This window comes from Devosia sp. LjRoot3 (genome assembly GCF_964252865.1).
Lineage (GTDB): Bacteria > Pseudomonadota > Alphaproteobacteria > Rhizobiales > Devosiaceae > Devosia.
This window is the reverse complement of sequence record NZ_CAXUPK020000002.1, coordinates 499,844-613,772: the sequence shown is the minus strand read 5'-3', so window position 1 is coordinate 613,772 and position 113,929 is coordinate 499,844. Positions and strand designations below refer to the sequence as shown.

Below are 113,929 nucleotides of genomic sequence, written 5' to 3'. Positions count from 1 at the left end.
GGGCGTCGAGATCGATGAGACCGGGCGAGATCAGCGCGCGGCCGAAATCAATGCGGCGGGCAATCTCGCCGGCAAAACCGTGGCCGGTAAAGATGACGCGGTCGCCCTCGATGACGACTTCGCCGTTTTTGAGGAGGACTGGACCGGCCTCTTCATGGGCGAGAACCCAGGCGGCGGTGAGGAGCGTGCGCCCCTCTGGCCGTGCACCCAGTTTGAGAGAAGCAAGCGCGCTCATGGCATGCCCACGATGCAGGTGCCGTTGCGGGCAATGACGCGGCCGCCCTTGACCACCATTGGTCGCGGGGCGATTTCGACGACGGAATGGGCAACGGTTTCGCCGACCAACAGGGTGAAATCGGCCTTGGCGCCGACCTTCACGCCGTAATTTTCGAGCCGCATGACATCGGCGCCGCCCTGGGAGACGAGTTCGAGCATGTGCCGCAGGTCGATGTCGGAGCGCACGGCATTCTTCATGCCGATGATGCGGGCGCGATCCATCATATCGGGCTGACCCCAGGGGCCCCAGGTGTCGCGGATGCCATCGCAACCGGCGCCGGTGCGCACCCCGGCCTCGCGCAGACGCTTGACCGAGGGAACAGTGGCCGAGGGCGCGCCGGTCGTCAGAATGGCGATATCGAGTTCGGCGATTTCGTCGATGAGCTTGCCGGCACGAACGGTGTCGCTCATGCCCAGCGCAAAAGCGTGGCTGATGCCGAAGCGGCCCTGCATGCCATTGGCGCGGACGCGCTCGAAAATCAGCTCCATGGTGAAGGCGCCGAGATCGCCCGCTTCATGGAGATGAATGTCGACATCGACGCCATGCTTGACGGCAAGATCGAACAGCACGTCGAGCTGGCCCTTGGGGTCGCGATCGATGCCGCAGGGGTCAATGCCGCCCAGGACTTCGCAGCCATTGGCAAGGGCCGCATCAAGCAGCTCAACAGTACCGGGACGGCCCATCACGCCCGATTGCGGGAAGGCGACCAATTCGATGTCGATGATGCCCTTCAGCGCTTCGCGGGTGCGCTCGACACCTTCAACCAGGCTCAGCCCATGGGTGGTGTCGATATCGACATGGCTGCGGATGTGGCTGGCGCCGTTGGCGGCAAGGCCGATGGCGTGGCGCATGGACTGGATATGCGGGTCCATGCCGAGGGCAATGCGGTTTTCGCGCTCGAAATCGATGCGGCTGCGCAGCACGGCTTCTCGGTTGTTTTCGTGCCAGCCCATGCCCCAAGTGGTCTTGTCGAGATGGGTATGGGCATCGATGAGACCGGGCCAGACGATGGCATTGCCGCCATCTTCCACCGGCATTCCGGGCTGGTCGGCAACCTTGCCGATTTCGACGATAACGCCATTCTTGATGAGAATGTCGCAGTTGGCCTCGCCGAGGGGGCGGACATTTTTGAGGTGCAGGTCGTGCATTTCTTACCCTCGACTATCGCAGCTTGGGATTGAGGGCATCGCGCAGCCAATCGCCCAGCAGGTTCACCGAAATGACCAGCAGGCAGAGCTGCATGACGGGGAAGATGACGATCCACCACATGCCCGAGAACAGGTATTGATTGCCGATGCGGATCAGCGTCCCCAGGGACGGCTGGCCCGGCGGCATGCCGATGCCGAGGAAGGACAGCGTCGCCTCGGTGAGAATGGCCATGCCAAAGCTCAGCGTCGCCGCGACGAAAACCGGGGTCAGCGTATTGGGCAGGATATGCTTGACCATGATGCGCCGCGGCGGCACCCGCAGCAGGCGCGCGGCCATCACATATTCCTTGCCGCGTTCGACAATGGTCTGGGCGCGCACGGTGCGCGCATATTGCACCCAGCCCGATAGCGTGATGGCAAGAACCAGCACGGCCGAGGCGCCGATTTCGCGCAGGTCGGGCGGTAGCATCTGGCGCACGATGGCCGAGACGAGAATGGCGATAAGGATGGTCGGGATGGAGAGGACCACGTCGCCGACGCGCATCAGGAGGTTATCGACGACGCCCCCGAAATAGCCGGCGATGAGCCCGAAGCTGAGGCCGATCACCAGCGAAAACGACACCGCGGCGAGGCCAATCAGCAGCGAGGTGCGCGTGCCATAAAGCATGACCGAGAGCATGTCACGGGCCTGCGTGTCGGTGCCCAGGATATAGGGCCATTCGCTGCCCTCGACCCAGATCGGCGGCAGTTCGGACTTCCACATGTCGAGCTGCATCGCGTCATAGGGATTTTGCGGCGCGATGAGCGGGGCAAGGAAGGCCGAGAGCACCAGTGCGGTCAGCAGCACGGCCGCAAAGCGGGCCGGAACCGAGTGGGAAAAGGACCACCAGAGATCGCTGCGACGGATGCGCTCGATCAGCGAGGGACGTTGGGGTGTGGACTGGATCGACATGGCTCGCTTCCCCTATTTGGCGCCGCGCAGGCGGGGGTCGATCACCGCGTAGAGGATGTCGACCATGGTGTTGAGGAAAACGAAGATGAAGGAGACGATGCAGAGATAGGCCGCCATGACCGGGATATCGACGAAGGTCACGGCCTGGATGAACAGCATGCCCATGCCCGGCCACTGGAAGACTGTTTCGGTGATCAAGGCGAAGGCGATCAGCGTGCCGATATTCATGGCGGTGAGGGTCACCACGGGCATGAGGCAATTGCGCAGGGCGTGGCGGAAATAGATGCGGAAGCGCGGAATGCCGCGGGCCCGGGCAAATTTGACGAAGTCCGAGCGCATGACCTCGAGCATTTCGGCGCGGACGAGCCGCATGACCAAGGTCACCTGATAGAGCGAGAGCGAAATCGAGGGCAGGATCAGCGCGAGAAGGCCGGTGCGGGTGAGAAAACCGGTCGACCACCAGCCCAATTCGACCACATCGCCGCGCCCGAAGGCGGGCAGCAGGCCGAGCGAGACCGAAAAGACCAGAATGAGCAGAATGCCGACCACGAAACTGGGGAGCGACACCCCGATAATCGAGCCGAATTGCAGGATTTCCGAATACCAGGCGCCGCGTTTTATCGCCGTCAGCACGCCTAATGGCAGGCCGACAAGGAGCGAGAGGATCGTGGCGACGATCACCAGCTCCATGGTGGCGGGGAAACGCTCGGCGATCAGACCAAGGACTTCCTGGCCATTGCGGTAGGAAATGCCGAAATTGCCCTGGGCCGCATTGGCGACGAAGCGGGTATACTGGACGAGGAAATTATCGTTGAGGCCGAGCTTTTCGCGCAGCAGCTCCTTATCGGCCTGGGTCGTCTGCTCGGTGGACATCATATCCACCGGATCGCCCGCCAGGCGGAAAATCAGGAAGGCCAGAAAGGCCACGGTCAGCATCACCAGTAGAGCATTGGCTAGCTTTTTGATGATGAAGACCAGCATTGGCTATTTCCCGTTTGGCAAAGAGAGCTTTGGGACGGCAACCGGGCGCATGGCCAGGCACTGACCGGGATTGCCGGTCATTCCGTCATTTCGGGACGCCATGGCGCTCCCGGCAAAACCCATCTTTTCCTCCATCCTCCAGCGGCCTTCTCCTGACCGCATGGTTGCATCCTTACCGCCGAGCAAACTCGTGTCAATCATATTGTCGACAATTATGCCGACATTATTACCCGCAAGATGCGCGCAAAGAGTTCGGCAATCGGCGCGACAAGACGCGATTGCCCGGCAACACTCAGTCCTTCTGACGAGGAAAGGCGTAGGAATTAGCCTTGGACGTGCGCAGCCCCGCCCCGACCAAAGCCTCGGCTGCCTTGATGGCAACGACGATGCCATCGATAACGACGACGCCAGTGGCCGCGGTCAGTGCATCGGTCATTTCGGACATGCCCGCGCACCCCAACACCACGGCCTCGGCACGGTCCTCGTCGCGGGCCCGTGCGATCTCGGCGAGAAGCAGATCGAAGGCGCGCTCGGGCTCGGCTTCGAGCGTCAGGACTGGCAGATCGATGCAACGGACGCGGCGGCAATGCTGGCTGGCGCCATAGCGCAGCACCAAGTCTTCGATGGCCGGCACGGAGCGCGGCAACGTGGTGATGATGGAAAAGCGCTTGGCGACGACCATGGCCGCCTGAACGGCCGCTTGGCAAATTCCAAGCACGGGCCCGGCGGCATATTCGCGGGCAGCATCGAGGCCGGGATCGTCGAAACAGGCGATGACGGTGGCCTCGGCACCAGCAGCTTCGGCCGCACGAATGTCGGCCAGCATGGCGGGAACCGATAGAGCTTCGTCGGAGAAGCCCTCGATGCTGACGGGGGTGCCGCTACCGGTGCGCGCATCGATCACCGTGCCAGGAGAGGCCACGCGCTGGGCCGTGCGCAGTGCCTGCTCCGTCATTGACGCGGTAGAATTGGGATTAATCAGCAGGATTTGCATGGCTTTGGCATCTATTTCTTTAGGTCCGCCAGCGCGGGAGCTTTGAGGACAAACTGCTGATCAGAGACGATGTAATTGTCGGCATGGAGCCGGGCGATGGGGTGATAGACCTCGGGATTGACGTAGCGCTGCTGCTCGTCGAGGCAATCGGGCCTTATGTGCATGTGCACCACTTCGCCCAGGATGATGACGCGGCGCGGATATTCGATGATGCGCTCGACGCGGCACTCCATGGCGCAGGGGCTGGCGGGCAGATAGACGCAATCGATCTGGGCGCCGGGAGCGGTCTCGGCCTCGGCCAAGGCCAGTTCATCGGTATCAGCATCAACCGGCAGACCGCAGATCAACATGGTCTCGGCCAGGGGCATGTCGACCATATTCACGGTGAACTCGTTGGTGCGGCGGATATTGGCGACCGTGTCCTTCTCCTGCCCGTTGAGGCGCGGCTGGATGCCAAGCGCGACGATCGCCGGATCATGGGAAAAGACATTGAAGAAGCTCATGGGTGCGCCGTTGCTATGGCCGTTCGCGGAACGCGTGGTGACGAGCGCAATAGGGCGCGGGCCCACAAAATTGGTGAGCAGGCGATAGCGGTCCATCGGCTCGAGCGCAGTCAGATCGAATTCCATCGCGGTACTTTCAGTCACGGTCACAAGCGCGTCGCACAAAGTCGACATTATTGTCTACAATAACGGCTTTGATTTATGTGGACCAGATGGAAAAAAGAGTTAGAAGTCACAAGGCAACGCTGTCCGGTCCGCACAAATGGCACCCATAACCGTCGAACACATCGCCGAACGCATCTGGCTCTCCATCGCCGAGCGCCGACTGCGTCCGGGGATGCGCCTGAAAGAGGCGGAGCTTGCGGAAATTTTCGGGGTGAGCCGCGCCCGCATCCGTCAGGTCTTGACGGCTCTCGAGCGCGACGGCCTAGTCAAGACCGAGGCCAACAAGGGCGCCATCGTTGCCGAGCCGAGCGCAGAAGAAGCGCGCGACATTTTCCACATCCGGCGGGAAGTCGAGCAGCGCGTGTTGGCCCGGCTCATCGGCCATCTCGATGCCGAAAAGCTGCTCGACCTCTTCGCGCATGTCGCCAAGGAGCGCGCAGCCAACGCCACCAACGACCAGCGCGAGATCATCAAGCTCTCCGGCGGTTTTCACCTCATGCTGGCCGAAATGGCTGGGGCCGATTTCCTCTGGGGGCTGATGCGCGACCTTGTCAGTCGCACGTCGCTGATCACGGCGGCCTTTCGCGATTCAGACAAATACAATTGCGGACCGGACGAGCACGAAGAGCTGCTGATGCATCTCAAGAACGGCGACCTGCAAAAGGCGCAGCATGCAATGGTCCATCACCTCGAGCATGTCGAAAATGAGCTCAAGCTCTCCGGCAACCTCGACCTCGCCCGCAGCCTCAAGGACGCACTGCTGTAGCTTTCAAAGCGGATAGGTAGGCATGCGAGGGCAAGACCTCATGGGGCAGTCCTGCCCGGCGCCGAGATAGTTGAAATCCTCACTTGCGCGATCGTCCCTGGCTCGCCTATGGTCGCACCATTCCACAGGGGTGCTCCGTAGAGTCGGGGCTGAGATGAAGGCGGCAAGCCTTCGGACCCTACAGCTGATCTGGGTAATACCAGCGGAGCGAGGCGGGCTATGTTCTCTGGCGCACAAATTTCCCTTTATCCGATGGCCGACGATTTCGTCGGCATCATCATGAGTGCCCTTTCGGCGCTTGATCCCTATCGGGATCGCCTGCGCATCGAGACCGATGACGTTTCCACACTTCTCGTCGGGCCGCCGGAAGTCCTGTTCCCGGCCATGCGGGACCTTTTCAGCGCAGCTGCAAGGACTGGTGTTCATTGCACCCTCTCGGCGGCAATTTCACGCGGCTGTCCGGGCGAACCAGATGACGCCATCTGTCAATCGGGGCATTTCGCCGGTCCAATGGCTCCGCTTGCCGAACGTCAGCAAGCTGCTCTGGCCGCAGTTGCCGATGCACCGACAATGAACGTTTTCTCGGTCGCCCAGTTCTCGCTCTACGTCATGGGGCAAGGGAACCACATGGACGAAATTTACGGCTGCATCGACTTCCTGAAAAACTCGGGCACCTTCGAGACGTCCAAGCACTTCTGCACCAAACTCAACGGCGATACCGGCGCCTTGTTTGCCACCCTGGAACAGGCTTTCTGTCGCTTCGGGCCGCCCGAGGGGCATGTCACCATCGATCTCACGGTTTCGGCCAACAGCCCCAGCGCCCGCTAAGCGTTGGAGCCATGATGTCGATCGGATCCGCTCCTTTGCGCGCCATTGCGCGTCTTTCCAGTCATGCTGGTCCGGCCGTGTTGTCGGTTGCCACGCTCGTCCTTGGCTGGGAAGCCTATGTGCACTTCTCGGGTACTTCGCCGACGGCACTGCCGGCGCCTTCGAGAATTCTGCTGCAGGCCTTTGAACAACGCGAGGCACTCGCAAGTCACAGCCTGGCGACGCTCCAGGCCACCACCTTCGGCTTCAGCTGTTCGCTGATTGCCGCATTTATCTTCTCGCTTCTGGTGGACTTCTTCCCGCCACTGCGAAGGGCGCTGTTCCCGGTCTTCATCATCACTCAAACTCTACCATTGATCGCCATCGCCCCGCTGATCGTGCTCTGGTTCGGCTTTGGACTGACGCCCAAGATCGTGCTGGTCGCCCTGGTGACGTTCTTTCCGATGCTGGTGGCGCTGGCACAGGGTTACGCCGCCACCGACCGCGATCTCGAGGCCTTGCTCACCTCCATGGGGGCCTCGCGTTGGCGCATCTTCACCATGGCGCGACTGCCGTCCTCCCTGCCCTATTTCTTCGCCGGCCTGCGGATTTCCATCACCTACGCGGTCGTCGGCGCGATCTTCTCGGAATATGCCGGCGCCGCCAAAGGACTTGGAATCTACATCCTCAATGCCAAGAACAATTTTCGTCCCGACCTGGTGCTGGCCGCTGTTTTCGTCAGCGCGACGGTGACCCTGGCCCTTTTTGGGGCCACGGTTTTAGTCCAACGCGCCGCCATGCCGTGGGCCCGCCCCGGGGAGAGCCGATGAGCACGGCGGGTCTGGAAATGCGGGGTGTGAGTAAGGGCTTCGATGGCAACACCGTGCTGCATGACATAAGTCTCTTCGTGCGCCCGGGTGAGTTCGTCTCCATCGTTGGACCGTCCGGGGCCGGGAAGTCCACAATACTCAATCTGCTGACCGGGGCGTTGGAACCGGATGGCGGCGAGATTCTGTTCGACGGCAGCCCCCTGATACCGGGCCGGCACCGCTTCGCCTTCATGCCGCAACGCGATGCGCTGATGCCTTGGCGTCGCGTCATCGACAACACGACGCTTGGCCTGGAAGTATCCGGTATGTCCCGCAGCGCCGCACGCGACAAAGTCCGTCCACTGTTCGCCGAATTCGGCCTCAATGGCTTCGAGTTCCACTATCCCGCCCAATTGTCAGGCGGGATGCGCCAGCGCGCCGCGCTCTTGCGGACCGTGGTCCAGGGCAAACCCATCCTGCTACTCGACGAACCGTTCGGCGCTCTCGATGCCCTCACCCGCACCCGCATGCAGCGCTGGCTTGCCGAGATGTGGACGCGTCATCGTTGGACCGTGCTCCTGATCACCCACGATGTGCGTGAGGCAACCCTGTTATCCGACCGGGTCTATGTGCTTTCCGCCCGCCCGGCTCAGGTCGACCGCACAATCCAGGTGTCCTTGACACATCCCAGACCCCCTACGGGTTCTGCCGCGCTGGCCGCGATCGAGTCCGAAATCCTGCAAACGCTGTTCAAAGCCGAGGTTTGACCATGCCCCTCTTTCGTCCTACTGCCGCTCTTCTCATTGCTACGTTGGCCACAACTGTGCCCGTCATGGCGCAACCAACGCCGGTAACCATGGCGCTGGATTGGACGCCCAACACCAACCACATCGGCCTCTATGTGGCGGAAGCGAAGGGCTTCTACGATGAAGCTGGTCTGGACGTGCAGATCCTGCCCTATTCGGATACCTCCGCCGCTACCCTCATTGCCAACCGCGTCGCCGATTTTGGTGTTCTCGGGTCCATCGGCCTCTTCATCCAGAAGGCCGCCGGCGCCGATCTGGTTGCAACTTATGCCCTTGTGCAGACGGAAACGGGTCGACTGGTGTTCAATGGCGACCGGCAGGATATCCAAAGCCCCAAGGACCTTGATGGCAAGACCTATGCGGGGTTCGGTGGCGCTTGGGAAGACGTCCTGTTGGGCACAATGATCCGCGATGATGGCGGCAAGGGCGAATATGAGACGGTGACCCTTGGCACCTCGGCCTATGAGGCACTCTACAATGGCGCCGTTGATTTCACCCTTGAAGTTTACACTTGGGAGGGCGTGAAGGCGGAGCGTGACGGTCGCAAACAGCGCGCGTTCCGCTATGCCGATTTCGGGGTGCCCGACCAGCATACGAATTTCATTGGTACCAGTGGCGCCTATCTCGCAGAACACCCAGACACCGCTACGGCCTTCATCGGCGCCACGCAAAAAGGCTATGCCTACGCGGTCGAAAACCCTGATGAGGCGGCCGACATTCTCGTTGCCGCCAATCCCGAGGCAGCCCTCGACCGCGATTTCGTTCGAGCGTCGCTCCAAGCTCTGATCGACGGCCACTACCTCAGGGGCGAAGACGGCGAGGTCGGAACGATCAATGCTGCAAAAATGGAGGCAGTAGGTGAGTTCATTTTCCGGTCAGGCATCCTGAAGGATGGCGAGGGCAAACCGCTAACCGAGGCCCCTGACGTTTCGACCTATTACTCCAACGAATATCTCGCCACTGAGAGGCAGAATGGCGGCGTCGTTTTAGAGAGGAAACCTGGTTAGGTTTGAATCGCAAAGTCGCGAATGTTCTGCCCGTTGAGGTCCTGTTCCTGCTGCTTGGCAGAAATTGCCACCTCCACGCGGTTGCGTGCTTTGAGCTTCTGCATGATCTGCGTCATGTAGTACTTAACAGTCTTCTCACTTAGGTGCAGCTGACAGGCAATCTGCTTATTGGTGTAGCCATGCACAACGTGCGCGACGATGGCCATCTCTCGGGACGTAAGACAGGCCGCCTCGAATGCGGCCGCCGATTTGGCGTGGGCCTTCAGCGACGTCATGACGGAGGCCGCATATTGTTTGGCAACAAACATTTGACCCGCGCCAACCTCACCGATGGCTTCCAAGAGCTCCTCGTAGGGCGAAGTCTTCAAGACAAATCCTAAGGCTCCCGCCTCCAGGGCCCGGATAGCCGAATCCGGACTGCAATAGGCGGTATAGACCAGCATTCTGGTTTCCGGCACGCCTTCCGCGATGGTTGAAATGGCTTGGAACACGTCGCCAGGCATCGAGAGATCGATGATTGCAACATCAGGTTTGGTGCCTGTGACGAGCTCAATCAATTGCGACACATCCGCGGCTTGGCCAACGATGAACGTGTCGGCCTCATTGGCCAAGAGCTCAGCAAGCCCTTGCAGAAAGACAGGGTGGTCATCTGCGAGCGCAATCGTCTTGGCTTGGTGACACGCGGCCTCCATTTACTCCTCCCTGAATGCGCGGGTGATTTGGTCAGTGAATGGTTTGACGAAGTAGGCGATTGCGACCTGTTCCTCGGTTTGGACGAAGACTTCCACGGGCATGCCGGGGACGAGGCCGGTGGGGCCCAGTTGGTCGAGGTCATCGGTGGGGTCGGCCTCGGCGAGGTAATAGCTCTGGCCTGACTGCGGGTCGGTGGTTGCGGCGGCCGAGATGCGGGTGACCAGGCCCGCGATTTCGGGGGTGGTGCGCTGGTTGAAGGCGGAGAAGCGGAGTTTGACGGGTTGCCCGAGGCGGAGCTGGTCGATGTCGTTGGTGGCGACGCGGAACTCGATCTTGAGGTCCGCATCGGTGGGGACGATGGTCATGAGTTTTTCAGCCGGCGTGATGACGCCGCCAAGGGTGGTAACGGAGACCTCGTTGACCGTGCCACTGACCGGAGAGCGGATGATGGTGCGGGCCTGGCGGGCATCGACTTCGGTCAGGCGGTCGGTGAGTTCGGCAAGGCGCGCATCGACGGTGCGCAGCTCGCGCAGCGCCTCCATGCCGCCGGTCTGGTCGATGGCAAGGATCTGCAGCTCGATTTCACTGATGCGGGCATTGGCCCGGGCAATGCCGGCAGCGATCTCGCCTTCGGAGCCCATCATGCGGGCAAGTTCGCGGTCGGTGGCATTGAGCTTGGTGGTTTCAATCAGGCCCTTGCCCGCAAGTTCGCCCATGCGGGAGCGTTCCTCGCGGACCAGCACGAGTTCGTCCTTGAGGGCAGAGTTCTGGTAGTCGAGCCCGGCGATCTCTTCGCGCAACTGAGCAACCTGCAGCTCCAGCTGCGAGCGTAGCGATTGCTGGTTGAGCCTGGTGCTGTCGAACAATTGCTGCTCGCCGGCCAGGATCGGGGCCGCGCCGGGATAGCTGGCGAGGTAGTGTTCGGGGAAGTCGATTGTGCTGGCCTGGAGCGACTGGGCCTGGAGCCGGGCCTGCCTGGCGACCAGCTCGGCCAATTGGCCGAGGAGGATCGAGCGCTCGGTGCGGATCTGCACGTCATCGAGCCGGAACAGAACATCGTCCTTTGCGACAATATCGCCCTCGCGCACTTCGATGGCGCGCACGACGCCGCCATCGAGATGCTGGATGGCCTTGACCTCATCGTCGACGAGGACGGTGCCGAGCGAGATGACGGCGCCGGAGAGTTTTGCCGTGGCCGACCAGCCGCCGATGCCGACCACCAGCAGCACGGCGAAGATGCTGCCGGCAATGACCCGGCCACGCAGCCCAAAACTGTCCTGGTCAGCGCGTCGCGCCCGATGATTGACGGGTTTGGTGGTGAAGGCGGCATAGGTGTCGATCGTGGTCATCACGCAGAACTCCGGAACGCAGGTCAGACGATGGTATGTTCGATGGTGAAGGGCAGTTGGATGCCATCGACGCGGATGGCGATTTCGAAGACGTCGTCGCCATCGACATCGGCCTCGATGATGGAATGGTCGATATCGTCATAGCGCTCGTAGCGGACGCGGATCGGCAGGTCCTCGCGATCGCCCTCGTCGAGCTCCTCATAAAAATCTTCGAAGCGCTCTTCCTCGGTGCGGGCCGCTTTGCGGGAGATGTCGTAGTCTGCCACGCGGATGCGATCGCCGACCACGAAGTCGAGGATGTCGTGGACGAGCTGCCGGCTGAGGCTTGGGGCCTCGTCGATCACGGTGAAGATGAAGAGGTCGTCGCCGCGCCCGCCGGTGATGACCGTGGCCGTGGTGCCGATGAAGAAGGTGTCATTGCCGCTGCCGCCAATGGCCGCCTCCATGTTTTGGAACGTGTCCGTGCCCATGCTGTCGCTGGTGGCGAGGCCGGTGACGAAGTCGACGATGAGGTCGTCGGCGCTCTCGGAATAGTCGAGCGTGTCAAAACCCTCGCCGCCATCGACATGGTCGTCGCCTGAGCCGGGAGCGATAGTGTCGTCGCCTTCGCCTCCATTGATGATGTCGTCACCGGTACCGCCCTCGATGGTGTCGTTGCCTTCGTCGCCATGGATGATGTCATTGCCGGCTTCGCCGAAGAGCAGGTCATTGCCGGCGCCGCCGCCGATGGTGTCGTTGCCGTTGCCGCCGAAGATGATGTCATTGCCTTCATTGCCAAAGAGGGTGTCGTCGCCATCCCCGCCAATGATGTGGTCGTCGCCGAGCCCGCCGGTGACGCTGTCATTGCCGGCGCGGGCGTCGATGATGTCATGGCCGGGCAGAGCGTCGATGTCGTCGTCCCAGGGGGTGCCGGCATAGACGTCGGCATTGGCGGTCAGGTGCACCTGGTTGCGGACGATCTCGAGACTGGCGGTCTGGACGATCTCGATCAGGCCATCGCTGATCTCATAGGTGAAGGTGACGAGCCCGAGCATGCCGGGGAGCGTGGTCAGGGTCCAGCCTGCACTGGTCTGCACCAGGGTGGCGCCAGTGACGGTGAGGTCGTTGATGGTCAGGATGTCATTGTCGGGATCGCTGGCCCCGAAGAGCAGTTGGGAGAGACCGATGAGGACGACCTGGCCGGCAAAGACGTCGTGGAGGCGGACCGGGCCCAGAACGGTGGGGGCGCGGTTGGTGCCATTGTCGTCGTCATCATCCTCGTCGTCGTCATCGGGGTCGGCATTGTCATTGTCGCCGTCGTCCTCGCTGGGGCTCGGGGTGTCCTGATGAGACTTTGGACCAGAGGAAGACGGGGTGATGTTCGGCTCGGCGCGATCGAAGAGGGCGGCATTGTCGTTCTGCGGCCGGTAGTGGACGGCGGCGGGGAAGAAGGGCGCGACATTGGGGCCCAGGAAGTCGAAGGAGGCCGCGGTATAGTGGAAGGCGATCGGGTCGGGCATGGTAAAAGCCTCGTCCCAGCCCAGGGCCGCGTGACGCACCGCACTCCTCGGATGCTCTTCCTCGATGCCGCCGGTGGTCATGAGATCGACCCCGGGGCCACCGGGTTCGTGGCGGGTGCCGCGCGGGGCGCCGCTATTGGCGGCGGGATTGGCTTCGGTGCCCGGAGACACATGGTCCTGGGCGTCAGCGGGAAAGACGCTTTTCACATAGGCGGCGATGCCGGTGAAGAACAGCGCCAGATAGACCGGCAGGCGCGAGGTTTTCTCGGGCAGGTTGAACTCGAGTTTTTTTCTGAGGTCGGCCGGATCGGATTTTTGGTGCTGCTGCTGGCTGGATTTGGCCTCGATGATCATGCCATGCCTCCCGTTTCCGTCCGCGGCTCGACCACTTTGAGGCCACCGGCATTGGTATTGAGGTTGGCCTGGCGCTGGCCGGCAACGATCTCTTCCTTGGGACCGAAGGCGGTCAGCCGGCCATTCTGGATGACCGCCACCATGTCGACCTCGGCCAGGATCGAGGGGCGATGGGCAACGACAATGGCAATGCCGCCACGGGCCCGGATCTGGCGGATGGCCAGGTTCAGCGCCTGTTCGCCCTCGGCATCGAGGAAGGCATTGGGTTCGTCCATGATGACCACGAAGGGATCGCCGTAGAGGGCCCGGGCCAGGCCAATGCGCTGGCGCTGGCCGGCCGAGAGGGCGGTGCCCATGGGGCCAAGCTGGGTGTCATAGCCATCGGGGAGCCTGACGATCATCTCGTGCACGCCCGCCGCCTTGGTGGCCGCGACAATGGCGCGGGCATCGCGCTGCGGGGCCAGGCGGGTGATGTTTTCCACGATCGTGCCATCGAGCAGGGCCACGTCCTGGGGGAGATAGCCCACATATTGGCCGAGCTTGTCCTCGTCCCACTGGGTGAGGTCGGCCTCATCGAGACGGATGGCGCCGCGCAGGGATGGCCAGATACCGGTCAGGGCCCGAACCAGCGTGGTCTTGCCGCCGCCGCTGGGGCCGATCACCCCAAGACCCTGGCCGGCATTGAGCTCGAAGGCGACTTCGGTCAGCAACACGCGGCCAGAGGCGGGGGCAGCCACCGAGATCTTGTCCACTTTGAGCGACTTGGACGGGGCCGGCAGGTCGAGCGGCTTGGTCATGTTGGAAAGGGCGACCATGGTATCGCGCAACCGCTTGAACGCCTGGCGGGCGGCGACGACGCCCTTCCAATTGCCGATGGCCATGTCGATGGGGGCCAGGGCGCGGGAGGAAGCGACCGAGACGGCGATGATGGCGCCGGCAGACATCTGGCCCTGAATCGTCAGGTAAGCACCGACGCCGAGCAGGGCCGATTGCAGCACCATCCTCAAAATGCGCGAGAAGGCGCCAAAGGTGCCGATGACATCGCTGGCGCGGGTCTGCAGGGTCAGGTGATCCTGATTGACCTCGTTGAAGCGGCTGACAGCCCTGCCGGCAAAGCCCATGGCTTTCAAGATATCGGCATTGCGGGCATTGGAATCAGCCACGGCATTGCGGGTGAGGAAAGCCTGCTGGGCGGCGGCGGCGAGTTTGCGCGACTTGAGTTCGGTCCAGATGGTGAGGAGGGTCAGGACAAAGGCGCCGCCCAGCGTCAGGGCGCCGAGCACGGGGTGGAGGAAGTAGACGAAGAGAATATAGAGCGGCACCCAGGGCAGATCGAACAGGGCCACCGGGCCCTGGCTGCCCATAAAAGTACGGATGGTGTCGACGTCGCGGCCGCGTTCCAGGGCCTCGCCGGTGGAAAAGCCGAAGCGGGGCATGTCGACGCTGACGCGATGGGCAATGGGGGCCAGCATGCGATCAAAGCGGGCCCCGATGCGCACCAAGAGCTGGCTGCGCACGATGTCGAAGACGCCCTGGAAGAGATAGAGGCCGATGACGAGGATGGAGAGCGCCAGGAGGGTCGGGATGGAGCCGCTGGTCAGGGCCCGGTCGTAGATCTGCAGCATGTAGAACGAGCCGGTCAAAGCCAGCACATTGATGATGCCCGAGATCCAGAACAGGAAGACCGCGACGCCCTTGAACTCCCGGCGCAGCATCTCGTCGCCGCGATGTTCGGCTAAAACCTTTGTCGTCGATGCCATGATCAGCCCCCGGAATGGTGGATTATCGAAAGGAAAAAGCCCGGCCGGTTAAACCGGCCGGGCAGTTGGAGGCTAAAGGTTGAAGTCGGTGCCGGTCAGGGCGTGGTTGCCGGCAATGCTGATCCGGAACTCGGGGGCATTGTCCCCGGCCGTATTGCCCGAGATGACGGTATATTCCCCATCCTCCCGCGTCTCATGGGTGACCACGATCTGGCCCGGGGCCGTGGTGGAGGTTTGGAGGGTGAAGCTGTTGTTCCCCGCCACCCCGGCATTGGCATCGATCCCCGAGAGGTCGATCTTGTCGCCGGCCTCAAAGCCCTTGATCGTGTCGCCATGGGCGGCAGTGGCCGATCCGAAGACGAAGATGTCTTCACCCGCCCCGCCATCCACCACATTGACGGCATTGCTCATGGTGATCACGTCATCGCCCGAGCCGGTGGTGACATTCTCCACCCCATAGAGCGTATCGGTGCCACTCTGGCTCGAGACCGCGCTGCCGCGGCCACCCACCCCGGTGCCCAGGTCCACCGTGGCATCGGCGGTCAGGAAGGCCAGGTCCAGCGTGTCATTGCCGGCATCACCCGAGATCTCGCCACCATAATAGGTGTCATTGCCATCGTTGAGCGAACCGACGAAGAGGTCGTTGCCGGCGCCGCCAAAGACGGTGTCGTCATCTGCCCCGGCATCGATGAGGTCATTGCCCGAGCCACCGAAGAGGCGATCGTCACCCGCCTCGCCATAGAGCAGGTCATCGTCATCGCCGCCGAAGACATCGTCGTCACCATCATCGGCAAAGACCACATCGCGGCCCGCCCCGGCATCGACGAAGTCATCACCGGCACCGGCCCGGATCACGTCCACTCCGGCATTGGCGATGATGTAGTCCGTCCCGGCAAAGCCGAACACCAGGTCCCCACCGGACGTTCCCAGCAACACATCATCCTGAGGCGTCCCAAGTACAGGACCACCGGCAGACGCGACATCATCATCGTCATCGTCGTCGCAGTCGTCGTCATCTTCGTGATCGTCGTCCGGGTCCGTAGGCTCGGGATCGGTGGGATCAGGATTGGTCGGGGTTTCCTCGTCATGCTCGACGAGGCCGAGCTGTGGCAGGCCATTCGGGCTATGGAAGGTCACCGAATGCGTGCCGCTCGTCACCGTGGTCGTGCCGTTACCGTTCTGGACCACGGTGTAGTCGCCGCCAGCGCTTCCTTCCGGCAACTCGATGACATCCTGAGGACGTAGCGTCCCGATGATGACGTCATTGCCGCCGCCAGTCTTGAACACGATGCGGTGCGCCGAAAGGAGCGAGGTGATATCCACCGTGTCGTCGCCGGAGCCGCCCGTCACCGTGATTGTGTCCGGCCGCAGGCTGGTCAGGCTGAAATCGCCGAACATCTGCACGCTGTTGTCGCCGCCGCCGGGATTGACGACGATCTCCTCGATATCCGTCATCGCGGCAATGACGACCTCGGCACCGCCGCCGACCTGGCGCGTAATCACGATCTCGGCTTCGAAATCGCCGCCGACATCGCCATCTTCAAATGCGATCCGGGCAATCGCTTCGTCGATGGTGTAGATGCGATAGGTCTCATCCTCGTCGTTGCCGCTGACGACCAGCGTATCGCCACCTGCACCTTCAAAGCCGCCGTTAATCGCGTCGCTGCCGTCGCCGACACTCCAGATGAACGTGTCGTTGTCGGTCGCGCCGGTGGTGGCATTGTCCCCCTCGGGGAGATTGCTGCCGAACAGCGCATCATCTCCGGCACCGCCAATGATGATGTCGTCGCCTTCGCTGCCCCTGATCTCGTCATTGCCGGCAAGGCCGAAGATGATCTGGCCGACGACACCGGGCACCGTGATGGTATTGTCGGCGGCGGTCCCCGTGGTGACCACGAAGGTCTTGTCGGCGAACTGGATGCGCTCGATGCCGTTCGCCGTGCCCATCTGCTCGAGCTGAGAATCGTCTTCGTCGCCATTCGAGGCGTCGATATCGTTAATCGTCAGCGTCGAGCCGTTGAAGACGATGGCGTAGCCGCTGGCAGGGCCAGTGAAAACCGCTGTGTCCGTACCCGCTCCACCGATAAGATCGTCGTTGCCGGCGCCGCCGATGAGGATGTCATCGCCTGCGCCACCATTCAGGTCGTCGTTGCCAGCACCGCCGCGCAGAGTATCGGCCCCGTCATTGCCATTGATCGTGTCGTTGCCGGTGCCGCCGGTGATATCGTTGGCAAGTCCGTTGCCGGTAAGGGTCCGATTGCCGCCACCAGCAACCGCCAGGTTCTCGACGTTGCTGCCCAGCGTGTAGTTGCCCGATGCAGAGAGGACGACGGTATCGCTCCCGCCATTGGCGGCTTCGGTGACCGTATCGACAGGGCCTGATGAGGTATCATCGACGTAGTAGGTGTCGTTGCCGGCCCCACCGTTCATCGCATCGGCGCCCAAGCCGCCCACCAGAAGGTCATCCCCATCGCCACCGTTCAGCGTGTCGTTTCCGTCGATGCCGAGAAGGATGTCCCGTCCGGTCGTCCCGTTGAGAGTGTTGGGGTCGTCATTGCCGGTTACGACATTGTAGTCGATGCCGCCGACCTCGATCCGCTCAATATTCCTCAGGATGTCGTTGCCTGCCGTGGTCATGCGCAGGTCGCCGCCTGAACTGAAGTCGAAGGCCGTGTTGGACAGCTGGCCCGCCATCACCGCAGTATCGATGCTATCACCGCCGTCGATAACATTGTTGCCCGAATTGCCGGTGATCCGGTTGGCGAGTGCGTTGCCAGTGCCGTTGATGTTGCTGCTGCCGATGAGCACGAGGTTCTCGACTTCGGCGGCCAGCGTGTAGCTGACGCTGCTACGCACCGTATCGACGCCACCACCTGCCAGTTCGACGACGTTGTCGAAACCGGTGACACCGCTGCCGGAAACATCGTCGACGACGTAGGTGTCGTCGCCGGCGCCACCGGTCAACAGGTCCGCACCAGCACCGCCATCGAGAATGTTGTTGCCCGCATTGCCGGTGAGGACGTCATTGTGACCGCTGCCGGTAAGGTTTTCGATGCTGACCAGCAGATCTTCGGCGCCGGCGGCCATGGCAACGGCCAGCGTCGTGGCTGTTGAAGCAAGGGTAACGGTCACACCCGCAGTTGCCGAAGCATAGGTCGCAGTATCGTTGCCATCGCCCCCGTCGAGGCGGTCGTTGCCGACACCGCCCTCGAGCAGGTCGTCCCCAGCATCGCCATAGAGCAGGTCGTTGCCGGCGCCGCCTTCCAGATCGTCGTTGCCGAAGCCGCCCCGCAAGACGTCGGCTCCGCCGTCGCCGAACAGCCTGTTGGCCTCGTTGTTGCCGATCAGGGTGTCGTCGTGATTGGCACCCTCGACATTCTCGATGTTGCGGATCCAGGAGAAGCCCGAGGCCTCGCCGGTCAAGAGGTTGACCTGGACGCCGACGCTGGTCGCCGACTGATAGTTGAGCGTGTCGCCGGCCCCTTCGGTGGCATGGTCGAGCATGTCGGCATCGAAGTGTTCGACGCCGCTTATCATCGTCGAGGTTTCGAGGGCGGTGATCGTCGTGCCGTTGAAGGTGACATCGAGCGTATCGTCGTCATTGTCTCCGATGAAGCTCAGCGTGTCGGCGCCGGCGCCGCCCTGGAAGGCGTCATTCCCCTCGCCATTGTGGTAGATGAACGTATCGTCGCCGTCGCCGCCGTTATAGGCGTCGTTGCCGGTACCTCCATCGAGCTGGTCGTTGCCGGCATCGCCGTTCAGCGTGTCGTTGCCGGTGCCGCCGTTAAGGATGTCGTTGCCGACCAGGCCGTTCAGCGTGTCGTTGCCCCCATTGCCATTGATCGTGTCGCCGCCGGCGCTGCCGTTCAGCGTGTTGCCGCCGTCGGTCCCGGATATCAGTTCGCCCACGACGTCCGTCGCTGTCGAATAGACGGTATGCTCGTTGCCGAGATCGTCCGTGTAGATCACCTGGGCCCGAATATAGCGCCCGCCGAAGTCGGTGGTGCCACTGCCGGTCGTGGGAATGGTCCAGCTCAGCCCGGTCGCGTCGGCGACGTTCGTCCAGGGGCCGGCCGGTGAGTTCGACCACTGCCACTGATAGGCAATCAGCCCCTCCTCGAAGGCATCGGTGATGCCATCCGCGTCGGTGAAGGCGACCGTCATGGTCAGCGTCTGGCCCTCGGTCGGCGACATATCGCTGATGAGGAGCGGGCCGACGGGTTGATCATTGGTGCCGACGACCAGATCGGTGGTCAGCGACATCACGGTCTCGGTGACCCCGCCGGCGTCGACATAGGTGCCGACGACGCGGATGCGCAGGCCGGTGTGCTCGTCGCCGGGCGTGAAGGTCGTCCCGAAGGCGCCCGGAATATTGATGTAGTCACCAGTGCCGTCGTTGCGTTCGATCTGCCAGCGGAAGGTCATGTTGGGTACGTTGCCGCTGCCGACCGGGCCGGGATTGTTGGCGTCGTAGACGCTGCCTGCGTGAACTGAAAGCACCTGGCCTTCGGTGGCCGGCAGGCCAAGAATGGTCAGCCGGCCGACCGGCTCATGGTTGCCAGACTGCTGGAGAACCACGGTCTGGTCCGAGAACTGAAGGCGCTCGATGCCCACCAGGGTATCGACACCTTCGTCGATCTGCGGATCGACCTCCTCCATTTCGCGACGGGCAATGCGCACGCTGCCGTCCTCAAACTCAGTGATCTCGTACCAGTCCTTGTTGCCCGCATAGATGGCGGTATCGACATTGTCGCTCGCGTCCTCGTCGTAGAGAATTTCGCGGTGGATATGCATCTGGCTTGGCAGGATGGTTCGATCCATCATCAGATCGAACATGGATTTGCCGACCCAGGACATCATGTTGGCCACGAGCGCCGTGGGCGGATTGACACCCAGTGCTGCGACCCAGCCGGTCACCTGCTGCTGGGTAAAGACATGTTTGAGCGTATCGACCGTGGCGATCTCGTTGGCACCCGCAGCGTCATTCGGCAGGGCTCCCGTTGGGCGGCCCGTCGTGGGCGAGAGCACGGGCTCGGTAATGCGGATGCGCACGTTCAGCCAGGCATCGCCATGGATGAAGTCGTCGCCGCCGCGGCCTTCAAAAGTATCGTTGCCGTCGCCACCGATCAGGACGTTACCCGAGGCGAAAGCGATAGCCTTCTCCAGATCCGGGGCATTTCCCGGCCGCTCCAGCAGCACCTTGTTGAGCAGCGCTTCGAGCCCATGGATACGGTCGACGCCAGCCCAACTGAGCTCGTGATTTGTCATATCGAGCTCGGTTTCGATCTCCTCCCTGCTGCCGCGGTCGTCACCCCGTAGGACGTCATTGTGCTTCCAGCCCGATAGCGCCTCGGTCTGATCAAAGCGATCGCGCAGGATATTGTCGGCGACCGTGGTGAAGATCGGAATGCGCATGTCGGAATCGGCGGCCACGCGGTTGCCCTTGTGGATGGCCCAGTCGAAACCGTACATGCCTTCATTGCGCATCACGGATTCGCCTTGAACCATGATGTCGTCGCCGGACTCCATGTCGAAGTCGTTCTCGTTCTCGCCAGCGAAGGCCACATCGTGGCCGATGATGGTGGAATTGAAGAACAGTTCGGAGTTCTCGCCGGCAATGGTGTCGAAACCATCGCCGCCCTCGATCCAGTCATTGCCCTCATTGCCCATGAGGAAGTCGATATCGGCACCGCCCAGGATGAAGTCGTCGCCTTCGCCCGCGAACACTTCCGTGCCATCGACGCCAACAAAGAACACGTCCTTGCCGTCGCCGCCCATCAGCACATCGAGGCCATTGGAATTGGCGATGATGTCGTCGCCGTCCTCACCCTTGATGAAGTCACCGGTATCGCCGCTGTCAGTGATGATGTCGTTGCCGGCACCGCCGATAACGAAGTCCACGCCGGCGCCGGATTCAATCCGGTCGTCGCCGCCTCCGCCCCAGATGGCGTCGTCACCGAAGTCGGAAATGATGGTGTCATTGCCTTCCGAGCCCCCGATGACGGTATGCTCGCCGCCGATGAAGCGAATGTAGTTCTTCAGCGGCGTCTCATCGACAGCGGTCAGCAGGTTGTCGCGCTGCACCTTGGTCATACCGATGGCGTTGAGCGCTGCATCGTCATGTTCTGGGTCCGCCTCGACCTGTTTGTCGCGATCTATGTTGAGCACATAGTCGTGCTTGGCGAACGGATCGACGCCTGTCCGGAACACGCTCTCAATATCGTCCTCGGTGCCGCGAACGCCGTCGAGGCCGGGATCGACCATGTCGGAATTGATGGCGACAAGTTTGGAGAAGGCATTGTTCTCCAGTTCGTTGAGCAGATTCAGCCCCTGTGTGCGCGTCAGGTAGTAGAACCGGTCGAGGTCCTGCAGCATCTCCATCTGTGCTTCGAACACGGCATTGAAAGTAGAGCCGAGCATGCCACCGAACGGCATCTTCTTTTCGGCGAGACCGCCGATCCACAGATCGATCAGGTTGAGGCCGGTTTCGGTGCTGACGACTTGGCTGCCGGAGGGGCCAACGAGCTCGCTCCAACCGCCATTCAGGAAGGCCCCCCGATCGGAGGGCGGGTCAAACGTTCTGACAACGCCATTGATCGTGACGACCACCTGTACACCCATGACAAGGGCCGTCGCTGCTGCCCGTTTGCCTTCGACACTCTGCTCGGCTTCGATGCTGTTGTGCGTGCCATAGGCAGCGATGAAGTTGACCACCGAAGCCGGATTTTTGAGATTGGTGGCGAACTCCGACCAGCTTTCGTAGGGTTTTACGAAGGTCGAATTGCTGGCTGCATAGAGCTGTTCACGTGCCTGATTGAGGGTTGGCATGCCCGTGTCGCGACCGCGGGCAATGTTGATCGCGGCAAGGTCGAGCGGCAGGCCAAGCAGGTTGGTGCGCAGCGCGTCGACAACGAATTCGTCGATCTCGTTGCCGTGCACCAGCGTCATGCCACGGAAGATTGCGCCGGCAGCCTGGTCGTGGCTGATCGCGCCGTCCATGTCGTATTCCATCGGGTTGAGGAAGGCTTCAATCAGACCGATGTCCTGGCCCCAGGTGGCCAATTGGGCGGGCGTCAGTGCTGTCTCCACCGTCACCATGACGGGGTCGCCATTCTCGTCGAAAATGAGTGCGCCGGCCTCATCCCTATCCTGGACAAGCTCGTAGCGGACCGGGTTCCCCTGATCGTCGAGGAACATGCGCTTGATTTCTTCGGTCAGCATGGAGTGACCGAAGCGGTAGACGACATGCGCAAACTCGGCAAAGATCGCCGGATCGATGTCGGTGATCGTGTTGAACACGAACACGTCGATCATCGGCTGCACCTTGCGGCCGAATTCTTCGAACACCAGGTGCTGGTACTGCATCTCGGTGGCAAAGCGCGCAGCCTGGAACAGACGCTCCCCGTCCCAGGAGAGTGCAGGCCCAAGCGCAGCTGGATCGACACCGGCGGCCGAAAGAGCAGCGAGCTGCGCCGGGTTGAGCTCGGCAGCCGTGATTATTCCTGCAAGCAGGGACAAGGCGACGCCCCCGGACTGAATGGCATGCAGTTGGGCCGGTGTGAGTTGTGCGAGATCGACACTGAGCCACTCGTTGATGAAGTCGACATCCTTGGATTTCAGGATTTCCAGCTTCTGCACATCCACCTGGCGGTTGTGCTCGGAATGGAAGACGTGGTGGACGGCGGTGAGGCCAATATTTTCGTTGCCCCGGCCGTCGCCGGTGACGAAGTGCTTGTCGAGCAGTTCGTTGTCGTACTCGGTATTGCGACCGGTCAGAGGATTGAACTGGACAGCATTGCCAGCAGGATCGACCCCAGCGACGTTATTGCCATCGGTGACCAGAATGCCTTGCGTCGTCAGCACCGGAACCGCGTTGTGCGCAATGTCGTCGAGGAACGAATGCGAGGTACGGACCGGCTCCGTGCCGCCTATCAGTGCAGGATTGAGTTTGACCGCCCCCAGCGGGCCCGGTGTGCCGCTCATGGTGACATCGTCCGACGTGTTCGGAATCCCGTCAGCACCGATGTCTATGATAACCTGCGCAAAGCCCGTGACCGGATCGCGAATGAATTGGCCGTAGAGGTCGGTTCTGAGCAGTGGAATATTGAAAACGTCGCGGTCCGTCAGTTCGATGCCGAGGAAATCCAGGGCGTTCTGCTTGACGTCCTTCCAGGTCGGCAGGCCACCGTCAGCGCCATCGAGCATGTGCCCTGTCGCTACCGGCTTACCATCGACCAGCTTGTACTCGCGCAGGAAAACCTGATGCGACGGATGCGAGGTATAGGTCTGGTTCTGGTCCACAAATGGGGTGGTGACGTTGATTGCCTCGCGCTGGGTATCGTCGGCCGTGCCCAGCACGCCGTCGGCGCCGGTGCCAGGGACCTGCGTCGCGCGCGTCAGCACCATAAAATTGGTGAAACCACCCGGCACGTAGAGCGGATCGTCGGGCTGCAGCGGAACATAGATCGTACCGTCGCCGCCCTTCGAGATCAGATCGAGGCCATGGTCGAAGAACTGGCCGAAGAACGTCATCCAGCCATTGAAGGGCGCGGAGAGGCCTTCGTCGGGCGCGACGTTCGGGAGCTTCAGCGAGGTGCCATCAACCTCGAATTCTAGGCCCAATTCGGCCGCAACATGATCGAGAGCGGTCTGGGCTCCGGTAATGAGATCGGGGTCCGTACCTGCATCCTCGCCGTCAGGCACCAGGATGCTGAAGTCGTTCACTGCGGTCTGAGCGGTCTCGGCCGCTGCTTGTGCCACCCCCAGAGCGGGCTCCACAACGCCCGTAAGTAGGCCCTGAAGCACCGCCGCGTTTGGCGGATTGGTCGCTATCACGGCCGACAGATCGTCCGCCATCTTCTGCCAACTGTCCACGCGACCTTGGGCAATCTTAGCGGCATGGATCAGCGCAAACGGGCCGCTGATCGAAGCCATCTTTGCCGTGAGATCGCCCTCATGGCCCGCGTACCGCAAGGCGGCGATCAGCGCCGCCGGGTTGTTCGGCGTCTGGTCGACGATCAAATTCGAAATGATGCGCGGATCGGCATCGGCCACATTACCGCCATTGCCAGCCGTCTCTCCGCCGGTATTGTAGTCGCCATTGGTGACTTCGCCGCCCGGTTGTGAGCCGTTCGTGTCGAATGTGTCACCATCGTTCTCGTTCCGCCAGTTCGGGTCGAACATGCGTGGCATGGTCTGGTCGGCGGCGCCCCAGAGTTCGCGACCAGGGATGATATTGTTATAGGTGCCATCCACCGTCCGCAGACCATAGGGCAGATGCGGCTGGCTGATCGCCAGCATGCCCTCGGTGCCATAGACCCCGTTCTCGTCAACGCGGATTTCATTCAGTGGAATGCCGCTGGCATGCGCCTCGGCGATCTTGATCTGCTTCAGAACGAATTCCAGATCATGCTGATTGAGTTTGACGGCCATTCTGTCCTCCCAAGCACGGGCATGTATCGCCCTCCCGATTGAACCAACAGTCCAATTGCGGGTGAATGTTCGAGGACAGTGTTGTATGAATTGGGCTCGCGACGTACCTGCAATAGTCGAGCCATTTTCGACACTTTATTTGGTAGCCGGAGTAACTACTTTGGATGGTGATATCGTAAGACCAAGGTCTGAAGTTCGTCGCCAATGGCGATGGAGTGCTCTGAGCTTTTCAAGCCAGTTTCTGATCGCTGCCGCGCTGGTCCTGTTTGTCGCGATGGCTGTCTTGGGCACCTGGATCACTGAACAGATCAAGCAAAGCGTTCTTGAGACCTCGGGCGCACAGGGCGGCCAGTTTATGGCAGGGTTCCTCGAGCCTCACGTGCAGGAGCTGCAGGTCGGCGGGGAGCTATCTGAGGAAGCTCATCGCACGCTGGATGCCCGCTTTATCGGCACGCCCGTAGGCGACAGCGTGGTTTCGATAAAGATCTGGCGCGCCGACGGAACCGTCATCTACAGCACCAACAAGGATTTGATTGGCCAGCAATTCGTCTCAACTGACGTCACCAGGGCTGCTTCTGGCGAGATCATTGCCGAATACGAAGACCTCGTCAGCCAAGAGAGCGCCCATGAGCAGTCCCTGGATGTAGCCCTGATAGAGGTTTATGGCCCCCTCTATCGACAGGGAACCGACGAAGTTCTTGCTGTCGGCGAAATCTATGAAAATGCCGATGCCCTAGCGGCTGAGCTTTATGTCAGTCGCCTGCGAACCTGGATCGTCGTTTGCCTGACCACCATGCTGATGTTGGCCGTGCTCTATTTCATCGTCCGACGGGGCGACATGACGATCGTGGCCCAGAGATCTGAGCTGCGTCAGCACGTCCAGGAGGCGCGCCAGCTCGCTCATCAGAACGAAGAGCTGCGGCTGGTGGCGGAGAAGGCAAGATTGGACGCGAGCGAGGCAAACGAACAGCTTCTCGACCGGATTGGCTCGGATTTGCACGATGGCCCCATCCAGCTCCTCACCCTCCTCACTCTAAAGCTCTCCAACCGAAACATCGCAAAGCACTTTAGGGAGGTTCCTGAAGAACTTACGCCGCTGGTCGGTAGTCTTAGAAATATAGCGGGTGAGGCGATTACCGAGCTGCGGAACCTCTCTACTGGACTAAGCTTGCCCGAAATCGGCGACCTTACGCTCAGAGATGCCATGCGGTCGGCTGTGTCTCACCACGAAGACATCACCGGCGACCGGGTAACGGTAACTTTCGGAGAACTACCGCCGCACATCAGTGAGGCGACAAAGATATGCGCCTATCGCGTCATCCAGGAAGGTCTGAACAACGCGTACAAACACGCCAAGGAATCGGCGAAATCAGTCGTGGCCTTCGCTGACAAGGACGTTTTGACCATAGAGGTGAGGGATAGCGGTGCGAAGTCTTCCACACCCGTGGCAGGTGGCGTGGGGCGCCAGAAGCTAGGCCTTACAGCGATGCGGAATAGAGTCGGCGCACTGAAGGGAAGCGTGTCGGTCACCACCGATGCGGTGAAGGGGACAATCGTAGTTGCCGTCTTGCCCATGGACGCGACCCAGTGACGGCGTTAGCCGTCCTCCCCGCTGATTATTTACGGTCCTCCTCTTTGAGCGTAGTCTAATCGCCTTAGTTCCGTGAGGCTCCGAATGGCTAGTCCTTTGACCATAGCCTTTGCCGATGACCACCCGCTCTTGCTGAGAGGGATCATGAACTTGTTCGAGGACGATCCCGCATACAGTGTGGTCGGCAAGGCCGATTGTGCGAACACCGCGCTCGATCTCGTTCGACGTCACGTACCCGACGTGGTCGTCATGGACTTGAGCATGCCGGGCGACATTTTCCAGACGATCTCGGAAATGGCGGCACAGTTCCCCACGCGAATTGTGATTTTCACGGCGTATTCGAGCATCGACGCCGCCCTCAAGGCATTGGAGGCGGGGGCAGTTGGCTTTGTGTTGAAGGACAGCGACAGCGAGGAACTTTTCGACGCGGTTTCGACCGTGAGCGCAGGCGAAATGTACATTACCAAGCAATATGCCTTGCAGGTAATGAACGGCCTCCGTGAGCGAGCGAAGCGCGATAGCTCAAAAGGCAAAATTAGGCTTAGTCCTCGCGAACGTCAGATTGCGCGCCTTCTGGCTGAGGCCCGCACCAATCGGGAGATAGCTGAAGCTCTCCATATTTCTGAACGTACAGTAAAAAGCTACATGAGCGCCCTGATGGCGAAGCTCAAGGCGCGCAACCGCGTCGAGGTGGCCATGGCAGCCCGAGAGTACGTGGAACTAGAATCTGATGAGCTCCCTGCTCAGGAGTACCCGCTAACCCTAAGACGTTGATTGCCTCGCGGTCATCAGGCAAGGCGCCTGGCTCGCTTTCGGGGGCCTCGCCGCAGTGACCATTGCGGGGTCGGGAACTGACCACATCTGTTGCGGTCAGTCGACAAGAAGCGGCAGCCCTCTCCCGCTTTTCAACCTCCGATGAGGTCGGCGTCATTGCGTTGAAGCCACTCTGCGCAGGACGAGGGCCAGATTGGGCTTTGGTTCGACGTAGATCAGATCACCACGGGTGACGCTGTCGGCAACTGGTGTCTCGGTCATGTCCCAGGTGTCAAGGACAGCAGCGCTGTAGTGCTCATCCGGTGGCGTCGGCACCACGATCTCCCGAGGCTGACGGTGACCAAGATAGGCCACGTAGTAGCTGTGGGGATTGCTGGCAATCGGGTACGGAAAACGGACCTTGGACCAAGTTTCTTCGCCTGCGGCGGGCTTTGACATTTCGGGACCGGTTACATTGTCGGCGCCGAACTTCATGATCCGGTGATTGCGATTGTCGAGCATGGGCTCCAGGACGCCTGGCGCTTCTTCCAGAACATAACGCAGAAACGCGATACGCGAAACGCTGTCGCCGGTGAGTTCACCGCCCTTGGCCCACCAGAGCACTTCCTCGTCGTTGTAGTACGTCTCGCCATGGGTGACGTGGCCGCCATTGACGACACCCAGCCAGAACTTGTGGATCATGTCGCGGCCGCTGATGTTCCCCCACTGCTCGGCGATGTCGCCCTCGTAGCAGCACTCGTCCACCGAGACAGGCTTTCCATAGCGCTCACGCCAGAGAAGAGAATGCTCGGTTTCCGGCCGTTGGATGCTGACATGTGTGATCTTGGGATGGTGCCAGTCAAAGAGCGGGAAGGCGTTGTGGATCGAGAGAAGGTGACCGTACGGGTCGGTGTCGGCGACGACGTCGATCATCCGGTTCCAGTCGGCGAGCGACTTGTTCTCCATGAAGTCGTACTCGTTAGCCATCGACCACCACACATTGGGCAGGCCAGCGAGGCGCGCAACAATGTAGCGAAGATAGCGATCGTCCTGCTCCGCGCTCATCCGCGAAAAGCCCCAGCGATCATAGGGGTGCAGCAGGATCAGATCCGCCTCGACGCCGATCTCGCCGAGCTGCCGGATCCGCATCTCGATATGCTGAAAATAGGCAGGGTTCGGTCGGTCGAAGTCGAACTGCCAGCCAGAGTCCTCGACAGTGGCGGGCCACTTGCTCTCGCCCTGCTTGAGCAAGGCGAAAGGATAGCGATCGGGCTCGTTCTGATTATAGCGATAGTGCTTGGGGAAGACGCACATACGGATCTTGGTGAAGGGCGCCCGTTTCAACGTCGCCAGCGTCTTCTCTTCCATGGCGTCGCCTTGAACATTCCAAGCGTAAGCCGTGGTGCCGATATTGAGGTAGCGGCTGCCGTCGGCGTAGCTGAAATGGAACTTCTCGGCGACCCTGACAGGACCATGATCCCCTGCCCGCGCCAGCCCGACGGTCAACACACCAGCCAGGTCATGCATTTCGCTGGCATTGCTGGCGGTGCGATACTGCCAGTGCCCCTCCCGCGTCGGCAAAAAGCGAATGCGATAGGTTCCGTCACCGTCGTAGAACCCTGGTACCACGAGGGTCAGGTCGCCATTGGAGAAAGTCGCCGAGAGCGTCACTTCAAGGTAGGGGTTACCCTCGGCGGGCCCGGAAAGCGAGAGTTCCAAGGGAGCCCAGAGCGTGGCTTCGGCAGTGGAAATGGCTATTTTCGACATAATGATCCTCGTCGCCGACCAAAGGGGGCGAGCGCTATTTTGCATAACGGGCGGCAATCGCCCGTGACGGGTTGGTTGGAGTGACCGGCGGAGATGAGCCCGCCGGTCGATCAGTCAGGCGCGGGCGAGGATCGCGTTGGCCTGCTCGACGAAGGTTTTGCCCGCCTGTTCAGCGTCGATCTGGCCGAAGGAAACCTGCTGACTAAGCTCGCGGAACATCGTTTCGACTTCGGTGGCGCCTCTCGGGGGCGGAGGCGGAATGGGCGTTGCCACGGGCGTGACCGCTGCAACGAATTCGAGGGACGCGCGCGGCAGTTCGTCGAGCTCTGGTGCAAGGACCTCCTGCATGGAAGGCGATGCCGGAACGCCGCGCTCGACGCCAAGCGATTTCACGCCAATCGGGTTCATCACGAGGAAATTCGCGAGCTTGACGGCGTCCGACTTGAACTGCGATCCGGAAAAGATCGAGAAGTGCTGCGCCGGACGCATGAATTGACCGATCAGGTCGCCGGCCCCTTGCGGATACATTGCCATGCCGAGCTTTTTCGGCGTTGCTCCCTGCAGCGCGACGATCTGGTTGGAATGCCCAAAATTCGTGGCAGCCTGGCCTTGGATCAGTAGATTTTCGCTGATCGTTTCCACGTCTAGCGCCGCAACGTCGGCGGGCGGAATGGCGCCGCGAGCGCGTGCCTGAGCCCACATGTCGAACCACTCGGCGGCGGCTTCCGCGGGGGCTCCCACGCCACCATCACCGTAGGACTGGAAACCTTTCTGACGGACGAAATTCTCGTAGACCAGTGCGTTTCCGCTACCGTCGCTCATCCCGTAATATTTGCCGTCATTGGCTTTCGTGACCTGCTCGGCCAGGTCGAACCATTCGCTCCAGGACGTATCGAGCGCTATGTCGGTGGCACCGACTGCTGCAAACGCATCCTTGTCGTAGAAGAGCGCTGTGGTGTTGTTGCCGAGGTTGACGCCGTAGAGTTTCCCATCGACCCGAAGAGCATCGACGGAAGACGCGGGCCAGTCGCTGATGTCGAGTTCATTGCCGACATAATCATCCAGCGGCTCGAGTACGCCGCGCTGCGCGTATTCCGCGATCTGGCTGTATCCCAGCTGCATGAGGTCGGGTGGATTGCCGCCAGCGATCTTGGTGGCGAGGCTCACAAAATAGTCCGCTGTTGAGCCCACGGTTTCCGTCTCAACAACCACACCGGGCTCGGCGGCCATGAAGTCTTCGATGGCCTTCACTGTGCGGTTCAGGCGATCTTGCCCGCCCCACCACATGGCACGCAACCGACGTTCCTGCGCGAATGCAGGAAGTGCAGAGAGAGTAAGGGCAGCACCACCCAGTTGCAAAAGAGTTCTACGATTCAAAGACATACCTATTTCTCCTCATCAACAGGCATTGAACGTCAGGATCAGCTCGCTCCTGGAACCATCAGCTTCCAGTTACGGCGCGCTAACCAACTCAAATTTCAGCATAATTTTGAGCAAGCGCACGCCATCGCACAACCGCAGGGTCACTTGCGGCCGGACAAGCTTTAGTCAAAACCATCATCTTGTATGGAAGAGTTTGCAGATTTTCTTGCGCATGTCACTATCGATTTCTGCGGTTTCGCAAAAAATCGACAATCAATGGTCGAATTTTGAAAAAAATCGAAACCAAGGCATTGTTCGATCAGGCTGGCGTTGAAGATAATTCAACAGGCAAGCCGAGAAAAACACCCCGGAACAAAAGCTGACGCAACCGAGGCTCAGTATTTGAGCGCAGCAGCATCGTGGCAGCTTCTCGGCGATTTTGGTTTGAACGATCGCGGGCGCTCAGGCCGAGGCGAAACTGCCCGTGTGCACTGCGCGCCCCGGGAAGTCGCCTGAGCTGTTGCACATTCCACGGCGGCCGCCCCTAAGCGGCGGCGCATTGCCCTTCATCAAAGAAAAGTGCTCCCACCCCGGAAGGGGTGGGAGCAAACCGCCTCGCATATCGCTTCAGAGACAGGCCAAACCTACTGCATCGCCCCTGCCTGTCGCGGCAGCCACAGCACCAGGTCGGGGATGTAGGTGATCATGAACAGCACCACAATCAGCAGCAGCAGGTGCGGCCACAGCTCCTTTATCATGGCGCTGATCGGTATGCCGTTCACCGCCTTGATGACGAAGAGCAGCATGCCCATGGGTGGGGTGATGAGGCCGATCATCATGTTGAGCACCAGCACGACGCCGAGATGCACAAGATCGATGCCGAGCGCGAGAGCGGTCGGGATGAACAAAGGCACGATGACGAGCTGGATGGTCGAGACGTCAAGGAAGCAGCCAAGGATCAGGAAGAGGATGTTCAGCAAGAGCAGGAACAGCCAGGCTTCCATCTGGTAGTAGGCGAAGAACTCATAGACCATCTGCGGGATGCGCTCGACGGCAATGACATAGTTGAAGATGAAGGCACCGCAGAGAACGACAGAGACAACGGCCGTGGTCTTGACCGTGGCATAGACCACCGCGGCGAAGCTCTTCGGGCCCAGGGTGCGATAGGCAAAGAGGGCTAGAAGCAGAGCATAGAAGGCGGAGACGGCAGCAGCTTCGGTGGGCGTGAAGACGCCGGTATAGATGCCACCGAGCAGGATGACCGGCATCAGCAGGGCGGGAAAGGCCCTGAGAAAGATCATCGGGAATTGACGGAAGGGGATGGCGTCTTCAACCGGGAAGCCACGCCTCTTGGCAGTGAAATAAGCTGCGACCATCTGGAAGCCGACGATCAGCAATGCGGGGACCACGCCGCCGAGGAACAGCGCGCCGATCGAGGCCGACGACACCAGGGCATAGTAGACCATGGGAATGGAGGGCGGGAAAATCGGCCCGACCACGGCCGTTGCCGCAGTCAGCGCGCCGGCATAGCCGGGCGGATACCGATTTTCGCGCATCATCATGTCGTTGACGACCTTGCCCACGCCTGCGGCGTCGGAAATGGCGCTGCCGCTCATGCCCGAGAAGATGAGGCTGGTGAGGATGTTCACCTGCGCCATGCCGCCGGGGCTGCGGCCGACAAGGGCCAAACAGAATTGCAGTAGTCGGTCGGATATCTTGCCGGCGTCCATGATATTGGCGGCAAAGATGAAGAGCGGCACGGCGACGGCGGCGAAATTGCCGAAAATGCCGTTGAGCACCATTTCGGCGCCGAGACCAACGTCGCGGCCGGAAATGAAGAGATAGAGAACGCTCGAGGCGATCATGGCGATGCCCATGGGCAGGCCGGCGATCGTGGTCGCGACGAGAACCACGAGCATGATGGGAAGGGCGTATTCAGCCAGCATAATGAACCTCGCGCGGCGCTAGATCTGCTTGCCCCAATCGGGCGTGAACAGGCGCCATAGCCGCACTGCGGCCTGGATGGTGAAATTGACCACGAACAGCAGGTAGCAGCCGTAAATCCAGGTCATGGAGATCCGCAGCACCGGACTGCGCTTGCGCAGCAGGAATTCGAGATAGTCCCAGGTGGCGGGAATCAGCAGCAGGAAAGTGGCGATGAGGACGACCATCGAGAAGATGGCCATGATGCGCTTTACCCGCGGCGTCATGACCTCATAGACGACGTCGAATGCGACGTGCTCACGGATATTGACCATGAATGCCGCCGCCCAGAACACGGTCCAGACGAAGGCAATCATCGTCACTTCTTCCGTCCACAGGATCGGACGGTTGACGACATAGCGGAAGAAAATCTGGACGATGAAGCCGAGGAAGGCGGTGGTGAAGAGAAGGACGCCGACAAGGTCGGCGCCCTCCTTGAGTACCCGCAGCCATGTCGGCATCCGCCTCACGGATGCGGTGTAGTCGGTCATGATTTACTCGGCGGCAAGGGCGTTGATCTTCTCGACCCAGCCTTCTGGCCAGGAGGCCGCACGGTCGGAGGTGAGATAGAAATCCTGAACGTGGGTACGGAAGGCATCGACGTCGGGTGTGGTGATCGTCAGACCCTTTTCCTCGAAAAACGACACTAGGCGTTCTTCATTGGCGAGACGCTCGGTATTGTTCCAGTCGCATGAAGCAACGGCCGCCTCGGTCATTGCCGCCTTTTCCTCGTCAGTCAGCTGCTCCCACGTCTGGTTGTTGACGGCAACATTGATGCCGTCGACGAGGTGGCTGGTGAGGACGATCTGCTTGGTGACTTCGTAGAACTTTGCAGCCTCTACGGACGGGAGGGGATTGTCCTGACCGTCGATCGTGCCGGCCTGCAGGCCAAGATAGACTTCGCCAAACGGAAGCGGCGTCGGGTTGGCGCCAAGAGCCTGGCCCAGGAACAGCCACGCGTCGGACGATGGCATGCGCAGCTTTATGCCGGCCAGATCGGCGGGCGTTGCGACTTCGCGGGCTTCACGCAAGTTCACCTGGCGAGTGCCGAGATAGCAGGTGTCGAGGAGCTGGATGCCCATCTCGTCAGAAACGCGCTGCTTGAATTCGGTACCGATATCGCTGGCGAAAAAGGCGCGGTAGTGCTCAGGGCTCTGGAACAGGTAGCCAGCGGTGAGCAGGCCGAACTCGGGAATGGCGTCGGCGATGAGCTGGAAAGACACATAGGTCATTTCGGCATTGCCGCGCTGCAGTGCGTCAAGGTCGGCGCCCTGTGCAAACAGCGAGCCCGAGTCATAGAGCTGGATATCGTATCGGCCCGGCGAAAGCTCTTCGAGCTTGTCGGCAAAAACCTTCATGGCCTGGGTGTGGAGGTCCGTGGGGACGCTCGGCACGGTATATTTCAGCTCGAGCTTGTCTTGGCCGAGAGTGGCCCCGGTAAGCGCGAGAACGGAGACTGCCGCAAGGGCAAGCGAGGTAAGACGGGTCATGGATCCCTCCTCCAAGGGTGTAATCGACCGACTGGCGCCCTAGCCTCCCAGACCACTGGCGCACTTGAATGGTAGTACCTTGCATAAACGCCATACTCATGTAAACAGTGATTTATCAATTGATGTGCTGACTGATTGTATCAGTTGCGCAATGAGGAGATTTCTAGTGGCTGCCGCAGACCTTAGAGGCGTTATCACCGCGTCGATCACCCCCTTCGCCGACGATTTCAGCGTGGACGTGAAGCGACTCGCCGCCCACTCGGCAAACCTGCTTGCGGCCGGCTGCAGCTTTGTTTCCACCTTTGGCACGACCGGCGAAGGCGCTTCGCTTTCGACCCGCGAAAAGGTTGCGGCCCTCAACGCCATCAAGGCCAGCGGTGCCGACATGTCGCGTCAGGTTCCCGGCGTCATGACGCCGACGCTGGACGATGCGGCCGAAATGATCGTCGGCATTGCCAATGCCGGCTGCCGGGCGGCCCTCGTATTGCCGCCCTACTACTATGGCACGAGCGAAGCCGGCATCGCCGGCTGGTACGATGCCCTGATCGAGCGCACGAAATCGGCCACCCAGATCGACATCCTGCTCTACAATATCCCGCAGCTGAGCCGCATTCGCTTCACCGCTGACTTGGTGAAACTGATCCTTTCCAAGCACGCCTCGCGCATTGTTGGCATCAAGGATTCCACTGGCGATGCCGACAACGGCGTGATGCTGGCGAAAACTTTCCCCGACCTCTCGATCTTCACCGGCGATGACCGCGTTTTGCCCACTCTGCTCGCCAATGGGGGGGCCGGCATGATCGGCGGCATGCCCAATGTTTTCGCGAAAGACCTCGTGGCGCTCTACAATGATCCGAAGAACTCCGATCTCCTCGCCAAGCAGACGACGCGCATTCTCGCCGTGGACAAGGGCGGTTCGCTTGTGGCGCTGAAGGCCGCACTTGCCCAATATAGTGGCGACGAAAATTATGCCCGCGTGCTGCCGCCGCTGAAACCGCTCGAAGGCCAAGGCCGCACGGACCTGTTGCAGACCTTTGCGCAAAGCGGTTTCGACGCCGCAGCCTGATGTTGTCTTGCGCCAGACAGGGTAATAGTTCGGCAAGAGCACAAAAAGGACTTGGGAATCATGTCGGTCAGCGACAGCGCCTCAGCCGAAGCCCCAGCCGAACGGGCCTCCGTCAAAAGCGCGGCTTATGAAAAGTTCCGGCAGGCGCTGTTCGATGGGCGCCTGCGGCCCGGCCAGTTCGTGTCCCAACGCGAACTGGTCGCTCTCCTCGGGCTTTCGATCGGCGCGCTTCGCGAACTGCTGCCGCGGCTCGAACTGGAAGGTCTGCTGCGCGTCATGCCGCAACGCGGCATCCAGATCACCCAGATCGACCTGCCGATGATCCGGCAAGCTTTTCAGATGCGCATGGCGCTCGAGCGCGAAGCCGTTCTTACAGCGGTGCGGAAGCTCGACGACGCAGTGCTTGACGAGCAGGAAGCGCTTCATCGGGCCATCGTTGATGAAGTGATGACCAATCCCAGCCCCGATCTTTTTGAGCGGGGCCAGCAGGTCGATGACGGCTTCCATGCGCTCCTTATCGCAACGACGCAGAATGATCTTCTTGCCCAGGCCTATGCGGTCAATGCCATCCGCATCAGGCTGATCAAGCTCGACCGGGTGACGCTGTCAGCCGGCGTTTTGCCGGCCGCCTTTGCCGACCACCTGGCGATCATCGCCGCCATCCGTTCGCGCGACGCCCATGCCGCTATTGACGCGATGGACCGGCACATGATGAACGCCCGAGAGCGCGCTCTCGAACTCTAGTAGGTTTTCCAATGCCCCAATTGCGGCCCATTGACCTTCGCTGCGAGCACCTCGCCACGGCGCATGGGCTCAATTCGCCAATCCCCCGCTTCGGCTGGGGCCTCGAGGGCGACGGGCAAAACCAGCGCCAGACGGCCTATCGGATCGTGGTCGCCGAGACCGGGAATGGCCGAATCTTTTGGGATTCTGGCAAAATTCTATCCAACAACACGCAGCTTGTTCCCTATGCTGGCGAACCGCTGTCGAGTGACGCGGTGCTGGATTGGACCGTGCAGGTCTGGGACGAGGCCGACCGGTTAGGGGCCACGGCCAGCCCGGCGCGCATCTTTACGGGGCTGAAATCCGACGACTGGCAGGCCGAATGGATCGCCCGCTATTTCGTGCTGCCGGCCGGCCGCGAAGTGCCCGCCGACAATGCCTATGACAACCGTTGGCAGGCGCGACCTGCGGACTATCTGCGCCGGAGCTTTGCAAGCGCTGACTCGCCGGTGCGGGCGACGCTTTATGTGACGGCGCTCGGCCTCTATGAGGCATATCTCAACGGCCAGCGCATTGGCGATCACGTCATCGCGCCGGGCTGGACCGACTATCACCGACGCGTCGAGTATCAGGTCCACGACGTGACGGCGCTTGTACAGGCAGGCGACAACGTCCTCGGCGCCATTTTGGGCGAGGGGTGGTATTCCGGGCGCGTCGGGCACAACCAGCGCCGCGCCGGCAATCACTATGGTGGCCGCCCCGCCCTTTTCTGCCAGCTCCATCTGCACTATGCCGACGGCAGCAACATGATCGTCGCCTCGGACGAGCACTGGCAAACCCGGCAGGGTCCGATTTGCTATTCCGACTTCTTGATGGGCGAGATGTACGATGCCCGTCTCGAACTGCAGGATTGGGCAACGGCACCGGGCGTGCAAGTGGGCTGGCAACCTGCCGAGGTTTTCACCCCCGACCCGCGCGCGCCAAAACTCGATGCCGCACGCGCGCAGCCGGCTCGCGAAGTGGCGCGTCTCCCCGCACAATTCTCACACCTCGCAACCAACGGCGCGGCGATTTTCGACCTCGGGCAAAACATCGCCGGCTATTGCGAGCTGACTGTGGAAGCCAGTGCCGGCGCCCGCTTCACCCTGCGCCACGGGGAAGTGCTCGATGGGGACGGCGAACTCTATGTCGCCAATCTCCGCCACGCCGTCGCAACAGATATTTTCATTGCCGCCGGGAACGGCGAGGAGACATTCAAGCCGCGCTTCACCTTCCACGGCTTTCGCTATGTCGAGCTGACCTTGCCCGAAGGAGTTTCGCCTGAAGCGATCACGCTAACCGGCATCGCCATCCAGACCGATACGCCGATAACAGGCGAGATCGAAACCGGCCACCCTCTCGTCAACCAGCTTCTGTCCAATATTTTCTGGAGCCAGCGCGACAATTTCCTCTCGGTGCCGACCGATTGCCCGCAGCGCGACGAGCGTTATGGCTGGTCCGCCGACGCGCAGGTTTTTTGGAAGACCGCCGGCTATTTCGCAGATGTTTCGGCCTTCCTCACCAAATGGATGCTCGACCTCGAAGACGGCCAATCGCCGGATGGAGCCTTCCCCGATGTGGCGCCGACCAAGCCTTTGAACCCCTATCGCCTGACCCCGCAGCCCGGTGCGCCCGCCTGGGGCGATGCGCCTATCATCATGGCCTGGGACCATTGGCTGCGCTATGGGGACCGCGATTTTCTCGTCCGCTTCTATCCCTCCTTCCAGGCCTGGATGGAGCACATCGGCCGCCCCAATCCCGATTTCATCCGCCGCAACGCGGTCTACAACAACTACGGCGACTGGCTGAGCGTGGGCCCCGCATCCGACCGAACACTGGTCGCGACCGCCTATTGGCACCGCGTTGCCGATCTCATGGCCCGCATGGCCAACGCCCTCGGCCACGCGACAGATTCGGCGGCCTACAACCAGCTCGCCCGTTCCATCGCCAGGGCGTTTTGCGCCGAATATCTCGACCAGAGTGGCCGCCTGACTGGCGACACGCAAACTGCCTACCTCCTCGCGCTAGACTTCAACCTCCTGCCCGAGGCTATGCGCCCCGCCGCCACAAAACGCCTCGTTGAGTTGATCGACGCTGCAGGCGGGCACCTCCAAACCGGCTTTCTGGGCGTCCGTCATATCTGCCCAGTCCTCTCCGAAAACGGTGCGGCTGATCTCGCCGTCGACCTCCTCCTCAAGGACACCTATCCCAGCTGGGGCTTTTCGATTCGCCAGGGCGCCACGACGATTTGGGAGCGCTGGGACGGCTGGACTCCCGACAAGGGCTTCCAGAGCGTCAACATGAACTCCTTCAACCATTACGCCTATGGCGCCGTGGGCGAATGGATCTGGTCACGTATCGCCGGAATAGACTGGTGCGAGCAGGGTCCGGGTTATCGCGAACTACGCCTAAGGCCGCTCTTCGACAGCCGCATCGGTCATTGCCGCGCGAGCTACAGGGCGCATACGGGCATCGTCTCCAGTCATTGGGTGATGCACGGGGACACAGTTGAATGGAGGGTCTCAATTCCGCCGAACTGCGCCGCGGTCATCGAGTTGCCACCGGGATGGCTGTCGAAGGAACACAGTGACCGACTTGGCGCAGGAACGTACGACCTTAGGCTCTGCAAGAGTGCCAATGGCTGATCTCCAAGGCCCGGGATATGCGTTGTCCTTCGCAGGTCAGCCGGTCAGCGGGGCGGGCGCAGGCTCTTTTGCTCGTGAGTGGGAGATCCAGAGCAACGCCAGCGACATGGCGTTGTCGATCTGACTTTCGAGCTGCTGTTGGATATCGGCCGCGCGAACCCCTACGAGAGCCAGAATATGTAAATCGCCCATAGCGAGGCCAAAGAGCTGCTTCGCCATCAGCTCTGGATCATCGAGGGAATTCCCTTGGTCCTCAGCAAGCGCGGACAGGAGTTCGGCATGGCGACGTTGTGCCCTGGCTATGACCCTCCCATGGAAACTGCTCGCCAGTTCGCTTTCCGAGCCACCCGCCGAAATCAGAATTCGCGTTGCGAGTATCTGCCGAGGCGACAAGGCGAAAAGGATCGAGCTCAGCAGACCCTTCCGCAGTGCTTCCAGAGGCGGCAAATCATCTACCGGGTCAAGAACGCTGGCGAATGCTTCGGCGTCCTGGGCCAACGCCTCGAACAATGCTCGCTTGTTCGAGAACGCCGCGTAGAGCGTTTTCTTGGACATTCCGGCGGTGCGCGCTATGTCGGCCATCGCGGCGCCGGGATAGCCGCGGGCCGAGAACACCCGCTCGGCCGCAACAAGGATTACCTGACGCCGTTCGTCGGGCGGCAGCGCGGGCGGTCTGCCCGGTCCTCGACCGGGCTTTTCGGGAATATCGGACATTTTGAGGGGGCCATTTCCGATTCTGCGAAGCGGCCACCCTATAGTCTTGCGGTTGCGACTAGAAGAGATCGTAGATCTCGTCGGCCGGGAGCGAAAGCAGGCGGTCAGCCATGTCCCGCTTGAGCCATTCGAGACGGTGATCCTCCTCCGCCGTACGATCGAGCTTGCGTCCAAGGGCGATGAACTCATCCCGTACGATACCGTCGCGAATGCGCAGTCGCACGTCCGTGCCGCGATAGGAGAGGATGAAGACATAACCCTTGAGCGTTTCGCCCCGCTCGGGTTGGGCCAGCTCCGGATTGACCATATAGCGGCCCTCGGTGAGGCTGCGCGTCACCATTTCGAAGGCGTCGCGGGCGCCCGGTCCCTTGAACGGCGTGCGGATGGCGATTTCGCGCCGTTCGGGCACCTCGCCCTTGGCGAGAAGCGGCAGGGCACGCTCCATGACCTTGAAGGCATGGGCCACCCCGCCGGGGAAACCGAAGCCGTGAAAGTGCATCAGCTCGGCATAGGTGTAGGTGAGCGGCTTGCCAGCTTCGAGAACGGTGAGTGTGGTTTGGCTCATGCTGTGTGCTCCTTGTCGAGTTCGGCTCGCATCCAGGGCAGGAAACCGTCGAGGAACCGTGTCGTCGCCGGCATGAAATGGCTGCCATGATGGTAGAAGGGATCGAGGCTGGTGATGATCATCCGCCCCCCGGTGGTGACCTCGTCGATGTAGAGGATAGGGTTGCCGGTGTCGCCTGTGGCCAGCACCTCGGAACCCTCGGGAACGTCGAACCAGCCATGCAGATGCCAGGTGACATCCTTTTCCGCTAGATGCCTGAATAGGCTGTGCTCGGGCTTGGCGATGCGTACGCCGAGATCGGCGCCAGGGGTCAGCCACCACCAGAAATTGGTCGGCTGGGGGGTAAAAGTGATACCGGGCAGGAAGAGCTGGGAGTCGCTTTCACCCGTGGCGATGATCGTACCGCCCTGGTCGAGATAAGCGCGCAGGCGCGCCTTGTGCGGCTCCATGCGGTCGGCCGGGGCGCGGCAGGGAATGAGGACGACGTTGAAGTCTTCGAGGCGCACGTCGGCGAGCTCTTCGGGGCGCACGAGTTTGTCGAAGTAGTGCGCATAGCGCGGGCCTTCAAAACTTTCGATGTGGTAGTAGGCGCCGGGGTGGATGACGAGGATGCTCATCAAAATTCTCCCATGGTCCAGGCCAGAATGCGGGGCGCCACGAGGGCATGGTTGGGATTGGGTCCTCCCATGCCACCGACGTCATTGCCGGCATGCGAGAACATCTTTCCGCCCGAAGGCAGGGTCCATTCCCAGTCGATCGGCAGGTTTTGTGGACCGATGCCGTTGATGGCGAGGGCGCCTTCCGGCAAAGGATTGTGGCCACGGCCATAAAAGCCGGCGACGCCCCGGTTTTCCTCGAAGGATGGCTGGTCGATACCGGCGAAGATCGGATGTTCGTTGAGGCGCGTCAGCACGAGATCAGCGCGCTTGGCCTTGGCGATCGGCTCATAGATGCCCAGCCCCTTGAGGAAGGGGCGGAGGATGTGGCCGTTGAAGAACCAGCGACCACCGCGCGCCATGAAGGCTTCAAGGTCGTCGGCGAAGTGCATAAGCCCGAGCTGGTCGAGATGGCTCGTGGTGATAAGTCCACGGGCGGCAGTGAAATGGGCTGGCGTCAGATCTCGCTCGCGCACGATGACGGCATCGCCGCGCTCGAGGGCGAGTGTGAAAAGGCCGGGGGGCTCGCCATAGTGGGAATGGATGAGCAGCAAGGCGCCGCTCGTTGCTGGGGCATTGGGCATGGCTAGTCCTGAATAGGTTTGGGTCGAAAAGACTGCTCAGACGGTGGTATTGCCGTTGAGCGTGGATGAGTGGGCGGCCTGAGGCGCGAATATGCACGGCGCGAACGGCCCCGAAGATGACGTGATGCGTGCCGACGAGCTGGGAGGCGTTCACGACACAATCGAAGCCGGCAAGCGCGGAAGCCAGAACGGGCGACTGACTGTCTCGGCCGGTCCATTCCGACCCGAACCAGTCTTCACGCGGCAGAGAAGAGCGGCCGGCAAAACGCTGGGCGAGATCGTGGTGGTCGTCGGCCAGGAGATTGACGCTGAAGACGCCATTCGTGAGCAACTTGCCTGGCACCCTGCCCGCCTGATGAAGACAGATGAGCAGAGTCGGCAATGGCGTATCGGCCGAGACCGAGGTTAGCGCCGACACGACGACACCGTCGCGACCCGCCGGGCCATCGGTCGCGACGATGCTCACCGAACTGGCAGCCTGGGCCATGGCATCAAGGAACCCTTGGCGCCGAACCTGCTGCTCGGTGTTATCGTTGGCCAAAGGCATCATGCCGCCGGTGCCGATTTGCGCGCGGCCTCGGTGTCGATGAGCCAGGGCAACATGCCTGCCAGCATGCGGGTCGTGGCCGGCATGAAGAAGGCACCGTGGTGGAAGAAGGGGTCGAGCGTCGTCGCCACCAGCCTTCCGGGCGCGTAGGAAATGACATCCTCGAACATCTGGCATTCGCCTTCCGAGGTTTCGACGAGACTCTTCTGATTCGGATGCAGCGGCTCGAAGGCGCCATGGAGGTGGAAGGTGACATCGTCCTTGCCGAGGTATCGGCAGACGGCGTGATTTGGATCGCTCATGCGCAGGCCAAGATCAGCGCCCGGAGTCAGCCACCACCAGAAATTCGTGGGCATGGAGCGGAAGCCGATATCGGGCAACCAGGTATCCGGAAAAGTTTCGCCCATAGCGACGAGCGTGCCTCCGGCGCGCATGAAGGCCTGTAACTGGCCGCTGAGGGGGGCGAGATAATAGGCATTGGTGCGGCACGGAATGATGAGGATATCGAAAGCCGACAGGTCGATCTTGGCCACATCGCGCAGGTAGATGACGTGGTCAAAGAAGTCCTTGAAGGGCTCGCGGGTGATGCTGTCATGGTGGTAGTGCTGACCACCGTCGATGATGGCTACAATGGGTTTCTGGCTCATGCTGCCACCTTCGATGTCTGGGAAAGCCAATCGAAAAAGCCCTGGATGACGGGCAGTCCCTGCGGCCCCTCAAGCATCAGAACGGCCCAGAGTTCGACGCCGGAATGAACGAAAATGCGTCCGCCCTCCGGCCGGTCGTAGAGCCAGTCGACTGCGACGTGGTCGGGGCCGACCGAGTGGATGACCAACGCGCCTGCGGGCGGCGGATTGGTCCCGCGGCCATAAAAGCCGGCGACGCCCTTACGCAGGGTGAGGCTTTCAGCCGAAATGTGCTGGAACAGCGGATGCTCATTCTCGCGATGGATGACGAGTTCCTTGAGACCGCGCTTTTCCATCGGCTCGTAGCGGCTAAGTTCGGGCAGGAAGGGCCGGGCGACGTGGCCGTTGATCAGCAGCGTGCCACCACCATTGAGATAAGCCTGCAATTTCGGGCTGATCTCATTGAGATGCACCTGATCGGCGCTCATGGAGAGGAGCACGGCGTCATAGGTGCTCCAATCGAGCCTCTCGGTATCGTATTGCTGATAGAAGTGGATCGTGTGACCCGAAACCTTGGTGAGAGCCGGTGGTGGCCCGCCATAGGCGTTCTGCACGTAGAGAAATCGTCCTGTCATTTCCGTCTCCCCAGACGTCGTCAAGCTGCGGCGATGAGGCGCCGCGTATAATCTTCGGTTGGCTGCTGCACGACGCTGTCGGCAGGGCCCTGTTCGATGATTTCGCCATGATTGAGCACCACCAGCCGATCGCAGAAGTGGCGGGCCAGGGCGATGTCATGGGTAATGAAAAGGAAGGCGGTGCCGAAGCGTATCCGCAGGTCTTCCATCAGTTCCATGATTTCCATGCGTACCGACTGGTCGAGCATGGAGGTCGGTTCATCCGCGATGATGACTTTTGGCTCGGTGACCACGGCCCGGGCAAAGGCGACGCGCTGCCGCTGGCCGCCGGACAACTGCACGGGCCGACGCGACAAAAAATGCCCGTCTGAAGGCAGGCGCGTTGCTTCGAGCGCCTTTTTCACCTTGGCATCGATCACCGCCTCGTCGCGCTCGCCATGGATGCGCAGCGGCTCGGCCACGATCTCGCGGATCGGCATGCCGTTGCGCAGGCTCTGATAGGGGTCCTGGAACACCATGTGCACGGCGCTGGCCATGATTTTCCGGCCATTGCGGCCGAGCGCGGCAAGGGGCTTGCCATTGTAGAGCACCTCGCCGCCATCCGGCGCGATCATGCCCATGACAAGACGAGCAAGGGTCGACTTGCCGGCGCCGCTCCCGCCCACGAGCCCAACCTTTTCACCCGGGCGCAGGGCCAACGACACATGCTTGAGCGCATGATGCGCCGTACCCCAACCAAGGCCGAGAAAGCCGTTGGGATAGAAAGTCTTCGAGACGTTCCTGAGTTCGATGACTGTGGCGGCATCGCCCGGCGTGGCGGCGGACCAGAGCTTTTCGTCGTCGATCTCGGGTAGGTTGTCGAAAAGCGCCCTTGTATGGGCATGTGTCGCATGGGCCTTGAGATCGGCGGGAAAGCCTTCTTCCACCAATTCGCCCTTGTACATCACCATGAGCCGATCGGCATGGCGGGCAATGAGTGGCAGATTGTGGGTGACGAAGAGAATAGAGAGATTGAGGCTCTGTCGCAGCGAGAGCAGCAGCGCCATGATGTCTTCCTGCACCAGCACATCGAGCCCGGTCGTCGGTTCGTCGGCAATCACCACTTCGGGTGTATTGCAAAGTGCGATGGCAATGACCGCGCGCTGGCGCATGCCGCCGGACAGCTCATGCGGGAAGCTTTTGGCATGAGCAGGGCTTAAACCGACCTTTTCGAGCCATTCAGCGACGAGCTCCTGTTTCCTCGCCCCATCGAGCGGCTCGCCGCGGTCCAGCGCTTCTTCGAGCTGGGCACCGATCGAGAGCACGGGATTGAGCGCATTCATGGCGCTTTGAGGGATCAGGGCAAAGCGACGGCCGCGCAGGGCACGGACGGTTTCGGGGGACATGGCGAGAACGTCGTCTTCTCCGATCCAGACCGCGCCCTCGGTGACCCGCGCAGGCTGGCGCAGGAGTTTCAGGATAGCGAGGGATACAGTAGTCTTGCCCGAGCCGGACTCACCAACAAGGCCGATCAGCTCGCCCTTGTTGAGGGTGATATCGACGCCTTTGACCGCTTCACTGCTTCCGAACTCGGCATCGTAGACGACGCGCAACGCCCTTGCGGTCAGCGCCGCATTAGGTTCGGGCGCAGCGCCCTCTGGGCGCTTCGGCAGCGTAGCCTTCTTCGTTTTGATGCGCGGCGCGAGGGAGGCGTCGTAGCCAAAACCGATAAAGGCCAGGGCCAGCACGGTCAGCGACACCGCAACACCCGGCGGCAAGATCCAATAGACCCAGGAGCCCGTGAGAAAGGCGGCGCGGGCATTGGCGTGGAAGAGGATGGAGCCCCAGCTGTTCTGCAGCGGATCGCCCAAGCCCAGGAAACTCAGCGAGGTTTCGACCATGATGGCGGCATGGGCGATGCGCACGAATTGCGGCACCACCAATGGCGCGAGTTCGGGGAGGATATGTTTGAGGCCGACGAACCAGCCCCCTGCCCCCATGGCAATGGACGCTTCAACAAAGCCGGCCGAGCGAATGGCGAGGATTTGCGCGCGCAATTCGCGCACCGGATTGGCCCACATGACCAGCGCAATGACCGTGACCTGCGTCTGGATGGAGGCGCCGAAATAGACGCCGAGCACGATGACCAGCGGCAGGAAGGGCAGTGCCAGCACCACATCAATGAAGCGCATGATCAGCCGATCGACCCAGCCACCATAAAAGCCCACCAAGATGGCAACAGAAGTGGCGACAATGGTTGAGACCAGCGCCACCGAAAGCCCGACGGCGAGCGAGACGCGGGCGCCGAACAGCAATTGGGCCCAGATGTCATAGCCGGCATCGTCGCAGCCGAGCCAATGGGCGGGATTGGGCTTTTCGAAAGGTGCACAAGCGATTTCGCGGGGACCATAGCCGGCAAAGATCGGCGCCAGAATGGCGAGCAGCGCGATGATCGCGAGCATGGCTATACCAAGCCATTGCACCTTGCCGGTGGCGGTGGAAATGGGGGCGATGAAGCTGCGGGTGTTGGTGTAGCGCTCGGACATGGCCTTACCTCGCCCGCCGTGTACGCGGGTCGATCAGCGGATAGAAAATGTCGGTGACGAGATTGGCGAGGATAATGGAAATGGTCGCGATGACGAACAGGCCCTGCAACAGGGGATAGTCGCGTGAATTGACGCCCATGACGACGAGACTGCCGAGACCGGGATAGGCAAAGACCGATTCAATAACCAGCGCCCCGCCAACCAGTGAGCCGAGCCCCATCATCACATGGGTGTAGAGCGGCAGCAGCGCATTGCGGAAAGCGTGCTTGAAGAAGATGACCCGCTCGGAGACACCCTTGGCGCGGGCGAACATGATGTAGTCCTGATCGAGCGCCGCCATCATCGAGGCGCGCGAAATCAGCAGCACACTGGCCGCCTGCACAACGCCGAGCGCCAGTGCCGGCATGATCAGGCGCTTGCCAACGCCAAGGAACCAGTCGGGCCGCGGAAAGGAGGTGCCGAGCTGATAGGCGCCGAAAGACGGCAGCCAGCCCAGCGTCGTCGAAAACAAAATAATCAGCATCATGGCCAGCCAGAACGGCGGCAGGGAGCCGATGAAGAGCACGCCGCCCATGGTGACGATGTCGGTGATTTCGCCGCGCTTCCAGGCGGAGAGGACGCCGAGCACGGTACCGATGAGCGTGGAGAAAAGGAGGGCAACGCCCATAAGCAGCAGCGTCCAGGGCAGGCGCTGCATCAAAGCATCCCATACAGGCATGCCGAGAAGGATGGAATTGCCGAAATCGGTCGAGAAAATGCCGGTGAGATAGTTCCAGAACTGGATATGAAGCGGGTCGTGAATGCCCAGTTCCGCGGCCACCTGCGCCACCTGCTCGGCCGTCATGGTCTCAACCACATCGGCGCCCAGGAGCGAGTTGATCGGGTTGCCCGGCGCCAGCCGTGGCAGAAAAAAGTTGACTGCCAGCGCGACCAAGAGGGTCAGCGCATATTGCAGCACAGTGCGCAGGTAATACATGAAACGTCCGGGCCCCGGGTGGTCATGCGCGGCCGATACCGCGCATGACGGAAGCGAATTGCGGCCTATTCTTCGATCAGATGATCGATGGAATCGGAGGTGCCGATGCGGCCGGCTTCGGGCAGGAACGAGTACTTGTTGTAGATGCCGTAGCCGAAGGACGAGACGTAATTGTCATAGGACTGCCAGCGATAGGCAAAGAGCCCATCGGGGTACCAAAGCATGAAGCGGCTCGGATACTTGTTCTCGTATTCCTGCAGGGCAAAGCTGGCTTCGAGGCGCGCGTCGCGCGTATCGGCTTCCCACCAGGTGTCGTAGAGTGCCTTGCGCTCCGGTTCGCTTTCAAGCAGGGCCTTCATCTGTGCGCCCGAATAGAACTGCACATACTGGTCCTGGTCGGCAAGGCCATGCGGGGTGATCTCGGAAATCGAGAACTCGTAATTGCCGTCGGTGGTCAGGCTGTTGAAAGTAGCAGCGTCTACCGCTTCCACATGCGTCTTGATGCCTACGGTGGCGAGCTGTTCGACCATGATTTCGGCAGCCCGCACATAGAGCGGCTGATTGGTCGAGACCACGATGCGCCAATCGAACGGCGTGCCGTCAGGCAGATCGCGGAAACCGTCGCCGTCCTTGTCGACAAAGCCCACGGCATCAAGTCCGGTCTTGGCCAACGCTTCGTCGTAAGGCACTTCCATGCCCGGCTTGGTCCAGGTGCTATCGAGATGCGGCCAGCCATGCTTGCCCGACTGGGCGCGGCCCAGCATGACGCGCTCGACCATTTCGTCGGCATCGATGGCCAGCGAAAGCGCATAGCGCAGGTCGCGATTGTTGAAGATCGGATCGTTGAGATTCATGTTCATCCAGGTGCCCCAGAGGCTGGGTGCCTGAGCAATCTCGATGGCCGGATCGTTCTTCCACTCTTCGACGAGTTCGGGCGGCAGGGCGCGGGCCGCGCCATCGATCTCGCCCGATTTCAGGGCCGAGAACATGGTCTGCGGGTCCTTGATCATGACCAGCGTCAGTTCCTTGACCAGCGGCGCGCCGCCCCAGAACTCTTCGTGGGCGACGAAGTGGTAATATTCGTCCGCCTTGAAGTCGACGAGCTTATAGGGACCGGTGCCGATCACTGGCTCTTCAAGCGTGCGCGGGTCTTCAATGCCTTCCCACTGCTTCTTCTGCAGGATCGGCATTTCCGGCGCGGTCACGAGGTCGAAATTCGGCATCGGACGCGGGGCGGTGAAGCGCACGCGATTGGGACCGACCTGCTCGATGAGCTCGATACGCGGCACGTCAGAAACGTGGTGCGTCCAGCGATTGGCCGGGCCGTTGAGGTAGAGATTGTAGGTGAAGACCACGTCTTCAGCGGTCAGCTCGGTGCCATCATGCCACTTCACGCCCTGGCGGATTTCCGCCTCCCAGACGCGCGCGTCTTCGCTGACCTGGACCACTTCCGTCGCCAGCCACGAGCGGCCCTTGGAGAGGTATGGCGAGGGCTCCAGCAGCTTGTCGAGCGCCAGATAGAGCACCCAATCGTTCCACGAATTGCCGATGGTGTAGGTGGTGATATTGGCGGCTGTGTTCCAGATACCGATGCGCAGATGGTCCGCGGACTTTGGCCCGTCATTGTTGACCGCGCTCAGGAGACCGGCGGCCGTGTGGGGGCTACCATTGCCAGCTTCGGGATTGGCATGAAGTGAAGCGTCATGCGCGAGCGGCGACGCGACAAGGCACAGGGCGAGCGCAGAGGCACACGCTGCCCGAACCATCGTTCGATGCATGTTGGTGATCCGATTCTTGTATTAGGGAACCCAAGCGTTCCTAAATCGGATTACTATGATCACATTATCACCGTGTCAACAAAGATGATTATCATAATCAGATTTAACTGACCCCGGCTAGACCTGCTGCATCACGGGCCAACTTTGCTCCTAGCCCACTCAGGGAGCGCCAGATTTTACGCAGGCCGGCCCAGCCACCGCCCATGACGTCGGCAGCGGATTGACGCGCCGTGGCGGGCCATCGCTCCCAGCAACATAGTCAGCCTCACGGAACACGACACGCATTTCCCGCAACCCGTCTTTGCCAGGGTTCTTGACTCTAAATATGCATACACATACATATGCATCATGATGCAACAAAACGTGTTTAATATGTTGGCGGACCCAACACGGTTTCGCATCGTCGAGGCTCTGGTCGATGGCGAGCAGGCCGTGGGTGACCTGGTTCGTGCCGTGGACATCGATCAGTCCGGCGTGTCGCGGCACCTGCGGATCCTGGGCGAGGCTGGCTTCGTCGTGATGCGGCCCGAGGGGGCGCGGCGGCTCTATTCCCTCCGGCCTGAACCGTTCCAGGCGATCGACGATTGGGTTGCGAGCTACCGCAAGCTTTGGGAGGGCCGGCTCGATCGCTTCGACGCGGCGCTAGCGCGGAAATCCGAGGAGAGGAAGTAATGCCGCAGGCCAGCCAATTGGGTGAGAGCACCCTCAGATTCGAGCGGGTTTACGATGCATCGATCGAGGATGTCTGGGCACTCTGGACCACGAAAGAAGGGCTCGAGGCCTGGTATGCGCCGGAGGGTATGCATTTTGAAGTGTTGGCCCTTGAGCCGCGGGTGGGCGGTGCCTTCGATCACGTGTTGACCGCGGTGGGCGCCGAGCAAGTCGCTTACCTGGAGAACCTCGACATGTCGCTGACCGCGCGCGTGAGCGGCCAATTCGTGGAGATGGTTCACCACCGGCGGCTACGCATTCGCTTCGATATGGACTTCGTCCCCGGCGTCGAACCCTACCCCTACGATATGATAGTCGAGCTTCACGCCGAGGGCGAGCGCGTTCGGATGGTCTTGACGGCCGATCGCCACCCCGACCCGGAGATGACACGCGGCGCCATCATTGGACTGACAAGCCAAGTACAACGATTTGACCTGGCCGTGGCGGCACGGGCGGCAAAGGAGCAGCCAACGTAATGCGACCTCTTCTCTATTCCATCAACGTAACGCTCGATGGCTGCGTCCATCACAACGCCATTCCGGCTGACGAGGCGCGGCAGCAGGAGATGCTGCGTGCAACACATCGCCACGCCACCGAAAGCCTCGGCCGGGCCGATGCCCTGCTGTTCGGTCGGGTTACCTACCAGATGATGGAAGGAGCATGGCGACTGGATACGCGGACATCAACGCCACCCGACTGGACCGAGCCCTTTGCGCGGACAATCGATGCGATGAAGAAGTACGTCGTTTCGAGCACGCTTGACCGGGTCGACTGGAACTCTGAGCTCGTGAACGGAGATCTGGGCGAAGCGGTGAGCAAGCTCAAGCAGCAGCCGGGCGGTCCACTCTTCACGGGCGGCGTAAAACTGCCCCTGGCGCTGGCGGAACTAGACCTGATCGACGAGTACGAATTCGTAGTGCAACCTATACTCGCTGGTCATGGGCCCACCTTGTTCGCGGGGCTCGCAAGGTACGTCGAATTGAAGCTTATCGACCGGAAGGAGCTCAGCTCAGGCGCCGTGGTGCTACGCTACGAACCGAGACGGTAGGGCGTGCGGAAAGCGGACGCCCCCGGAGGACGCTTGGCTAGCGCAAGTCTCCAGTGATCACACTCCAACCGCCATCCGATGCTCGGATGAAAAGAGCGTCGACGGCTTCGCCACTCGTCAAGTTCTGCGTGAGGTCGCCCCAGCGGTCTGCCCCAAACATTTCCGCACCCGCGATGTCGATACGGATTTCCTGCACGAATGTGCAGAGAAACTGGGTTGCGCCAGCCTCCGGCACGCAGCCGAGCTTGGTAATGCCAAGCAGTGATACGCCCGATCCGGTCTCGCCAGTCCAGACGGCGGGGTTGGTCAGGCAAGCCAGCGCCGCCACAGGGTCGCTGATCTCCCCCGATGTGCAGGCGCGGTCCATCTCCGCCATCCGTGCCGACGCCTCCCGCACCCTCTGCAGCGCGAAGGCCGCGATATCGTGCGCAGTTGGTTCGGAAGCGTCGGAACCGGTCGATCGGTCCTCGATTACAATGGCAGCAATTTCGGCTTGGTCGAGGGCATCACCAACGAGCGCAGCAATGTCTGGGCTCATGCCATCGCGGCCGGATACTTGCGAAGCCAAAATCTCTACCGCCTCGCGCGGGCGCTCACCTTGCACCGCTGTCGCAAGTGCCGCTTTCAGCTCCGCTAGCACCACAGGGTCTGCTTCCAGTTCGGTCAGCCGGTCATAAAGCGGCATGAGGATGCCGCCGGGATCGATCGAGCCAAAGGTGCGCTCCATGCTTTCCCGATATTGTTCGAACCGGTTCAACGCCGCATGGGCTCGCCTCAGGCCCTCCAGACCTGCCGGAAGGTCTGATGCCATTGCTGCAGCCTCTGTCAGCGGCGGTTGCAGAATAGCTTCGGCCTTGCGCTGCGCCGCCTGGACAACCCGTGCGACCTGATCGGCGCTCATATCCGATACCTGAGCCTCATCTGCTACGCGGAGCGCCGTGCCCAGATGCCCCTGGTCGAAATCGTCGCCCACTGTTTCGAGGTCCGCAAGGAACTGCGCCGCAGCACTGTCGCGAGCCGCCACTTCGAGTTCAGCCCGCAAGGCGGCCACTTCGGTGCTCAGCACCTCGGTGACTTCGACCGGCAAGCGCGACAGCGCAATGTCGGCTTCGATCGCACTCAACCGCCCGAGCGCCTCGGGTCCGGCAGCGCGGATCGCTGCCAGTTCTTCACGCGTCGTGATGGACCATTGCTCGGCCTCTGCCGCTCGCTCGTTTAGCGCGGCGATGCGTTCTGCAAAGATCGGCGAGCGGAACACGTCACTGAAAACATTCCGATAAGGCTCCATTCCGAGGGGCCCGTAGCAGACTTGAGCAACAAAATATCCGATGGCGCCCCCCTCTTGCTGGTCAAGAAGCGCATAGGGAACACCGAAGACCGGTTCGAAGGCTGCATCGAGAAAAAGTGGGGCGATGGCTTCAAGGATCTGGTCCGACGCCATGCCATCGAAACCGCCGGGCCCGATGGAAGGCGCATACCAGTTCCCCAGGGCACGACATTGAGCCTCCGCCGAGACGGCTGTAGCCAAGGCGCCACCGATGGCCCCGCCAAACGCTTCCGGAGGTGTAGCGTCCCCTTCGGGAAGGCGCATCGGCTGCGCGGCCGCCGCAAGCTCCTCCGCCGATGGCGGACGGGTAGCCGCAAAACCACCTGAGCAACCACTTAGCAACCCATTCATTGATTGCCCGTCAGCACCGATCCGACCGCTCAGACCAAGCGCGCTGAACCCGGCCGGTTTGTCGATCCAGTCCCTGGCAATGATGGTGAACTGCCCATTGTCCTGCATTCGGCCCATGACAGCATAGCTGCCCTTGGCTCCAGCAACATCGAAGCTAAAGACGCCGTCGTGCAAGGGGCTATCGGAAGGCTCGATCTGCAGCGACATCGTCGCTTCGGGCTGGCTGTCGCAGTGATATGTGCCAGTCCATTGTCCGGCAAATTGCGACTGGCCTAGCGCCGGCCCCGCGACGCCGCCAACGAGCAGACAGATGAAACCGACCACACCACGCATTCGCATAGCTGCCACGCCCGTACTCGAGCATATCATCAACCAGCTCCGAGCATATCACTAGTTGAAATGCGCGTGTAGGCGGAAGATTCCAAGAATTGAATCGCCGCTTGGCACAATCATCCATAAGTAATCGCGTGGGGTGTCAACGGGATACAGTTGAGGGCTTCGCCTATCGCTCGACGCAAAGGGCTATGCCCATGCCACCGCCGATGCACAGCGTAGCCAGACCTCGCTTGAGGTTATTGCGCTGAAGGTCGTGGAGCAGCGTAACCAGGATACGCGCACCCGACGCGCCGATCGGGTGACCCAGTGCGATCGCGCCGCCGCTGACATTGACGATATCAGGGTTCCAGCCCATGCCGTCATTGACGGCGCAGGCCTGGGCGGCAAAAGCCTCGTTGGCTTCCACCCGATCGAGATCGTTTGTCGTCCAGCCGGCTTTCGCCAGCGCTTTTCGAGACGCCGGGATGGGGCCTGTGCCCATGATCGATGGATTGACCCCGGCTGTTGCCCAACTGGCAATTCGGGCCAACGGGACAAGGCCACGCCGGGCGGCCTCTTCCTCATGCATCAGCACAACCGCTGCCGCGCCATCGTTGAGGCCGGAGGCATTGCCGGCGGTTACGCTGCCGCTTTTGTCGAAGGCCGGACGGAGTTTGGCCAGTGCTTCGGCGTTAGTGTCGGGACGCAGGTGATCGTCTTTGTCGACGACCGTGTTCCCTTTGCGCGTCTCGACACTGACCGGGACGATTTCGTCCCTAAAATATCCTGCAATCTGCGCCGCCGCAGCCTTGCGCTGGCTGGACAGCGCGAATGCATCCTGCCGTTCGCGAGAAATGCCAAACTCACGGGCAACGTTTTCCGCTGTGATCCCCATGTGATAGCCACCAAAAGCGTCCGTCAGCCCGTCGATGACCATGGTGTCGACAAGGCTCACATTACCCATCTTGGCGCCTGTGCGCAGGGACTGGCAATGAGGCGACAAAGACATCGATTCCTGTCCTCCCGCCACAACGACATCGGCATCGCCACACAATATCTGCTGCATGCCCAGCGCCACTGCGCGCAGCCCAGAGCCACAAACCTGATTGATGCCAAAAGCTGTGGCGGACATGGGAATGCTGGCCGCCACAGCGGCCCGGCGGGCCGGATTCTGTCCGGCCCCGGCTGTCAGGACTTGCCCTAGAATGACTTCGTCGACTTCTTCCGGCGCCATGGCGGCCCTACCGAGGGCTGCGCTGATGGCTGTTGCGCCGAGTTCATGTGCTGGAACCGTGCTCAGGGGACCCAGGAAGCTACCGACCGGGGTTCGTGCAGCACTGACGATGACGACATTGCTCATGCCACCTTCTCCCCAACGGCCACGCTGAACCGAGCTTCGGTCTTGGCAAAGATTTCATCGACGGTGACACCGTCAGCCAGCTCAATCAGCCGCATGTCCGTGTCGCCACGGCGGGCAATGGAGAACACGCCGAGATCGGTAATGACAAGGTCGGCGACGCGCTGGCCCGTGAGGGGCAATGTGCACTGTCTGAGCAGCTTGGCCTGACCCTTGGCTTCGTGTTCCATGACGACGACGACACGCTTGACCCCGGCCACCAAGTCCATGGCGCCGCCCATGCCTTTGACCATCTTGCCGGGGATCATCCAGTTGGCGATATCTCCCGCCTCGGACACCTGCATCGCGCCCAGGATGGACAGGTCGATGTGACCGCCGCGGATCATGCCGAAACTGTCGGCGCTCGAAAAAAAGCTGCTCTCGGGAAGAGCGGTAATCGTCTGCTTGCCGGCATTGATGAGGTCCGCATCCTCCTCGCCCTCAAAGGGAAACGGCCCCATGCCCAGCATGCCATTCTCGCTTTGCAGGCGGACATCCATCCCGTCGGGAATGTAGTTTGCCACCAGCGTCGGAATCCCGATGCCCAGGTTGACGTAGAAACCGTCCTCAAATTCACGGGCGGCGCGGGCCGCCATCTGATCGCGGGTCCAGGCCATTATGCGACCTCCTCGTGACGCTGGCGCACGGTGCGCTGCTCAATGTGTTTCCTGGGTTCGGGCACCAGCACGAGGCGGTCAACGAAAATGCCGGGCGTGTGGATATGGTCGGGATCGAAAGTGCCGGTTTCGACCAGTTCCTCCACTTCCGCGATCGTCACCTTACCGGCCGTCGCCATGATCGGATTGAAGTTTCGGGCGGTCATCCGGTAGACCAGATTGCCTTCGTGATCGCCCTGCCAGGCGTGGACGACCGATACGTCAGCTACAAGCCCGGTTTCCATCACGTAGTCGTCTTGGCCAAAGCGACGCACTTCCTTGCCCTCGGCAATCAGCGTCCCAACGCCGGTCTTGGTGAAAAAGGCCGGGATCCCTGCCCCTCCCGCGCGGATGCGTTCGGCAAGGGTGCCCTGCGGGTTGAACTCGAGTTCCAGCTCTCCCGAGAGGTATTGCTCGGCAAAGAGCTTGTTCTCCCCGACATAGGACGAGACCATTTTCCGAATCTGCCGCGTTGCCAGCAGCCGCCCGAGGCCGATCCCGTCGACCCCCGCATTATTGGAAATCACGGTCAGGCCTTTGGCGCCCGAGGCTTCGATGCCTTCAATCAGCGCTTCGGGAATGCCACAGAGGCCGAAGCCACCGGACATGATGGTCATGCCGTCGGCCAGAACATCGGCCAGCGCCTCGGCGACGCTAGATTTGACCTTGCGCATCGCGCTCTCCTAAAGCGGTTTCTTGAGCCAGCGCGCCAGCACGCCAACAATGCCTTCGCGGAACAGCAAGACGCTCACCACGAAAATGGACCCCTGCAGGATGGTGACCCAAGCGCCGAAACTGGCGAAATAGTTCTGCATGGTGACGATGACGGCTGCGCCCACCAGTGGTCCGAAAATGGTGCCCATGCCACCGAGCAGGGTCATGAGCACCACCTCGCCCGACATGGACCAGTAGACATCAGTCAACGAGGCCAGCTGGAAGACCAGTGCCTTGGTGGCGCCGGCCATGCCAGCCAGGGCGGCCGACATGACGAACACGGCGAGCTTGTAGCGGTTGACCTTGTAGCCCAGCGAGATCGAGCGGGCCTCGTTGTCGCGGATGGCTTTCAGCACCTGCCCGAAGGGCGAGTGAATGATGCGATAGATTGCCAGCAGGCCGCCAAACACGATGAGCAGGACGACGAAATAGAGAGTGCGGTCGTCTGCGAGGGACAAAAGGCCGAAGAGATTGCCACGTGGCACGGCCTGGATGCCGTCCTCACCACCGGTAAAGGGCGCCTGCAGGGCAAGGAAGAACACCATCTGGGCAAAGGCCAGCGTCACCATGGCGAAGTAGATGCCTTGGCGCCGGATAGCCAATGCCCCGATGATCAGCCCCAAAAAGGCGGCAGCCAGAGTACCGAGCAGGATCGCCACTTCCGGCGTCAGACCCCAGACCTTGGCGGCATGGGCAGCGACATAGCTGGCCGAGCCGAAGAAGGCCGCGTGGCCGAAGGAGAGGAGACCGCCAAAACCGAGCAACAGGTTCAATGCCGAGGCAAAGAGCGCAAAACACAGGATCTTCATGATGAAGACCGGATAGAGCACGAACGGCGCGATCAGCAGCAGGACGAGAAGGCCGGTGAAGATGATGATGTGGTGGCGTGGGGTACCGACAGGCATGGCGGCAGCAGCGCTCGAATAGGCAGTTTCGGTGGAGACGCTCATTATGCTGTCCTTCCGAAGAGGCCGGCCGGCTTGAACAACAGGACGATGGCCATGATGACGAAGATCGCGACAGACGATGCCTCGGGATAGAAGACCTTGGTCAGGCCCTCGACGATACCAAGGCCAAAACCTGTGAGAATGGCGCCGAGGATGGACCCCATGCCGCCGATGACCACCACCGCAAAGACCACGATGATGAGATCAGCGCCCATGTTGGGATTGACCGAGTAGATCGGGGCAGCAAGCACACCGGCAAAGGCGGCCAGCGCGACGCCGAAACCGTAGGTCAGGGTGATCATGCGCGGCACGTTGATGCCGAAGGCACCCACCAGGGTCGGGTTTTCGGTCGCGGCACGCAGATAGGCGCCCAGACGCGTCCGCTCGATGGCAAACCAGGTGCCGAAGCAGACGATCAGCGAGGCGAGCACAACCCAGGCGCGATAGTTGGGCAGGAACATGAAGCCCAGGTTCTGCCCACCGCTCAGTTGCGGAGGAATTGAATAGGGCAGACCCGAAACGCCGAAGCTGTTGCGGAACAGGCCCTGGATGATCAATGCCAGGCCAAAAGTCAGCAAGAGACCGTAGAGATGGTCCAGGTGGTAGAGCCGGCTGATCATCAGGCGCTCGATCAGAACACCTGTTGCGCCAACGGCCAGCGGTACGATGACCAAGGCGCCCCAATAGGGAATGCCAAGATAGGTCAGCCCCATCCACGCCACGAAGGCGCCCATCATATATTGGGCCCCATGGCTGAAATTGATGATGTTGAGCAGCCCGAAGATCACGGCCAGCCCCAGGCTGAGCAGGGCATAGAAGGAGCCGTTGATCAGCCCCAGGAGCAGCTGGCCAAACAGGGCCTGTGGAGGAATTCCCAGTAGCTCGAACATTTTTCTGGTCTCTTGCCTACCGATTAGGAAGGCGCCCCGGCAAAGGCCGGAGCGCCCGGGAAGGTTACTCGACGAGAGCGCAGCCACCGTCTTCGAGCGGGCGGAAGGCGGTTGCGGCAGGGATGGTGGCAAGGAGCTTGTAGTAGTCCCACGCACCAGTGGATTCGGCCGGCGACTTGACCTGGAACAGGTACATGTCGTGGATGTGCCGGCCGTCGGCCCGCAATTCACCGGCGCCAAACACTGGGTCCTGTGACGGGTTGGACTTCATCCAGTCCATGACGACTTCGGTTTCCTTGCTGCCGGCTGCTTCTACGCCCTTGAGGTAGTGGGTGACGGCCGAATAGACGCCGGCATGCACCATGGTCGGCTTGGAACCGCCCATTTCCGTCGAGAAACGCTCCGACCAGGCACGGGTATCGTCATTGAGATCCCAGTAGAAGGCCTCGGTCAGCACCAAACCCTGCGCAGTTTCAAGACCCAGAGCATGCACGTCCGTGATGAAGATCAGCAGGCCAGCAAGGGCCTGTCCGGCCTGCGTGATGCCGAACTCGGCGGCCTGCTTGATCGAGTTGACGGTATCGCCGCCCGCATTGGCGAGGCCGATCACGTCCGCACCAGAGGCCTGAGCCTGCAGCAGGAAGGAAGAAAAATCGGTTCCCGGGAAGGGGTGGCGGACCGATCCCATGACCGTGCCGCCGGCGGCCTCGACCACCTTGGTGGTGTTTTCCTCAAGCGAATGGCCGAAGGCGTAATCTGCCGTCAGGAAATACCAGTTCTTGTTGCCGCTTTCGACCATGGCCTTGCCCGTGCCGTTGGCGAGAGCATAGGTGTCATAGGTCCAGTGGCCGGTACCCGGCGCACACTGAGCGCCGGTCAGGTCAGTGGATGCTGCGCCGGAATTGAGGAAGATCTTGCCCTTTTCACGGGTGATTTCATTGACCGCCAGCGCGGCCGACGAGGTGGGCACGTCCACGATCAGGTCAACGCCCTCTTCGTCATACCACTGGCGGGCAATGGTGGAGGCAACGTCGGGCTTGTTCTGGTGATCGGCAGAGATCACCTCGACATTGATACCCTTGGCGGCCGCCTCGAAATCCTCGATAGCCATGCGCGCGGCGACCACCGAGCCTTCGCCCGAAAGATCCGCATAGATGCCCGAGCGGTCGTTGAGCACACCGAGCTTGATGTCGACTGCCATGGCCGAACTGGCCATCAGCATGGCGGCAAGCGATCCCAGAGTTGCAGACTTGATGTTCATTTTGTTCTCCTCCTTGGTGGCCCTCTCCCGGACCGGTTTCCTCACACGCCCAGATAGGCGTGAAGCTTGCCCAGATTGTTCTGGATCTCAGTATTGGGGATCATGTCGATGACCCGGCCCTGTTCCACCACGTAGTGGCGGTCAGCGACCGAGGCGGCGAAATGAAAGTTCTGTTCCACCAGGACGATGGTAAAACCCTGGTTCTTGAGGGTGGCCAGTGTGCGGCCGATCTGCTGCACGATCACCGGGGCGAGGCCTTCGGTGGGCTCGTCAAGCAGCAGGAATTTAGAGCCGGTGCGCAGGATGCGGGCGATCGCCAGCATTTGCTGCTCGCCGCCGGAGAGCTTTGTGCCCTGGCTGGAGAGCCGCTCGCGCAGATTGGGAAACATGGTCAGCACATCGTCGCGACTGAGCCCGCCCGGCCGGATGACCGGGGGCAGCATGAGGTTCTCGTCCACCGAGAGCGAAGCGAAGATGCCGCGCTCCTCCGGGCAGAAGGCGATGCCTGCCTTGGCGATTTCGCGCGCGGGCAACCCAATCAGCTCGCGCCCCTCAAACTGCACCGAGCCAGTACGTTTGGCGATAAGGCCCATGATGGCGCGTAGCGTCGTGGTCTTGCCCGCCCCATTGCGACCGAGGAGCGTTACTACTTCGCCCGGCGCGACATCGAAGTTGATGCCGTGCAGGATATGGCTCTCGTCATACCAAGCCTGAAGGTCGCGCACGGCGAGGGCGCTGGTTGCGGATTCAAGTTTGCGGGCGGCTTCAGGCATGACCGGCTCCGATATAGGCTTCAACGACGCGCGGGTCCTTGGAGACGGTTTCATAGGGCCCCTCGGCCAGCACTTCGCCCCGAGCCAGCACGGTGATCTTGTCCGAAAGATCGGCGACGACCGACAGATTGTGCTCCACCATGAGGATGGTGCGCTTGGCGGAGATGCGGCGGATCAGCGCCGAGATGCGGCTGACATCCTCTTGCGCCATGCCGGCCATGGGCTCGTCGAGCAGCAGCATTTCTGGCTCGAGCGCCAAGGTAGTGGCGATCTCGAGGGCGCGCTTGCGGCCATAGCTCAGTTCGCCCGCCGTCTCCCCGATGAACTCGGTCAACCCAACCTCGTCCACGCGCGCCCGGGCCTCCTCGTCATACGCGTGAAGGACCTTCTGATTGCGCCAGAAATCGAAGCTGTCGCCGCGACGTCGCTGCAGCGCGATACGAACATTTTCCAAGACGCTCATACGCGGAAAGACAGCCGAGATCTGAAACGAACGCACGACGCCCAGCCGCGCAATATCGGCGGATGCTAGTCCCGTAATGTCGCGGCCGTTGAAGCTGATGGTGCCAGAGGTGGGTTGCAGAAATTTGGTGAGCAGGTTGAAACAAGTGGTCTTGCCCGCACCATTGGGCCCAATCAGCGCATGAATGGAGCCGCGCTCGACATCCAGATCGACGCCATTGACGGCAATGAAGCCGGAGAAGCGCTTGGTGAGCTGGCGAGCCGAAAGAATGATGTCAGGTGCGCTCATTTGGCGGTCCAGCCTCCGTCGATGGAAATGGTGGAGCCGGTGATCGAGCGGGCCCAGTCAGAGCAGAGATAGGCTGCCATTTCGGCGATCTCTTCGGGTTGCACGAACTGCTTGGTTGGCTGTGGCGCCAGGATCACCTGCCGGATGACTTCCTCTTCCGAGAGCCCATGCACCCGAGCCTGGTCTGCAACCTGCCGGGCGACCAGAGGCGTCCAGACATAGCCGGGGCAGATGGCGTTTACGGTGATGCCCTTCTCGGCGGCTTCCAACGCGACGGTCTTGGTGAGGCCAACCACCGCATGCTTGGTCGCGACATAGGCCGACTTGAAGGGCGAAGCGCGCAGGCCATGGGCCGAAGCAATGTTGATGATACGCCCCCAGCCCCTGTCCGCCATGCCAGGCAAGGCCGTGCGGATGGAGTGAAACGCGGAATCGAGGCTGACCGCGACGATGCGATGCCAGTCCCCGTCCTCGAATTTTTCGATCGGCGCAACTTTCTGCACCCCGGCATTATTGACCAGAACATCGAGCCGCCCAAAATGGCTGATGACCTCTTCGGTTAGCGCCCGACTGGCTGCAGCATCGGCAAGATCGGCCTGGAAGTAGGTGACCTCGCCCGAGCCCAACGCGTTGAGCTCAGCGACCAGGCCAGCAACGCTATCAGCAGGCTCGAAGCTGTTGAGCGCCACGGAATAGTTCAACTGTGCAAATTTATGCGCGATCGCGAGCCCAATACCGCTCGTCGATCCCGTCACCAGCGCTACGCGCTCTGACACGATCCCTTGCCTCCACCCTGACGTCGGCCTTTTGGCCTTATTGTGTGGAACAGCTTTGCATGAAGCGTGCCAGTCTCGGATTTCCGGGACTTTTGCCGCAGCGAGCTAAACGGATTTCAAGAGTTATGTCCGGACAGGCGGACAGTTGGCGAGCCGAATGTCCGAATACCCGGACAACCTAATCCAGGCTGTGGCGTTTGAGCTTTTCGTAGAATTGGGAGCGCGACACACCGAGCCGCTGCGCCGCGGCACTCTTGGAACCATGCTCGGCATCAAGCGCGTCGAGCAGCGCTACCTTCTCGGCGGCGGCCAGACGATCCGAGAGACTTCCCGCGATGGGCGGAGCGGGCGCCGCAACGAGCGCAGCATTGGCCGGCAGGGCCTTGGTGACAAGGCCGAGATCTATAACCTCGGACGGGGCCATGGCGGCCGCCCGTTCCAGCACGTTGCGCAGCTCGCGCACATTGCCGGGCCAGCGATATCGCGTGAGTTGGGTAATCGCCTCCGGGGTCAGCAGCCAGCCGCGCTGGTCGCGCGGACGCGGAATGGTATCGAGCAGAGCCTCGGCGATCAGCCCGATATCGTCCAACCTGTCGCGCAAGGGCGGCACGTGAATGGCCAGCACGGCGATGCGATAATAGAGGTCGGCGCGAAAGCTCTTGTCTTCCAGCTTCTGTTCGAGCGGCTGGGATGTCGCCGCGATGATACGGACGTCAACGTTCTTGACCGTATTGGAACCAAGCGGTTCGAACTCCCCTTCCTGCAAGGCGCGCAAGAGCTTGGCCTGCAGCGCGGCGGGCATATCGCCGATTTCATCGAGAAACAGCGTGCCGCCATGGGCCAACTCAAACTTGCCTTTCCTGGGCTTGCGGTCCGCGCCGGTAAAAGCTCCGGGGGCGACGCCAAAAAACTCGGCCTCCAGCAGCGCCTCCGGAATGGCCGCCACATTGACCGCCACAAACGGACCATCGGCGCGGTCGGACTGCTGGTGGATGGCATGAGCCAAAAGCTCCTTGCCGGTGCCGGTTTCCCCCAGGATGAGGGCCGCGCCATCACGCAGGGCATAGCGGCGCACCACGGTCTTGAGCTCGCGCACGGTCTCGGACGTCCCAACGAAACTCGACAGAGAATACTTGGTTTGTCGCTCGCGAGTCAGGGCCGCCTGTGCGCGACTGAGCTGGTGCTGCATGGCCTCGAATTTTTCGAGGATCGGCGCCAGATAATCTATTTCCTCGTAGAAGACGAAACCGACAGCACCCTGGATTTCGCCATGCTCGTTGCGCAATGGCAGACGGCAAACGACGAACTGCTTGTCGTCAAAGGCCATGATGTCGATGAGAATCGGACGCCCGGTCTCGACGACGCGCCGCAAGAGGGAATGCGGAATGACCTGTTCGACGGGCTGGCCGACGATTTCGGCTTCGACCGGAAGGCCCAGCAGCTCGCGATAGCGATCGTCAATCCAGCTGATCCGCGCCTCGGCGTCGACGGTGATGGCCCCCTTGAAACTCTCGCCCAGCGAATTGAAGGCATCAAGAACCGTGGCAACGGATTTGGGCAGGGCAAGCTTGTGCTGCATTGCGTTCAACCGGACATCGAGCTGAAACGCGAAAACAGCTCGGTTACATTGTGAGCATCGTCCATCCTGACGACGCGCCCATGGCAGCTTTCTACCGTTCGGGACAAAATGTCGAGCATGCGCCCAATTTCCGTGCGGGATTGGCACTCAGGCAGATGCATCGCGATTTGCCACTCGCAGCAGGAGACACCGAGCGCCTATGCCTGCCCTCCGGCGGCGCACCGCAACGGGACACCGTCCCGCAACAGCGAATGATCCGGCCCCTTACCGGCACCAGAAGCCGTCATTTGCTGGCCGTGGTGCGCTATTTCGCGCCACGGATCCACGCGCCCAAAACACAGATCAAACGCCAGTAATCATCGATACGATCTCGTTCTTGTCGGTCTTGGCTGTCTCGCGAACCCCGATCTGTTTGCCGCGGCGCAACACGCAGATGCGGTCGGAGAGGCGGAAAACCTGATCGAGGCTGTGGCTGATAATCAGCACGCCGATATTTCGCGATTTGAGCGCCGCTACCGTCTTTTCGACCTTGGCGGTTTCCGCGACGCCCAGCGCGGCGGTCGGCTCGTCGAGCAGAACCAGTTTGCGCGCCCAATGGGTGGCGCGGGCGATGGCAATGCCCTGGCGCTGGCCGCCGGAGAGATCGCTGATCGTGGCATGGGCCGAGGGAATGCGCACGTCGAGTTCGGTCACGAGGCGTTCGGTTTCGGCGATCATCTGCCGTCTGTCGAGCACGCGGAGCGGGCCCTTGGTCAATTCGCGACCGAGGAACAGGTTCATATAGACCGGCTGTTGATCAACCAAAGCGAGGTCCTGATAGACGACCTCGATGCCATGCTCGCGTGCCTTGGTAGCGTTGGGCATGGAGACTTCCTGGCCGTCGATGCGGATGGCGCCCGAAGTCGGGGCATAGACCCCCGAGATGATCTTGATCAGCGTCGACTTGCCGGCGCCGTTGTCGCCGACAAGGGCCACGACTTCGCCCGCCCTCACATCGAGGGAAAAATCCTCGATGGCGACAATGCCGCCAAAGGCCTTGCGGATATTGCTCAGCTCCAGCACGGGAGCGCTTGCGGTATCGAGCATCGTTCCCTCCTAAACCGGCCAGCTTTCGGGCTCGCCAAACCCGTTTTCGATGCTTTCCACCTTCGGATTGCCCGAGGCGATGCCTGACACGCCGACCACATAGGCGCGGGTGACAAAAGCCTGTCCACGAAAGCCGAAGACAGCCGTGTCGCCGGGGCGCGGCGTGCGGGCGGTCGTGGCGTCGATCATGGCATAATAATCGATGGCCGAGGGGGGCGGGATTTCGACTTCGAGGAGAGCAGCAGCGTCGGTGGTAGGTTCGGGCGAGACCAGGGCTTTGACCGGATAATCGGCGAAGATCGGGTCGATGTAAAAACCGCCACCGAAGCAATAGGCTTTTCCGCCGGAGAGGTGGGACACTTCCGTGAGATAAAGCACTGCCGGCAGCTCGGGCAGGTCTTCCACCACATGCAGGGCCGTGGTGCCGTGAATGCCATTGCCCGGTTCGCACTGGGTGGCGCCGGCTTCGGCGAGGCCTTTCAGCAGCACCGAAGAGGTGGTGCCGGGAGCGTTGATTTCGATGTCGCGCCGCCCAGCACGACGGAGGGCTTCGGCTGCGCGGGAGAGCGTGGTCAGGTTCGGTGTCGGTTTAACCTTCCGGCTCTCGTGATCGAAAAGCAGCGCTGGGAAAGTGGTGATGCCGGCAAAGCGGCCGCCCTCGATGCGGTCAAAGCCATTGGCCACGTCCGCAATATCGGCAGCGTCGAACCCCCCTTCGTGGCCGCGATAGAACGTGTCGCCATCGGCCTTGATGCGCGCGAGGAGGTTTTGGCGATAGCCCGCCTTGTGTGCGGCGCGGCCAGCTTCATGGGCCTTCTCGGCGTTGAACACTGTCCAATAGTCGGGCCTGAACGTGCGCGCTGCGGCATCCGCTTCGGCGCGAGCGACTTGCGAGAGATGCCCAAGATGACCGACCCTGATGCCGGCGCGGTGGGTAGCGCGGGCACAGGCCATATCAACGGCAACAGACTTCTCGATGCCGCCGCGTTGTACGGCGTGACAAAAACTCGAAGCGCGGCCGACCTGCTTGGTCATGGCGAAAATCTTGAGCCCGTTCTTGTCCGCTTCGCTCTTGAGCGTGCGGGCATTGGCTTCGACCGTGTCGAGATCGAGCACGTAGGAATTGGCCGGGATCTGGCCGGACTGGTGCAGCGCCATGGCTGCTTCGATGAAGCGCGGATTGCGGCGGCGGAGAACGTCGAGAAACATTGTTGTACCTCAGCGAGTCTTTTCGCGCAGCGACACGGCGACTGCGACGAGAATGATGAGACCGCGAACGATCATCTGATCGGAAACAGAAAGCCCCATGAGGATGAGGCCATTGTTGAGCATGCCCATGAGAAGCGAGCCAACTAGCGCGCCGATAACGGAGCCCTTGCCGCCGTTGAGCAGCGTGCCGCCGACGATGACCGCAGCGATGACCGTCATCAGGTCGGTTTCGCCCAGCGTATATTTGGCGGCCTGGAGGCGGCCGGCGTAGAGCAGGCCGGCAAGACCAGCCAAGCCACCGCTGATCATGAAAACCCAAAGGCGGATGCGCGAAACTTTTATGCCTGTGACCTGCGCGGCGCGGGCATTGTCGCCGGTGGCGAGAACATGGGCACCAAAGCGAGTCTGACGATAGACGACATGGCCGATGGCAACGGCAACCACGGTCCAGATGACGAGAGAGGGAACGCCGAAGAGCGAGCCTGAGCCGAAAATGCCGGTAAAGAGCGGGTCGGTAACTGGGATGGAACGCAACTGGGTGAGCGAGCGACCAATGCCGGCAACGAGGCCCATTGTGGCGAGGGTCACGAGGAAGGACGGTAGGCGCAGCCAGGCGATGAGCACACCATTGATGGCGCCGACGAGGAGACCCGCACCAAGCCCAGCAAGAATGCCGACAGGAAGAACGACATCGGGCATGGCCGCCATGGCCATGGCGGCGCAGAGGGCAGAAACAGCAACGGTCGAGCCGAACGACAGGTCTATATCGCCCGCCGACAACACGAAGACGAGACCAATGGCCATGATCGTCGCGGGCGCCGTTTGCAGGATGATGTTGACGAGGTTGCGCTGGGTCAGAAACCCGCTATCGCGCAGCATTACGGCAAAGAACAGGAATATGGCGAGAAACCCGACATAGACGACATATTGCTGGAGATTGATCCGCGCGAGCAGGGATCGGACAGGACTTGCCGGGGCGGCCGGATTGGACGCGGACATGGCGAGATTTCCTTGCATGGGTGGCCGGGCAGCGGACTGCCCGGCCGAGCCAAAATATTACTTTGCGCTCAACACCGAAGCGGGCGCATCGCGATGCAGGGACTGTTGCCAGCCCTCGGCGACATTGTCGGCGGTGACCGTCAGAGCCGGGGCAACCACGAAAGCCGGCACCTCTTCGCCGAGCAGGCCCTTGAGACCGGCAGCGGCCATGGCGCGACCAAGCTCATAGGCTTCGTCGGCGACGAGACCGACGACATTGCCGCCCTTGACCATATCGAGCGCGACCGGCTCGGAGAGATCCAGTGTAACAATCTTGGTCGTGGTATTGCCGGCGCTGCGCAGAGCCGCGAGCACACCATCGGCCGGTTCGGCCCAGGTGACATAGATGCCGTCGAGATCGGGGTTTTGCAGCAGCATGGCATTGGCCAGCTCTTCGGCGCGTGCCGGATCGGAAATGCCCTGTTCGGCGACGATTTCGATGCCGGGAAAATCAGCCTCGATCGTGGTCTTGAAGGCGTTGTCGCGCTGATTGGTCACATAATAGTCGGCGTCGTGGAAAATCCAGCCGACCTTGCCTTCACCGCCAATGGCTGCTGCGAGGACATCAGCCGCCTGCTTGCCCATCTGGAAGAGATCGTCGGTGACGATGGCCGCATAGTCGGCGCCGTGGACATAGCCGGCGGGCAGGTTGGAGAGGAAGACCAGTTCCGCGCCGGCATCCACGGCACCGCGGAAGGCTTCGGCCGAGGTGACCGGATCGAGCGGTAGCGACAGGATGACATTGGGCGAGGCGGCCAGCGCAGTTTCAATGTCCGAGCGCTGCTTAGCGGCGTCGAAACCGGCATCGGTGGTGACGACGACATCGACACCTGCGCGGGCGAATTCATCATTGGCGCCAGCGGCGACGGCATTGATGAAATCGGACGAGGTATGCCAGAGGAGGGCCGCCTTATAGCCCTTGCCCTGGAGCGCGGCGATGTCAGCCTCGGTGAGGACGACTTCCGAGCTCGGCGTAGCGGTTTCGCCATTGGGCCCGATGGTCTGGGCCAAGGCGGGTGATGCGATAAGCGTACTGGCGAGCAGGGCAGCCGCCATAGTTGTGGTCTTCATCTCATTCTCCCTTGATGAAAATCCTAGTTCCCTTCCACCCCGCAAAAGCGGGTCATGAAATCGGCAAAGGCCACGACGCCAGCGAGATATTCCTCGACGCTGACGCGCTCTTCAAAAGTGTGGCAATTGCTGATGTCGCCCGGCGCGCAATAGACCGCCGGGATATTGAGGCCATTCACGAAGAACGGCGTCTCCGACCAGAAGGGCGCCCCCTCGGCGCCGCCCCGGCCGGGCATGGCTTGGCCCACCGCATCGCCCAGCATGGCGAGGGCAGGATGGTTCGGGTCGATCTCCGCTGCCGTGCCGCCTAGCGCGTGATCGCGACCGGCGGGATAGGCGATGTCGACTGAAATTTCGGGATCGGCAATGGCGCCGCGAATGACGGCTTCGAGTTCGGCCGCCGCCGCGTCGAGGCTTTCGCCGGGCAGCAGCTTGCGGATCAGCGACAGATTACAGCGCTCGGGCACCGCGATGAAGCCGCCGCCATTGAGCGTGGTGATGAGCAGAAAGCCACGGCCGACAAGCGGATGCTCTGCACGCGCCGAAATGGCGTCGGAATGGGCCCAGAGCGCGGACATGACGGCGTGGCTCGCCTTGAGGGCGTCGCGGCCAAGTTCGGGCACGCCGAAATAGGCCGATTTGCCTGTGATAGTAATGTCGGCGATGAAAAAGCCGATCTGCGCGGCATAGACCGCGAGCTTGGTCGGCTCGGTATAGACGACGAAATCGGGCCTTGGCAGCTCGCCCGAGGCGATGCGGGCGGCATGAGCCTTGACCCCGGCAGAAATGCCGGTTCCCGGCTCGCCACTTTCCTCGTCGCCGACAAAGGCGAAGTCGACATCGCCCTTGAGTTTTATTCCGACCCGATCGAGGAGGCTCAGCGCGGCAAGGCTGGTGCAGATGCCGGCCTTGAGATCGCCGGAGCCACGGCCCCAGATTTCACCATCGATGAGCGGGGCACCGAACGGGTCTTCCCGCTGGTCGCCGGCCCAGTGCTCGCGCCACCCTTCGACATGAACGGTGTCGGTGTGACCGATAAAGAGCAGGCGCTTTCCCGAGCCGCTGCCTTTGCGCGTGCCCCAGACATTGGGGCGGCCGGGGAGGAAGTCGGCGGTTTCAACGTTGCCGATGCCGCGCGCCCGCATCTGCTCGGCGAGGTAGGAAACGAAATTGGCTTCATTGCCGGTGACACTCTCCCGGCCAATGGCGCCGCGCAGAAGCGCGATGGCGTCATCCTGATCGAGCGCCGCGCGCAGTTGATTGGCCAGGACACTCATTTGAGGGCCTCGCGCATGGAAACGGCATTGGCCGGCGGCAGGGAAATGCGGGATTCCGGTGCATCAGCGCCAAAGAGCGTATTGTGCAGATGGCTGAGGCCAATGGCCGTCGCCCCCACCAGGGCTGCGTGGTCGCCCAGCTCGCTGGCTTCGACCACGACGGGATAGGGGAAACAGGCAGGCAGGACGCCAATCACCCGCGCCACCAGTTCCTTGCGGCTACCGATCGAGCCGCCGAGAATGACCTTGTCGGGATTGGTGATGGCGGCGATGGCGCCGATGCCACGCGCCAGAAGCCGCGCTGTTTCATCGAGTACCTCGACGGCATTCGCATCACGCGCATTCGCCATCTCAAAGATCGCGGGTACGGTGGAGTCGAGGCCGGCGAGCGCACGATAACGAGCGACGATGCCATAGGACGCCGTCAACCGCTCGAAGGCGCCGGCACGCAGGGATTCCGGTTCGAAGGGATCGGCGCCGAAGGGCAAAAAGCCAAGTTCGCCGGCCGCATTACCCGCGCCGCGCACCAATTGGCCATTGACCATCAGCCCGCTACCAACGCCAGTGCCCAGCGCGATATAGGCCAGGTTATCGAGCCCCTGCCCCACGCCGAGCCAGCTTTCGCCCAACACGGCCAGGTTGACGTCGTTCTCGAGCATGACATCGCAGCCCAGCACTTTTTCCAGCGCCGAGGCCACGTCCATCTTGTCGAACCCGGCAATATTGGGCGCCAACAGCACCCTGCCGGTCTTGGCCTGCGGCGCGCCGGGCACGCCCACCACGGCAATGCGCAGCTTGTTCATCGGGACGCCGCCCTGTTCAGCGACTGCCCTCATGAGACGACCAATCTGGGAAATGATGGTCTCACCGCCCTCATGGTGCGTCGGCTCCATCATTTCGGCGATGACGCGGCAAGCAAGATCACAGATCGCAACGCGCACCTTGGTGCCGCCAAGATCGACAGCACCAACATAGGCGGCCGAAGGGATGACCTCGTAAGTGACGGCGGTGCGCCCCACATGCCCACTCGTCCGGCCAGTTTCTCGAACCCAACCCTCGTCCTCAAGCTGCCGCATCACTTCGGAAATGGTCTGCTTGGAGAGGCCCGTTTGCTTGGCTATGGACGCTCGCGAGATGGGGCCATTTTGCACAATGGCTTCCACGACAGATCGCAAGGAGAACTGGCGGGCAATGTGGAGTGGGTTACTCAAGGCGCAATCCATTAGTTCGGTCTGTGGACGAACTATTATATTCGCCAGCGCATGAGTCAATGGGTCGCTTCATTCGCGTCCGAATTTTCTGTTCGACCTCACCCTCGTGGCAGGACCAAGACGGCTCCAAATCCACGACAGATGCCGCGCCTTATCCGGCACTTGATCCGTGAAAACGGTCTCGATAGGCCTGTGGTGCGACGCCGAGATGCTGAAGAAAGGCTCGGCGCATGGTCTCTGTCGAACCGAAGCCGCATCGGACGGCAGTTTTGGTAACGCTCGCCCCTTCCTCCAGACATCTGCGAGCATTCTCCATCCTGATCAACTGGACACCTTCGGCGGGGGTACGACCTGTCCCCTGCCGGTAGCGTCGGCAGAGCGTGCGAACGCTCATGCCGGCCTTGTCGGCCAGCGTCTGCAGCGACAAATCACGGTCGAGATGTGCCGCAATCCAGCCGTGCAGTGCCTCAAAAGTCTCATCGGCAGACTGCAGGGCAAGCGTAGTGCTGAATTGTCCCTGCCCGCCTGGGCGCTTGAGGAAAACGACAAGCTGGCGCGCTACCGCCAGCGCCAGCGGTTGGCCGTGGTCCGCCTCCACCATTGCCAGGGCAAGGTCGATTCCTGCGGTGACGCCGGCCGATGTCCAAATCGCACCGTCCCGCACGAAGATGGGGTCCGGATCGAGCAAAACCGCTGGGTATCGGACTTTGAACTCGGCACAACGCTGCCAATGCGTCACAGCCTTTCGTCCGTCCAGCAAGCCGGTTTCAGCAAGGAGAATAGCCCCGCTGCATACCGAGGCTGTTCGCATTGCGAGCGGAGCGCGTCGGCGTATCCAGTCGATCAGTTCGCCATTCTGGCGTGCCGTATCCACACCGTATCCGCCGGAAACGATAAGGGTCCCAAGTGTACCAGTGCACGATCGCGCATCGTTCGTTTTCAGACCTATGCCCGAGCTGGTCACGACCTCAGGCTCAAGCGACACAAGGGCTATCTCATAAGGCTTGGGCTTTCCGGGCGGCGTCAGGTCGTTGGCGGTAGCAAAGACCTGGGCGGGCCCGGTCACGTCCAGAATCTGCCCCTTGTCAAAGGTGAGGATTTCTACGCGATGGGCAAGTCTGGGTAAGATTGGCATGAAATGAGCGATGGTTGGCATTATGGCCAATTCGTCTCGCGATAGTGTCCTGGCGTCAATAGAGGAACGCGCCATGACTTTTCATTTCGGCATTCTTTGCTTTCCCGGTGTCCAGCAGCTCGACCTGACCGGCCCATACGAGGTGTTCGCTTCCGCGCGGAATGCGACGGTCCATCTCGTCTGGAAGGATCTCGAACCTATCCGCTCGGCGACCGGACCAGTGCTCATGCCGGACACAACATTTGCTGATGCCCCGTCCTTCGACGTTCTGTGCGTACCCGGCGGCCGTGGCGTCAACGCACTTCTGCACGATGAGGAGGTGCTTTCCTTTGTCCGCGAAAAGGCAGCAGCGGCACGCTTTGTGACCGCCGTCTGCACCGGATCACTTGTCTTGGGACGGGCCGGGTTGCTGACGGCGCGACGCGCGACCACTCACTGGAATTCGATGGATTTTCTGCCCCGCCTGGGCGCAACACCAGTCGAGGAGCGCGTCGTCAAGGATGGATCCGTCATCACCGCTGGCGGCGTGACTGCGGGCATCGACTTCGGCCTAGGATGGGCAACGACGAGGCCCAAACGATCCAGCTTTCACTCGAATATGCTCCGGCGCCACCCTTTGACTCCGGCACACCGGCGACGGCTCCGCGTTCAATTGTTGACGCCGCCAGGGCCCGCATGGCCGCGTCCCGACGAGAGCGGGAGGCGTTGCTCGGCTGACGGAGCATCCTCGTTCAGTCACTCGTTAGATAGCCGGTACATCGTTCACGCGAACGCTCGCCAAAAGCGGGTGGCCGAACTGGGCCTCCCTCTGCAAAAGCTCCTGCCGCACTTTCCAGACGACGAAAGCATCATGAAAAAGCGTTCCCCTTCGACCAACCTGGTCTGGTCTACCCTTGCAGCTCAGAGTTCCGAACAGATTGCTCTTGCCGCAGGCCCGCTCGTGGTAGTTGTCGTCCTTGGCGGCGGGGTGGCAGAGACCGGCATCTTGCAGATGGTCCAGACCCTGCCATTCTTGCTTCTAGCTCTGCCGATCGGCGTGCTGGTCGATCGCGCTTCGCGCAAGAACTTGATGATCATGTCCGAACTGGTGCGGGCAGCCACCGCATTCGCGATCATCATCGCGCTCGCCCTAAACGTTTTGAGCGTTCCGCTTCTGGCGATACTGGGTTTTGTCGGCGCCATCGGCACTCTGACTTTCAGCATCGCCAGTCCGGCACTACTCCCCTCAATCGTTGCGCCCGGCGAGCTTTCGCCAATGAACCGCAGACTGGAACTGGCGCGCAGCGCCGCCTTCGTCGCCGGCCCTCCCCTTGGCGGAGCCTTGGTTGGATGGACCGGAGCGCCATTGGCCTTTGCTGCGGCCATGACCGCATCCATTCTTGCCATTCTGCTCTTGAGCCCGCTCCACGAACCCCAGAGGGTCTCGCCGACAAAGCGCCGCATCTGGCCTGAACTGGTGGAGGGCTGCCAGTTCGTTATGCACCACCATCTGCTCCTGCCGATTGCCGCAACAGCGATGCTGTTCAACATTGGCTGGTTCGTGCTCCAGGCCGTATTTGTTGTCTTTCTGATCGATCACCTGGGATCAAACCCGGGCATGGTCGGCCTGCTGTTTGGCTTCTATGGCGTGGGCATGATTGTCGGCGCAGTGGCGGCCGCACCGCTCTCTCGCATTTTCAGTCTGGGAACACTGATTGCGATCGGACCATTGGGAGGGTGTCTCGGCTCGGTGCTCGTTCTGTTGACGGTCGCAGCACCCAGCCTGCTGCTGATCGGCGCCGCCATGTTCTGCTTCGGCTTCGGTCCGATCCTGTGGTCGATCAACACCACGTCCCTTCGCCAGGTCGTAACGCCTTCCGCCATGCTGGGGCGGGTGTCTGCACTGCTAACCCTGGCGACGTCGGGGGCGCGGCCATTGGGAGCCGGGCTTGGCGTCATAATTGCAAGCGTTGCTGGCATGGAAGCTTGTCTGGCCGCATCCGCCCTGTGCTTTTGCTTGCAGCTGTTCATCATCCTCTCGTCAGCACCAGCGCGCCTCCGCATCATGCCTGAAGCGGCTAGCCCAGCAAGCGCCCTTCTCAGCCGTTGAGGGCAGGGAGCGGGCAGGCTACCCTACGCATCGGCGTCGTCCCAAACTAGCCTTGGAAAATCGCTCTAACTCGCGATTTCGACGGCCCGACGACCAGCAGCGGGACCTAGCTATGAAAGCACTCGTCGTTGTCTCCCACCCCTCTCCAGAGAGCTTCAACCACGCGCTGGCGGACGCGGTGCGAAGGACATGGACTTCCTTTGGATGTGATGTGGCTTTCCATGATCTCTATCTGGAGCAGTTCCAGCCCCTTCTAACAGCCAAAGAGGCGCGAGGGGCTCCCTCGTTTGATCCCCTTGTACAAGCACATATCGCCCAGCTGCGCGAAAGCGACCTTCTCGCCGTCGTACACCCCAATTGCTGGGGAGCACCGCCCGCGATGATGAAGGGCTGGATTGATCGCGTCTTCGCGCCAGAAGCTGCCTACACCTTTGCCAAAGGTGCTGACCAAGGAGATGAGTCGATCGGGCTGCTGAAAATGCGCGCTGCACTTGTGCTTAACACCGGCAACACCGTTCTGGAACGAGAGCAGAACCATTTTGGTGATCCCCTTGATCGGATCTGGCGGCGCTGCATCCTGGACTTTTGCGGCGTCCAAGAGGTCAGCCGCGCCCTGTTCGGCGTCGTGGCAACCAGCTCACCCGATCAAAGGGCAGCATGGTTGCAACAAGCCGAAGCGATGGCGAGGGACGTCCATTGGGTAGCCGCACAGACGCAACGTCCAAGCCCAGCATAGTGATATTGCAGATGACCACCGCCGAGATCGCAACCTCGGCAGGTAAAAGTCCAGCAAACGCAGCTTGTTAGCTCCATCAATGAGATGGAATGGCGCGCCCGAAGAGATTCGAACTCCTGACCCCCAGATTCGTAGTCTGGTGCTCTATCCAGCTGAGCTACGGGCGCGCATACCGCTAAAAACGCGGCGGGCATTCGGTGTTGAGCGGCTCGCTCTTCCGAAGCGAGGCAACCCATATAGCGGTGTTCCGCGCATTGCAAGCGTGTGACAAAAGCTTTTTGCGTTTGCACTCAAAGGCTGTGAATATCTTTCGGCAACGTCAGCACAAAGCGCGTGCCCGGCTCGTCCATATCCACATGTTGCAGCGTGCCGCCATTGGCCTCGGTCAATTCGCGGGCAATGGCGAGCCCAAGACCCGTACCGCCAGCTCGGGCAGACCCTTCAAAAGCAACGAAAAGATACTCCCGCGCACGCGGCGGCAGGCCAGGCCCATTGTCGGTCACGCTGACGTTCGCAATGGCGTCTTCTGCATCTGCGACCACATCGATGCGATATTCGCCTGGCTTCTGGCTGGCCTCCAGCGCTTCGCGGGCATTCTTGAGTAGGTTGACAAAAACGCGCGTCATTTGCCCCGCATCGACAAAGACGACGAGATCATCGGGTACCGCGCTCGAAAAGGTGATCGTCGGATGGCCCGCGATATGAGCTTCAAAAGCGGCATCCTCGACGAGTGACTTGAGGCTGACCGGCGTGGGTTGCGGTACGCTGGCGGCCTCGCGCCCATAGTCGAGCACCGATTGGGCAAAGCCGATGGCCCGGTCGAGCGTCGTCACGAGGCGTGGCGCCAGGCGCTGCACTTTTGGGTCATCGAGCGTCGCCACCTGGTCGGAGAGCAATTGCGCCGAGGTCAGCGTGTTTCTCAGGTCATGATTGATTTTGGCGACCGCAAGCCCGAGATCGGCCAGATGCCGCTGCTGGCGCAGCATGGCGAACAGCTCGCTTTCCATGGCCGAAAGCTCGCGCTCAAGCGTTCCGATTTCGTCGGCGCGCTGCGTCGGCGCCAGAATCAGCGTGGCGTTCTCCGGCGCTTTGCGGAATTTGAGGATATTGGTGGTGAGCCTTTGCACCGGCAGGATGAAGAGCCGGCTCACCAGCATATAGAGGGCAAAAGCCGTAACCGCAGCAATGCCAAGCGAAGCCAGGACGATATTTCGGGAGTAGTCGATCATGTCGCGGCGTAGCGGCTGCTCGGACATGAGGATTTCAACAAGGCTCTCGTCGAGGTCGCCCTCACCCACGATGCGCAGGGTTCGCCCCGGCCCGGCAAAGAGCGTATCAAGCGCGCCGATGATCAGGCTCGGCAAGTCACGCTGGCGCATGTCGGCGGTAACGACACTTTCCGGCGTCACCGGCTCGGCAAGCTCGATGAGCTGGCTTTGGCCGGCGCGGCGATAGACGATCGCGTAGGCGCCGGCGGAGGTCAGCAGGCGATCTGTCAGGCTGCGCGGCAAGGCCATGACGTCAGGCACGGCATCGAGCACCCGCGCCGCCACAATGCCGACACGCAGCCGGTCATCGAGCCAGGAGGCGCGAAAGGTGGCCAGCGAGGGCAGGTAGACGATGACTTCGACGAGCAGAATCACCGCGATGATGGCGGCGATCAGCTTGTTCGAAAGACCGGAAAACCGGCCCGGTGTGACATTGGATTCGTCTGTCATCGCGACTCGATCATAGGAGATGACAGGCCCGGGCGTCAGCCCCTCGGCCTAAAGCCCCAGCCAGCGCCGTAGCGTCCGACCACCCTGCCCTTTAGTCGATACGTTTCGGGCGGCGAGATAGTTCTCTCCAAGACGCGAAAAAACCTCGAAAAGACTGGGACGCGGCAGCGGCAGATCGGCCAGGCCGGCAAGCCCGATCTTGCGGCTCATGGCCAGAGCCAGAGTTCCGGCCAATTCAGCCGCAAAGGGATCGACCACGCAGGCGCGCTGGATCTGGCCCTTGCCGTCGAGCGTCAGCTTGACGAGACCGCGGTCATTGCCCATGGCCGCCGCGCGATCGTTTTCCGCCATGTTTTCCCGCAGGATCGTGTCTCCGGCGCGAGCCTTGCCGGCCCGCGGCGCGAGCGGCCCGATCTGGGCGATGCCAGGTTCAGTTTCGACCAGGCGCGGAACAGGGAAATCCACATTGCTTCGGCGCCGCCCCAGCAGGGCGTCGACCGCGGCGCGCCCATGCGCACGCGCTGCACTCCAGTCTTCCTGGCCAGCAGCAATGCCGACGGGGCGAATGGTCCGGGACGAATTGGCGCCCGGTCTCAAGCGCGCCTTGGCAATGTCGAGTTCGCCGAGGTCAACCTTTCGGCCCGCCGATACCAGCACATGGGAGGCATCGAGCGTTTCGCGAACACCGCCTTCCGCCTCGATCTCGATGCCGATGCCCTGCGAGCGCTTGTTGATCGCTACGACGCGCGCGCCCGTCCGAACCGATATGCCTTCATCGGCAAATGCCGCCAGCAGCAACGAAACCGCTTCGGGATCGAAGTCGGGCAAAAGCGGCCCATGCGGCACAAGCGTCACTGCCGCGCCAAACCGGCGCTGCAATTGAGCCTGCTCGACCGCGGCGGCATCCGAGCCGATTATGACGAGGTGCGTGAGCTTGCGCTGGTTTTCGAGGATCGAATCCAGCGTGAAGACGTCAATATCGCCAAGCCCCGGAATATCGGGAATGGCAGGCGCTCCACCGATGGCGATAACGATCTTGCCCGGCTTGATGGTGATATCACCCACAAGTACCGATCGCCCATCGACGAAGCTGACCGCGCCCCGCATCACCGTGACGCCCTGCGCGGTAAGAATCTCGGGCGAGGTCGCCCGGATGCGATTCTCAACCAGCCGCGTCGCGCGCTCGGCCACCTGCTTGGCAGAAAGCTTGAATTCGGACGCACCCACGCCCAATTCCGGCGCGCGCCGCATGTCCTGGGCCCGTTTGGCGCTTTGCACGAGCGAAGCCATGCGTAGCGCCTGCTGCGCAGCATCGCCCTGCTCAGGCCGGTCTCGATCGGCAAGAACGACGCTGGCGCCAAGACGCCGCGCATAAAGGGCCAGATCGACACCGAGCGTCCCGGCACCAATTATGCAAAGGTCAGGAGATGTGGACACGAGCCAGATTCCGCGGCGGGCTAAACAATGGCCCACTTATGCGGTCATATAAGGAGCCTGACAACAGGCTGGAAAGCACAAGGTTTGGGCCCATCGCGCGTTGACTTGGCCTATGCTTTTCCCTATAGACGCCACGAACAAAGCTGGCGCGCCCTGCCCGTCGGCCGGACAAGTTTATGCGCATATGCGCCAGATATAGAGGAACCGTGCTTAAGCGCGGTTGAAAGTCATGAAGCGTACTTATCAGCCCAGCAAGCTCGTGCGTGCTCGCCGTCACGGTTTCCGCGCCCGTATGGCCACCAAGGACGGTCGTGCGATTCTGAACCGTCGTCGTCGCGACGGCCGCAAGAAGCTCTCGGCCTAAGGCTGTTGGCCGGATGACGGCCGACGCGCAAAAGGTCGCGACATTGCGCCGTCTCCGGCGGCGCTCGCAGTTTTTGAGGGCAGCCCGGGGCAATCGCGCCGGGCGCTCTGCGTTTGGGCTGCAGGTTATTGCAGCCGAAGACGAATTGCCCGGCGTGGGCTTCACCGTCACCAAGAAGGTGGGCAATTCGCCAGAGCGCAACCGCATGAAGCGCCGTCTAAGGGCTGCTGCGGCAGCGTGTGCCGATGACTTTCGGCCCGGCCATGACTATGTGCTGTTGGCAAGGCGCGAGGCCCTGAGCTCGCCCTTTGCCAAAATGATCAAAGACCTCAACGGTCTCATCGCCAAAGTCCATGACACAAATGTGCGTGACACAAAGGCGGATGATAATCGGACAGGGACCGGGCGTGGCCCACGGAACGCGACACCATGAATTCTGATAATCGCAATGTGATTCTTGCCGTCGTGCTGAGCATGCTCGTGCTGTTCGGCTGGCAGTTCTTCGTTGCCGGACCGCAGATGGAACGCCAGCAGCGGCAAAATGAAATTGCCGCCCAGCAGCAGGCTGAACAGGCCGCTCTCGCTGTGCCCGCGACCAGCGCCGATGGCACGCAGGTGGCCGCCACCGACCAGCCGCTTTCCTCGCAGACCTTTGCCGACCGCCAGAGTGCCATCGCCGCCTCCACGCGCGTCGCGATCGACACCGAGGACCTTTCAGGCTCGATCAACCTGACCGGCGCCCGCATCGACGACCTGCGCCTTGAAAAATATCGCGAAACCGTCGACCCCGATTCTCCGATCATCACGCTCCTGAGCCCCTCGGGGGCGCCGGGCGGATACTATATCGAGCACGGCTGGGCTCCGGCCGCCGGCGCCACGGTCACCCTGCCCGACGCCAACACCGTATGGACGCTGGAAGGCGACGCCACCACGCTGACCGCCGCCACCCCGGTGGCGCTGCGCTACGACAATGGCCAGGGCCTGATTTTCCGCCGCACTATTGCGGTCGATGATCGCTACCTCTTCACCATCACCCAGTCGGTTGAAAATGCCGGCACGGGCGATGTTGCGCTCTTCCCCTATGCCCGCGTCGTGCGCCAGGGCACGCCCGCCGTGCAGAATTTCTTCATCCAGCATGAAGGCCCCATCGGCGTTCTGGGCACCTATAACTATGTCGCGCGCAAGTACCACGACCTCCAGAACGAGCGTCAGGTCGACTTCTCCTCGACCACCGGCTGGCTCGGCATTGCCGACAAATATTGGGCGACCGCCGTGCTGCCCAAGCCCGACGCCGCCATCAATGCGCGCTTTGCCTATTCGAGCCAGGGCACCCTGCCCATCTACCAGTCCAACTATGTCGAGACCCAGCCGGTTGTCGTTCCGGCCGGAGGCACGGCAACGAGCGAAAGCTATGTTTTTGCTGGCGCCAAGGAAGATGCAGTCATCTCCGCCTACCAGACCGAGCATGGCTTTGACCGTCTCGAACTGCTGATCGACTGGGGCTGGTTCCACTTCCTCACCAAGCCGATGCACTGGCTGCTGGTGACGCTCTACGGTCTTCTCGGCAATTTCGGTCTCGCCATCCTTGCCGTGACCGTGATCGTCAAGGCGCTCTTCTTCCCGCTCGCCAACCGCTCCTATGCGTCCATGGCCGCCATGCGCCGCGTGCAGCCGGAAATGAAGGCAATCCAGGAACGTCTCAAGGACGATCGTCCGGCCCAGCAGCAGGCCATGATGGAGCTGTACAAGAAGGAAAAGATCAATCCGCTCTCGGGTTGCTGGCCGATCCTTATTCAGATCCCGGTCTTCTTCGCGCTCTATACGGTTATCTTCATCTCCATCGAGATGCGCCACGCGCCGTTCTTTGGCTGGATTCAGGATCTTGCCGCGCCCGATCCGACCAACATCTTCACCCTGTTCGGCCTGATCCCGTGGACCCCGACTGCCCTGCCCTTCATCGGCTCGTTCCTGCATCTCGGCATCTGGCCGGTGATCATGGGCATCACCATGTGGGTGCAGATGAAGCTCAACCCGCCGCCGCCGGATCCGACCCAGGCGATGATCTTCAACTGGATGCCGATCATCTTCACCTTCATGCTCGGCGCCTTCCCGGCCGGCCTCGTGATCTACTGGGCCTGGAACAATACGCTGTCGGTGACCCAGCAGTGGTTCATCATGAAGCGCCACGGTGCCGAGGTGAACCTGTTCGGCAATATCCTGGACAGCTTCCGCAAGAAGCCCAAGCCGGCAGAAAATTCAAAGAGCTGACGACATTCCCGCACCATTCGGGGCCCGCTGGAAAACCCAGCGGGCCTTGTCTTTGAGGCCGAGGACCACATGACAGAAATCAATTATCCCACCGACCTCATCGAACGCGGCCGCCTGATGTTTGCGCGCCCGATTCTGTTCACCAAGGGCTGCGTCAGCCTGGCCGACCTGCCGCCCATGGATCGCGTTGAGATCGCCTTTGCCGGCCGTTCCAATGTTGGCAAGTCGAGCCTGATCAACGCGCTCTGCGGCACGTCCAATCTGGCGCGCACCTCCAACACGCCGGGCCGTACGCAGGAACTCAACATTTTTGAGAGCCAGAGCGAAAACCTGCGCATCGTCGACATGCCCGGCTATGGCTATGCCAAGGCGCCGGAGCCGAAGGTGAAAGCCTGGACCAAGCTGGTCCATCAGTACCTGGTGGGCCGCGCTACCCTGCGCCGCGTCTATGTCCTTATCGACAGCCGCCACGGCCCCAAGGACAATGACATCAGCGTCATGAACGAACTGGACCACGCGGCCGTGAGCTATCAGGTCGTGCTGACCAAGGCCGACAAGCCCAATTCGGAGGATGTCGAAAAGGCATTGGCGGCCACCCGCTGGGCCATTGCCAAGCGTCCCGCCTCCCACCCCCATGTCCTGCTCACCTCCAGCGAGAAGGGCACGGGCATTAAGGACTTGCGGACCGAAATCGCCATGCTGCTCGCCAGCAGCGGCGTATAAGACAAGAAAAAGGCGCATCCTCTCGGATGCGCCTCTTTTGTTTCTATTCGTTCCGATCAGGCAGCGTAACGCGCCTGCACTCTGGCGGCGCCCAATTCGAACACCGCAACAATCTCGTCGAGCTCAGCGGCCTGGTTTTCCGTCTGTTCGATGGCGGCATTGGTTTCTTCCACCAGTGCCGCATTGTGCTGGGTGATTTCGTCCATCTGCCGTACGGCGGTGCTGACTTCCCCAATGGCGATAGCCTGCGAACGGCTGGCCTCAGCGATCTCCCCGATAAGCTTCGCACTCTCGCGCACCGAGAGGTTGAGCGTCGAAATTTGCCCCGCGATCTGCATGACAACCTGCGTGCCGGCCTGCACTTCGCCAGCGGAAATCTCGATCAGCTGCTTGATCTCGGCCGAGGCTTCGGCCGCCGACTGAGCCAGACGCCGCACTTCAACCGCGACCACGGCAAAGCCCTTGCCAGCTTCGCCGGCACGCGCGGCTTCCACCGAGGCGTTGAGGGCAAGCAGGTTGGTCTGGAAGGCGATGTCATCGATCATGCCGATGATATTGGAAATCTTCGACGAGGACGTGGAAATCTGTTCCATGGCCTTGTTGGCCGCCTCCATGGCCGAACCGCTCTCAACGGCGATGCGCGAGGCATTGCCCACCGAACGGTCGGCTTCCTGGGCGCGATGAGCGTTCTCGGTGACGGTGCTGGAAAGGCTCGAAACCGTCGAAGTCGTCTGCTGCACCATGGCCGCCTGGCGGCTGGTGCGCTCGGCGAGATCGTTGGAGCCGGCCAGGATTTCACCGGTGGCGGTCTTGAGGCGATGCGAGGTTTCCTGCAGGCGCCCCATCACATCAGTCAGCCGATCGGCCACCGCGTTGGTATTGTCCTGCAACTCGGCAAAAGCACCCTGGAATTTGCCGGTCACTCGCTGGCTGAGATCGGCTTTGGCCAGGGCCGAAAGCACGTGCCCTGTATCCGTCAGGCCCTTGTCGACCGCGTCAAGCAGCGCATTGACCTCGGCGGCGAGGCTCTTGAGTTCTTCCTGAGAATAGTCGGCCGCAACACGACGGCTCAGTTCGCCAGCCATGACGGCGTGGATCGTGTCCTTGAGATCGTCGGTCAGCCGATCCGATGCACGGCGGCGCTGACCGCTCTCGGCATTGCGCTGCTTGTCGGCGTTTTCAAGCGCCGCCTGTTCGATCAGCGCGCCACGGAAGCTGGTGAAGGCGTCGAACATGACGGTGAGTTCGTCCTGCACCTTCTGGACCGGAATATCGACCTCGGTATTGCCCTTCGCCAATTCGCCGGTGATCGTAACCAGCTGATCGAGGCGCGCCGAAACCACCTTGCGGAAGAAGAGGAATACGGTGAAACAGCCTGACGCCGCGCCGACACCGGCGAGGATCAGCGTGATGATGGCAAAGCTCTGGGCACCCGCCAACCGCGTGAGCCCTTCCTGCATGTCTTCAAAGACCGACTTTTCAAGCGCCGTCGCTTCGACAATGACGCTGTCATAAGCGGCGTCGAACGCGGCGTCGGCGGCAGACCCTGCGCCTTCATCGCCCTTGCCGAGATTGGCATAGCGCTGTTCGGCAGCCGTTCTGAAATCAACGAGCGATTGCAAGACCTTGGGACCGGCCGCCTGGACGGCAGGATCTTCCGAAGCAAAATAAACGGCGCCGGCAATATCGTCGCCCTGTTCGATCGCCGCGAGATAGGCTTCGGCCGTGTCGAGATAGGCCCAGACATTGGCGACGTCTTCGCCGGCATCGCCCATCATGATTTCTTCGAAATAGAGATGGGCAGACGTCGCGTTGAGCTTGATCTCCATGGCCGCCTTGACGTGCGGCGAGAGGAGCGCGCCGACCTCGTTGCCGCGATCCCCGAGGGATTTGGCGGCGAGCAGCGCGAGGCCGCCGAGTGCCGCGACGACGACACCGAAACCGAGAAAGACGATGACAAGTTTTTTGGTGATCGAGAACCGGCTGAAGCGGAACATTGGATGAGACCTGGGGCAGGATTTATTGCCCCCAGCCTCACCGATCTTGGTTAATGCCGCCTTGATTCCAGCAGCTTACGCGGCGTTTCCGCGAAAGAACTTGCCGATATAGTCGGCCGTTCGAGCGCTGTCCGAGCTTTGCGCAAAAGATGCGACACCCTGCTCGACAACCTCGTCGGGCGCGCGGCCACGGCGCAATTCGACCAAAGCCAGGGCATAGTCATCGAGGAATTCAGGATGCGGCTGAAAACTTAAAGCCTTGCCGGACTTGTAGAAAAGGCCGGCATTGGGCGTGAAGTCCGAGGCGAGGATCACCTCGGCTTCGGCCGGCGGCACGATCACCTGGTCCTGATGCGAACAGGCGATGGCCAAGGTTTCCGGGGCGCCGGCCATGAAATCGGGGCGGCTCGCGACGCGATAGGCATGGCGGCCGAGACCCCAGCCTTTCTCGGACTTTCGGACATCTCCGCCCAGCGCATCGGCCATGATCTGGTGGCCGAAGCAGATGCCAAGCATGGGCGTCTTGGCCGAATAGGCGCGGCGGATGAATTCGCGCAGCGGCGGCAACCAGTCATGGTCCTCATAGACACCGGCCGGCGAACCGGTGATGACAATGCCCTCTATGCGTGAGGGATCGGGTAGCAGACTGTTGTCATATGCGGTCACCACCTCGTAGCTAAAGCCATTTTCGGTGCTGTCGAACATGCGTTCGAACATGGAATGGTAGGGACCGAAATTATTGCGAAGCGGTTCGGGGACATCCCCGGTCTGGATGATGGTGAGGCGCATCTGGTTTTTTGGTGTTTTGGAGCTTGGCCACACCTAGCGAGGTTCGGGGCTGGAGATCAACACCGTATCACCTCAACCCAGCCATGCCGCCCCTTCAGGCGGTCGGCTCAAAACGCAGCGCCAGGCCATTGATGCAGTACCGAAGCCCGGTCGGGGCCGGTCCGTCGTTGAAGACATGCCCCTGATGGCCACCGCAATTGCTGCAATGGACCTCGGTGCGAACCATGCCCAGAGTATTGTCCTCGGTCGAGCCGATGGCGCCGGGAACAAAGTCCCAGAAGCTGGGCCAGCCGGTGCCGCTGTCGAACTTCTTTTCGGATTCGAAGAGGATCTGGTCGCAGCCGGCGCAATGGAATTTTCCGGCCCGATGCTCGTCATTGAGCGGCGAGGTGAATGGGCGTTCGGTGGCTTCGTGACGAAGGACGTCATACGCCGCCGGATCGAGCTTTGCCTTCCATTCTTCGTCTGTGAGCTTGAACGGGAAGTCACCCTCGGCAGCACGCGGTTGGCTTGCCGAGCGCCAGAGGGAGAAGACCGAGAGCGCGGCCACGGCCGTACCGCCCAAGAGAACTGCGCGTCGGGTAAGCTGCATTTTCATTGTCTCCCTGCCCCCAGCATAGACCAATCCGGAGTGAACTTTCCTCAAGAAAGCGAGAGGCCCCGCCCGGGGGAAGCGGAGCCTCATGACCTCATTCGGCGGGATGCCGAAGAAGGTTACATCTTCGGGGTCAGCACCGCGTCGATGACATGGATGACGCCGTTGGACTGGATCACGTCGGCAATGGTGACATTGGCCACGGTGCCGTTTTCATCGGTGATCGTCACCTTGCCGTCAGCAGCCTTGAGGGTCAGCTTGCAGCCACCGACCGTGTCGGCGATATGCTCGCCACCATCGGCTTCGACCATGCCCACGATGTCGGTGGAGAGCGCCTTGGCCGCGATGACATGACAGGTCAGAATCTTGGTCAGCATGTCCTTGTTTTCGGGCTTCAGCAGATTTTCGACGGTGCCGGCGGGCAGAGCGGCGAAAGCCTCATTGGTCGGGGCGAGAACGGTGAAGGGGCCAGGGCCCGAAAGCGTTTCAACAAGGCCGGCAGCCTGGACGGCAGCAACCAGCGTCGTGTGATCAGCCGAATTGACGGCGTTTTCGACGATGTTCTTGTCGGCGAACATGGCAGCGCCGCCGACCATCGGATTGTCCTGGGCAAAGACGGAGCCGCTGAGAGCGCCAAAGGACAGAATTGCCGCGACGGATACGGCGCGCAGGGAAATGGTCATTTGGGAGTTCCTTCCTGTTTTATTTCTTGCCCGATCATTTTCGGGTCACAGGGAGGTACGGAGGGGTAGCCGGGGGAGTTTCAGGATTTTGGGCGGTATATTTTTCGCGAATTCTGAAACTGTTTGGGGGGAAGTTTCGTATGCGCGGGCGGCAACGCTCTCAACCACCGAACGTCATCCTCGGGCTTGACCCGAGGACACTTCGCGATGCAGGGCAAAAGTAGGGGGCCCTCGGGTCAAGCCCGAGGGTGACGACCTGTGCGGTGACGGCAGGCGCTTCGTAAGAGAGCAGACCTAAATCTTCGTGACCGCGCCCTGTGCCACGACCGGGCCGGTTGGTACGCCCGCGGGTGCACCGCCCTTGGGTTCGAGGGTGATGGCCAGGACCGAGCCTTCGCCCCAACCGGCGCGCACCGCGTCCGAGAGTTCCACCGTGCTGCGCGCATTGATCGGCACGACGCCCATGGAGATGGGAGAGCCACCGCCCTGGATGGCCCAGAGCTCGTAATCATTGTTCGGCAGCGCCTCGCCCGAAAGGGCGGTCAAGCGAACCGCACCCGAGCCATCGTAAAGCGCGAGGAACTGCACGTCGCTGCCTTCGGCCCGTAGTGCTGCCACCAGCTGATTGGCGAGCGCCGATGAGTCGGGCCGCGGCTGCAGAACCGAGAAGCCGACTGCGACGGCGGCAACGGCGAGGGCCCCAGCCGCCACTGAGCGCCAGAGGGCAAGACTATCCCACCAGGACCCGCGCTTTTCTTCTCCGAACAACCGAGTTTCGATTCTTGGAAGGATGTAAGCGGGCGGCGCAGCGGGCTCGAACTGTTCGTCGAGCCCGGCAAAGTGGCTGGCCCAGAAATCATGTTCGCGCTGCAGCTGCGGATCATCGGCAATGCGCCGGCCAACGGCCTCATGCGCAGAGGCATCGAGCAGGCCGAGGACATATTCCGCAACTGTCGCGCGGCCGTCATCCCCCTCGTGTTTGTCTTGTGCGCTCATGACGTCAGGCACTCTTTCAACTTCATTAGGCTTCGCCGCAGCCAGGTCCGCATGGTATTGAGCGGAACAGCATGGCGCTGGGCCAATTCTTCGTAGCTGAAACCGTCGAGATAGGCCCCGCGCACCGCCTCGGCACGATCAGGCTCCAGCGTGCCGAGACAATTCGCGATCCGTGCGCTGTCTTCGGCCTGCTCGACCTGTCGCTCGGGACTGGGACCCAGATCGGCAATATCGAGGGCTGCATCGATGTCTTCGCTGATGGGCCTTCTAACCCGCACCCTGTCGAGTGCATGATTGCGGGCCACCGCAACAAGCCAACTGATCGGGCTGTACTGACCGGCCACATAGCGGTCGGCTTTCTGCCAGATCTTGATGTAGATTTCCTGGATCGCTTCCTCGGTTTCGGCTCTGTCCCTCAAGATACGGAGGGCCACTCCGAAAAGTTTCGCGCTGGTCCTTGTGTAGAGCTGCCGAAAGGCGCCGCGGTCACGCAGGGCGCAACGGACGATCAGGTCCGCAATTTCGGCTGTGTCCGCGTGCATTGACATGGGTCTAATACCCCCTCTTGCCGACATATTCCCCTATGTCCGCCATTCCTGCTACGCAAATCGGGGAGAAACGGATCAACGGCCATGATTTTGTCGCCGCAGGTCATTTATAGACGGCGCAAAATGCACTAGACCCTTTGCCCGTCCGCAGGTCTTCTTGAGGAAACCACACCGCCCATGTCTGACCAAGATACGACGACCGACCGCTTCAGCCACGATGCCGGCATCCTCGCCCAGGCCCTGCCCTATATGCAGCGCTATGAAGGCAAGACTGTCGTCGTGAAATATGGTGGCCATGCCATGGGCGACCTGAAGCTCGGCCAGGCCTTTGCCCGCGATATCGCGCTCCTGAAGCAGTCCAAGGTCAACCCCATCGTCGTGCATGGCGGCGGGCCGCAGATTGCCTCGATGCTGAAGAATCTCGGCATCGAATCCAAGTTCGAAGGCGGCCTTCGCGTCACCGATGCGCGGACCATGGAAGTGGTCGAGATGGTCCTGGCCGGCTCGATCAACAAGGAAATCGTCGCGCTGATCAATGCCGAAGGCGAATGGGCCATCGGCCTCTGCGGCAAGGACGGCAACATGGTCTTCGCCCGCAAGGCGGAGAAGAAGGTGAAAGACCCCGGCTCCAATATCGAGCGTGTGCTCGATCTTGGTTTCGTCGGCGAACCCGTCGAAGTCGACCGCACCCTCCTCGACCTTCTCGCCCGCTCGGAAATGATTCCGGTCATCGCCCCGGTCGCTCCGGGTCGCGATGGCAATACCTACAATATCAATGCCGATACCTTTGCCGGCGCCATTGCCGGCTCGCTCGGCGCCAAGCGCCTCTTGTTCCTGACTGACGTGCCGGGCGTGCTCGACAAGAATGGCAAGCTCATTCCGGAACTCAGCGTCGCCGATGCCAAGGCGCTGATCGCCGACGGCACGATTTCGGGCGGCATGATCCCCAAGGTCGAAACCTGCCTTGAAGCCCTCGATAGCGGCGTCGAAGGCGTCGTGATCCTCAACGGCAAGATGCCCCACGTGGTTCTGGTCGAGCTGTTCACCGAATTCGGTGCCGGCACGCTGATCGTTCGCTGATCGGCATCGCCCCATGCTCTGTCAAAAGGCCGGAACCCGTTCACAGCCAACGGTGTTTCGGCCTTTTGCGTGCTGGCTTGTGAGGCACCTTGGGCACTGAGTTCTTTGTTTTCGCGCTGGTGGGGTTTCTCGCCCAGATCGTCGATGGCGCATTGGGCATGGCCTATGGCGCTGTCAGCTCGACCATGCTGCTGTCCTTCGGCGTGCCACCGGCCGCCGCTTCGGCCAGCGTGCACGCCGCCGAAATGTTCACCACTGCCGCCTCAGCCACGAGCCATGTGCGCCACCGCAATGTGAACTGGCGCCTGTTCTGGCGACTGGCGCCCGCCGGCATTGTGGGGGGCGTGCTCGGAGCCTACGTGCTGACATCCATTGATGGCGCGATGCTCCGCCCGTTCATCACGGTCTATCTCGGGCTTTTGGGCGTCTACATCCTCTACCGCGCCTTCCGCTCCAGCAAACCCTATCACGAGCCCAAGACCCAGGTGGTTCTGCCGCTCGGGGTTGCCGGCGGCTTTGTCGATGCGGCAGGCGGCGGCGGATGGGGTGCAGTGGTCACCTCGAGCCTGATCGGCTCGGGCGGCGCGCCGCGCTATGTGGTGGGCACGGTCAATACTGTCGAGTTTTTTGTCACCACGGCCATTTCCATGGCCTTTATCACCGCGCTCATGACCGGGCATTGGGCCGATGCCGAGGGGATCGGCCCGCATTTGTGGTCGGTCGCGGGGCTGGTGGCCGGCGGCATTCTCGCCGCACCTCTGGCCGGCTTTGTGGTTCGCATCTTGCCGGCAAAGCGGCTGATGCTGCTGGTGGGCACGCTGGTCGTGGCCCTGGCCGGCTACCAGACCTGGGAACTATTGTTCAAGGCCGCATGAAAAAGGGGCCGCGCATTGCGCGGCCCCTTCCTATTACGCTTCCACCAATACCGGCTGCGGTGCACTGCCCGGCTTCTGACCGCCCGAGCGCTTGAAGGCGAAGGCGAGGAAGAAGACGAGGCCAAAGCTGACCACCTGATACCAGAGCGCCAGCGAGGCGGCACTGCCGAAGGCTGCCGCGGGCGTGCTGCCGCCGGCAAAGGCGCCGCCGAGATGGGTGAAGAAGATTTCGCCGATGATCGCCACGCCGAGCGCGCCACCGACCTGCTGGAAGGCCTGGAGGGCGCCCGAACCGGCACCGGCATCACGCGGCGGCACATTGCGAAGCACGAGCTGGAACAGCGAGGAGAAGCCTGTGCCAAGGCCAATGCCGGCGATCAGCAGCGGCACGAAGAAGCTCCAGCTATTGATGGTGTCGCCGGCAGCACCGATGATGAAGTGCAGCGAGCCGATGCCACCCGCCAGCATGAGACCGGCAACGCCGAGACGCGCGCGCAGATAGTTCGAGCCGAAGCGGCCGGCGATCAGCGAAGCGATCAGCACGCCCACCGAGAAGGGCGTATTGGTGAGGCCCGATTCCAGCGGCGTCATGCCGAAGCCGCTCTGCAGCAGGAGCGAGATGATCATGAACATGCCCGGAATGCCCGAGGCATAGATGGTCACGACAAAGGCGCCGAACATGAAGTCGCGGTTCTTGAGGAGGTCGTAGTTCAGGAGCTGCGGCAGGCCCGCATCGGCGCGGCGCTTGGTCCAGAGGACGAAGAGGCTGATCAGCACCAGACCCGCGGCGATGAGCCCAAAAGCCCAGAGCGGCCAGCCATAGGCGCGGCCTTCGACGATGGGAAAGACCACCGCGACAATGCCGAGGCCGAAGAGGCCAATGCCGATGAAATCGTTCTTGAGGTCCGGATGGCCGGGGAGGCGCGGAATGAGGAACCAGCCGGCGACCACGGCGGCAATGCCGACGGGCACGTTGACGAGGAAGATCGGTTCCCAATCGAGGCCGAAGATGTGGGCTTCGATGAGGAGACCTCCAAGGATCGGGCCGCAGACCGAGGCGAGGCCGGCGGTGAGGCCGAACAGCGAAAAGGCCTGGCCGCGTTCATGCGGCGGGAAGGTGACGGTGGCGATCGCCAGGACCTGCGGGGTCATCATCGCGCCGGCAAGGCCCTGGATGACGCGGGCGACGATCAGCATTTCGATGGAGCTGGCCATGCCGCAGAGCGCCGAGGCAGCGGTAAACGCAGCAACGCCCCAGAGGAAGAGGCGGGTTCGGCCAAGGATGTCGCCGAGGCGGCCGAAGGGCAGCAAGCCAAGGGCAAAGGCGAGGACATAGGCGGCGACGACCCATTCGATCTGGTTGTCGGTGGCGCCGAGGTTTTCGCGCATGGAGGGGAGCGCCACATTGACGATGGTGACGTCGATCAGATTCATGAAATTGGCGATCAGCAGCACGAAAAGGCCGATCCAGCGGCGTGGATCGGGTGGCGCATCAGCCGCATGGGCGTGAGGAGAAGACATGGATTCTAGCCTTGTACGGAAACGGGGAGAAAGAAGGCGCGCTCAAGCTCGGCAATGACCGGTTCGAGCGAAGCGCGGCGATGGGGGCGCCAGCAATCGGAAAGGGCGGCGGTGACCATGATGGCCGCGGCGGCCGGGTCGATGTCGCGGCGGAAGGAGCCATCGTCGATGCCGGTGCGGAAGATTTTGGTGAACTGGCCGGTCCAGAACGCCTGCATGGGCAGGATGATCTCGGCAATGGACGGATCGCGGCGGGAGAGGTCGACGAGTTCGCTGAGCACCCCGATCAGCTCGGGCGTCTCGGCGACGATCTCGCGGAACTCGTTGAACTCCTGGCGGAGCTGTTCGCCGCCATTGAGGCCCTCCTTGGGGTGACGGAGCGCCTGGGCCTTGAAATCATCGCGGAGGGACGCCGCGACCAGGGTCACCAGCGCCTCCTTGCTCGGCACGTGATAGTGGAGCGTGGCGATATTGATGCCGACGCGCTCGGCGATATCGCGCGTGCGGAGGCCCTCAAGACCCTTCTCGATGATGAGGGCGCGGGCGGCATGGGCAATGGCAATGCGCCGCTCGTCGCCGCTTTCGCGCCTGGGAATCTGGGTCTGTTCGGGACACATGGGAGGTTCGGATTCTGGATTGGACGGCGCTTCAATACATCCGGCGAAATTATCAATCAATCATTTGATTGAGAAAACGTGCCATGCCTGAAACGCATGCAGCATTGCTATGGCCGGGCGTTGACATTTGCTGTCAGCAGGCGTCCTTCACCCCCATATTCTGGGAAGCCGTGCCATGACCGATTATGTGCGAAAAATCCTGACTTCAGCGGTTTACGAGGTTGCCGAAGAGACCGCGCTCGATCCGATGCGCCTGCTCTCGGCCAAGTTGGGCCAGGAGATTTTGCTCAAGCGCGAGGATTTGCAGCCGGTCTTTTCGTTCAAGATCCGCGGCGCGCATAATCGTATGAGCCAGCTGACGGCGGAGGAACGCGCGCGGGGCGTGATCTGTGCTTCGGCCGGCAATCATGCGCAGGGCGTGGCGCTGTCGGCGACGCGGCTCGGCGTGCGCGCCATCATCGTCATGCCGACGACGACGCCGGGGATCAAGGTCGATGCCGTGCGTCGGCTCGGCGGCGAAGTCGTGCTGTTCGGCGATGGCTTTGATGCGGCGCGAGCCCATGCCTCGGGGCTGGCCGAACGGCATGGCTATGTGTTCGTGCATCCGTTCGACGATCCCGATGTCATCGCCGGACAGGGCACGATCGGCATGGAATTGCTGCGCCAGCATCCGGGCGAGATCGGCGCCATCTATGTGCCCATCGGCGGGGGTGGCCTCGCGGCGGGTATCGCGGCCTTCGTCAAATTCCTGCGGCCCGAGATCAAGGTGATCGGCGTCGAGCCGGAAGAAGCGGCCAGCATGAAGGCGGCGATCGCCGCGGGCGGGCCGGTGGCGCTCGATCAGGTGGGGCTCTTTGCCGATGGCGTGGCCGTGCGGCAGGTGGGCGACGAGACGTTCCGGCTCTGCCGGGATCTGCTTGATGACATCATCACCGTCAGCAATGACGAAATCTGTGCCGCCATCAAGGACATCTTTGACGACATGCGCGCCATTGCCGAACCGGCAGGCGCGCTGGCCCTTGCGGGTCTGCGTCGCCATATCGAAATGGGCGCCACGCCCAAGGGTGCGTTGATCGCCATCAATTCGGGTGCCAATGTCAATTTCGACCGGCTGCGCTATGTCTCCGAACGCGCCGAGATTGGCGAGCGGGGCGAGGCCTTGCTGGCGGTGACCATTCCCGAAGTACCGGGCAGCTATCGCGCCTTCATGCGCCTCCTTGGTCGGCGCGCCATCACCGAATTCAACTATCGCTATGCCCATGCCAGCGCCGCGCACATCTTTGTCGGCGTAAAGCTGTCGCAGGGCGACAAGGAAAAGCGCGAGATCATCGATCTTCTCACCGCCGACGGGCTCGGCGTCACCGACATGACCGACAATGAGGTGGCAAAGCTGCATGTGCGCTACATGGTGGGTGGGCGCGTCGCGGGGCTTAGCGATGAAATGCTCTTCCGCTTCCAGTTCCCCGAACGGCCCGGCGCTCTCCTGACCTTCCTCGAAGGGCTCAACGACGCCTGGAACATTTCCCTCTTCCACTACCGCAATCATGGCGCCGATTATGGCAGGGTGCTGGTGGGGGTTCAGGTGCCCGTCGACACGCGCGAGGACTTTTATGCCCATATCGACGCAATCGGCTTTCCCTATTGGAACGAAACAGAAAATCCCGCCTATCGGCAATTTCTTGAAACAAATTGAACCGATTTCCGTAAGACGAGTTCGACATGCAGGCGAAATAAAGCGTCACTATAAGCGTTGACGCAATTCCGCCGCACATCGACTGCAATTCACTGCCCAAGGGGCAATCAAACCGGGGGACAGCGCGGGGGTTGGACAGTTACCACCGCGCCCTTCACAACATCGAGGAAGACGCAGACCATGATGAAAATCAACAAGATCCAGGGCCTGATGCTGGCATCTGGCATGGCCACGCTTGCACTGATGCAGCCGGCCATGGCGCTCGACGCACAGACGTTCGTCGATCGTATCGCTGCGGTCTACAAGATTGGCGGCTATGACATCCAGTTCGGCGCTGCGACGCTCGATGGCGATACCATCACCGTCGATGGCGCGACCGTTGGTGTGACCGGGGTCGAGGAACCCTGGACCATCGACACGACCCTCACCTTTACCGGCGTTGTCGAAGGCGACGATGGCAGCTTCACCGCCGATGCCCTGACCATTCCCGATATCGACACCGAATTCGCCCAGGACCCGGTCGGTCGCGTGTCGCTGGTCGATATCTCGGCTACCGATCTCTACCTGCCGCCCGAAGACAAGGTGAATGTCACCGCCCTTCTCGAATCCGTCGGCAGCCTGACGACCGGCCCGCTGTCGGTGACCCGCGATGGCACCGAGGTGATTTCCTACGAGTCCATCGAGGCCCTGAACGAATTCTCCTATGACGATGCCAATGCGCTGACCGACATTGCCTCGACCTTCTCCGTCAATGGCATCTGGGCCGATCTCTCGACCGTCTCCGAAGAAGATGCGGAAGCCGGTGCGGTGATCGCGGCTCTCGGCCTGACCGAGATCAACGGCAATATCAGCCAGTCCATGACCTGGGGCATGACCGATGGTCACCTGGTGATCGACGACTTCCTCTTCGATTTCGCCGATATCGGCGCCATCAACTTCAAGGCCGACATTTCCGGCCTGACCCCGGCTGTGCTCGAAAAGATCTATGCCATGGACGCCGCCTCGTCCGGCTCGACGCCGGAAGAAGCCCAGGCCCAGCAGATGATGGTTGGCATGGAACTGCTCCAGGCCCTGACCCTGACCGGTTCGAGCCTGCGCTATGACGATGCCGGCCTTACACCAAAACTGCTCGACATGTTCGCCGCCCAGTCGGGTGCCGATCGCGCCACCTTCGTTGAAGGCCTCAAGGCCATGGTGCCCCAGCTGGTCGGCCAGGCCGGCATTCCGCCGCTGACCGATCTCGTTGTGCCGGCTGCCAATGCCTTCCTCGATGATCCCCAGAGCATCGAAGTCGCCGTGCGTCCCGCAACCCCGACGACGCTGCTCGTTCTCAGCGCCGCTGCCGCCAACCCGGCCGGCCTGATCTCCGCCCTGGGCCTGGCCGTCACGGCCAACCAGGCAGCTGCCGAATAACACGCTTTTGCGAGCCTCCCCTGGGAGGCTCGCATCCCACATGAAGTTTCAATCACTCTGTGGCACACTGCAGCAATGACCTCCGCTGCCCCAAAAGACCTCAACCACATCACCGACTGGGTTTTTGACCTCGACAACACGCTCTATCCGCGCGAGTGCAATCTCTTCGCGCAGATCGATGTGCGCATCACTCACTATGTGATGGATGTCACCCAGCTCGATTTCGACGCGGCCCGCACGCTGCAGAAGAGCTATTATCGCGACTTCGGCACCACGCTGAACGGGCTGATGAACCGGCACGCGATCGACCCCGACCATTTTCTCAATACCGTGCATGCCATCGACTACACGCCTGTCGACCCGCATCCGGTATTGATCGACACCATTCGCGCCCTGCCCGGCCGGAAATTCATCCTGACCAATGGCGATGTCGGCCATGCGCGATCGGTGCTCGGCCGGCTCGGCGACCCCGATCTATTTGAAGATGTCTATGACATCCGCGCCATGACCTATGTGCCAAAGCCGCATCGGGAGGCCTATGACGGCTTTCTCAATCGTCACGGGATTGATCCCGCAAAGGCGGTGATGTTCGACGATCTCGAAAAGAACCTCGTCGTGCCGCACGAGATCGGCATGTCGACGGTGCAGGTAGTGGCTGGCGAGGGTTTTGCTCATGATCAGGTGGAAGCCTGGGAACTGGGGCAATCGACCGGGCCGCATGTGCATCATGTGACTGGGGACCTCGCGGGGTTTCTGCGCAATTTGAAGTAAACGTGCCGAGGCCACGACACCACCTCACTGCTCCGTGTCATCCCCGCGAAAGCGGGGATCTCCGTTTCTGAAACAGGGATTCCCGCTTTCGCGGGAATGACATCGTGGGGAAGAAGGCATGTGGACGATTCCAATCGAACACGCGCAGCACTAAAAATACGTCGGATGCCAGTTGGACACCACAACATGAAAACCCTCCTCGCCGACGTCGCCGGCTTCCATCACGCCTGTGATCTTCCAGTGCTCGCAAAACCCCAATTCGTGCCGGAGCGTGCAGCCCTCCGCTCCGCCCTGCTCGCCGAAGAGTGCCAGGAAACCGTGGAGGCCCTCGAACGGGGCGACATGGAGAAGATCGCCGATGGCCTCGCGGACGTGATCTATGTCGCCGTGGGCGCTGCGCTCGAATTCGGCATTCCGCTCGACCGCGTCTGGGCCGAGGTGCATCGCTCGAACATGGCCAAGGTCGATCCGCAAACGGGCAAGGTCATCAAGCGCGCCGACGGCAAGGTGCTGAAGCCCGAGGGATGGACGCCACCCGATGTGGCAGGCGTTCTCGCCAGCACGGGCTGAAGCGCAAAACATTACCAAGTCTTATATTTGCGCCGCCCTCGGGCGGCGCTATGCTTAGCGCATGACCGACCTTCCGGGGCGGATGCCCCCGCCCATTCCCGACAAGTCCCCGACCCTAAAACAGCGCCTCGACAATCTCCGTCACCTCGGACGATTGATCGCGCAGATCTGGCGCACCAGCCGCCCCATGACTGCGGCCAGTATCGGCCTGCGGCTGATTGCGGCGCTGCAGCCCATTGCCGTACTCTACGCGGCAAAACTGATCGTTGACGAAGTGGTGCATCTCACCACCGTCGCCTCGCCCGGCCCCAGCCCCCTCGACTGGTGGAATGCCGGCCTGCTGACACCCGTGCTTGGCTATCTGCTGCTGGAAATGGTGCTGGTTCTGGCCAACGACGCGATCGGCCGGGCGACGGGCCTTGTCGATTCCATCCTTTCCGAACTCCATTCCAACCAGGTCAGCACCGAACTGATGGCGCATGCCGCCCGGCTCGACCTGATGCATTTTGAATCGGCCGAATATCAGGATCGGCTGGAACGCGCCCGGCGACAGGCGGCGGGACGCAATGCGCTCTTGAGCCAGCTTTTTGGCCAGGCGCAGGACATCATCACGGTCCTGACGCTGGCAGCGGGTCTTTTTGTCTTTGCGCCCTGGCTGATCCTGCTGCTGCCATTGAGTTTCATCCCCTCGATCTGGGGCGAAACGCGCTTCAACACCATGGCCTATATGGTGAGCCGCTGGCGCACGCCGGAACGGCGGGAGCTGGAATATCTGCGCTATATCGGCGCCAGCGCCGAGACCGCCAAGGAGATAAAACTCTTTGGGCTGGGCAACTTCCTGATCGAGCGGTTCAAGACGCTGGCTCATGGCATCTTCATCGAGAACCGCCGCATTTCGATCCTGCGCGCTGGCTGGGGCACGGTGTTCGCCACCATCTCCACCCTCGCCTATTATGCCGCCTATGCCTTCATCGTCTGGCGCACCATTATCGGGGACTTTTCCATCGGCGATCTCGCCTTTCTCTCGGGCTCATTCCTGCGGCTCAATGGCTTGTTTCAAAAAATCCTGCTCGGCTTTACCCAGATTGCCGGGCAATCCATGTTCCTTGACGACCTCTTTTCCTTCTTCGAGATCGAGCCGACCGTGCTGCCGCCGGCCCATCCCAAACCCTTTCCGGTGCCGATCCGCGAGGGGGTTCGGTTCGAAAATGTCGGTTTTCGCTATCCCGAAAGCGAGAACTGGGTGATCCGCAACCTCTCCTTCACGCTTAGGGCCGGCGAAACGCTGGCGCTGGTGGGCGAGAATGGGGCGGGCAAGACCACGATCGTCAAACTCCTGGCGCGGCTTTATGACCCGAGCGAAGGACGCATCAGCGTCGATGGTGTCGATCTCAAGGATATGGCGCCGGCCGAAATCCACGCGCATCTGGGCGTCATTTTTCAGGATTTCATCCGCTACAGTTTTACGGCGCGCGACAATATCGGGGTCGGCCGGGTCGAGGAGAAAAACAACCAGCTCCGTATCGATGCGGCGGCCGAACAGAGCCTTGCCGATGCCGTCATTTCGAAATTGCCCAAGGGATATGACCAGCAGCTTGGGCGGTTGTTCAAGCAGGGGCGCGACCTATCGGGGGGCGAATGGCAGAAGGTCGCCATTGCCCGCTCCTATATGCGCGATGCCGAATTGATCATTCTCGACGAACCGACCGCAGCGCTCGACGCCAAGGCGGAGGCCGAGGTTTTTGCGCGCTTCAAGGGGCTCGCGAGCGGCAAGACGGCCGTGATCATCTCGCACCGCTTTTCGACGGTGCGCATGGCCGACCGCATTCTGGTGCTGGAACACGGGGCTATTCTCGAAGCGGGCACGCACGAGGAATTGCTGGCCAAGAGCGGGCGCTATGCGGAGCTCTTTGAGCTGCAGGCTGCCGGCTATCGCTGAGCTTTGAGATAGTCCATGAGGCCCTCGGCTGCGGCGCGGCCGGTGGCGAACGAGGCGGTGAGCAGATAGCCGCCTGTGGGTGCTTCCCAATCGAGCATCTCGCCCGCGGCGAAGACGCCGGGCAAAGCGTTGAGCATGAAGTGTTCGTCGAGGCCGGAGAAGGCGACGCCGCCGGCCGAGGAAATGACTTCGGCTATGGGCCGGGGGCGTTGCGGCCGGATCGGCACAGATTTGATCGCGGCAGCCAGTGCATCGGGATCGAGGGTGTTGGCGTCCGTTCGGCATTCGCGCAGCAGGGCCACCTTGACCGGATCAAGCCCCGCGCCTTTGCGCAGGCGATTGGAAAAGCTCAGCTTCGTAGGCTGCCGGGCAAGGTCCTTCGCAAGCCGTTCGCGTGAGCGGCCGGGCACCAGGTCCACGTCCAGCACTGCGGGCTCTCCGGCGAGAAGGGCATCGCGCAGGGCAGCGGAATGGGCGTAGACGAGGCTGCCTTCAATGCCCCAGCGGTTGACGACGAACTCGCCGGGGATTGTGCCGGTGGTGCTGGTGGCGGTGACCGACTTGAGCGGCGAGCCGGCGAAGCGCTCGGTGAAACCAGTGCTCCAATCGACATCGAAGCCGCAATTGGCGGGAAGGAATGGGGTGACGGAAACGCCCTTGTCGCCCACCCATGGCACCCAGGCTGCGTCCGAGCCGAGCTTGGGCCAGCTGGCACCTCCGAGGGCGAGGAGGATGGCATCGAAGGCAAGGAGCTTTTCGCCGTCGGGCGTTTCGAAACGCAGTTTTGTGTCGTCGAACCCAGCCCAGCGATGGCGGGTGTGGATGGTAACACCCTTCTCATTCAGCCGACCGAGCCAGGCTCGGAGCAAAGGCGAGGCCTTCATTTCCTTGGGAAAGACGCGGCCGGAGGAGCCGACAAAGGTTTCGATGCCGAGGCCCAAACACCAGTTGCGCAGGTCTTCACTCGTAAAAGCATCGAGCGCCTTTTGGAGACGCGGAAGTGCTGTGCCATAGCGCGCGAGGAGGCTCGCGTGATCCTCCGCGTGAGTGATGTTGAGGCCGGATTTGCCGGCCATCAGCAGCTTTCGCCCCACGGTCGGCATGGCTTCGAAGAGCGTAACGGAGAGGCCGGCATCGGCCAGCACTTCCGCTGCCATCAGGCCGGCGGGTCCGCCACCAATGATCGCCACCTGGCTCACGCTTTGTCCTTCCAGATAAGAAGGGCGATCCTTAGCCAGTTTCGCGGGGCCGGCGCAAGGTGAGCGCATGTGGGAAAGCCGCAGCCCGCCGCTGGCCCCGTCCGCGGGGAGCCGCTAGTGTCGGCCCAAGTTTAGAGAACAAGACCTTCCATGATCACCTGCTTCGATATTGGCGGCACGACGATCAAGGGCGCCACCGCCACTGCGCCTGATAACCTGACCCCGCTCGGCCGCGTACCGACGCCGCGGGATGATTTTCCCGCCTTTGTCGAGGCCATTGCCGGGCTGGTTGAAAAGGGCGGTGCTGCTGATGGCAGTCCGGTGGCAATCTCGGTGACCGGGGTGGTCGATCCCGCGAGCGGCCATGTCACCTGCGCCAATATTCCCTGTATCGACGGGCGCCATCTGGCGCAGGAGCTTGAGGGCCATTTGGGCCGGAAAGTCTTCGTTGCCAATGACGCTGATTGTTTTGTTCTCGCCGAGGCGACGGCCGGCGCGGGACGCGAGCACCGCGTGGTCTTTGGGGCCATCATGGGCACCGGCGTGGGTGGCGGCATCGTCGTGGACAAGCGGCTCCATCCCGGCGCCGCAGGACTTGGCGGCGAATGGGGCCATGGGACAATCGTCGCTACCAAAGTCAGCGTGCCGCCCTATGACCTGCCGCACTTTCCCTGCGGCTGCGGGCTTTCGGGCTGTCTCGACACCGTCGGCGGAGCACGCGGTATCGAAAAGCTGCACCGGCATTTGCATGGCGCTGATCTTGCCAGCACTGCCATTGTCTCGGAATGGCTGGCAGGTGACGCCAAGGCCGCGGGCACGGTCGATCTCTTTATCGAACTTGTGGCCCAGCCTCTGGCGCTGGTGGTGAACATCGTCGGCCCCGACATCATCGCCGTGGGCGGCGGGCTCGGAAACAGTCACGAACTGATCGCCCGGCTCGATGCTGCGGTGCGCCCGCGCATCCTGCGCAAGATCGACCGGCCGCTGGTCGTGCCGGCGCAACTGACCGCCGATGCCGGGCTGATCGGCGCGGCGGCGCTTGGCTTGGCGGGAGGCGCGGCATGACTCTGCTCGAAATCTGCGTCGATACTGCCGCCGGTTTGCGCGCCGCCCATGCGGGCGGTGCCGATCGCATCGAACTCTGCGCGGCCCTTGAACTGGGCGGAACGACCCCGACGGCCGGCCTGATGGCACTGGCGGCGGAAATGGGCGTCACCGCCCGCGTCATGATCCGCCCCCGTGCCGGCGATTTCGTCTTCACGGGCGACGATCTCGACATGATGCGCGCCGACATCCGCGCGGTTCGCGCCCTCGGCCTTGAGGGCGTCGTGCTCGGCGCCAATCGGCCCGATGGCAGCCTCGATCTGGATATGCTCAGGGCCCTGGTAGCGGAAAGCCAAGGGCTCAAGAAGACGCTGCACCGCGCCTTCGATCTCGTCCCCGATATCACTGAAGCGGTCGAACAGGCCTTGGCCCTTGGTTTTGATACGATCCTGACCTCGGGCCGCGCCACCTCCGCTCTGGCCGGGCTCGATGACCTGGTTCTGGCCCGGCGCGTTGCGGCCGGACGCATCACCATCATGGCGGGCGCCGGGATCAATGCCGGCAATGTCGGCACCATCCTTGCTGCGGCTCCGCTGGGGGCCATTCACGGCTCCTGTTCGGCTCCAATCGAGGGCGACAGCGCCCCGGCAAAACGGCTCGGTTTTGTCAGTCCCGGCCGGCGGCAGACCGACGGTATCAGCGTTACTGCCCTCAAAACTGCTGTTCGCCAAGCAAAAGCCGCTTCTGCAAGTCTTTGAGCTGCCTATGATTTGGGCAATTCATAAGTGCTTCACCATACATTAAGAGGAAAACAATTACATTGCCGGAATAGACCGCCAGCTTCGCGATCAGAACGTGCATTGTCACGAAAATGAAATAAAGCGGCGGCGAAACCTCGGCCGTGCCCCCACGGCGTAGACTGAAAAGGTATTGTCGCATGCGCATTCGCGGCAAGGTATTGTCTATCGTCGGCATCATGGGCGTCGTCGCCGCTCTGATCACCGGCATCGGCCTCTACGTCGTGGCCGAATATGATCACCAGATCCAACGGCTCGACGACTCCTCCAAACGCGCCCTCTATGGTGAAACCATGAACCGGCTGGTTACGGCCGTGGTCATGGAATCGCGCGGCATCTATGCTGCCGCCAATACCGAAAAGGCCGCCCCTTTCGCCGAAGGCATCATCACCCAACTCGGCAGGATCGACGAAGTCATCGCCACCTGGCGTCCGCTCGTTGAAGCCAGCGAGCTTGCCACCTTCGACACCATGGTGGCCCGTGCTGCGGAGTTCAAAGATTTCCGCACTGAAATCGCCCGCCTTGGTCGCGATGTCGACCCGGCAGAGGCCAATGTGCAGGGCAATAACGACACCAACCGCGCCAATCGCAAGGCTTTCCAGGCCGAGATCGACACGATCGTCGCCGCCGACCTTGAGGGCTACAAGGTTATCCAGGCCGAAATCGTCGGCTTTCAGGGCACGATGCGGACCCTGCTGTTGGCTACCGCCGGTCTCGGCATTCTGGCTGGCACGGCCGCAGCAATCTACCTTGGCACCGCCCAGCTCGGCCGCCCGATCGGCAACCTGACCCTGGCCATGCGCGACCTGTCCGAAGGCAAGTTCGAAACCGAAGTGCCCGGGCTCAACCGCGCCGACGAAATCGGCGAAATGGCCGAAGCCGTGCAGGTCTTCAAGGACAACGGCATCAAGATGGCCTCCATGACGGCCGAAGAACAGGCGGCCGCCCTGCGCGCTGCCGCGCGAACGCGCACCATGGAAACCTTCCAGGGCGAATTCGACGACGTGGTCGAAGCTGCCATGGCCGGCGACTTCAGCCGTGCGATCACCACCCAGTTCGACGACGACGACATCACCCGCATCGCCCGCAATTTCAACGCCATGGTGTCGAGCGTCCGCGTGGGCCTTGCCGATGCCGGCTCGGTGCTTGCTGCCCTTGCCGATACCGACCTGACCCAGCGCATGACCGGTTCGCATCAGGGTGCTTTCCTAGAGCTGCAGACGGACATGAACCGGGTGGCCGACACGCTGACTGACGTCGTCACGCGGCTGCGCACCACCTCGCGCGGCGTCAAGGTCGCGACCGGCGAAATCCTCGCGGGCGCCAATGACCTCAGCGAACGCACGACACGCCAGGCCGCAACCATCGAGGAAACCTCCGCCACGATGGAACAGCTCGCCGCCGCCGTGACCGAAAACGCCAAACGCGCCCAGCGCGGCAGCGCCACCGCGGAAGCGGTGACGCAATCGGCCGTACAAAGCGGCGCGGTGATGGATCAGGCGACGGCCGCCATGGGCCGCATCACCACGGCCTCGGAAAAGATCTCCAACATCATCGGCATGATCGACGACATCGCTTTCCAGACCAACCTGCTTGCCCTCAACGCATCGGTGGAAGCGGCGCGGGCTGGCGAAGCAGGCAAGGGCTTTGCCGTGGTTGCCGTTGAAGTGCGGCGTCTCGCCCAATCGGCGGCCGAAGCCTCTTCGGACGTCAAGGCACTGATCGAGGAAAGCGCCAGGGAAGTCGATGGCGGCGCCAAGCTCGTATCCGACGCGGCTGGAAAACTCGGCTCCATGCTGGAAGCCATGCGCGGCAATAGCGCCATGATGGCCGAGATTGCCCGCGAGAGCAGCCAGCAGGCCCAGGCGATCGACGAGATCAATGTCGCCGTGCGCCAGATGGACGAAATGACCCAGCACAATGCGGCGCTGGTGGAAGAAACCAACGCGGCCATTGAGCAGACCGAAGCCCGCGCCAACGAACTCGACACCATTGTCGATGTCTTCCACATCGCTCAGGGCCTGCAGGTCATCGAAAAGCCGCAGCCGCGCCGTGCGGCGCCGGCGCCGTCCATCAGGACCAAACCGGCCCAAGGCCAATATGTGAGCCAGGGCAGTGCTGCCGTGGCGAACGACTGGGACGAGTTCTGATCGTTTCGACCAGAAAAACCGCAAGACAAGACGGCGCCCTCACCCGAGTGGCGCCGTTTTCTTGTCCGGATGGGCATTTGGAAGGCCAGCACAGGCACACTCTGGTGCTGTGCAACCCTACGCCCCCAAATCCGGCCGGCCTATCGTAAAAAATCCGTAAATACCCCCACAGCGCGTTAATTAATCCGCATTGACCCCAAGCCGGTTCGGCCGAAGACTTGAGCTCTCTTCAGGCTACGGGGGCCACGAAAATGTCGGAAGAGCATGAGGGCGAAGCCTTGCCTTTGGCACAGGCGCACCCGGACCACCACACGGCAGAAACGGCAAAACCAGGCTTCTCGATCGCGCGCAAAACCATCTGGATTGCCGGCCACAGAGGCATGGTCGGGCAGGCCCTGCTGCGGCGGCTCAAGGGCGAAGCCTGCACGTTGCTCACCCTCGACCGGCGCGAGCTGGACCTGACGCGTCAGGCGGAAGTGGAAGGCTTTGTCAGGGAAGCAAAACCCGATGCCATCATTATTGCTGCCGCAAGGGTCGGCGGTATTCTGGCCAATATGCAGGACCCGGTCGGTTTCCTGACCGACAATCTCGCCATCAATCTGAACATCGCCAGGGCGGCGCATCAGGCCGATATCGATCGTGTTCTGTTCCTTGGCTCAAGCTGCATCTATCCCAAATTGGCGCCGCAGCCGATCAGCGAAGAGGCCCTTCTTACAGGGCCGCTCGAAACGACCAACCAGTGGTACGCGCTCGCCAAGATTACGGCGCTGAAACTGGCGGAGGCCTATCGCCAGCAGTTCGGCCGCAACTACATCGCCGCCATGCCGACCAATCTTTATGGCCCTGGCGACAATTTTGACCTTGAGGCGGGACACGTGCTCCCCGCCCTACTGCGCAAGGCGCATGAAGCCAAAAGCCGCGGCGCGCGACAACTCGAACTGTGGGGTACCGGCACGGCAAGGCGGGAATTTCTCCATGTCGACGACTGCGCCGATGCGCTGGTGCTGCTGCTCAAAACCTATTCCGGCGCCAACCCGGTGAACGTCGGCTATGGCGAGGACATCGCGCTGATCGATCTTGCGCATTTGGTCTGCCGGACGGTGGGTTATGACGGCGCCATTGCGCTCGACCCCAGCAAGCCCGACGGCACGCCGCGAAAACTCCTCGATACCAGCCGCCTGCAGCAGATGGGATGGCGACCCAAGATTGCGCTCTCCGAAGGGTTGGCGGAGACCTATGCCTGGTACCGGGCGCAATTGGCGCGCGAGGCGGCGGCATGAAAATCCTGCTGCTGGGCCTCAATTATGCGCCCGAACTCATCGGCACTGGCCCCTATACAGCAGGGCTCGTCGAAGCCCTAGCCGAGCGCGGCCACGAGGTGCGCGCCGTCGTTGGCCAACCCTACTATCCCGAGTGGCGTCCACGCCCCGGCCATCGCGGCTGGAGCCGGGAAGACTTGGGCAGCGTTCGTATCTGCCGCGTGCCGCACTTCATCCCCGCCCGCCCCAGCGGCGCGATGCGCCTGCTGCATCAATTCAGCTTTGCCCTTGCTGCCGCACCCATTTTGCTCAGCGAGGCCATGTTCTGGCGCCCCGACCGGGTGATCGCGATTGCTCCGAGCCTCATGGCCGCACCCTTGGCGCTGCTTGCCGCTCGGCTCTGCGGCGCAAGCGCCTGGTTGCATCTCCAGGATTTTGAGTTCGAAGCGGCTGTGGCGACCGGCCTTGTTTCGAAAAACCGCGGCACCGCAAAACTGCTCGGCGCAGTGGAACGGTGGATATTGCGGGGATTTGGGCGGGTCAGCACCATCTCCCCCGCCATGTGCCGCCGGCTAGCCGAGAAAGGGGTTTTGCGCGAACGCGTGGCCGAACACCGGAATTGGGGCGATCTCGCCGAGGTGTCGCCTCTCGCCCGGCCATCTCTTTTTCGGCAGAAATTTGGGATCACAACGACTCACGTCGCGCTCTATTCCGGCGCTTTGGGGCGCAAGCAGGGGCTCGACCTCATCATAAAAGCCGCGCGATGCCTTACACACCGCGACGACATCACCTTCGTCATCCGCGGCAATGGTCCATATCGGGCCGAACTCGAAGCCATGGCGGCAGGTTTACACAATGTCCGCTTCTTCGATCTGCAACCGCGCGAACAGCTGAGCGAGCTTTTGGGGCTCGCGACCGTACACCTGCTGCCCCAGATTGCCGGCGCTGCCGATCTCGTCCTGCCCGGCAAGCTCGCCAACATGCTGGCCTCCGGTCGTCCCGTCATTGCGACGGCGGCAAAGGGCACTGGCATTTTCGACGAGATCGAAGGTTGCGGCCTCGCCGTCGAACCGGGCGACGCAGTCGCGCTTGGCAGAGCGATCGAACGACTCTGCGATGATCCGGCACTGTCCCAAGGCCTTGGAGAGGCGGCACGGCGCCGGGCGGAGCGGCGCTGGCACCGCGAAACTATTTTGGGGCACTTCGCTTTTGCGATTGAGGCGGCGCACGAGAGCGGCGATCGCGCCCTTGCTGCCGAAAGCCCGCGCCAATGACGCTCGCACTCATCACAGCCGGCAGCGTGGGCCTGCTTCTTGCGCTGAGCCATGGGCGGCCCGGCCTGATGCTTCTGAGCCTGGCCATCCTGCTGTTCCACGCCCTGCCGCTGGTTTGGCTCGACCCCGACACCATCTCCGCAACCTTGCGAGCCCAGATCGGTACCGCGACGACCATTACCGGGCTCACAAGCCTCGCCTGGTACACCGGCTATTGGCTGTTTGCGCGGTCTCCGGCTGCAGGCGTTTCGCTGACGGAAGTCGCCGTCTCCGCGGCACCAAGGCGGTTCCACACTCTGGTGCTGATTGCACTACTTGGCCTGATCACCGCTGCGCCCGGAGGCCTCTTCGGCTTCGCCCAGACCGGCTTCCTGCGCCTGCCCGTCGACAGTTTCCTGTTTTCGCTGACCTATGCCCTTGCCTGCCTCGCGGCTTTCACGACGGCTATTCTCTGCGTCTATTCGGCCGCAAACCGGTCGGCACCGCCGTGGTTTTCGATGGGTGCGGTGCTGTTGACCTTCTGGCTCCTTGGTGGACGAACCCAGTTTGTCATCACCGCCATGGCCTTCGGCCTCGTCTTCCTCGCCCATCGGCGCGTTCGGCTGCGCGGCCTTTTGTTGCCAGCCATGGTCGCGGCTTTCTTGGCCACGCTCACGCTCAGCCTCCGCCTCACTTTGCAGGGCGAGGCGACAGATATTGCTAGCGCCCTACGGCTGACCGTGTCGCAACTCTCGCTTCTCGAAAGCTATGCCCTGGCGGCTCGTTTCACCGAAGAAGCCGGTTATCAAGGCGCGCACTATTGGCAGGTGCTGCAACAGCTGTTTCCGCGCGCGCTCTTCCCCGAAAAACCGATGCAACTGAGCCGCGCACTGCGCCTGATGGAAGCGCGCGACGGGCTCGGCGGCCTGACACCGGGTCTTGCCGGCGAGGCTTTTGCTGCAGGTGGCCTCATCTGCGTCGCGGCAATTGGCATCGCCTTCGGTGGCGCGCTGGCCCTGCTCGACAATGCCTATCGCGCCCTCACCCGACTGCAACCGCTTATGCAGGCGCTCATCGTCAGCCTGATCCCCCTGCTCGCCATTTTTGCACTGCGCGGCGGCTTCGACACGGCGATCTACCGGCTGGCCATTCTCCTTCTCGCCGCGGCCATTGGCTGCCTTTGGCGCGCCACCCACGTGCCGCGTCTCCCAAGGGTGGTGTCATGACCCGGCACAACGCTTCGCGCTATGTGACCAAGGCTGTCGACCTCACGGCACGCGCGGCGCGTAGCCTCTGGTATTGCTATATCTACCTCGCCTGGGTCGACTTCGGCCGGCATATTACCTTTGCCGGCCCGATCCGCTGTGCCGGCGTTACCGGAACAATAGAGGTCGGCGACCGAACTTTTCTGGGCCCCAATATCAGCCTTGCCGTCGCCGAAGGCGGCACCCTGCGGCTTGGTCGCGAGGTGTCGGTCAATCAGGGTACGATCCTCTCCGCACGCCAGGCCGTTGCGATTGGCGACGGCACGCGCATCGGAGAGAACTGCTCCATCCGCGACAGCGACCACAGGATCGATCCGGCCGTGCCGGTTCTCGAAAGCGGTTTTGTCATCCGGCCTGTGACCATCGGCACCAATGTCTGGATCGGCCGCCACGCCACCATCCTGCCGGGGGTGACCATCGGCGATGGCGCGGTGATTGGCGCGCATAGTCTGGTCAATCACGACATCCCCGCGCGCGCCATAGCCTTCGGCACCCCAGCGCGCGTCCAAAGGACATTGCCATGACGGCCGCACGGCACATGGCGGGCCTCGCATTGGCCGCGGCGCCGCCCGGCGCCTTGTTTCTTGCCCAGACCTGGCTTGTCGCCACAGGACAAACTGATGCCGTCCTGTCCCTCGCCAAGTATGGCGGGCTTTTGGGGCTCGTCTTCTTCGCCTTCGATGGCAGCTCGGGACTTATCCCGGCCATGCTCCGGCTGCGGCACAGCGATGGTGCGCTGCGATCTGCCTATCTCGTTTATCGCGCGGGCGTCGCGGCACTGCTTGTTGCGGCGCTTCCGGTCCTTTGGCAATTCGCCCCAGCCGACACCGCTACGCTCCTGCCCTTCCTGGCCATCGCGCTGCTACTGCGATTTTCTCTCCTCGACGCTGACCTCGACCGGCGCGGGTTTCAGCACTGGGCCATGCTGCTGCAAAACGGCTGGATGCTGCCGCTTTGCCTCGGTGCCGTTCTCGCCGGGGACATCACCGCCGAAACGGCGGGGCATGCAGCGCTCTGGAGCACCGTCATCCTGGCGGCAGCGCATGTGCTCCTCGTACGCGCCGATCGTTTCTCGGCAAAGGCGGACTTTGGCCCGGCGCTGATGGAAATCATCACCATCATGGGTGCGCAGGGCATTGGCCAACTCTATGGTCGCGCCGTTCTCTTCGTGCTCGGCGCAAGTTTTTCCGGGCCCCTGCCGGCGCTGATCATCTATGCCAAGCAGGCTTTTAACGCAGCAGGCCTGCTCGTTACCTACCTGCGGCGGGTTGAACTGGCGCGGCACCGGACGAGCATGGGGCTCAGCCTGACCGGCCAAGCCGCCGTCGCGCTGGTGGCCGGCATCCTGGTGGCACTGGCTGCCCCAGGGCTGGGAGTTCCGCACGGTCTGGTTCTGGTGCTCATTGCCTGGCAGAGTCTTGAAAAGCTCTCGTCCACCGGCATTTATGCCTTCCAGCTTCAGGGCCGGCACCGCCTCGCGCTGGCAGGCCTGGTGAATGTCTGCGTTCTCGGCGTCGCGGGTCTGGCGCTGGCTTTGGCCCAGGCATCTCCACTTGTATTTGTTGCCTTTGAAACGCTCGGCTATGGCGCTGTCTTGCTGCTCTGGCTCCAGGCCAACCAAGACACCCGCGCACCCCAGGCAGGCGGTCGTCCATGAGGATCGTCCACTATTCGACGCGTCTTGGGCGCTCTGCCGGCGGACTCTATCACTCGGTCTCGGGCCTTGCCCGGGCCATGGCCAATCTCGGAGCGGAGGTAATGGTAGCGGGCGGCCACGAAAGTGGTTTTGGGGATGAAAAACATGTCTGGGGCAAGCTACCGCTTCTTACTCATCCTCTCGGCCACAGCCGCTATGGCTTTTCTCTCGCCATGCAGGCCGAGATCGCGCAGCTAAAGCCCGATATTCTCCACGTCCATGGCATCTGGTCGGCCGGCTCCATTCATGGCCGGTTCGCCCCGAGCGGAACCAAGGTCGTCGTATCGCCGCGCGGCATGCTCGATCCCTGGATATTGGCGCGAAAGCCATGGCTCAAGCGGCCCCATGCGGCGCTGTTCGAGCGCCCCATGCTCACTCGCGCCCACCTCCATGCCCTCTCCGAGCACGAGGCCGCGACCGCACTCGCCTATATGCCCGGTCTTGCCAACCGCATTTTCACCTTGCCCAACGGCGTCGAACCAGCCCCAGCGACCGAACCGCAAAAACGCTCCGGCGCGCTCTATCTCGGCCGACTGCATGAGAAGAAGCAGGTTCTTCCGCTTGTTGACGCCTGGGAGCAGCACTCGAAGCGGACGGTGCTGAGCATAGCAGGCTGGGGCGAGCCCGCTTACGAAGCGGAGGTCGCTGCCCGCTGCAAAGGGCAAAAGCGCGTTCGCTTCGTCGGCGCGCTTGGCGGCGAGAGCAAGGCCCAGGCTTTGTCGGCGGCCAGCTTTTTCATTCTCCCCTCGCTGAGCGAGGGTCTGCCCATGGCGGCGCTTGAAGCTATCAGCCATGGCTGCATTCCGATCCTGACCGAAGCCTGTCACCTGCCGCAGCTTTTCGCGGCCGACGTGGCGCTGCGTATGGAACTGGATTTTTCCGACTTTCCTGCCCTCCTCGCCCGAATGGAGGCGATGGGCGACAAGGAGAAGACTGTGCGCTCCGCACGCGCCCGGGAGGCGGCCCGGCCGTTCTTCTGGCGCGATATCGCCCGTTCGATGCTCAACCACTATGCGCGCATTCTCGATGGGCCACGATCATGAAGCGCCTCGCAGATCGGCATTTTTCCCTGAGCAATCGCCTCTACCGCGCGCTGTGGAGCATTTGCTGGACACTGCTCGCCGCCTGGACGCCGCCACCTTTGCATGACTGGCGCTGCGCCATTCTGCGCCTTTTCGGCGCCAAGGTGGGGCGTGGTGTACGTGTCTATGGCAGCGCCAAAATCTGGTACCCGCCCCATCTCTCTCTCGAAGATGGCGCGGTCATCGGCTGGCAGAGCGTGATCTACTGCCAAGCCCCGATACACCTGGGCCAAAATGCCATCGTCTCCCAGTATGCCCATCTGCTAGCCGGCACACACGACGTCGATGCGCCGGACTTTGCGCTTGTAGCCCGGCCTATCCATATCGGGCCCGAGGCCTGGGTCGCCGCCCGGGCCATTGTCGGTCCGGGCGTGACACTGGGCACAGGTGCAGTTCTCGGGGCGGGCGCCGTTGCCTTTTCAGACATACCCGATCGGGCCATCCACATCGGCAACCCCGCCCATTTTCTGCGCATGCGTCAGCCGGGCCTCAAAAACCCTTCGCCATATGCGCCGCATGAAATGCCTGCGCCACAATGGCATAGCCGGCATCGTTGAGATGCAGATGGTCGGAGCGCAGGGAACGTGGCACGAAACCAGCCGCCACATCGCTGGTATCTTCCGCAGTTCCGTTCGCTGCAGCCGACAGGACGGAAAGCAGGTTCACGAAGCGGGCTCCATAGGTGCTGACCAATTGTCCATTGAGTGCGGCCAATTGCGTCAGTCCGGCCCCGCTATCGGCCGTGCTCGGCAGGATGCCGCCGATGAGATAGCGGCCATGACCGAGCGAGGCGACCGCGGCCGCAATATCGCCCAGCACGCTATGCCCGGCCTGCGCCCCGTTGCGCCCCAGCCATAGCCAGGCCGTATGCCCACGCAGATATTGCCCCCAGGCACAGGTGAAGCGCGCATTGGCGGCCACCGGCACGCTTGCGCCCGTCGCACTCCGGGCAAAACTCCAATTGCCCGAACCGTCCGTCGACATCGCACCTTCAACGCCCGCCAGCCAGCCCTTCAAGCTCCCGACATAGCCGCCCGTGCCGACCAGCACATTGACCGATTTGTCGGTGACGGCCACCGAGCCGGACGCCGGAATGGCGCCGCCAGACACGGTCACAAGAATGGGCACGGCATTCATCCGCGCCGCAATCTGCGTCGAGGTCTGCCCGCCGGCTCCCTGCCGCACAACGGCCCGGCGCGGCGAGAACAGCGTTTGCGCCACCGCCGGATAGGTCGCGCTGCCGGTGCTGCCGCCGGTTGCTCCTGCGCTGGCCGTCAGGCTATCGCCCCAGGCGACAATGCCGGTACCGGCCACGAGCGCTGCAAACTGCTCTTCGCCCATGGGCTCGGAAAAAAGCCGCACCCGCTCGATGCTGCCGGTCCAGAGACCGGAAACGCTTGAGCGCCCACGGCCAAGCCGCAGCGCCGCCAGCCCCGGAAAGGTGCCAGAAAGCGCTTGCTGCACCGGCTGCCCCATAAGGGCCGCACGATATTCGCCATCCGTCGCCGAAAATCCCACGGCGAAGGCACTACCGGCCGGGACCACGCCAAGATCGAGATTGACCTGCTCTACCTGCGTGCCGCTGCCACCGAAGGACACGATGAAACGCAGGCGTTGGCTCGCATCCCAGATGAGGCGGATGAAATTGCGCTCGAACCAGTTGCCGTTGAAATCGGCATTGTCATCGGCCTGGAACACCACGCCGCCGGCACCACCGCTGGCAGGCGTCGTCGCCTCGACCAGTCCGCACAGGGCGCCTGGCCGAAACCCGGCGCAGGGCAAGGCCTCGCGCAGCGAGAGATTGTCCGCCCAATAAATGCCGGTGGATGGATTGGTCAGGTTGCGCAGCGCAATTGAAGCGGTCGAGGGGTTGAACCCGCCGCAATAAAGTACCGACTGGCTCGGCGTCGTGACGGTGAGATTAGCCGTCTGCGCATAGTTGGCCGTGCCCCCGCCCCCGGCACCAAAACCCAGCGTCACATTGGACGAGGTTTCGCGCCACACCTCGCCGACAAGGCGATAGGCCCGGCCGGCACTCTGGATCAACCCGGCAATGGTGCGATAGGCGCCCGAGCCATTGCCACCGCTGCCTGTCACCCGCAGCGCCCCGGACGCGACGGCCACCGCACTGCCGACGCTGGACCAATCGCCGGCACTGCCGCCGGCAAAATTGCCATCGGACAAAAGCTCCGGCGCTGTCTCGGCGACATGCGGCCCGATGACCAATTGGCCGCTGGCCGGCACGGTTCCGCCGACCGCCAGCCGGAACTGGCTTTCAGTGGCCAGCGTCCGGCCGGCGAAGCGAAAGCGGCCATGGGCAAAGTCGGCATCGAGCCATGCGCCGCCCGCTTCGGCCGGCATGGTGCCGGGAAAATAACCAAGCCCGAGCGCGGGCCCCGCACGGCCGCTCATCAGTAAAGCCCGACGAGAAAGCCGGCCGAGGTGCCGCTGAGCACGCGGCGCACGCGGATTGGCAGCATGGAGCCGCCGGGTACGCCTTCGAAGGTGACGGTGCCGCCCCAGAGCATTTCGACCTGGACGGTGCCGGCGGCGCCGACATAAAGGGCCCGCGTCGGCTGGTCGAAAATGGTGCCATCGCTGGGCGTGATGGCAAAGGCGCCGGCGGCTGGTGCCGCCACGTCGATATTATGCGAAGAGAATATGTCGGCCATGATCGGCTCCGCTGAGAGAGGAGCCTCAAGTCTAGGTGCGCGACAGAGAGCGGGGACAAATCGGCCACGGCAATTAGCCGACCGGCATAAATAACGGCATTTTCAGGAGTTTTGCGCTATCGGATGGCAAGCACGCGCGGGGATAAAATGAAGATCTTCATAACCGGCTCGGCCGGATTCATCGGCTATCACCTGTCCAGGCGTCTGCTCGAAGACGGTCATCGCGTGCACGGCTATGATGGGATTACGGCCTATTACGACGTGTCGCTCAAGCGGGCGCGTCTCGCGCTTCTGACGCCGTCGAACAGCTTTTCCTTCACCGAGGCAATGCTCGAAGATCGCGCCGCCCTCGAGACGGCCATTGCCGATTTTGCTCCGGATGTCGTCATCCACCTCGCTGCCCAGGCCGGGGTCCGATACAGCATCGAGGCGCCGCGGACCTATCACGACTCCAATCTCACCGGCACCTTCAACCTTCTCGAAGTACTGCGCCGGACCGGCACGCAGCACCTGCTCTTCGCCTCGACCTCCTCGGTCTATGGCGGCAACGAGACCGTACCCTTCGGCGAAACCGACCGCACCGATTTCCCCATCTCGCTCTATGCCGCGACCAAGAAGGCCGGCGAAGCGATGAGCCACGCCTATGCCCACCTCTTCGGTCTGCCGACCACCTGCTTTCGCTTCTTCACCGTCTATGGCCCCTGGGGCCGGCCGGATATGGCGCTCTTCAAGTTCGTCTCGGCCATCGGGCGCGATGAGCCCATCGATGTCTATGGCGAAGGCCATATGCAGCGCGATTTTACCTATATCGACGATCTCGTCGAAGCGCTCACCCGGCTGATCCCGCTGGCGCCGGCAAGAGGTCAGCCCATCGAGGTGCCGGGCGGCATGGATTCCCTCTCCCCGGTCGCGCCATGGCGCAGCGTCAATATCGGCGGCGGGCAACCCGTCGGCCTCTTGCCGTTCATCGACACGGTCGAGGCAGCTTTGGGCAAAAAGGCCCGGCGAAACCTGCTGCCCATGCAGCAGGGCGATGTTCAGCAAACCCATGCTGCGCCGGCCTTGCTGATGGCCCTCACCGGCTTTGCGCCCAGGACCAGTGTCAAAGCCGGCGTCTCCGCCTTCGTCGACTGGTATTTCAGCTACTACGGACGATCCTAGCGCGACGAATAGCCCGGCTCGTAGCGCGGGGTGGGCCATCTGATGACCTTTGGCTGCAGCGCCAGAACCGGAACGAGCGGCACCGGCAGGGGATGGGCCTGCCTTATGGCAACCAGCGCCTCGCGCAGCTTGGCCCGCTCCGTCCGCCCCCAACTCGCCACGAGGACCACGGCATCGGCATGAGGCAGGATATAGGCCGCTTCCGCCGACCAATGCAGCGAAGGCATGTCTACAATGGTGATGTCGTAGCTGGCCCTTACGCCCCTGAGCACATTGGCGAAGGTAGGACCGCCAAAAAGCACTTCCGCCGGCACCACGCTGCGGCCGGAATTGACCAGCACGGACAGCTTTGAGAGCGGATCTTTGCGCACCATGCTCGCAAGCTGGCGAATGTCCACGTCTCCGGCCAGAACCTGTTCAAACCCGCCCGCCAGGGGCACATCGACATGCCGATGCAACGCTGCCGAACGAACATCGGCATCGAGCAGCAAGACGCGCCGCCCCGCCGCATCGAAGGCGCGGGCAAGCCCGAGCGCCGTTGTCGTCTTGCCCTCCCCATCGCCGGGCGAGAGCACGAAAACCACCTGCCCGCCTGCTCCCGATAGCAGGCTTCGCTGCAGATTGACCTGCAACGTCCGCATGCCTTCCGAGAATGCCGAGAGTGGCGCGGTGACGACCTGATCGGCATGGCTGGTGCCGTCGAAACGGCTCGCATGCAGCCGCGGCATGGCGACGGCCGCAGGCACGCCAATGGCCTCGGCCAGTTCGTCCGTGCTGCGCACCCCGCTCGCCAACCCATCGAAGGTGAAGGCCAAGGCGAGGGCAACGGCGAGCCCCAGGAGAGCGGCGACGGCCAGCGTCGTCCTGATATCTGGAAATCCGGCATCTGACGGTGGAGATGCCGGTGCTACAAGACGTGCATCGGGCAGTTGCAGCTGGGCCTGCTCTTCAAGCTCCGCCGATCTTAGCAACAGACGCTGATACTGGTCCCGCGCCAGATCGAGGCTATGCATGGTGGAGGCGATCTGCGGCTGAAAGCTCGCCGATAGCCCGTTCGGTTCGGCCGCGCTTGCGGCTTTCAGGCTTGCCAGGGTCTCGCCCAGCGCCAGCACCTGCCGGCGCCCGCCATCGACCTGTTCTTCAATCAGGGCGCGTGCCTTTCGCAGGCCATCGGACTTGGCCGCCACCTCGAGTTCTATATGCGCCTCGCCGACGGCATTGGCGAGGCGGGCCGCAAATTCCGGCGAGGTGGCATTGGCACGGATGGCAATCACCGGGGTCAGGCCACGGCGATTGATCGAGACGGAATTGTGCACCAACTTAAGCACCTGCGCCCGTCCCGCCTCTCCCGCCGCCAACGGCTCGGCATCGATGCGAAAAAAGCCCAGAAACATCGGCTGCAGATCAAACCCCGAGGAAAAATCGGCCAGCGCGAAGGGATCCACCAGTTCCATGGCACGCGTCAGCACCGGATCGGAGCGCATGATCTCGACGATGCCATCGATCGCGCCATTGTTTGGGGTATCCGCCCGCGGCGTGCCACCGGGGCTTAGCAGATTGCCAGCGGGTTCAACGACAAGCAGCGCGGTCGCCGTGTAAATGGGTCGCAGCACGCTCACGGCAAACAGCGCACCCAGTATCGTGACCAAAACGACGAAAACGATGAGCCGGCCATGGCGCACCAATACACCAAGAAAGGCCTCGGCCTCGGCGCGCGGAATGATCAGAACAACCTCCCCAGCCCTCCGAAAATAGAATTACATTTATCAAACCTTGGCAATCGTCATTCGAAGGGGCACCACCACCAAATCCATGCGCATAACCAGTGTTAGGCGCTGGACAGAATGCCGGCCAACTGTTGATCATGGTTAATGAGACGTTAAGCAGATCAATAACACTGGGCGGCTTCAATGAAGCGGACGGCAAATCGAGTTGATCGCAAGACCAGCCGGACCGCGGCGGCGAATTTTGTCCGCACGTCGGCCCGTCATGACTTCGTGCGGACCGCCTATGCCCCCCGCACGCTGACCCGCCCTCAGAGTGGCCTTACCGTGCATTGGCACAACGGCCGCGCGGTACCGCCCGAAGCCACCCGGTCTCGATCGATCTCGCTGACGGTCAAGCGATCCATAGATATTCTCGCCTCGGCGTTCGGCCTGCTCCTCCTCTCGCCGCTCTTCCTGCTGATTGCCCTCTGGATCAAGCGAACCGACAATGGGCCGGTCTTCTTCCGGCAATGGCGCCTCGGCCGCGACGGAAAGGTTTTCGCGCTTCTCAAATTCCGCTCGATGTATGCCGATCGCTGCGATGCGGCGGGCATCCACCAGGCCACCGCCAACGACAATCGCGTCACCCGTATCGGCGCCTTCATCCGTCGGACCAGCGTGGATGAGCTACCCCAATTGCTCAATGTCCTTGTCGGGGACATGTCGCTCGTCGGCCCTCGCCCACATGTACCGGGCATGCAGGCGGCGGGCATGGACTACGACGACCTCGTGCCACACTATGTCTTTCGCCAGTCCATGCGGCCGGGCCTGACGGGCTGGGCCCAATGCCAGGGCCTGCGTGGCCCCACCACGGATCAGATCAAGGCGCTGAAGCGTATCGGCCACGACTTTGCCTATGTGCAGAATTTCTCGCTCTGGCTGGATGCAAAAATCGTCTGGAAGACTTTTGGCGAGGTCTGGCGCTCCGCGACCCACTGATGTGATCGCGCCAGGCGCCGAGGCGGGTGACAAAGCGGTGCGGAACCTATAGGCGGGTAACATCCTTCCCGCCTGCTACCCTTCCGCTATGCCCCTGCCCCAGCCGAAGAATTTTTTCGTCCTGCTCCTGACGCTGGCCATTTCTGCTGCGGGTGGAGGCCTCGCTACGCTGCTGGGGCTCCCGGCCGGCTGGCTGATGGGCGGCGCCCTCGCCGTGACCATTGCCGCCATGGCGGGCGTTCCGGTGGTGCTGCCCGATTGGCTGCGCAACGTAATTTTCGTCCTCATCGGCATGTCCATGGGTGCCAGCGTGGCGCCGGATAGTCTTGCGCTTCTCGCCAGTTGGCCGATCAGCCTTGCCGCCCTTGCCATCGAACTGGTCATCATCGTCGCCACCACAGGCTGGATGCTGAGCCGCGTCTTCGGGCTCGATGCGGGCACGGCCTATCTCAGCTCCTTTCCCGGTCATCTCTCCTTCGTCATGGGCATAGCCGCGACCGGGGTCGGAAATTCCCGGCAGATCGTCATCATCCAGGTCATCCGCATCCTGATGCTCACCATCGCCGTGCCGATCGGCGCGACCTTCCTGCCCATCGATCATTTCGAGGTGGCAACGGCGAGCGCCTTCCTCTCGCCCCTGCAACTGATGCTTCTAGCGCTCGGCTGCGTCGCGGTCGGCTGGATTTTCGACCGGCTGCGCATTCCGGCGGGCATGGTGCTCGGCGCCATGGCCGCGGCCACCGCCGCCAAACTCGGCGGGCTCTATTCCGAAGCCATGCCGACGCCGCTTGTGATCATCACCTTCGTCCTGACCGGCGCCATGATCGGCGCCCGTTTCGTCGGCATCACCCGGCAGGAATTTATGGCCGCCGCCAAGGGCGGGCTCATTGCGACCGCCATGACCGTCGGCATCGTCACACTAATGACGCTGGCTGTCGCGCAACTGGTCGACATGCCTTTTGGCCAGATCTGGCTCGGTCTCTCACCCGGTGCTCTTGAGGGCATGGGCGCCCTCGGTATTGCCCTTGGCTATGACACTGCCTTCATTGCGGCGCATCATGTTATACGCCTGCTCATGCTCAGTTTTGCCATCCCGGCTGTCGTCGTGATAATTCGCTGGCAGGAGCGCCGCTCGGCGCAGCAACGCCATAATTGAGGCCTAGATAGTCCCCTGACTCTGGAGATTCGAAATGACCCGCCACTTAATGCCCGCCCTCGGCTTTATTGCTCTGCTGACTGGAAGCAGCGTCGCGGCGCCATTTTGTGACGGCGCCTTCGACAGCGGGCGCGTGACCTTCGGCTTCTCGATCGGCGGCAAGTATACCGAGCAGGAGCGCAATGACTTCGACATGATGGAGCTGCGCCGCATGGGCGT

General features: G+C 61.9%; 98 protein-coding genes, 1 tRNA gene, 2 pseudogenes and 1 riboswitch (2 of these 102 cut by a window edge). Of the genes and pseudogenes, 42 read left to right on the top strand and 59 right to left on the bottom strand.

What is annotated here, in order from left to right:
* From ACSQ2A_RS10015 to ACSQ2A_RS09990, 6 genes are all read right to left on the bottom strand, one after another.
* Positions 1–235: the 5' end (the start) of an amidohydrolase family protein gene (locus tag ACSQ2A_RS10015; protein WP_436072097.1), read on the bottom strand. 1,256 nt of this gene lie to the left of the window's left edge; only the first 235 of its 1,491 coding nucleotides appear in the window; its start codon is at positions 233–235; its stop codon lies off the left edge, out of view.
* Positions 232–1,425 carry an amidohydrolase family protein gene (locus tag ACSQ2A_RS10010; RefSeq protein WP_436072096.1) on the bottom strand — a complete coding sequence of 398 codons (1,194 nt, stop codon included), beginning with the start codon at positions 1,423–1,425 and terminating at the stop codon, positions 232–234. Before ACSQ2A_RS10010 ends, ACSQ2A_RS10015 begins: the two co-directional genes overlap by 4 nt.
* Positions 1,426–1,438: 13 nt before the next feature.
* Entirely contained in the window at positions 1,439–2,377 is a 939-nt protein-coding gene (locus ACSQ2A_RS10005; RefSeq protein ID WP_436072095.1) for an ABC transporter permease, read from the bottom strand.
* 12 nt (positions 2,378–2,389) lie between these two features.
* Positions 2,390–3,358: an ABC transporter permease gene (locus ACSQ2A_RS10000; protein ID WP_436072094.1), complete on the bottom strand. Its 969-nt coding sequence runs from the start codon at positions 3,356–3,358 to the stop codon at positions 2,390–2,392.
* A gap of 292 nt (positions 3,359–3,650) precedes the next feature.
* Entirely contained in the window at positions 3,651–4,352 is a 702-nt protein-coding gene (locus tag ACSQ2A_RS09995; protein WP_295415283.1) for an aspartate/glutamate racemase family protein, read from the bottom strand.
* An 11-nt stretch (positions 4,353–4,363) separates the two neighbouring features.
* Positions 4,364–4,981, bottom strand: coding sequence for a flavin reductase family protein (locus ACSQ2A_RS09990; RefSeq protein ID WP_436072093.1), 618 nt, complete (start codon positions 4,979–4,981; stop codon positions 4,364–4,366).
* A gap of 136 nt (positions 4,982–5,117) precedes the next feature.
* On the opposite strand from ACSQ2A_RS09990, the gene ACSQ2A_RS09985 reads away from it, so the two are divergent.
* From ACSQ2A_RS09985 to ACSQ2A_RS09965, 5 genes are all read left to right on the top strand, one after another.
* Positions 5,118–5,786: a GntR family transcriptional regulator gene (locus tag ACSQ2A_RS09985; protein ID WP_295415284.1), complete on the top strand. Its 669-nt coding sequence runs from the start codon at positions 5,118–5,120 to the stop codon at positions 5,784–5,786.
* Positions 5,787–5,902: 116 nt separating this feature from the next.
* A riboswitch (TPP riboswitch) is annotated at positions 5,903–6,015 on the top strand.
* On the top strand, positions 6,006–6,614 hold the full coding sequence (locus ACSQ2A_RS09980; protein WP_436072092.1) for a YkoF family thiamine/hydroxymethylpyrimidine-binding protein: 609 nt from the start codon (positions 6,006–6,008) through the stop codon (positions 6,612–6,614). It overlaps the preceding riboswitch by 10 nt.
* 11 nt (positions 6,615–6,625) lie before the next feature.
* The gene (locus tag ACSQ2A_RS09975) at positions 6,626–7,423 is read left to right on the top strand and encodes an ABC transporter permease (RefSeq protein WP_436072091.1); all 798 of its coding nucleotides are present in this window, start codon (positions 6,626–6,628) and stop codon (positions 7,421–7,423) included.
* Positions 7,420–8,169, top strand: a complete 750-nt coding sequence (locus ACSQ2A_RS09970; protein ID WP_436072090.1) for an ABC transporter ATP-binding protein — start codon at positions 7,420–7,422, stop codon at positions 8,167–8,169. Before ACSQ2A_RS09975 ends, ACSQ2A_RS09970 begins: the two co-directional genes overlap by 4 nt.
* 65 nt (positions 8,170–8,234) lie before the next feature.
* Positions 8,235–9,215 (top strand): ABC transporter substrate-binding protein, encoded by a 981-nt coding sequence (locus tag ACSQ2A_RS09965; RefSeq protein ID WP_436072089.1) that lies wholly within the window; start codon positions 8,235–8,237, stop codon positions 9,213–9,215.
* Here the strand turns inward: ACSQ2A_RS09965 and ACSQ2A_RS09960 are convergent.
* From ACSQ2A_RS09960 to ACSQ2A_RS09940, 5 genes are all read right to left on the bottom strand, one after another.
* On the bottom strand, positions 9,212–9,907 hold the full coding sequence (locus ACSQ2A_RS09960) for a LuxR C-terminal-related transcriptional regulator (RefSeq protein ID WP_436072088.1): 696 nt from the start codon (positions 9,905–9,907) through the stop codon (positions 9,212–9,214). The genes ACSQ2A_RS09965 and ACSQ2A_RS09960 overlap by 4 nt on opposite strands.
* Positions 9,908–11,257, bottom strand: coding sequence for an HlyD family type I secretion periplasmic adaptor subunit (locus ACSQ2A_RS09955; protein WP_436072087.1), 1,350 nt, complete (start codon positions 11,255–11,257; stop codon positions 9,908–9,910).
* A 23-nt stretch (positions 11,258–11,280) separates the two neighbouring features.
* Positions 11,281–13,110 carry a calcium-binding protein gene (locus ACSQ2A_RS09950; RefSeq protein ID WP_436072086.1) on the bottom strand — a complete coding sequence of 610 codons (1,830 nt, stop codon included), beginning with the start codon at positions 13,108–13,110 and terminating at the stop codon, positions 11,281–11,283.
* Entirely contained in the window at positions 13,107–14,870 is a 1,764-nt protein-coding gene (locus ACSQ2A_RS09945) for a type I secretion system permease/ATPase (protein ID WP_295410010.1), read from the bottom strand. Before ACSQ2A_RS09945 ends, ACSQ2A_RS09950 begins: the two co-directional genes overlap by 4 nt.
* A 72-nt stretch (positions 14,871–14,942) precedes the next feature.
* Positions 14,943–24,302 carry a peroxidase family protein gene (locus tag ACSQ2A_RS09940; RefSeq protein WP_436072085.1) on the bottom strand — a complete coding sequence of 3,120 codons (9,360 nt, stop codon included), beginning with the start codon at positions 24,300–24,302 and terminating at the stop codon, positions 14,943–14,945.
* 160 nt (positions 24,303–24,462) lie between these two features.
* On the opposite strand from ACSQ2A_RS09940, the gene ACSQ2A_RS09935 reads away from it, so the two are divergent.
* A complete protein-coding gene (locus ACSQ2A_RS09935; RefSeq protein ID WP_436072084.1) occupies positions 24,463–25,893 on the top strand; it encodes a sensor histidine kinase in 1,431 nt (476 codons plus the stop codon).
* 84 nt (positions 25,894–25,977) lie between these two features.
* Positions 25,978–26,667 (top strand): response regulator, encoded by a 690-nt coding sequence (locus ACSQ2A_RS09930; protein ID WP_436072083.1) that lies wholly within the window; start codon positions 25,978–25,980, stop codon positions 26,665–26,667.
* A 153-nt stretch (positions 26,668–26,820) separates the two neighbouring features.
* Here the strand turns inward: ACSQ2A_RS09930 and ACSQ2A_RS09925 are convergent, their stop codons facing one another.
* The 5 genes from ACSQ2A_RS09925 to ACSQ2A_RS09905 form a co-directional block, all read right to left on the bottom strand.
* On the bottom strand, positions 26,821–28,413 hold the full coding sequence (locus ACSQ2A_RS09925; RefSeq protein ID WP_436072082.1) for a DUF5060 domain-containing protein: 1,593 nt from the start codon (positions 28,411–28,413) through the stop codon (positions 26,821–26,823).
* Positions 28,414–28,527: 114 nt separating this feature from the next.
* Entirely contained in the window at positions 28,528–29,700 is a 1,173-nt protein-coding gene (locus ACSQ2A_RS09920) for an ABC transporter substrate-binding protein (protein WP_436072280.1), read from the bottom strand.
* Positions 29,701–30,419: 719 nt separating this feature from the next.
* On the bottom strand, positions 30,420–31,721 hold the full coding sequence (locus ACSQ2A_RS09915) for a TRAP transporter large permease (RefSeq protein ID WP_295415295.1): 1,302 nt from the start codon (positions 31,719–31,721) through the stop codon (positions 30,420–30,422).
* Positions 31,722–31,739: 18 nt separating this feature from the next.
* The gene (locus ACSQ2A_RS09910; RefSeq protein ID WP_436072081.1) at positions 31,740–32,249 is read right to left on the bottom strand and encodes a TRAP transporter small permease; all 510 of its coding nucleotides are present in this window, start codon (positions 32,247–32,249) and stop codon (positions 31,740–31,742) included.
* A gap of 3 nt (positions 32,250–32,252) precedes the next feature.
* Positions 32,253–33,248: a sialic acid TRAP transporter substrate-binding protein SiaP gene (locus tag ACSQ2A_RS09905; protein WP_436072080.1), complete on the bottom strand. Its 996-nt coding sequence runs from the start codon at positions 33,246–33,248 to the stop codon at positions 32,253–32,255.
* A 166-nt stretch (positions 33,249–33,414) separates the two neighbouring features.
* Here ACSQ2A_RS09905 and ACSQ2A_RS09900 point away from each other — a divergent pair, with 166 nt between their 5' ends.
* The 3 genes from ACSQ2A_RS09900 to ACSQ2A_RS09890 are packed head-to-tail and all read left to right on the top strand — an operon-like array spanning position 33,415 to position 37,721.
* A complete protein-coding gene (locus ACSQ2A_RS09900; protein WP_436072079.1) occupies positions 33,415–34,314 on the top strand; it encodes a dihydrodipicolinate synthase family protein in 900 nt (299 codons plus the stop codon).
* Between the two features lie 60 nt (positions 34,315–34,374).
* On the top strand, positions 34,375–35,058 hold the full coding sequence (locus ACSQ2A_RS09895; RefSeq protein ID WP_436072078.1) for a GntR family transcriptional regulator: 684 nt from the start codon (positions 34,375–34,377) through the stop codon (positions 35,056–35,058).
* 11 nt (positions 35,059–35,069) lie between these two features.
* Positions 35,070–37,721, top strand: coding sequence for a family 78 glycoside hydrolase catalytic domain (locus ACSQ2A_RS09890; protein WP_436072077.1), 2,652 nt, complete (start codon positions 35,070–35,072; stop codon positions 37,719–37,721).
* 36 nt (positions 37,722–37,757) lie between these two features.
* Here ACSQ2A_RS09890 and ACSQ2A_RS09885 read toward each other — a convergent pair whose 3' ends face one another.
* From ACSQ2A_RS09885 to ACSQ2A_RS09840, 10 genes and pseudogenes are all read right to left on the bottom strand, one after another.
* Complete coding sequence (locus ACSQ2A_RS09885) at positions 37,758–38,435, bottom strand: TetR/AcrR family transcriptional regulator (protein WP_436072076.1); 678 nt, start codon at positions 38,433–38,435, stop codon at positions 37,758–37,760.
* Positions 38,436–38,493: 58 nt separating this feature from the next.
* Positions 38,494–39,000 (bottom strand): hypothetical protein, encoded by a 507-nt coding sequence (locus tag ACSQ2A_RS09880; RefSeq protein ID WP_436072075.1) that lies wholly within the window; start codon positions 38,998–39,000, stop codon positions 38,494–38,496.
* Positions 38,997–39,617 carry a hypothetical protein gene (locus ACSQ2A_RS09875; protein ID WP_436072074.1) on the bottom strand — a complete coding sequence of 207 codons (621 nt, stop codon included), beginning with the start codon at positions 39,615–39,617 and terminating at the stop codon, positions 38,997–38,999. The genes ACSQ2A_RS09880 and ACSQ2A_RS09875 overlap by 4 nt, the downstream gene beginning before the upstream one ends.
* The gene (locus ACSQ2A_RS09870; RefSeq protein WP_436072073.1) at positions 39,617–40,240 is read right to left on the bottom strand and encodes a hypothetical protein; all 624 of its coding nucleotides are present in this window, start codon (positions 40,238–40,240) and stop codon (positions 39,617–39,619) included. The genes ACSQ2A_RS09875 and ACSQ2A_RS09870 overlap by 1 nt, the downstream gene beginning before the upstream one ends.
* A 97-nt stretch (positions 40,241–40,337) precedes the next feature.
* Positions 40,338–40,727 (bottom strand): annotated as a pseudogene (locus ACSQ2A_RS09865) (flavin reductase family protein); the annotation flags it as partial.
* Between the two features lie 59 nt (positions 40,728–40,786).
* Positions 40,787–41,434 (bottom strand): hypothetical protein, encoded by a 648-nt coding sequence (locus tag ACSQ2A_RS09860; protein WP_436072072.1) that lies wholly within the window; start codon positions 41,432–41,434, stop codon positions 40,787–40,789.
* On the bottom strand, positions 41,431–42,048 hold the full coding sequence (locus ACSQ2A_RS09855) for a hypothetical protein (RefSeq protein ID WP_436072071.1): 618 nt from the start codon (positions 42,046–42,048) through the stop codon (positions 41,431–41,433). Before ACSQ2A_RS09855 ends, ACSQ2A_RS09860 begins: the two co-directional genes overlap by 4 nt.
* A 20-nt stretch (positions 42,049–42,068) precedes the next feature.
* Positions 42,069–44,573, bottom strand: a complete 2,505-nt coding sequence (locus tag ACSQ2A_RS09850; RefSeq protein WP_436072070.1) for an ABC transporter ATP-binding protein/permease — start codon at positions 44,571–44,573, stop codon at positions 42,069–42,071.
* Between the two features lie 4 nt (positions 44,574–44,577).
* Positions 44,578–45,549 (bottom strand): ABC transporter permease, encoded by a 972-nt coding sequence (locus tag ACSQ2A_RS09845; RefSeq protein ID WP_436072069.1) that lies wholly within the window; start codon positions 45,547–45,549, stop codon positions 44,578–44,580.
* 65 nt (positions 45,550–45,614) lie between these two features.
* Entirely contained in the window at positions 45,615–47,327 is a 1,713-nt protein-coding gene (locus tag ACSQ2A_RS09840) for an ABC transporter substrate-binding protein (RefSeq protein WP_436072068.1), read from the bottom strand.
* 372 nt (positions 47,328–47,699) lie between these two features.
* On the opposite strand from ACSQ2A_RS09840, the gene ACSQ2A_RS09835 reads away from it, so the two are divergent.
* Genes ACSQ2A_RS09835 through ACSQ2A_RS09825 form a run of 3 tightly spaced genes read left to right on the top strand, consistent with a single transcriptional unit; the run spans position 47,700 to position 49,086 of the window.
* A complete protein-coding gene (locus ACSQ2A_RS09835; protein WP_436072067.1) occupies positions 47,700–47,999 on the top strand; it encodes an ArsR/SmtB family transcription factor in 300 nt (99 codons plus the stop codon).
* On the top strand, positions 47,999–48,514 hold the full coding sequence (locus ACSQ2A_RS09830) for an SRPBCC family protein (RefSeq protein WP_436072066.1): 516 nt from the start codon (positions 47,999–48,001) through the stop codon (positions 48,512–48,514). The genes ACSQ2A_RS09835 and ACSQ2A_RS09830 overlap by 1 nt, the downstream gene beginning before the upstream one ends.
* A complete protein-coding gene (locus tag ACSQ2A_RS09825) occupies positions 48,514–49,086 on the top strand; it encodes a dihydrofolate reductase family protein (RefSeq protein WP_436072065.1) in 573 nt (190 codons plus the stop codon). Before ACSQ2A_RS09830 ends, ACSQ2A_RS09825 begins: the two co-directional genes overlap by 1 nt.
* 37 nt (positions 49,087–49,123) lie before the next feature.
* Here the strand turns inward: ACSQ2A_RS09825 and ACSQ2A_RS09820 are convergent, their stop codons facing one another.
* From ACSQ2A_RS09820 to ACSQ2A_RS09770, 11 genes are all read right to left on the bottom strand, one after another.
* Positions 49,124–50,971 carry a hypothetical protein gene (locus ACSQ2A_RS09820; protein ID WP_436072064.1) on the bottom strand — a complete coding sequence of 616 codons (1,848 nt, stop codon included), beginning with the start codon at positions 50,969–50,971 and terminating at the stop codon, positions 49,124–49,126.
* Between the two features lie 295 nt (positions 50,972–51,266).
* Positions 51,267–52,439, bottom strand: a complete 1,173-nt coding sequence (locus tag ACSQ2A_RS09815) for an acetyl-CoA C-acetyltransferase (protein WP_436072063.1) — start codon at positions 52,437–52,439, stop codon at positions 51,267–51,269.
* Entirely contained in the window at positions 52,436–53,092 is a 657-nt protein-coding gene (locus ACSQ2A_RS09810; RefSeq protein ID WP_436072062.1) for a 3-oxoacid CoA-transferase subunit B, read from the bottom strand. Before ACSQ2A_RS09810 ends, ACSQ2A_RS09815 begins: the two co-directional genes overlap by 4 nt.
* Positions 53,092–53,805 (bottom strand): CoA transferase subunit A, encoded by a 714-nt coding sequence (locus ACSQ2A_RS09805; RefSeq protein WP_436072061.1) that lies wholly within the window; start codon positions 53,803–53,805, stop codon positions 53,092–53,094. The genes ACSQ2A_RS09810 and ACSQ2A_RS09805 overlap by 1 nt, the downstream gene beginning before the upstream one ends.
* 9 nt (positions 53,806–53,814) lie before the next feature.
* Positions 53,815–54,795 carry a branched-chain amino acid ABC transporter permease gene (locus ACSQ2A_RS09800; RefSeq protein WP_436072060.1) on the bottom strand — a complete coding sequence of 327 codons (981 nt, stop codon included), beginning with the start codon at positions 54,793–54,795 and terminating at the stop codon, positions 53,815–53,817.
* Entirely contained in the window at positions 54,795–55,682 is an 888-nt protein-coding gene (locus tag ACSQ2A_RS09795; RefSeq protein WP_436072059.1) for a branched-chain amino acid ABC transporter permease, read from the bottom strand. The genes ACSQ2A_RS09800 and ACSQ2A_RS09795 overlap by 1 nt, the downstream gene beginning before the upstream one ends.
* A gap of 64 nt (positions 55,683–55,746) precedes the next feature.
* Positions 55,747–56,943 (bottom strand): ABC transporter substrate-binding protein, encoded by a 1,197-nt coding sequence (locus tag ACSQ2A_RS09790; protein ID WP_436072058.1) that lies wholly within the window; start codon positions 56,941–56,943, stop codon positions 55,747–55,749.
* A gap of 41 nt (positions 56,944–56,984) precedes the next feature.
* Positions 56,985–57,716: an ABC transporter ATP-binding protein gene (locus tag ACSQ2A_RS09785; protein ID WP_436072057.1), complete on the bottom strand. Its 732-nt coding sequence runs from the start codon at positions 57,714–57,716 to the stop codon at positions 56,985–56,987.
* Positions 57,709–58,467, bottom strand: coding sequence for an ABC transporter ATP-binding protein (locus ACSQ2A_RS09780; protein ID WP_436072056.1), 759 nt, complete (start codon positions 58,465–58,467; stop codon positions 57,709–57,711). Before ACSQ2A_RS09780 ends, ACSQ2A_RS09785 begins: the two co-directional genes overlap by 8 nt.
* Positions 58,464–59,246, bottom strand: coding sequence for a 3-hydroxybutyrate dehydrogenase (locus ACSQ2A_RS09775; RefSeq protein WP_436072279.1), 783 nt, complete (start codon positions 59,244–59,246; stop codon positions 58,464–58,466). Before ACSQ2A_RS09775 ends, ACSQ2A_RS09780 begins: the two co-directional genes overlap by 4 nt.
* Positions 59,247–59,421: 175 nt before the next feature.
* Complete coding sequence (locus ACSQ2A_RS09770; RefSeq protein ID WP_436072055.1) at positions 59,422–60,822, bottom strand: sigma-54 interaction domain-containing protein; 1,401 nt, start codon at positions 60,820–60,822, stop codon at positions 59,422–59,424.
* An 80-nt stretch (positions 60,823–60,902) separates the two neighbouring features.
* On the opposite strand from ACSQ2A_RS09770, the gene ACSQ2A_RS09765 reads away from it, so the two are divergent.
* On the top strand, positions 60,903–61,178 hold the full coding sequence (locus ACSQ2A_RS09765; RefSeq protein WP_295415324.1) for a hypothetical protein: 276 nt from the start codon (positions 60,903–60,905) through the stop codon (positions 61,176–61,178).
* Here ACSQ2A_RS09765 and ACSQ2A_RS09760 read toward each other — a convergent pair.
* The 7 genes from ACSQ2A_RS09760 to ACSQ2A_RS09730 all read right to left on the bottom strand — a co-directional run bounded on the left by ACSQ2A_RS09760 (position 61,165) and on the right by ACSQ2A_RS09730 (position 68,870).
* Positions 61,165–61,908 carry an ATP-binding cassette domain-containing protein gene (locus tag ACSQ2A_RS09760; protein WP_436072054.1) on the bottom strand — a complete coding sequence of 248 codons (744 nt, stop codon included), beginning with the start codon at positions 61,906–61,908 and terminating at the stop codon, positions 61,165–61,167. The two genes, ACSQ2A_RS09765 and ACSQ2A_RS09760, sit on opposite strands and share 14 nt — an antisense overlap.
* Before the next feature lie 9 nt (positions 61,909–61,917).
* Complete coding sequence (locus ACSQ2A_RS09755) at positions 61,918–63,117, bottom strand: alanine racemase (protein WP_436072053.1); 1,200 nt, start codon at positions 63,115–63,117, stop codon at positions 61,918–61,920.
* A gap of 9 nt (positions 63,118–63,126) precedes the next feature.
* Positions 63,127–64,116, bottom strand: coding sequence for an ABC transporter permease (locus ACSQ2A_RS09750; protein WP_436072052.1), 990 nt, complete (start codon positions 64,114–64,116; stop codon positions 63,127–63,129).
* A gap of 57 nt (positions 64,117–64,173) precedes the next feature.
* A complete protein-coding gene (locus ACSQ2A_RS09745) occupies positions 64,174–65,226 on the bottom strand; it encodes a substrate-binding domain-containing protein (RefSeq protein ID WP_436072051.1) in 1,053 nt (350 codons plus the stop codon).
* A 23-nt stretch (positions 65,227–65,249) separates the two neighbouring features.
* Positions 65,250–66,503, bottom strand: coding sequence for a M20 family metallopeptidase (locus ACSQ2A_RS09740; RefSeq protein ID WP_436072050.1), 1,254 nt, complete (start codon positions 66,501–66,503; stop codon positions 65,250–65,252).
* A complete protein-coding gene (locus tag ACSQ2A_RS09735; RefSeq protein ID WP_436072049.1) occupies positions 66,500–67,714 on the bottom strand; it encodes an ROK family transcriptional regulator in 1,215 nt (404 codons plus the stop codon). The genes ACSQ2A_RS09740 and ACSQ2A_RS09735 overlap by 4 nt, the downstream gene beginning before the upstream one ends.
* Before the next feature lie 151 nt (positions 67,715–67,865).
* The gene (locus tag ACSQ2A_RS09730) at positions 67,866–68,870 is read right to left on the bottom strand and encodes a GlxA family transcriptional regulator (RefSeq protein ID WP_436072048.1); all 1,005 of its coding nucleotides are present in this window, start codon (positions 68,868–68,870) and stop codon (positions 67,866–67,868) included.
* Positions 68,871–68,922: 52 nt separating this feature from the next.
* Here ACSQ2A_RS09730 and ACSQ2A_RS09725 point away from each other — a divergent pair.
* From ACSQ2A_RS09725 to ACSQ2A_RS09715, 3 genes and pseudogenes are all read left to right on the top strand, one after another.
* Positions 68,923–69,566: pseudogene (locus ACSQ2A_RS09725) on the top strand (DJ-1/PfpI family protein).
* Positions 69,448–70,938, top strand: a complete 1,491-nt coding sequence (locus ACSQ2A_RS09720) for an MFS transporter (protein WP_436072047.1) — start codon at positions 69,448–69,450, stop codon at positions 70,936–70,938. The pseudogene ACSQ2A_RS09725 and the gene ACSQ2A_RS09720 overlap by 119 nt, the downstream one beginning before the upstream one ends.
* A 112-nt stretch (positions 70,939–71,050) precedes the next feature.
* Complete coding sequence (locus ACSQ2A_RS09715; RefSeq protein WP_436072046.1) at positions 71,051–71,674, top strand: NAD(P)H-dependent oxidoreductase; 624 nt, start codon at positions 71,051–71,053, stop codon at positions 71,672–71,674.
* 90 nt (positions 71,675–71,764) lie between these two features.
* Here ACSQ2A_RS09715 and ACSQ2A_RS09710 read toward each other — a convergent pair.
* The 3 genes from ACSQ2A_RS09710 to ACSQ2A_RS09700 all read right to left on the bottom strand — a co-directional run bounded on the left by ACSQ2A_RS09710 (position 71,765) and on the right by ACSQ2A_RS09700 (position 74,829).
* Positions 71,765–71,841 (bottom strand) — tRNA-Arg (locus ACSQ2A_RS09710).
* A 123-nt stretch (positions 71,842–71,964) separates the two neighbouring features.
* Positions 71,965–73,392, bottom strand: a complete 1,428-nt coding sequence (locus ACSQ2A_RS09705) for a sensor histidine kinase (RefSeq protein ID WP_436072045.1) — start codon at positions 73,390–73,392, stop codon at positions 71,965–71,967.
* A 48-nt stretch (positions 73,393–73,440) separates the two neighbouring features.
* Positions 73,441–74,829 (bottom strand): FAD-dependent oxidoreductase, encoded by a 1,389-nt coding sequence (locus ACSQ2A_RS09700; RefSeq protein ID WP_436072044.1) that lies wholly within the window; start codon positions 74,827–74,829, stop codon positions 73,441–73,443.
* A 229-nt stretch (positions 74,830–75,058) separates the two neighbouring features.
* Between ACSQ2A_RS09700 and rpmH the strand changes: the two genes are divergently transcribed.
* From rpmH to yihA, 4 genes are all read left to right on the top strand, one after another.
* Positions 75,059–75,193 carry a 50S ribosomal protein L34 gene (gene rpmH / locus ACSQ2A_RS09695; protein ID WP_035077916.1) on the top strand — a complete coding sequence of 45 codons (135 nt, stop codon included), beginning with the start codon at positions 75,059–75,061 and terminating at the stop codon, positions 75,191–75,193.
* A gap of 13 nt (positions 75,194–75,206) precedes the next feature.
* On the top strand, positions 75,207–75,626 hold the full coding sequence (gene rnpA, locus ACSQ2A_RS09690) for a ribonuclease P protein component (RefSeq protein ID WP_295415351.1): 420 nt from the start codon (positions 75,207–75,209) through the stop codon (positions 75,624–75,626).
* Positions 75,623–77,461, top strand: coding sequence for a membrane protein insertase YidC (yidC, locus tag ACSQ2A_RS09685; RefSeq protein WP_436072043.1), 1,839 nt, complete (start codon positions 75,623–75,625; stop codon positions 77,459–77,461). Before rnpA ends, yidC begins: the two co-directional genes overlap by 4 nt.
* A 69-nt stretch (positions 77,462–77,530) precedes the next feature.
* Positions 77,531–78,184, top strand: coding sequence for a ribosome biogenesis GTP-binding protein YihA/YsxC (gene yihA / locus ACSQ2A_RS09680; protein ID WP_295415353.1), 654 nt, complete (start codon positions 77,531–77,533; stop codon positions 78,182–78,184).
* A gap of 56 nt (positions 78,185–78,240) precedes the next feature.
* On the opposite strand, the gene ACSQ2A_RS09675 is transcribed toward yihA, so the two are convergent.
* From ACSQ2A_RS09675 to ACSQ2A_RS09650, 6 genes are all read right to left on the bottom strand, one after another.
* Entirely contained in the window at positions 78,241–80,181 is a 1,941-nt protein-coding gene (locus tag ACSQ2A_RS09675; RefSeq protein WP_436072042.1) for a methyl-accepting chemotaxis protein, read from the bottom strand.
* 75 nt (positions 80,182–80,256) lie between these two features.
* Positions 80,257–80,970: a type 1 glutamine amidotransferase gene (locus ACSQ2A_RS09670; RefSeq protein ID WP_436072041.1), complete on the bottom strand. Its 714-nt coding sequence runs from the start codon at positions 80,968–80,970 to the stop codon at positions 80,257–80,259.
* Positions 80,971–81,064: 94 nt separating this feature from the next.
* Positions 81,065–81,562: a peptide-methionine (R)-S-oxide reductase MsrB gene (gene msrB, locus ACSQ2A_RS09665; RefSeq protein WP_436072040.1), complete on the bottom strand. Its 498-nt coding sequence runs from the start codon at positions 81,560–81,562 to the stop codon at positions 81,065–81,067.
* A gap of 122 nt (positions 81,563–81,684) precedes the next feature.
* Entirely contained in the window at positions 81,685–82,248 is a 564-nt protein-coding gene (locus ACSQ2A_RS09660) for a fasciclin domain-containing protein (protein ID WP_295415357.1), read from the bottom strand.
* A gap of 294 nt (positions 82,249–82,542) precedes the next feature.
* A complete protein-coding gene (locus ACSQ2A_RS09655; protein WP_436072039.1) occupies positions 82,543–83,244 on the bottom strand; it encodes an anti-sigma factor in 702 nt (233 codons plus the stop codon).
* Positions 83,241–83,792, bottom strand: coding sequence for a sigma-70 family RNA polymerase sigma factor (locus ACSQ2A_RS09650; RefSeq protein WP_436072038.1), 552 nt, complete (start codon positions 83,790–83,792; stop codon positions 83,241–83,243). The genes ACSQ2A_RS09655 and ACSQ2A_RS09650 overlap by 4 nt, the downstream gene beginning before the upstream one ends.
* Before the next feature lie 177 nt (positions 83,793–83,969).
* On the opposite strand from ACSQ2A_RS09650, the gene argB reads away from it, so the two are divergent.
* Together argB and ACSQ2A_RS09640 are read left to right on the top strand one after the other, a co-directional pair.
* On the top strand, positions 83,970–84,872 hold the full coding sequence (gene argB / locus ACSQ2A_RS09645; protein ID WP_436072037.1) for an acetylglutamate kinase: 903 nt from the start codon (positions 83,970–83,972) through the stop codon (positions 84,870–84,872).
* 89 nt (positions 84,873–84,961) lie between these two features.
* Positions 84,962–85,747 carry a sulfite exporter TauE/SafE family protein gene (locus ACSQ2A_RS09640; RefSeq protein WP_436072036.1) on the top strand — a complete coding sequence of 262 codons (786 nt, stop codon included), beginning with the start codon at positions 84,962–84,964 and terminating at the stop codon, positions 85,745–85,747.
* A 33-nt stretch (positions 85,748–85,780) separates the two neighbouring features.
* Here the strand turns inward: ACSQ2A_RS09640 and ACSQ2A_RS09635 are convergent, their stop codons facing one another.
* Positions 85,781–87,268, bottom strand: coding sequence for a DHA2 family efflux MFS transporter permease subunit (locus ACSQ2A_RS09635; RefSeq protein ID WP_436072035.1), 1,488 nt, complete (start codon positions 87,266–87,268; stop codon positions 85,781–85,783).
* Positions 87,269–87,273: 5 nt separating this feature from the next.
* Complete coding sequence (locus tag ACSQ2A_RS09630) at positions 87,274–87,885, bottom strand: TetR/AcrR family transcriptional regulator (protein WP_436072034.1); 612 nt, start codon at positions 87,883–87,885, stop codon at positions 87,274–87,276.
* A 175-nt stretch (positions 87,886–88,060) separates the two neighbouring features.
* Between ACSQ2A_RS09630 and ilvA the strand changes: the two genes are divergently transcribed.
* The 5 genes from ilvA (at position 88,061) to ACSQ2A_RS09605 (ending at position 94,271) form a co-directional block, all read left to right on the top strand.
* Positions 88,061–89,578 (top strand): threonine ammonia-lyase, biosynthetic, encoded by a 1,518-nt coding sequence (gene ilvA / locus ACSQ2A_RS09625; protein ID WP_436072033.1) that lies wholly within the window; start codon positions 88,061–88,063, stop codon positions 89,576–89,578.
* A 180-nt stretch (positions 89,579–89,758) separates the two neighbouring features.
* On the top strand, positions 89,759–90,991 hold the full coding sequence (locus ACSQ2A_RS09620; RefSeq protein ID WP_436072032.1) for a hypothetical protein: 1,233 nt from the start codon (positions 89,759–89,761) through the stop codon (positions 90,989–90,991).
* A gap of 75 nt (positions 90,992–91,066) precedes the next feature.
* Positions 91,067–91,762, top strand: coding sequence for a pyrimidine 5'-nucleotidase (locus tag ACSQ2A_RS09615; protein WP_436072031.1), 696 nt, complete (start codon positions 91,067–91,069; stop codon positions 91,760–91,762).
* A 186-nt stretch (positions 91,763–91,948) separates the two neighbouring features.
* Complete coding sequence (locus ACSQ2A_RS09610; protein ID WP_436072030.1) at positions 91,949–92,332, top strand: MazG nucleotide pyrophosphohydrolase domain-containing protein; 384 nt, start codon at positions 91,949–91,951, stop codon at positions 92,330–92,332.
* Between the two features lie 61 nt (positions 92,333–92,393).
* Positions 92,394–94,271 (top strand): ABC transporter ATP-binding protein, encoded by a 1,878-nt coding sequence (locus tag ACSQ2A_RS09605; protein ID WP_436072029.1) that lies wholly within the window; start codon positions 92,394–92,396, stop codon positions 94,269–94,271.
* On the opposite strand, the gene ACSQ2A_RS09600 is transcribed toward ACSQ2A_RS09605, so the two are convergent.
* Positions 94,262–95,470, bottom strand: a complete 1,209-nt coding sequence (locus tag ACSQ2A_RS09600) for a TIGR03862 family flavoprotein (protein ID WP_436072028.1) — start codon at positions 95,468–95,470, stop codon at positions 94,262–94,264. The genes ACSQ2A_RS09605 and ACSQ2A_RS09600 overlap by 10 nt on opposite strands.
* 150 nt (positions 95,471–95,620) lie before the next feature.
* Here ACSQ2A_RS09600 and ACSQ2A_RS09595 point away from each other — a divergent pair, with 150 nt between their 5' ends.
* The 10 genes from ACSQ2A_RS09595 (at position 95,621) to ACSQ2A_RS09550 (ending at position 106,573) form a co-directional block, all read left to right on the top strand.
* Positions 95,621–96,535 (top strand): ROK family protein, encoded by a 915-nt coding sequence (locus ACSQ2A_RS09595; RefSeq protein WP_436072027.1) that lies wholly within the window; start codon positions 95,621–95,623, stop codon positions 96,533–96,535.
* The gene (locus tag ACSQ2A_RS09590) at positions 96,532–97,272 is read left to right on the top strand and encodes a copper homeostasis protein CutC (RefSeq protein WP_436072026.1); all 741 of its coding nucleotides are present in this window, start codon (positions 96,532–96,534) and stop codon (positions 97,270–97,272) included. Before ACSQ2A_RS09595 ends, ACSQ2A_RS09590 begins: the two co-directional genes overlap by 4 nt.
* A gap of 179 nt (positions 97,273–97,451) precedes the next feature.
* Positions 97,452–99,461, top strand: coding sequence for a methyl-accepting chemotaxis protein (locus tag ACSQ2A_RS09585; RefSeq protein WP_436072025.1), 2,010 nt, complete (start codon positions 97,452–97,454; stop codon positions 99,459–99,461).
* Between the two features lie 251 nt (positions 99,462–99,712).
* Entirely contained in the window at positions 99,713–100,741 is a 1,029-nt protein-coding gene (locus ACSQ2A_RS09580; RefSeq protein WP_436072024.1) for a GDP-L-fucose synthase family protein, read from the top strand.
* Complete coding sequence (locus ACSQ2A_RS09575; RefSeq protein WP_436072023.1) at positions 100,738–101,994, top strand: WcaI family glycosyltransferase; 1,257 nt, start codon at positions 100,738–100,740, stop codon at positions 101,992–101,994. Before ACSQ2A_RS09580 ends, ACSQ2A_RS09575 begins: the two co-directional genes overlap by 4 nt.
* Complete coding sequence (locus ACSQ2A_RS09570; RefSeq protein WP_436072022.1) at positions 101,991–103,199, top strand: hypothetical protein; 1,209 nt, start codon at positions 101,991–101,993, stop codon at positions 103,197–103,199. The genes ACSQ2A_RS09575 and ACSQ2A_RS09570 overlap by 4 nt, the downstream gene beginning before the upstream one ends.
* A complete protein-coding gene (locus ACSQ2A_RS09565; protein ID WP_436072021.1) occupies positions 103,196–103,762 on the top strand; it encodes an acyltransferase in 567 nt (188 codons plus the stop codon). The genes ACSQ2A_RS09570 and ACSQ2A_RS09565 overlap by 4 nt, the downstream gene beginning before the upstream one ends.
* Positions 103,759–104,895: a hypothetical protein gene (locus tag ACSQ2A_RS09560; protein WP_436072020.1), complete on the top strand. Its 1,137-nt coding sequence runs from the start codon at positions 103,759–103,761 to the stop codon at positions 104,893–104,895. The genes ACSQ2A_RS09565 and ACSQ2A_RS09560 overlap by 4 nt, the downstream gene beginning before the upstream one ends.
* Positions 104,892–105,977, top strand: coding sequence for a glycosyltransferase (locus ACSQ2A_RS09555; protein ID WP_436072019.1), 1,086 nt, complete (start codon positions 104,892–104,894; stop codon positions 105,975–105,977). The genes ACSQ2A_RS09560 and ACSQ2A_RS09555 overlap by 4 nt, the downstream gene beginning before the upstream one ends.
* Entirely contained in the window at positions 105,974–106,573 is a 600-nt protein-coding gene (locus ACSQ2A_RS09550; protein WP_436072018.1) for a DapH/DapD/GlmU-related protein, read from the top strand. Before ACSQ2A_RS09555 ends, ACSQ2A_RS09550 begins: the two co-directional genes overlap by 4 nt.
* Here the strand turns inward: ACSQ2A_RS09550 and ACSQ2A_RS09545 are convergent.
* Positions 106,506–108,428 (bottom strand): hypothetical protein, encoded by a 1,923-nt coding sequence (locus ACSQ2A_RS09545; protein WP_436072017.1) that lies wholly within the window; start codon positions 108,426–108,428, stop codon positions 106,506–106,508. The genes ACSQ2A_RS09550 and ACSQ2A_RS09545 overlap by 68 nt on opposite strands.
* The gene (locus ACSQ2A_RS09540; RefSeq protein ID WP_295415380.1) at positions 108,428–108,688 is read right to left on the bottom strand and encodes a spike base protein, RCAP_Rcc01079 family; all 261 of its coding nucleotides are present in this window, start codon (positions 108,686–108,688) and stop codon (positions 108,428–108,430) included. The genes ACSQ2A_RS09545 and ACSQ2A_RS09540 overlap by 1 nt, the downstream gene beginning before the upstream one ends.
* Before the next feature lie 147 nt (positions 108,689–108,835).
* Between ACSQ2A_RS09540 and ACSQ2A_RS09535 the strand changes: the two genes are divergently transcribed.
* Positions 108,836–109,849: an NAD-dependent epimerase/dehydratase family protein gene (locus ACSQ2A_RS09535; RefSeq protein WP_436072016.1), complete on the top strand. Its 1,014-nt coding sequence runs from the start codon at positions 108,836–108,838 to the stop codon at positions 109,847–109,849.
* Here the strand turns inward: ACSQ2A_RS09535 and ACSQ2A_RS09530 are convergent.
* Positions 109,846–111,531, bottom strand: a complete 1,686-nt coding sequence (locus tag ACSQ2A_RS09530; protein ID WP_436072015.1) for an AAA family ATPase — start codon at positions 111,529–111,531, stop codon at positions 109,846–109,848. The two genes, ACSQ2A_RS09535 and ACSQ2A_RS09530, sit on opposite strands and share 4 nt — an antisense overlap.
* A 228-nt stretch (positions 111,532–111,759) precedes the next feature.
* Between ACSQ2A_RS09530 and ACSQ2A_RS09525 the strand changes: the two genes are divergently transcribed.
* From ACSQ2A_RS09525 to ACSQ2A_RS09515, 3 genes are all read left to right on the top strand, one after another.
* The gene (locus tag ACSQ2A_RS09525) at positions 111,760–112,554 is read left to right on the top strand and encodes a sugar transferase (RefSeq protein ID WP_436072014.1); all 795 of its coding nucleotides are present in this window, start codon (positions 111,760–111,762) and stop codon (positions 112,552–112,554) included.
* An 88-nt stretch (positions 112,555–112,642) separates the two neighbouring features.
* The gene (locus tag ACSQ2A_RS09520; protein ID WP_436072013.1) at positions 112,643–113,710 is read left to right on the top strand and encodes an AbrB family transcriptional regulator; all 1,068 of its coding nucleotides are present in this window, start codon (positions 112,643–112,645) and stop codon (positions 113,708–113,710) included.
* Between the two features lie 34 nt (positions 113,711–113,744).
* On the top strand, positions 113,745–113,929 hold the 5' portion of the coding sequence (locus ACSQ2A_RS09515; RefSeq protein WP_436072012.1) for a hypothetical protein. It continues 115 nt past the right edge of the window; 185 of the gene's 300 nt are visible here — the first part of the coding sequence; the start codon lies at positions 113,745–113,747; its stop codon lies beyond the right edge, outside the window.

What these genes read in the sequence shown, in the direction of transcription:
- ACSQ2A_RS10010 (WP_436072096.1), bottom strand. Translation starts at nt 1,425, where the DNA reads ATGCACGACCTGCACCTCAAAAATGTCCGCCCCCTCGGCGAGGCCAAC.
- ACSQ2A_RS10005 (WP_436072095.1), bottom strand. Translation starts at nt 2,377, where the DNA reads ATGTCGATCCAGTCCACACCCCAACGTCCCTCGCTGATCGAGCGCATC.
- ACSQ2A_RS10000 (WP_436072094.1), bottom strand. Translation starts at nt 3,358, where the DNA reads ATGCTGGTCTTCATCATCAAAAAGCTAGCCAATGCTCTACTGGTGATG.
- ACSQ2A_RS09995 (WP_295415283.1), bottom strand. Translation starts at nt 4,352, where the DNA reads ATGCAAATCCTGCTGATTAATCCCAATTCTACCGCGTCAATGACGGAG.
- ACSQ2A_RS09990 (WP_436072093.1), bottom strand. Translation starts at nt 4,981, where the DNA reads ATGGAATTCGATCTGACTGCGCTCGAGCCGATGGACCGCTATCGCCTG.
- ACSQ2A_RS09985 (WP_295415284.1), top strand. Translation starts at nt 5,118, where the DNA reads ATGGCACCCATAACCGTCGAACACATCGCCGAACGCATCTGGCTCTCC.
- ACSQ2A_RS09980 (WP_436072092.1), top strand. Translation starts at nt 6,006, where the DNA reads ATGTTCTCTGGCGCACAAATTTCCCTTTATCCGATGGCCGACGATTTC.
- ACSQ2A_RS09975 (WP_436072091.1), top strand. Translation starts at nt 6,626, where the DNA reads ATGATGTCGATCGGATCCGCTCCTTTGCGCGCCATTGCGCGTCTTTCC.
- ACSQ2A_RS09970 (WP_436072090.1), top strand. Translation starts at nt 7,420, where the DNA reads ATGAGCACGGCGGGTCTGGAAATGCGGGGTGTGAGTAAGGGCTTCGAT.
- ACSQ2A_RS09965 (WP_436072089.1), top strand. Translation starts at nt 8,235, where the DNA reads ATGGCGCAACCAACGCCGGTAACCATGGCGCTGGATTGGACGCCCAAC.
- ACSQ2A_RS09960 (WP_436072088.1), bottom strand. Translation starts at nt 9,907, where the DNA reads ATGGAGGCCGCGTGTCACCAAGCCAAGACGATTGCGCTCGCAGATGAC.
- ACSQ2A_RS09955 (WP_436072087.1), bottom strand. Translation starts at nt 11,257, where the DNA reads ATGACCACGATCGACACCTATGCCGCCTTCACCACCAAACCCGTCAAT.
- ACSQ2A_RS09950 (WP_436072086.1), bottom strand. Translation starts at nt 13,110, where the DNA reads ATGATCATCGAGGCCAAATCCAGCCAGCAGCAGCACCAAAAATCCGAT.
- ACSQ2A_RS09945 (WP_295410010.1), bottom strand. Translation starts at nt 14,870, where the DNA reads ATGGCATCGACGACAAAGGTTTTAGCCGAACATCGCGGCGACGAGATG.
- ACSQ2A_RS09940 (WP_436072085.1), bottom strand. Translation starts at nt 24,302, where the DNA reads ATGGCCGTCAAACTCAATCAGCATGATCTGGAATTCGTTCTGAAGCAG.
- ACSQ2A_RS09930 (WP_436072083.1), top strand. Translation starts at nt 25,978, where the DNA reads ATGGCTAGTCCTTTGACCATAGCCTTTGCCGATGACCACCCGCTCTTG.
- ACSQ2A_RS09925 (WP_436072082.1), bottom strand. Translation starts at nt 28,413, where the DNA reads ATGTCGAAAATAGCCATTTCCACTGCCGAAGCCACGCTCTGGGCTCCC.
- ACSQ2A_RS09920 (WP_436072280.1), bottom strand. Translation starts at nt 29,700, where the DNA reads ATGTGGTGGGGCGGGCAAGATCGCCTGAACCGCACAGTGAAGGCCATC.
- ACSQ2A_RS09915 (WP_295415295.1), bottom strand. Translation starts at nt 31,721, where the DNA reads ATGCTGGCTGAATACGCCCTTCCCATCATGCTCGTGGTTCTCGTCGCG.
- ACSQ2A_RS09910 (WP_436072081.1), bottom strand. Translation starts at nt 32,249, where the DNA reads ATGACCGACTACACCGCATCCGTGAGGCGGATGCCGACATGGCTGCGG.
- ACSQ2A_RS09905 (WP_436072080.1), bottom strand. Translation starts at nt 33,248, where the DNA reads ATGACCCGTCTTACCTCGCTTGCCCTTGCGGCAGTCTCCGTTCTCGCG.
- ACSQ2A_RS09895 (WP_436072078.1), top strand. Translation starts at nt 34,375, where the DNA reads ATGTCGGTCAGCGACAGCGCCTCAGCCGAAGCCCCAGCCGAACGGGCC.
- ACSQ2A_RS09890 (WP_436072077.1), top strand. Translation starts at nt 35,070, where the DNA reads ATGCCCCAATTGCGGCCCATTGACCTTCGCTGCGAGCACCTCGCCACG.
- ACSQ2A_RS09885 (WP_436072076.1), bottom strand. Translation starts at nt 38,435, where the DNA reads ATGTCCGATATTCCCGAAAAGCCCGGTCGAGGACCGGGCAGACCGCCC.
- ACSQ2A_RS09880 (WP_436072075.1), bottom strand. Translation starts at nt 39,000, where the DNA reads ATGAGCCAAACCACACTCACCGTTCTCGAAGCTGGCAAGCCGCTCACC.
- ACSQ2A_RS09875 (WP_436072074.1), bottom strand. Translation starts at nt 39,617, where the DNA reads ATGAGCATCCTCGTCATCCACCCCGGCGCCTACTACCACATCGAAAGT.
- ACSQ2A_RS09870 (WP_436072073.1), bottom strand. Translation starts at nt 40,240, where the DNA reads ATGCCCAATGCCCCAGCAACGAGCGGCGCCTTGCTGCTCATCCATTCC.
- ACSQ2A_RS09860 (WP_436072072.1), bottom strand. Translation starts at nt 41,434, where the DNA reads ATGAGCCAGAAACCCATTGTAGCCATCATCGACGGTGGTCAGCACTAC.
- ACSQ2A_RS09855 (WP_436072071.1), bottom strand. Translation starts at nt 42,048, where the DNA reads ATGACAGGACGATTTCTCTACGTGCAGAACGCCTATGGCGGGCCACCA.
- ACSQ2A_RS09850 (WP_436072070.1), bottom strand. Translation starts at nt 44,573, where the DNA reads ATGTCCGAGCGCTACACCAACACCCGCAGCTTCATCGCCCCCATTTCC.
- ACSQ2A_RS09845 (WP_436072069.1), bottom strand. Translation starts at nt 45,549, where the DNA reads ATGTATTACCTGCGCACTGTGCTGCAATATGCGCTGACCCTCTTGGTC.
- ACSQ2A_RS09840 (WP_436072068.1), bottom strand. Translation starts at nt 47,327, where the DNA reads ATGCATCGAACGATGGTTCGGGCAGCGTGTGCCTCTGCGCTCGCCCTG.
- ACSQ2A_RS09835 (WP_436072067.1), top strand. Translation starts at nt 47,700, where the DNA reads ATGTTGGCGGACCCAACACGGTTTCGCATCGTCGAGGCTCTGGTCGAT.
- ACSQ2A_RS09830 (WP_436072066.1), top strand. Translation starts at nt 47,999, where the DNA reads ATGCCGCAGGCCAGCCAATTGGGTGAGAGCACCCTCAGATTCGAGCGG.
- ACSQ2A_RS09825 (WP_436072065.1), top strand. Translation starts at nt 48,514, where the DNA reads ATGCGACCTCTTCTCTATTCCATCAACGTAACGCTCGATGGCTGCGTC.
- ACSQ2A_RS09820 (WP_436072064.1), bottom strand. Translation starts at nt 50,971, where the DNA reads ATGTCGCTGCAGATCGAGCCTTCCGATAGCCCCTTGCACGACGGCGTC.
- ACSQ2A_RS09815 (WP_436072063.1), bottom strand. Translation starts at nt 52,439, where the DNA reads ATGAGCAATGTCGTCATCGTCAGTGCTGCACGAACCCCGGTCGGTAGC.
- ACSQ2A_RS09810 (WP_436072062.1), bottom strand. Translation starts at nt 53,092, where the DNA reads ATGGCCTGGACCCGCGATCAGATGGCGGCCCGCGCCGCCCGTGAATTT.
- ACSQ2A_RS09805 (WP_436072061.1), bottom strand. Translation starts at nt 53,805, where the DNA reads ATGCGCAAGGTCAAATCTAGCGTCGCCGAGGCGCTGGCCGATGTTCTG.
- ACSQ2A_RS09800 (WP_436072060.1), bottom strand. Translation starts at nt 54,795, where the DNA reads ATGAGCGTCTCCACCGAAACTGCCTATTCGAGCGCTGCTGCCGCCATG.
- ACSQ2A_RS09795 (WP_436072059.1), bottom strand. Translation starts at nt 55,682, where the DNA reads ATGTTCGAGCTACTGGGAATTCCTCCACAGGCCCTGTTTGGCCAGCTG.
- ACSQ2A_RS09790 (WP_436072058.1), bottom strand. Translation starts at nt 56,943, where the DNA reads ATGAACATCAAGTCTGCAACTCTGGGATCGCTTGCCGCCATGCTGATG.
- ACSQ2A_RS09785 (WP_436072057.1), bottom strand. Translation starts at nt 57,716, where the DNA reads ATGCCTGAAGCCGCCCGCAAACTTGAATCCGCAACCAGCGCCCTCGCC.
- ACSQ2A_RS09780 (WP_436072056.1), bottom strand. Translation starts at nt 58,467, where the DNA reads ATGAGCGCACCTGACATCATTCTTTCGGCTCGCCAGCTCACCAAGCGC.
- ACSQ2A_RS09770 (WP_436072055.1), bottom strand. Translation starts at nt 60,822, where the DNA reads ATGCAGCACAAGCTTGCCCTGCCCAAATCCGTTGCCACGGTTCTTGAT.
- ACSQ2A_RS09765 (WP_295415324.1), top strand. Translation starts at nt 60,903, where the DNA reads ATGGCAGCTTTCTACCGTTCGGGACAAAATGTCGAGCATGCGCCCAAT.
- ACSQ2A_RS09760 (WP_436072054.1), bottom strand. Translation starts at nt 61,908, where the DNA reads ATGCTCGATACCGCAAGCGCTCCCGTGCTGGAGCTGAGCAATATCCGC.
- ACSQ2A_RS09755 (WP_436072053.1), bottom strand. Translation starts at nt 63,117, where the DNA reads ATGTTTCTCGACGTTCTCCGCCGCCGCAATCCGCGCTTCATCGAAGCA.
- ACSQ2A_RS09750 (WP_436072052.1), bottom strand. Translation starts at nt 64,116, where the DNA reads ATGTCCGCGTCCAATCCGGCCGCCCCGGCAAGTCCTGTCCGATCCCTG.
- ACSQ2A_RS09745 (WP_436072051.1), bottom strand. Translation starts at nt 65,226, where the DNA reads ATGAAGACCACAACTATGGCGGCTGCCCTGCTCGCCAGTACGCTTATC.
- ACSQ2A_RS09740 (WP_436072050.1), bottom strand. Translation starts at nt 66,503, where the DNA reads ATGAGTGTCCTGGCCAATCAACTGCGCGCGGCGCTCGATCAGGATGAC.
- ACSQ2A_RS09730 (WP_436072048.1), bottom strand. Translation starts at nt 68,870, where the DNA reads ATGCCAACCATCGCTCATTTCATGCCAATCTTACCCAGACTTGCCCAT.
- ACSQ2A_RS09720 (WP_436072047.1), top strand. Translation starts at nt 69,448, where the DNA reads ATGCTCCGGCGCCACCCTTTGACTCCGGCACACCGGCGACGGCTCCGC.
- ACSQ2A_RS09715 (WP_436072046.1), top strand. Translation starts at nt 71,051, where the DNA reads ATGAAAGCACTCGTCGTTGTCTCCCACCCCTCTCCAGAGAGCTTCAAC.
- ACSQ2A_RS09705 (WP_436072045.1), bottom strand. Translation starts at nt 73,392, where the DNA reads ATGACAGACGAATCCAATGTCACACCGGGCCGGTTTTCCGGTCTTTCG.
- rpmH (WP_035077916.1), top strand. Translation starts at nt 75,059, where the DNA reads ATGAAGCGTACTTATCAGCCCAGCAAGCTCGTGCGTGCTCGCCGTCAC.
- rnpA (WP_295415351.1), top strand. Translation starts at nt 75,207, where the DNA reads ATGACGGCCGACGCGCAAAAGGTCGCGACATTGCGCCGTCTCCGGCGG.
- yidC (WP_436072043.1), top strand. Translation starts at nt 75,623, where the DNA reads ATGAATTCTGATAATCGCAATGTGATTCTTGCCGTCGTGCTGAGCATG.
- yihA (WP_295415353.1), top strand. Translation starts at nt 77,531, where the DNA reads ATGACAGAAATCAATTATCCCACCGACCTCATCGAACGCGGCCGCCTG.
- ACSQ2A_RS09675 (WP_436072042.1), bottom strand. Translation starts at nt 80,181, where the DNA reads ATGTTCCGCTTCAGCCGGTTCTCGATCACCAAAAAACTTGTCATCGTC.
- ACSQ2A_RS09670 (WP_436072041.1), bottom strand. Translation starts at nt 80,970, where the DNA reads ATGCGCCTCACCATCATCCAGACCGGGGATGTCCCCGAACCGCTTCGC.
- msrB (WP_436072040.1), bottom strand. Translation starts at nt 81,562, where the DNA reads ATGCAGCTTACCCGACGCGCAGTTCTCTTGGGCGGTACGGCCGTGGCC.
- ACSQ2A_RS09660 (WP_295415357.1), bottom strand. Translation starts at nt 82,248, where the DNA reads ATGACCATTTCCCTGCGCGCCGTATCCGTCGCGGCAATTCTGTCCTTT.
- ACSQ2A_RS09655 (WP_436072039.1), bottom strand. Translation starts at nt 83,244, where the DNA reads ATGAGCGCACAAGACAAACACGAGGGGGATGACGGCCGCGCGACAGTT.
- ACSQ2A_RS09650 (WP_436072038.1), bottom strand. Translation starts at nt 83,792, where the DNA reads ATGTCAATGCACGCGGACACAGCCGAAATTGCGGACCTGATCGTCCGT.
- argB (WP_436072037.1), top strand. Translation starts at nt 83,970, where the DNA reads ATGTCTGACCAAGATACGACGACCGACCGCTTCAGCCACGATGCCGGC.
- ACSQ2A_RS09635 (WP_436072035.1), bottom strand. Translation starts at nt 87,268, where the DNA reads ATGTCTTCTCCTCACGCCCATGCGGCTGATGCGCCACCCGATCCACGC.
- ACSQ2A_RS09630 (WP_436072034.1), bottom strand. Translation starts at nt 87,885, where the DNA reads ATGTGTCCCGAACAGACCCAGATTCCCAGGCGCGAAAGCGGCGACGAG.
- ilvA (WP_436072033.1), top strand. Translation starts at nt 88,061, where the DNA reads ATGACCGATTATGTGCGAAAAATCCTGACTTCAGCGGTTTACGAGGTT.
- ACSQ2A_RS09620 (WP_436072032.1), top strand. Translation starts at nt 89,759, where the DNA reads ATGATGAAAATCAACAAGATCCAGGGCCTGATGCTGGCATCTGGCATG.
- ACSQ2A_RS09615 (WP_436072031.1), top strand. Translation starts at nt 91,067, where the DNA reads ATGACCTCCGCTGCCCCAAAAGACCTCAACCACATCACCGACTGGGTT.
- ACSQ2A_RS09610 (WP_436072030.1), top strand. Translation starts at nt 91,949, where the DNA reads ATGAAAACCCTCCTCGCCGACGTCGCCGGCTTCCATCACGCCTGTGAT.
- ACSQ2A_RS09605 (WP_436072029.1), top strand. Translation starts at nt 92,394, where the DNA reads ATGACCGACCTTCCGGGGCGGATGCCCCCGCCCATTCCCGACAAGTCC.
- ACSQ2A_RS09595 (WP_436072027.1), top strand. Translation starts at nt 95,621, where the DNA reads ATGATCACCTGCTTCGATATTGGCGGCACGACGATCAAGGGCGCCACC.
- ACSQ2A_RS09590 (WP_436072026.1), top strand. Translation starts at nt 96,532, where the DNA reads ATGACTCTGCTCGAAATCTGCGTCGATACTGCCGCCGGTTTGCGCGCC.
- ACSQ2A_RS09585 (WP_436072025.1), top strand. Translation starts at nt 97,452, where the DNA reads ATGCGCATTCGCGGCAAGGTATTGTCTATCGTCGGCATCATGGGCGTC.
- ACSQ2A_RS09580 (WP_436072024.1), top strand. Translation starts at nt 99,713, where the DNA reads ATGTCGGAAGAGCATGAGGGCGAAGCCTTGCCTTTGGCACAGGCGCAC.
- ACSQ2A_RS09575 (WP_436072023.1), top strand. Translation starts at nt 100,738, where the DNA reads ATGAAAATCCTGCTGCTGGGCCTCAATTATGCGCCCGAACTCATCGGC.
- ACSQ2A_RS09570 (WP_436072022.1), top strand. Translation starts at nt 101,991, where the DNA reads ATGACGCTCGCACTCATCACAGCCGGCAGCGTGGGCCTGCTTCTTGCG.
- ACSQ2A_RS09565 (WP_436072021.1), top strand. Translation starts at nt 103,196, where the DNA reads ATGACCCGGCACAACGCTTCGCGCTATGTGACCAAGGCTGTCGACCTC.
- ACSQ2A_RS09560 (WP_436072020.1), top strand. Translation starts at nt 103,759, where the DNA reads ATGACGGCCGCACGGCACATGGCGGGCCTCGCATTGGCCGCGGCGCCG.
- ACSQ2A_RS09555 (WP_436072019.1), top strand. Translation starts at nt 104,892, where the DNA reads ATGAGGATCGTCCACTATTCGACGCGTCTTGGGCGCTCTGCCGGCGGA.
- ACSQ2A_RS09550 (WP_436072018.1), top strand. Translation starts at nt 105,974, where the DNA reads ATGAAGCGCCTCGCAGATCGGCATTTTTCCCTGAGCAATCGCCTCTAC.
- ACSQ2A_RS09545 (WP_436072017.1), bottom strand. Translation starts at nt 108,428, where the DNA reads ATGAGCGGCCGTGCGGGGCCCGCGCTCGGGCTTGGTTATTTTCCCGGC.
- ACSQ2A_RS09540 (WP_295415380.1), bottom strand. Translation starts at nt 108,688, where the DNA reads ATGGCCGACATATTCTCTTCGCATAATATCGACGTGGCGGCACCAGCC.
- ACSQ2A_RS09535 (WP_436072016.1), top strand. Translation starts at nt 108,836, where the DNA reads ATGAAGATCTTCATAACCGGCTCGGCCGGATTCATCGGCTATCACCTG.
- ACSQ2A_RS09525 (WP_436072014.1), top strand. Translation starts at nt 111,760, where the DNA reads ATGAAGCGGACGGCAAATCGAGTTGATCGCAAGACCAGCCGGACCGCG.
- ACSQ2A_RS09520 (WP_436072013.1), top strand. Translation starts at nt 112,643, where the DNA reads ATGCCCCTGCCCCAGCCGAAGAATTTTTTCGTCCTGCTCCTGACGCTG.